The following is a 110004-nucleotide window of genomic DNA, read 5'->3' on the forward strand; positions in this document are numbered from 1 at the left end:
GCGGTTGCCGTCGACCACACCAAGATGCCCAGGCCACCAATACGTTTCGCTCCGTAGCGATCAATGAGCAGACCCACAGGAATCAGGAAGAGCGCATAGCTCCAGATGAACGATGAGAAGAGATAGCCCATGCCCACCGACGACAGATGAAACTCTTCGGCGATAGGCTTGGCTGCGATGGATAAAGCGATCCTGTCCATGTAGTTGATCATGGCCAGGATGAAGAGAAAGACGCCAATCCAGGCTCTACGGTAACGCATGGGGAGTGACCCTCTTGTTTGAATGAGTTCCTACGCCTGAGACTGGCGAGAGTGACCGGCCAGGCCGCTGGGCCCTGGCCGGTTCGGACGTTCAGGTGCCGTGGTAGAAAGGAAACGCACCGAACAACAGCCCACCTGCCAATAGGCCGAAGCTTGCGAAGATCGCCCACTTCAAGGCGAAGCGTTGGTGATCGCCAAGATCGACCTTGGCCAAGCCCACCAGCAGGTACAGCGACGGCACGAGCGGACTTAATAAATGAACCGGCTGACCGACGACTGAAGCGCGGGCGATTTCGACAGAACTAATGCCGTAATTGGCGGCGGTCTGCGCAATGACCGGCAGGATCCCGAAATAGAAGGCGTCGTTCGACATGAAGAACGTGAACGGCAGGCTGACTAGCGCGGTGAACACCGCCAGGAAGGGGCCGAAGCTGTGAGGAATGACAGCCAGCAGTCCTTTCGCCATGGCGTCCACCATCCCGGTGCCTGACAGAATTCCGGTGAAGATACCGGCGGCGAAGATCACCGAAGTCACCGCGAGCACATTACCTGCGTGGCTTGCGATGCGCTCCTTCTGCTCTTCAATTCGCGGGTAATTGATCATGAGAGCGATAGCAAAGCTGACCATGAACAGCACCTGGATCGGCATGACCCCTGCCATCAACAGCCCCACCAGAACAAGCGTGAGGATTAGGTTCGGCCAGAACATGCGGGGACGGCGGTGCTGATCGCACTCTTCGGCAGAGCCATTACCCAGTGCTATGCCAGCACTGGACGTATCCAGCGTGACGATTCCAAGCCTATTCCGCTCACGTTTACCTAGCACGACTGCGGTAAAAATCAGGCACGCGCAGCCGATCAGCATCCCAGGCACCATCGGCAGGAAAATATCCATGGCGTCCACGTGGAGTGCGGCAGCAGCACGCGCAGTCGGGCCGCCCCAGGGCGTGATGTTCATGATGCCGCTGGCAATGTTCACCACGCAGGTCAGGCCGAGCACATTCATGCCGAGCTTCTGATAGAGCGGCAGGAAGGCTGCAACCGCAATCATGTAGGTAGTGGAGCTATCGCCGTCCAAGGACACTAAAAGTGTCAATACAGCAGTGCCCACGAGCACCTTGAGCGGATCGCCCTTCACGAGTTTGAGGATCGTCCGCACCAGGCCGTCGAACAGGCCCGCATCGATCATGATGCCGAAGTAAAGGATGGAGAACGTCAGCATGACGCCGGTGGGCGCCAGCGTCTTGATGCCATCTAGCATCATCTTGCCAAGCCCGGCGTAGAACCCACCGATGAGCGCGAAAATGATGGGTACCACGATCAAGGCGACAAGCGCTGACAAGCGCTTCGTCATGATCAGGTACATGAAACAGATGACCATCGAAAAGCCGAGCACAGTAAGCATGGCTAGCCCCTATTTTTGCGAATGGATGTCAGATTCGGACGGTAGGGAAAGCAATGCGCTTGCTTTCTCTGGCCACAAAACTCAATTCACACTCATAGCGGGCCACCGCATACAGATTGTATTTCATCATCATGCGCCTCAATTTTTATCATTGTTTTAGGTTGCAAAGGCATGAAATAGCGGGACTTTTTACCGATTACGACAGATTGCATCGTTCGTACGGCAAGCCAGCTCATTCGCCTCGACTGCATTCAGATTGACCTAGATAGCTATCGAGTGCAATATGGCCTCACAAAAACATGCCTGTGAGGTCGCTGTGATGAGTGAGATTCGGAGTCAACACCTAGCTGCCAATGGCCGCGACTATCGTGTTGCGAACATTCGGGAGGCAGTGGCGTCAGTTGGCGGACACTTCGCCAAGATGCCTCTCTCCCTGCGCATCCTTGCGGAAAACATCCTGCGTACCGAGGCTGAGCCGATTGCTGCATTGAGCGTGGTAAGTCAGCGCGCGAAGGATCAGGACATTCCGTTCCGCCCTGCGCGCGTCGTACTGCAGGATCTGCTAGGTACACCCGCACTCGTAGACCTGGCAGGTCTGCGCGATGCCGTAGCAGAACGTGGCGGTGACCCCAGGCAGGTCAACCCCGTTACCCCTACGCACCTGGTTGTCGATCATTCTCTGAATGTCGAGCGCTGGGGCAATGCCAAGGCGTTAGCGGAAAACGAGGCAATTGAGCGCGAGCGAAATGCCGAGCGGTTTGCCTTCTTGGACTGGTGCAATAAGGCGTTCAACAACCTGTCCATCGTGCCGTCAGGCAATGGCATCCTTCATCAGATCAACCTAGAGCGCCTGACGACTGTCGTGGGCACCAAGGAGATCGACGGCGAGCTGTGGGCGTTTCCCGACACCCTAGTAGGTACTGATAGCCACACCACGATGATCAACGCCATCGGCGTTTTGGGCTGGGGCGTTGGCGGTATCGAGGCTGAAGCTGCGATGCTGGGGAAGGCCCTGATGATGCGTGTGCCAGAAATCGTCGGCGTACGATTGGAGGGGGCGCCGCCCAGTGGCTACGTCGCGACGGATATTTCTCTGGCCCTGACTGAGCTGCTGCGCAAGGCAGGGGTCATCGGTAGCGTGCTCGAATTCTTCGGCCCCGGGGTGAGCACCCTGTCGCTGTCTGATCGCGGCACCCTATCGAACATGGCTCCGGAATTCGGCGCCACCGCAGCGATGTTCGCAATCGACGAGCGCACCCTTCACTACCTGCGCTTGAGCGGCCGTGGTGGAGAGATTTCCGTCTTGACTGAGGCTTATGCCAAGCAACAGGGCCTGTGGCACGACACCTTGACCGAGGTGGAATACGACCGTGTCGTCACCCTGGATCTGTCTACGGTCGGTCGGGCTATCGCCGGCCCCAAGCAGCCCCACCAGCGCATTCTGCTAGGCAAAAAGGATCCTGCTACCTCGCTGCCGTCGGGTCTAGATAATGGTTCGGTAGTCATTGCCGCCATCACCAGCTGTACCAATACCTCGAATCCTCGGGGTGTGATTGCCGCCGCACTGGTAGCCCGCAACGCGCTGCGCCGCGGCCTGAAACGCGCACCTTGGGTCAAGACGTCCTTTGCCCCCGGCTCTAAAGTAGTCGCCGATTACCTTGAGCGCGCGGGTCTAAACAAGGATCTGGATCAGCTCGGTTTCAACGTCGTCGGTTACGGCTGTACGACGTGCAACGGCATGTCAGGCCCGCTGATCAACGAAGAGATCGAGAACGAGATCCGGACGCGCAAGCTGGAAACGGTGGCGGCCACTTCGGGCAATCGGAACTTCGAGGGGCGTGTACATCCGCTGGCGCGTGAAGTCTTCATCATGTCGCCGCCGCTCATCGTAGCCTACGCCCTGTCCGGTACCTATCTGATTGACCCAGAAAAGGATCCCCTCGGTACCGATAGCGAAGGCAAGCCAGTGTATCTGCACGAGCTCTGGCCAGCTGATGACGAGCTCGCCCGGATCGAAGAAGCCTCGCTTTCAGCAGATCTCTTCGATAAGGCTTACGAAAATATCCCACGCGAGGCTGGCCTGATCGCATCGGATCTTCGTGCTGGCGTCAGTGACCAGTATGCCTGGCAAGCCGACAGCACCTACATTCGCAAGCCCCCCTACTGGAGCGAAGCGCTCACCGCGTCCGTCCCGGAGAAAGACCTGCAAAAGATGCGCGCGCTGGTGATGCTGTCTGACAACATCACGACTGATCACATCTCGCCTTCCGGTGCCATTCTCCCCGACAGCGATGCCGGCACCTACCTCAAGAGTCACGGCATTGACGTTCCGGAATTCAACTCCTATGGCACGCGTCGGGGCAACCATGAAGCAGCGCAACGAGCGACCTTCGCCAGCCCACGGCTGAAGAACGAGATGCTTGCCGACGGTCGTGAAGGCCCCTGGGCCGTAGTGCTGCCGGAAAATCAGATCACTTCGGTTTTCGAGGCCGCTCAAACGTACGCGGCGCGTAAACAGCCGCTGATCGTCATCGCGGGCAAGGAATACGGCAGCGGCTCCTCTCGCGACTGGGCAGCGAAAGGTCCACGGCTGCTGGGCGTAAGGGTCGTCGTCGCCGAGAGCTTCGAGCGCATCCATCGTACCAACCTCGCAGGACTGGGCATTCTTCCGCTGCAATTCGAGACAGGCGTCTCGCGGCAAACCCTGGGCCTTACCGGGCGAGAGCTGTTCAGCGTGGAAGGCATCGATGAGCAATTCGTACCCGGCGCGAAGCTCACCTTGGTCGTCGAGCGAGAAGACGGCGAAGTGGAACGTGTCACCGTCACCAGCCGCCTGGACACCTTCGAGGACGTTCGTTACTTCCGACGGGGTGGCCTGCTGCCTCAGCTGTTGGTGGAGCGTCTGGAAAAGGCTGGCAAAACCGTTGCTCTTGAAGGAACTGCAAAATGACTCAACAACGTATCCCTGCCGTCTACATGCGTGGCGGTACCAGCAAAGGCGTTTTCTTCTTGGATAAGGACGTGCCGCCGGCCGGGCCGCAGCGTGACGCCTTCATGCTCCGGGTCATCGGCAGCCCCGACCCCTACGGCAAGCAGATCGATGGGATGGGTGCCGCTACGTCGAGTACCAGCAAGGTAGTGATCATTGGCAAGTCCGCCCGTGATGACGCTGACGTCGACTATCTGTTCGGTGCGCCCTCGATCGAAAATCCGGTCGTGGACTGGTCAGGCAACTGCGGCAACCTCAGTTCCGCGGTAGGCCCCTTCGCCATCGCCCAGGGCTTGGTTGACGCGCCTCGTGACGGCATCGCCACCGTACGGATCTGGCAGGTCAACATCCAGAAGCACATCATTGCACACGTGCCGATGCGCGATGGGGAGGTCGTCGAGGAAGGGGACTTCGTACTGGACGGCGTCGCCTTCCCTGCGGCCGAAGTTGTCGTCGAGTTCATGCACCCTGGCGGCTCTGGTGGCAACATCCTGCCTACCGGCAACACCATCGATGAGCTCGACATTCCTGGGTTTCCAGCGTTGCCGGCCACCCTCCTCAATGCGGGCAATCCCACAATTTTTGTGGAGGCCGACCGGGTCGGGCTCGTAGGCACCGAGACTCAGGAGCAGGTCAACGGAAACACTGAGCTGCTTGCCCAGCTGGAAACCATCCGTGCCCACTGTACGGTGGCCATGGGCTTGGCCGCTACGCCGGAGGAAGCCACATCCCTGCGGCCACACACGCCCAAGCTCTGCCTCGTGGCAAAACCGGCCAGCTATGTGGCAGCCGGCGGAAAACAAGTAGAGGCCGCCGAGATAGACGTCATTGCCCGCATCGTCTCGATGGGCAAACTCCACCACGCCATCACGGGCACGGGTGCCGTCGCGGTTGCAGTCGCCGCGGCCCTGGAAGGGACGCTCGTCAATCGCATCGCGGGCGACATCGGTAATCGTCAGGTGCAGATGGGGCATACCGCAGGAACGGTCGCTGTCGGCGCCCAGACCCAGCAGATCAACGGCGCTTGGGTAGTGGAAAAAGCCGTGATGAGCCGCAGCGCTCGTCGCCTGATGGAAGGCTGGGTACTCCTTCCCGAACAGTACTGATCACACCAGCAGCCGGGCACCTGTTTGCCCGGCGCTGCTCATCACAAAAACAATAGCCGATGAGTACCTGAAGCATGTCGCAGACGCCTTTCAATCGTCGTCATTTCATTCGCCTGGCCAGCGCTGCAGCCGTCCTGTCCACGACTAGTCTGGCTTCCAGCCGCCTGCTCGCAGCCACCACACCGAGCGCTTCTTCTATGACAACCACTGCGCAAGCCGCCAAGTTCGTCTATGTCGGATCGCGTACCACGCGTGAGCGAAACGCGCGGGGAGCTGGCATCACGGTCTACCAATACGATGCCGAGACGGGTCAGGCGAAGTTGATTCAAACGGTCGAGGACGTGGTTAACCCGTCCTTCCTGTGCTTTGACCGCGAACAGACATTCCTCTTCTGTGTGCATGGCGATCAGCAGGAAGTCAGTGCCTTCGCGATCGACGGCAATACGGGCCAATTGTCGAAGATCAACACCGTCAGTTGCGAAGGTCGCAATCCGGTACATCTGTCGGTAGATCCAACCAATCATTTTCTCGCCATTGCCAACTATGCCACCGGCGCCATTGCGCTGATTCCATTTGGTGCGGACGGTAAGCTCGCTGCAGTGGCCGACCTGCAGAAGCTTCCAGGCGAGCCAGGGCCGCACCGGATCGAGCAAGCCAGTTCGCACCCTCACATGATCCCTTTCGATCCGTTCGGTCGCCATGTCGTAGTGCCGGACAAGGGCTTGGATGCGGTGTTCGTCTACCGGGTCGAAACCATCACGGACAAACCGAGCCTCGTCCAAACGAGCGTGGTGAAAACCCGCGAGTCAGCTGGGCCACGGCACGTAGTGTTCGCACCCAAGGGCCGCCCCTTCGCCTATGTGGTCAACGAGCTCGACAGTACCGTCACGGCCTATCGCTACGATGGCGAAAGTGGAGCATTGGCGGCCATACAAGTACTCCCCACCCTCCCCGATGACTTCACCGGATCCAGTCGTGCAGCAGCCATTGTCATGGCACCTAATGGCGAAACTCTCTACGTCTCCAACCGGGGACACGACTCGATCGCGATTTTCTCACTGGATTCGAAATCTGGTTGGCTCCAGGCCGTTGGATACCAGGCGAGCGGCGGGCGTAAACCACGCTTCGTGACGATATCGCCGGATGGTCGTTTCGTATTCGCGGCTAACGAAGACAGCGACAACATCCAACGGCTTAGCGTGATACCTGAGGGGCGTCTGGACACCCCAAAAATCGCGATCAATACGGGCAGCCCGGTGTGCATGATTTTTAAAACCGCCTAGTCACCTGCCGACCCTCACGCGCGCCATACGGTGAGACGTCAGATAATCAAGGAGTACTGATGTGCATGATCTAGCACAGGTAAAGAGCGAATTGGCTCCTACTGGGGTCTTGAGGGTGGCCATCAACTTCGGCAATCCAGTGCTTGCGCAACCGGGGCCCCAAGGCGCGCCTAAGGGCGTATCTGTTGCCCTTGCCGAATGCCTGGCACAAGAAGTCAATCTCGACGTCGAGTTCATTACGTTTGATGCCGCAGGCAAGGTGTTCGGGGCCTTAGCAGAAAACGCTTGGAACATTGCTTTCCTAGCTATCGAGCCGGTGCGCGAGGCCCAACTTCATTTCAGTACTCCCTACGTTATCATTGAGGGCACCTACCTTGTGGCGAGCGGTTCCCGCTATCAGACGGCTGCAGATCTCGATCATGCGGAGGCTGTTATCGCCGTTGGCCGAGGGGCGGCGTACGACCTCTTTCTGAGTAGAACGCTCACCGCGGCACGGCTTGAGCGGGCTGACACCTCTGTAGCTGCTGTCGAGCTTTTTTGCGAGCAACGCCTTGATGCGGCTGCTGGAGTACGTCAGCCCCTTGATGCATTCGCGAAGGCCAATGCAGGTCTGCGGGTACTGAAGGATTCATTCACTTCGATTCAGCAGGCCATCGCGGTGCCACGCGGTAGAACGCTGGCGGCTGCCTATATCCAGGATTTTGTTGAGCGGCAGTTGAAAAATAACTTTGTCACGAAAGCGCTGTTACAGAGCGGCCAGGCTGACCTAAGCGCTAAGCGGAAGCCCGGCGTTATGAAGACCACCTCTAAAAAGCGCCTCTAAACCATTCGGTAATCAGGTCAACTACTGAAGGTTGAAACCAGTAGATATCCCCGTGACCGGCACCTTCGAGCAGGTAAAAATCGGCGCGATTTCCGCGTGCGACCAGTTCAGCGTGAAGCCGCTCCGACTGCATGGGTGATACGAGCTTGTCTGCTGTACCATGCATAATAAGGAATGGAGGCTTTTTTCCTTCCAAGTAACCCACAGGGCTGCATGAAATAGCCAACTCGGGATCATCCTGGATGCTTTTTCCAACATGATCACCAACCGTAAAGCCGTGTAAAAGTAGCGCCTCGGGCGAAGCTGGAGAAGCTTGTTTCACATGAGCGCGCTCGGTACCTGCAACATCTAGCAAAGAGGAAATCCCATATAAACTAGCTACCGCCTGCACAGCAGACGATTGATCAGGACAAGGTCCCTTATCAAATTTAGACTCATCGTTTGTCAGGCCAAGCATTTGGACAAGATATCCACCTGCAGAATTTCCCAAAGCGCCAATTCGAGCGGAATCGATGCCAAACTCTTGCGCGTGAGCGCGTAGATACCTAACGGCGGTCTTGGCGTCCTCTATCGGAGCCGGGTAGCGTTCTGGAAGGACGCGATACTGCGCGGCGGCAACCACAAATCCTCTTTGTGCTAAAGCGTATCGCAACTCGATGAACCTATCGTGATGACTGGAAATAAAGCCACCACCAGGAAAAAATATTATTGCAGGTTTGGGTCTGTCATTCCGCGGGATTAGGAGGGACATTTCGAGCTTGCGCACTGACCGAACATCCGTAACTTGAGAGTATACGACCCCTGAAAGATGATCGATTTGATCGCGAAGTGGTAGCTGGGGCAGCGGTATGATACGCGCACCAGACACCGATACTTTATGATTCATTTTCGCCTTATCATCAGACATATTTAATAACCATCTGCAGAATTAGTAAATATCATACAAGACTATCGTTGAAATTTATACATAAGAGACTACCAGACGCAACTCGCACAGGGCTTGTTTCTTGGGAACATCCTAAATACACACTCCGTTGCCCGAACGGTGGGTCGTTCAATCCTTATTTACTTAAATGGTGCAAGGTTTGCTGGGCGGAGAGTAGCCTACCTCCTTGCGCTATCAACACTTGCCGCTTCGCCTCTACCGTTCGTCGGTGTCAAGCTTGCTGGGAACCCTTTCGCTGATTACTGTCTATCCATACAGTACCCTGAAAGGAGGTCTATCCCATGTCCATTTCGCGCCCCATCCCTCGTCCCTGCCACGGTTGTCCCGGTCGTTCTGTCGAGTATCAGAAGGTCATGGCTTCAGGGACTGAGCAGGTGGGCCGCCATGGACATGCTTGGTGATGAGCAGGACAGCTTCGAACAGCAGCAGTCCCTCTTCCGTCCTACGGAGCTGATGTACTGCCGCAACCTCGTTGATCTGCTGACTGAAGAACTAGACCAGGTGCGTCAGTGCTTGGGGCAAGCCCAGCGCGCCAATCGTATTTTGGTTGCTGAGCGGGATGTCCTGACGGCGGAGGTACAGCGCCACCGACTGCGCTACATCCAGTTCGTCCAGGAAGAGAACCAGCGCCACGTACCCCGCGGTGACCGACTCATTCCGGACGACCGCGACGATCCCCTCTCACGCGCTCAGCGCCATATCCTGCGGCTGGAGTCGATGAACTCCGTCCTGCACGCTGACCTCTTCAAGGTACGCGCGCAGCTGCAGGTGCTGCTCACCGAGCGCGGCAGCACGCCGTCGGCGGCGACGGGGGTGCAGCATGGATAACGCGGCCACCAATGTCGTAGCGCTCGACTCCCTGCTCGATAGTCGCCGCGTATGGCGCGGGCAGAGTCCTCATGTCGACGACGCCAGCACCCAGCCAACCGGGCACTCGGCGCTCGACGCCCAGCTACCCCTCGGCGGTTGGCCTTATGCAGCGCTCACCGAAATATTAAGCGCCCGACCGGGCCTGGGTGAGCTGATGCTCGTATGGCCAACGCTGGCGCGCCTCACCGCCGCCGGCGAACGAGTGGTGCTGATTGCCCCTCCCTACTTGCTCTATCCGCACGCCTGGCTACAGGCCGGCGTCGATCTTGGCCGGCTGAGCATCATCCAGGTGCAGGGCAAAGACGTGCTGTGGGCGGCAGAGCAGTGCCTGCGCTCCGGTAGCTGTGGTGCGGTGCTCTGCTGGCCAAGCCGTGCGGACGATCGCGCGCTGCGCCGGCTGCAGGTGGCTGCAGAGACTGGGCAAACCCTGGCCTTTGCGTTCCGCCACCAGCGCGAGGCGGTCAACGCGTCACCTGCAGCGCTACGCCTGGTCCTCGAGGGTTCACCTCAGCAATTGCGGGTGCTCAAGTGCCGCGGCGGCAACCCACCGGCAACGGCGCTTGCGCATCGGGTCTGGCATTGAGGGACGACTGCCATGAAATGGGCCTGCATTTTTTTCCCGCAGTTCGCGCTGGACGGTGTGCTGCGCAACTGTCCTGACCCGGACGAGGCTCTGGTACTGCTCCACGGGCCTATCCAGCGACGGATCATAAAGGCGGCAAATGCTGCGGCGCTGGCGCTTGGGCTACGGCCAGAGATGACGTACACCGCTGCCCAGGCGATCTGCCCGCAGTTTGCGACAGTGGAGTACGACGAGGCGGCACTAAGGCGCCAGCACGAGCTCCTCGCCGCCTGGGCCTATGGGTTCAGCTCCCAGGTGAGCCTGCACTTCGCTGACGCCTTGGTGCTCGAGGTGCAGTCGAGCCTGCCACTCTTCGGCCCGTGGCCCCGATTCGAGGCGCGCCTACGTCAGGAGCTCACAGCTCTGGGGTTCGGCCATCGGATCACCCTGGCACCGAACCCGGTCGCCGCCCGAGTGTTGGCCAACGCCGGCGACAGCCTGGCGGTTCGGGACGATGCCGGCCTGGCCAGCGCGTTGCGCACGCTGCCGGTGGCGCTTCTGGGCTTCGAGCCTGAGATCGTCCAGGCCCTGGGCCGCATGGGACTGCGCCAGCTGAACCAGGTGCTAGCGCTGCCCCGGGCGCAGCTCGCACGGCGCTTCCCCCTGAGCCTGCTCAATCACCTCGATCAAATGCTGGGCAGCAAGGTCCTGCCCCTGGAGTTTTTCCTGCCCCCGACCACCTTCAGGCTGCGGATCGAGCTCAACTTCGAAGTCGAGTCGACGCAGGCCCTGTTGTTCCCGCTGCGCCGACTGACCTCGGACCTGGCCACCTGCCTCGCCGGCCGAGACATGGGTGCCCAACGCTTCACCCTGCGTCTCGAACACCGTGAGGCGCCGACAACCGAGATCGTGGTAGGTCTGCTTGCACCCGAGCGGGACCCTGCGCTGCTGTTCGAATTTGCCCGGGGCCGCCTGGAGCCCACCCAGGTGGTAGAGCCGGTACTCGCGATCGGCCTGGTCGCTGACGAGTTGCCCTCGTTCGTCCCTCAGCACCGCGGCCTTTTTGATGAGCGCCCGCAACAGACGGTGAGCTGGGAGCAACTGCGTGAGCGGCTGCGGTCGCGCCTGGGCGACGACGCGGTCTATGCGGTGGGCGCCCAGGGCGATCACCGACCGGAGCGGGCCTGGCGGCGCGATACGCCGTCTCTGGCACTCCAGGCATTGGGACCGAATCGACGGCCGGGTTGGCTGCTGCCGGCGCCGGAGCCGCTGGATGTCGATCAGTCACGGGTCCTAAGCGGACCGGAGCGGATCGAGAGCGGGTGGTGGGACGGTGAGGATGCCTGTCGGGACTACTACGTGCTCGAACTCGCAGACGGGCGTACGGCCTGGGCTTTCCAGTCGCAGGCGGAGGGGGCTGGCTGGTGGGTGCAGGGGTGGTTCGCGTGACACCCGGCTATGCGGAGCTGCACTGCCTGTCGAACTTCAGCTTCCAGCGCGGTGCCTCAAGCGTCGATCAGCTTTTCGAGCGGGCCAAGGCCAAGGGCTATGAGGCGCTGGCCATCACTGACGAGTGCACCCTCGCCGGCATCGTGCGGGCCTGGCAGGCATCGGAGAAGCATGACGTCCGGCTGATCGTCGGCGCGGAACTTCAGGTCGCCCAGGGCCCCAAGCTCGTGCTGCTGGTGGAAGACCTGCAGGGCTACCAGCAGCTGTGCCGGCTGATCACCCTCGCCCGCCGGCGGGCGGATAAAGGCAGCTATCGGCTGCTGCGCGAGGACCTCGACCAGGTCGCCGGCCTCATCGCGCTCTGGGTACCGGATCGGGAAGCGGAAGCGGAGGCAGCGCGCTGGCTCTTGGACGTGTTTCCCGGCCGGCTGTGGATCGCTACCGGACTGCACTTCGATCAGGACGACCAGGTGCGGCTGCAGCGGCTTCAGGAGCTGGGGGCGGCTCTTTCATTGCCTCTCGTTGCCGCCGGCGACGTGCACATGCATTGCCGCGGGCGGCGGGCCCTACAGGACACCATCACCGCGATCCGCCATCACGTCCCGGTGGCCGAAGCCGGCCAGTTGCTCTTTCCGAACGGCGAGCGCCATCTGCGTACCCGAGAGTCGTTGGCCCGCTGCTATCCGCCCGAGCTGCTGGCGGAAACCCTACGCATCGCGGAGCGCTGTAGGTTCAGCCTGGCGGAGCTGCGCTATCAGTACCCCAGCGAAGTCGTGCCGGAGGGACACACCGCGACCAGCTGGCTGCGTGTGCTGACAGAAGAGGGCTGCGCCTGGCGCTGGCCCGAAGGCCTGTCGGACCGACTGTGCGCCCAGATCGAGAAAGAGCTGCAGCTGATCGCCGACAAGGCATACGAGAACTACTTCCTGACGGTCCACGACATTGTCCGCTTCGCACGGCAGCAGGGAATCCTCTGCCAAGGGCGCGGCTCGGCCGCGAACTCAGCCGTCTGTTTCGCCCTGGGCATCACTGAGCTGGATCCGACCCGCATCAATTTGTTGTTCGAACGCTTCATCAGCCACGAGCGCGATGAGCCCCCGGACATCGATGTGGACTTCGAGCATGACCGCCGTGAAGAGGTCATCCAGTACATCTTCCGCCGCTACGGCCGGCAGCGTGCTGCGCTCACCGCGGTGGTATCCACCTATCACGCTGCGGGCGCTGTGCGGGACGTGGCCAAGGCCCTAGGCCTACCCCCAGATCAGATCACCGCGCTGGCGGACTGCTGCGGCCGTTGGACCGACAACCTACCGCCCCCGGAGCGCCTGCGAGAGTCGGGGTTCGACCCCGATAGCCCCCTGCTCCACCGGATCCTGGTGCTCACCGGCGAGCTGATCGGATTCCCGCGCCACCTCTCCCAGCATCCAGGCGGATTCGTCATTGCCGACCAGACGCTGGATACCCTGGTGCCGGTGGAGAATGCCGCCATGGAAGGACGCACTGTCATCCAATGGGACAAGGACGACCTGGATGCGATGGGCCTGCTCAAGATCGACATCCTCGCCCTGGGCATGCTCAGCGCCCTGCGCCGGTGCTTCGACCTGGTCAAAGGCTACCGGGGCGAGGAGCTGACGCTAGCGACGGTGCCGCAGGAGGACAAGCCCACCTACGCGATGATCAGCCGGGCCGATACCCTGGGTGTGTTCCAGATCGAATCGCGCGCCCAGATGGCCATGCTGCCACGGCTGAAGCCGCAGACCTTCTATGACCTGGTGATCGAGGTGGCCATCGTCCGGCCGGGCCCCATTCAGGGAGGGATGGTTCACCCGTACCTGCGCCGGCGGACCGGACAGGAAGAGATCAGCTACCCGCCGGCGCTGGAACGCGTCTTCGGCCGGACCCTGGGTGTGCCCCTGTTCCAGGAGCAGGTGATGGAGCTCGCCATACTTGCCGCCGACTACACGCCGGGGGAAGCCGATCAGCTGCGGCGCAGCATGGCGGCCTGGAAGCGTCATGGTGGGCTGGAGCCGCACCGGGAGCGGCTCACCTCGCGTATGCTCGCCAATGGCTACACCGCCGAGTACGCCGCGGATATCTTCCGGCAGATCGAAGGGTTCGGCAGCTACGGCTTTCCCGAATCCCACGCGGCAAGCTTCGCCCTGCTCACATACGCCAGCTGCTGGCTCAAATGCCACGAGCCGGCGGCCTTCGCGGCGGCGCTCATCAACTCCTACCCCATGGGCTTCTACAGCCCCGACCAGATCCTGCAGGACGCCCGGCGCCACCGGTTACAGATCCTACCGTTGGATGTGACCTGCAGCGATTGGGATTGCAGCCTCGAGCCCGTCGCTGATAGCACGCAGCCAGCCATCCGGATAGGGCTGCGTATGGTGCGAGGTCTGGCCGAGAAAGCAGGACGCGCTGTTGAGCAGGCCCGCCGACAGCGGCCATTCAGCGACGTCACAGATCTGTGCTTGCGCGCGGGCCTCGACGCCAAGGCTCGGGAGTGCCTAGCGGATGCGGGAGCCTTGAAGGGCTTGGCTGGGCACCGGTTCCAAGCACGTTGGGCAATGGCTGCGATCGAGCCGCAGCTGCCGCTCTTTGCTGAGGGCGCGGTGGTTGAGGAGGAGATCCAGGAGCTGGTCGCCCCGACCGTGGGTGAGGACCTCTACTCGGACTACGCCTCCTTGGGTACCACCCTGGGGCCGCACCCACTCACCCTGCTGCGGCCTGAGCTGTCGGCCCGCCGGCTGATGAGCTCGAAAGAGCTGAAGGAGCGGCGCCATGGCCAGCCGGCCCGGGTTGCTGGCCTAGTGGTCGGCCGGCAGCGGCCAGGTACCGCCAGTGGTGTGACATTCGTGACGCTGGAAGACGAGTACGGGATGGTGAACGTGGTTGTGTGGCGCACCCTGGCGGAGCGCCAGCGGCGGGAACTGGTGACGTCACAGCTGCTGCGGGTCGATGGAACGCTGGAGAATCGAGAAGGCGTCATGCACATAGTCGCCGGGCGCCTGGTGGACATTAGCGAGCTGCTACAGGGGTTGGACATAAGGAGCCGAGATTTTCGCTAGCATTAGATCCCAAAAGAGAGACGAGGAAATCCCTGTTCACTTGGGAAGCCCATAGCGCTAAAACTACAGCCAGGCAAGCGAGGCTTCGAGTCTATGAGACTTGCAATACGCTCAATCCAGTTTGACGCCGGATCAATGTGTTTCAACAAACGCCATTGAACAGAAATAAGTCCATACAAGCGACTACGGGCGTCATCACTCAATGCAATGTTTTGGAAAAAAGGATCAGCGTTAGGGAGTACAATTAAATTGCTAGAAGACTGATTCCAAATCCGGGTGTGGTGAGCACACCGGTTCCGCAGGGTGTTCAGCTCCCGCAACCAGCTGATTAGCGCCCTCACGTCCGATAATCCAAGGCGCGCTGCAATCCACACCTGGGGCTTCCTGCGAAGCATCTGGTAGTAGATAGATAGGGTACCGAAATCCCAAGCCTCTACTGCTACCCAAATGGGCATAGCTTGGTTCTTCGCCCTATGGGCAACAATGCAATCTTCATCGGAATCGTTGAGTTTGTTCTGCTGCCTGGATAGCCAGTTAACCCATTTGCTGTTTTGGAATCCCGGCTTTACCTGTAACCACTTGGGCTCGATGAACGCTGTCGACGTGTAGGCCATCTGATCGTTACGACCAAGTTCGTGAGCGACCACCGTCTTTAGATGCACCTCGAGAGTCTCGATAGCATCAAGCATTAATAGGCGCAAAGCCTTATCGAACCTATACAGTTCAACGGCTGCCTCAAAGGTCGTTTCTGGTTGGAACTGGTCAAGGCGGAGGGGTTTGCCAGTGTGGGGGCATGGGATCTTCTGCCCAGCGGCGTTTCGGGCAAACATCCGAGCCGGGTACCAAAAGCCGCTCAAGCGGTAATACCCCAGCCGAGCCAACTCACGCTCAGTTGCGAGGGGATCAGCCATTCGCATGCCCCTCGAAGCTAGCAGGGCAACCAGATCTGAGTATGACAGGAACGGTTTCGGAGGGATGAGCTGCTGCAACTTCCGGATCCCAGAAACGAGAAGGCCAGACCGTAATGCCGGTCAAGCCGGCAACATAGGATCTGGCGCTATTGGGTGTCATCCTGCCTAGGCTTGGGCCTAATGTCAACCAGAATCAGCTGACATTGACTGCCGTAACGACGTCCGGGGCTGATTGAAATTGGAAGCCTTTTGGGCCTCCAGAGCGCCTAGCTCAGGCCTTCCCAATCACACTCCATCTAAGCTAGCGATCCCAGTACGGAACGGCTTCCACTCATTTTCAGGAGTACCGGGCAAGCAGATCGCCACGCTCACTTGTTGCCCAGCCTGTGGATCGGCCGGCTTGATCGCCACGTGACGATAGACGGTGAAGTCGGGCCTAAACATCGTCGAGCTCTGGCTCCGGTGGTATTCCCAGATGCCGTACCCGTTCGAGGTACTCAATTGGCGCTCAAGGTTTATCACCCCACCTTTTTCCAGCCGAATCACTAGCATCCTGGTAGCCCTCTCAGCCAAAGCGAGCATCATACCCCGCCTGCTTTCAGCCGCCGGCCAAAGGGCGACCTATGGCCTGTTCAACCCCGAAATCTAACCTCCGGAGACCTGGATAGGGTTGCCTGCTGGCACCCTCCAGCACCTCTGCGACCGTGCAGGGCGGGGCCACGGCCCGGACGCAGCGCACGGGAAGTCGTCGCTGCCCATGTCCAGCGGCTGGACGCCCTGCGCCGGGCCGGCATCCTGGACCGTGTGGCCGACGGGTTCTGGAAGGTGCCGGACGACCTTGCCGAGCGTGGCCGTCAGAAGGACGCCCAGCGCCTGGACGACATCTGATCTCTGAAAAGCATGATGCTCTCGCTCCTCAGCGATCGCGCGTTGCGGGCCATCGTCTATGCGAATCACGCCGCCAAAACGACGAAGCTACTTCTAGCGACAGAGTTATGCATATAGCTCGAGAAGCATAGTTATGCATATAGCTCGAGAAGCATAGTTAGTAATACTAATTACCTCAAAAAATTGCGGCAAGCCCTAGCCCAGAGCGGTTGACCGCTTCAATTGTGACATCAGACGAGAGGCATTAAGAAGGCTGAAATCTCGCCGATAGGCTCACACCATCAACTGGCGAGCTCACTATGTTTAATTCACATTATAAGAAGACGATCGCTCGGCTGGACGCTGAGTTGCACGCCAACCAGGGCCTGACCCAGGCGCTGGAGCGTTCCATGGCGGTGATCGAGTTCGATCCCGACGGCACCATCCTGCGCGCCAACGACAACTTCCTCCGCCTGACCGGCTATCGCGCCGACGCCCTGGTCGGCCAGCACCATCGCAGCCTCTGCCCCGCCAGCGTGGTCCAGGGTCGCGACTATGGCGATTTCTGGACGCGCCTCAAGCGCGGCGACTTCGTTTCCGGCACCTTCCAGCGCCTGGACGCCCAAGGCCGTACGCTCTGGCTGGAAGCCAGCTACAACCCGGTACCTGATAGCACCGGCAAGATCGCCAAGGTGGTGAAGTATGCCCTCGACGTCACCGCCCAGGTCGAGCGCGACAGCGAAGCCCAGAGCAAGCTCAAGGCGCTGGATCGTGCCTTGGCGCGGATCGAATTCGATCTGGATGGGCGCACCCTGGACGCTAACGACAACTTCCTGGCCACCCTCGGCTACAGCCTGAAGGAGATTCAAGGCCAGCCGCATCGACTGTTCTGCGAGCCGGCTCTGGTCAACAGCAGCGAATACGCCGACTTCTGGCGCCGCCTCAATGCCGGCGAATTCTTTCGCGGCCAGTTCAAGCGCCTGGGCAAGCACGGCCGGGTGATCTGGCTGGAAGCGAGCTACAACCCGGTGTACGACGCCACCGGCCGGCTGTACAAGGTGGTGAAGTACGCAAGCGACATCAGCGAGCGGGTGGAAAAGCACGAAAGCGACGGCCGCAGCGCCTCGCGGGCCTATCACATCTCCGCCGAGACCGAGAAGGTCGCCGAGCACGGCACCCGGATCATCCAGGCGGCGGCCAGCGAGATGCGCGAGATCGCGCACAACGTCAGCGCCTCCGCCGAGGTGATCGGCCAGCTGGGCCAGCGTTCCGAGCAGATCACCGCCATCGTCAACACCATCCGCGGCATCGCCGACCAGACCAACCTGCTGGCGCTCAACGCCGCCATCGAGGCCGCGCGCGCCGGTGACCAGGGCCGCGGCTTCGCCGTGGTCGCCGATGAGGTTCGTCAGCTGGCAGGACGCACCAGCAGCGCCACGGCGGAGATCGCCGAGATGATCGGGCGGATCCTCAGCGAAACCCAGCAGGCGGTCGCCAGCATGGAAAGCACCCAGGGTCGGGCGGCCAAGGGCGTCGAGCTGGCGGACCAGGCCGGCGCGGTGATCGTGCAGATCCGCGATGGCGCCAGCGACGCCGTGGAAGCCGTGAGCATGTTCGCCAGCAAGCTGGACGAATCCGAGGCGATTCCCAAGGGCGCGCGGAACTGGGTGGGGCATTGATCAAGAAGGTAGCTGCGGAGAAACGTATCACGCTGCGAAGACGCTATTGAGTTTATAGCGTGATCTCTATTCAGTACTCAACGATCCGAAGCAGTAGCCTTTATGATCGTTGAGTACTGCCTTATTACGCACTCTTGGCTCTTGTCTCAAAACGCCGCCGGACGCGATTATTTAAGATATTCATCAGAAAATCACCCTTATTTTCTAAGATCTAACAGACCTGGTTACGCCCTGCTCCTTTCGCGCGATACAAAGCCTTGTCGGCACGCCGGACACTTTCTTCATAGTTCAGATCCTTGGCATCCATACTAGCGCAGCCCAGACTCAAGGTAATAGATAGTTCAGTCGCACCTGTAGAAAACGGCGAATGAGCGATAACTTCCCGCAAGCGCTCAGCAGAAACCTTCGCTTCCCCTACACAGGTATCGGGAAGAATAATTAGAAACTCTTCTCCGCCCCAGCGCACTAAAGAATCTCCATACCGCAGACTGGAGACCAACCGTGCTGCAACCCCCTTCAGAACAACGTCACCTATCTCATGCCCCCAGGTGTCATTGACCAACTTGAAGTGGTCGACGTCAGCCAAAATCACACTACAGTGCTGACTTCGTAATCGACGGCGGTACATCTGTTCAAGTGTTGAGTGACCGCCTCGTCGATTGGCAACTCCCGTTAAAGGATCAATTGTCGCCTGTTGCCGTAAATCCCTAGTAGCTCGCTCGCTGCTCATGGCAATATAGCCGAAGTACACCAAAATACTGCTGGCTTGATCGAACACGATGGCCGGAAGAGTGCTAATATTTATTGCAGCAGGTAATAGGCCGACTAAGATCAATATTCCAGGCACGGCCAGCGCCAGGAAGTACAAAGCAAAGGCGGCAGCAACTAGATAAGGCGTCAGCAGCCTTTGACCAGAAGTTCTAATAATTTCAAAAAGCGCTAGACCTGCCGCCAGAGCAGCAATGGCATAGATCATCGGGAGTAGTAGTTGCTCCCTGAAATCTAGGCAGACGCCCAGCACATACAGTACGCTTGGAAAAATGGTGAGAAGTGGGATTACACACAGGTTTACAGCTCGGCCATAAAATAATCTAAGGCCGGTCCAAGACATGACAAGGCTGCCCAACAGCGCACTGTAGGAGAAAAAGGCAACTGGGAGCGGCAGTAAAGCGTGATCGGCAAATTCTACGGTAATGTACAGTCCTATCGTGGATGCGATTAGTGCTGATGTCCAATGACGTAGGTAGCGCGCCTTAGGCTGGCTAGTAAGCAATACCAAGAAAACCAGCAAAAAGGTGCCTCGGCTCAGGGCGCTGCTCAAAAATAGCGTTTTTAGGTCGGGAGAGATCGTCAGCAGCATCAAATATTCCAGGCAACTCAGGTATGCGGTCGAAATATTAAAAATAAAAGCCGACACCCATTCCTAACACAAGTGTATTGATCTTAACAGTAGCGCTAAAACCTTCACCCTTGAAGTCATACTCGGGGCTCAGCAGGTAGCGGGCACTAGCGTTGACCAGCCACCCTGGCGCAATGGCGACGTCTATCCCCGCAGCAAACAAAGTGCTTGCGATCGGCTTCACGTCAAAACTTGGAATGTTTTGCGCGGGGTCAACGCTACGTGTCCACGCGTAATTAGCGCCTACTCCTACATAGGGCTTTATAGACTCTGTTGGCCTGAAATGATACTGCAGTGCTAGGGATAGAACGTTGCTATCTATACTTCCTACTGAAAAGTTTCCTAGACTAGAGCCCGACACTGCGTAACTGCGCTTGACGTGGCCGCCTTGGAACTCGATAGCCCAATGGTCGGTGAAGAAATAACTGATATCTAATCCTGGATAGGTCTTGTCTGGCGATTTGATTTGTCCGCCTACGATAGGGATATCAGTTGTTTGGGTAAGAGAGCGGACACTTAAGGCTGATCCGCGCACGAGCCAGTCGGCCTGTCTCGGTCCCTTAAGAAAGCTGTCTGTCTCAGCTGCAATTACCGTCCCGGAACTCAGGGCAATAGCTACGAATAACGCCGATAAAGAAATGTACGTCTGCGCCCGTGTGCCCATTGCCCGTCCTTGTACGGCACCAAAACCCTTTCTGGCCTCTTCGAGGATGCTCTCTCGAGAAACCTTACGATTGCTATCATTAAGCCACTACACGTGTGAACCGTATCACAAAAACGACCCCAGTCCTGGCTGAATCATCTAGATAGCGCCGGAAATCCGCCGAGCGGTAGCTGGCCTGACACGCGCATGGTAGAGACCACGAGCACGTGTCCGCCCAAGAGTGAAATAGCGCCCACCGGAATCTAATCTGCTTCTCCAGAAGTGTCGATTGGGGGCCTCCCGGGGCGGCGATCGGGAACGGCTTTGTGCTTGTGGCAGATGAGTATGAGGCCTCGCCCAGCGTACCGGGAACGGCACATGGGAAGTCGAAGATGATCGCCAGCATCCAGCATGGCACCGGCCAGGCAATGGATGCGCTACTGACCAGCGCCGACCAAGCCCACCAGACCAGTGAGCAGGCTTAGGCGGTTAGCGCGGCATTGGAAACCATCGCCGAGTCGGTATCGGGCGTGAGTGAACGCAACCTGGTAATCGCCAGCGATGCAGAGGAACACGGCAGGCAGCGCTGCGCTCGTGCGGTGGTATCCACCTACCACGCTGCCTGCGCCGTCCGATACGTGGCCAAGACCCTGGGCCTGTCCCCGGATCAAATAACGGCGCTGGCGGACTGCTGCGGCCGCTGGACAGACAACCTGCCGTCGCCAGAGCGCCTGCGCGAATCGGGCTTCGATCCTGATAGCCCCTGCTCCACCGGATCCTGGTCTTCACCGGCGAGCTAATCGCCTTCTTGCGACACCGCTCCCAACACCCAAGCGGTATCGTCATCGACGACCAGACGCTGGATACCCTAGTGCCGGTGGAGAACGCGGCCATGGAAGGCAGGACAGTGATCCAGTGGGACAAGGATGACCTGGATGCGATGGGCCTGCTCAAGGTCGACATCCTCGCCCAGGGCATGCTCAGCGCCTTGCGCCGGTGTTTCGACCTGATCAAGGGCTACCGGGGCGAAGAACTGACCCTGGCCACCGTCCCCAAGGAGGACAGGCCGACATACGCGATGATCAGGGGGGCTGACACACTTGGCGTGTTTTAGATCGAATCGCGCGCCCAGATGGCCATGCTGCCGCGGCTGGGGTCGCAAACCTTCTACGACCTGGGGATCAAGGTGGCCATCGTCCGGCCGAGCTTCTTCCAAGGGGGAATGGTTGACCCGTACCTGCGGCGTTGGATTGGCCAGGAGGAGATCAACCACCCGCCGGAACTGGAGCGCGTCTTCGGTAAGATCCGGGTGCCATCGGCGCTAGGCGTGCCGTTCGTACCTTGTACGCCTCCTTTTCCGCCGACACCTCCTTTTTCAGTCACAGCCCCGCTTCAACCTCCGCCACCCGCCCCAGCAGAGCCACCGGCTCCATGAGCACCACCTGCTCCCTCTACCCACTAGCGCCACTCTTTCTGTTGTGACTGACCTTACTACACTCTCTGTAGAGTTTTCCGTGAGTACTGGAACTGGCAGTGAGCTTTACGATAGGAGGATGTGAGTTAAGCGCTAAATACGTGGATCCTAAAACGACGAAAAAGAACACTGCTTGGGTTTCTAATTTGAATCCTTTGATCTGAGTGAATCATCCCTTGCTGCCGTGGCTTGCATCGATATCGTGTCGATAGCCAGATTGCTGCACATCCTCAGGTTCATTGACCAACCAATTACTTACCAAGGAAACAGAGCCAGCACTACCACTAGGTAGAGCCATCCTTTACTGGCCTTAGGCCGTCTCTTTTTAGAGGTATGTAACAAACTCTTGTCAGCGGTCCGCTTCGTTTTTCTAGCTACTGCAGGTCTGTGTCGTTCCGTATTGCCTCGACCGCCATGTCGACGAAGTCGCGTACCTTTCGGGTAACGTGCCTGCCTTCACGGTGCACAACGTGGATTGGCACCGCCGGGCGTTCGAAGTCCTCGAGCACCAGTGCAAGAGCTCCTTCGTTCACCTCTTTTGCGATCTGAAAGAGCGGTAGGCGAGTTATGCCGAATCCTGCTACAGCGCACTCAGCCGCAGCCTCATTCATCGTGGTCGTAAATCGCGGCTGCAGCCGTATCGTTGCAGACTTGCTGCCATTTCGGAATCTCCACTCGGACGTTGGGGTGACTCCCGTTGCGGCTATGACGACATGCTGCGACAGCTCTTCGGGACGTTTCGGCGTTCCACGTTGCTGCAGATAACTTGGCGATGCACAAAGAATTTCGCGTACTTTGCCAACCTTTATGGCTTGCAAGGAGGAGTCTGGTAGCTCGCCAATGCGTATCGCAACGTCGACTCCCTCGTCCACCAAGTTGACCATCCTGTCCAAGAACAAGCAGTTGATTTCCACCTCAGGAAATAAAGTTAGGTAGTTGCGTGCAATCGGGGAGACATACAGGCATCCAAAATTCACTGATGACGTAACGGTGAGCTGGCCTCGCGGTAATGCGTGTGCACCAGCGACCGCGCTTTCAGCCTCCTCAAAATCCACGAGGATTTTCCGGCAGCTTTCTGCGTATCTCGTTCCTGCCTCAGTGACCCTGATAGAGCGGGTCGTTCGAGTCAGCAGTCTTGCACCGAGACGTTCCTCCAGCTCGCTGACGGCGCGCGTAACAACCGAAGGCGACATGTTGAGTCGGCGTGCGGCGGACGCAAAGCCACCGGTCTCTACGACCGCGAGGAATGTCGCCATAGCCTGTATTCGATCCATCAATGAACGTCCTGTGATCTTCGAGACGACTAATGATGCCAGAGCCCAAACGCATTTACTGAAAGTCTGAGAAGAGTGAATTGCAGTCTGAGGTGATTCTAAAGTTAACAGCGACAGAAGATCATTCGGTCCACGGACGGGAAACTGCCTGCTCGGACATCAGCAAAGAACCATTTCTAAAACTCTACCACGCCTCTCTATTCAGCTACTCGTACCTCGCACGCCTTTGAAGGACTCGTTATGACCTCACAAGCTGCTATCCAACCTGTCATGCCATTTCCCCGGCAGAACGTTCGCGTCGCTGGCTCCAATGGCGTCTCCATCGCCGCGCAAGCCTGGGGGCCCGCCGATGCCCCAGCGGTGCTGCTGATCCACGGCTTTCTCGGCGGTAGATTTTCTTGGGCACCTCTTGTTAACGGGCCTCTAGCCAGCAAAGCAAACCTCGTTACTGTGGAACTGCGAGGTCACGGAGCCGCCGACAAGCCAGAAGAGCCATCAGCCTATGCTGACAGCAAGGTGTGGGCGGACGATATCGCGGCGGTCGTGTCGGCCCTCGGTCTCAAGCAATTCATCCTTGTGGCACATTCCTACGGTGGCGTAGTGGCGTTTGACTACCTACGCCACGAGGGAAGCTCGGCTGTGAAAGGTCTGCTCCTCCTTGGAGCCGCTGCGGAACCACCTGGGGTTTCTCAAGACTATGTCCAGCCGGACACTCTGCCCACATTGCAAGCGTCCCTCAGCCAAGACCTGTCGGAGCGTGTGGGTGGGATTCGTGGTTTCGTTCAGGCAATTTCTCGAGACCCGCTTCCAAGCGACCTTCACGATGCGCTGATTGCACAGGGAGCCATCTCCAGTCCGTCCATGCTGGCCGGTGCATTTGCCCGCCGGCCGGTCAGCAACGTGGATGTTTTCACGAAGCTCGACATGCCGGTGGTTTTTGTCTGTGGAAGCCACGAGAACGTTGTCACGCAGGCGCTTGTGGACCATGTGTTGCGGGCTGTTCCGCACGCAACCAGCCGAACTCTGGACAACGTAGGCCATCTGCCGCAAATCGAGGCGACCGATCAAGTCGCAGAACTGATTGCTGATCTGATCGCATCTAGTTCCAGCAAGTAGAACAATCCGTCTTCTTACGCTGATTGTGTTGATCCCGTACCGAAACAAACTGAGCATGACCGCCGGGATGCGGTCATCCAGTACATCTTCCTCCGCTACGGCCGGTAGCGCGCTGCGCTCTCTGCGTTAGTGTCCACCTATCACGCCGCGGGCGCTGTGCCGGACGTGGCCAAGGCCCTGGACCACCCACCGGATCAAATCACCGCACTGGCGGACTGCTGTGATCGTTGGAGGGACAACTTTCCGCCACCGGCGCGCTTGCGGGTGTCGGTGTTCGATCCAGATAGCCCCCTGCTCCACTGGATCCTGGTGCTCACCCGCAAGCTGATCGGGTTCCCCTGGTATCTCTCCCAGCACCCGGGCGGTTTCGTCATCGCCGACCAGATGCTGAATACCCTAAAAATTTGTCGCTGCTCGGCCTAGCCTGGGCGCGGAACCCTTGCCGAGGATCACTCCCCTTTCCCAACTGATCACCAGCATCTTGTTAACGATTTCCCGAAACCAAGCACCATAACTCCCTACGGTGAACAAGCTGGTTGAAGTTCTATCTATGGCCAAATCAAGCCTAAAACCTAACCTCCTGAGAGCCAGATAAGGTTTCCTGCTGCCCCCTTTGATCGCTTCTGCGACCGTCCACAGCATCCTGTGCGAGGTCCCCTATGAAGCGCCCTTCCCTACCCCAAACGTTCGTCGCCATCGGCTTTGCAGCCTTGTCTACTGCCTGCCTGTATCTCTACGTTGAGCTGTCCCATGTCACTGGCGACCTCAACGCTGCGGCTGACCAGAGCACGGTCCACGCCATCACCCAGCGTCTGGACAAGATGCAGGACCAGATGGATGGCTTCGCCGGTGGCAAGCCGGTCCAGGATGCGGACTTCCGGGCAAGCCAGCAGGCGCTGTCCCAACGGATCGATACCGCCCAGGCGATGCTAGTGGAGATCCAACGCGCCAATCAGACTGCGCTGCAAGGCATGGCCCAGTCCGGCGACCTGGTGGTGCTCGAGGCGAAGATCGAAGGCCTACAAAACGATCTCGGCGACCTCCGCAAAAAAGCAGTAGAGCCGGCCAAGGCACCGCCCCCGCTGATCGTCCCTAAGCAGCGCAGCGCTCCATCAACCGCGCGCAAGCCCGAGCCACCCAAGCCGATCGACACCCCTCCCCCCTTCACCGTCGTCGGCATCGAGTACCGCGGCGGTGAGCGCTTCCTTTCGGTCGCCCCTCCCGGCAGCACCCAGCTCAGCGAGCTCTACCTGGTGCGCCCAGGAGACAACGTCGGCGGCACCCGCTGGCGGCTGGCCAACCTCGACGACCGCCAGGCGCAGTTCAGCGTCGACGGCGCGACCCGCACCCTTTCCGTCAAGTAGTAGAGGCAACTCATGCGCCCCCAGTCCCCTCTCTTCCCGGCGAGCCTTGCGATCGCCCTCATCCTGCTCTCACCATCCGCGCCGGCACTCACCGCAGACCTTGTCGCCCCCCAAGTCTTCTCCGGCGAAACAGGTAGCGCTGAGCGTCAAAGCGCGGTCCAGCGTAACGACAGCGCCATCGCCCAGGAATGGGGCCTGAGCAGTCAGGAATTCCAGCGCTACCGGACCCTGATGCAGGGCAGCCGTGGCGTCTACTCACCTGGCCTGGATCCGCTCACCGCCCTGGGCATCGAAGCCCAGTCCGATGCGGAGCGACGCCGCTATGCCGAGCTGCAGGTTCGCGCCGAGGCGCAGCGGGTGCAGAAGGAGCTGGCCTATGACCAGGCCTACCGCGACGCCTGGAATCGCCTCTACCCGAACCTACAGCCGGTGCAGGCCGGCGGCCAGGCAGCGCCCCAGGCAAGTCCAGCCGTGCGCGGTAACGGACGGCTCGCCGTGTTCGTGACCGATAGCTGCGCCGCCTGCACCGAGCGGGTTCAGGCGCTGCAGAGCGCTGGCCAGGCGTTCGACCTCTACCTGATCGGCAGTCAGAACGACGATGCCCGGATCCGCCGCTGGGCCGTGCTCGCCGGCGTCGATCCGGCCAAGGTGCGCGGACGGCAGATCACCCTCAACCACGACGCCGGCCGCTGGGTCCAGCTGGGCCTTGGCGGCGAGCTGCCGGCTGTAGTCCGCGAGGTGAATGGGCAATGGCTACGGCAATGATCAAGGCGCTCGGCGCCAGTGTGATCCTGCAGGCACTTGCGATCGGCGCCCAGGCCTCCGAGACACCGCCGCCCGCCTATCAACTGGCCGCCCATCAGGCAGGCATCCCCTCCGAGGTGCTGTACTCGGTGGCTCTGCAGGAGAGCGGCACCCGGCTCCGCGGCAGGGGCGCGCAGTTGGTCCCCTGGCCCTGGACGCTCAATGTCGCCGGCGCCGGCTATCGCTTCGCCACCCGCGCTGATGCCTGCACTGCGCTATTGGTCGCGCTGAGCACCGCCGGCGCCAAGCGCGTCGACGTCGGCATCGCCCAGGTCAACATGGGCTGGAACGGCCATCGGTTCGGCCGCAGCGTTTCGCCCTGTGAAGCGCTCAACCCCTATAAGAACTTGGAAGTCGCCGCGCAGATGCTCGCCGAGCTGCGCGCCCAGGGCGGCGATTGGATCAACGTCGCTGGCCGCTATCACCGTCCCGCCGGCGGCGCCCCCGCTGCCAAGTACCGCGAGCTCTTCGCCAAACACCTGAGCCGGGTCACCGGCGTCACCTTGCTGGCCTCGAACCCATGAAGCAGATCCTCCCGCTCCTCATCCTGACTGTGACCCTGCCGCTGACCGCCCAGGCCGCCAGTCTTACCGTGGTCGAAGACCGCGGCGGCGTCTCTGCCCTGCCCTACTACCAGAGCTTGAACCCAGAGCCGGTACAGGCACAGCGGCAAGCATCGCTGCCTCAGCCGGCCCAAGCCCTGGGCTTCCCCGTGCGATCGCAACGGCTAACCCCCGGCACAGTCCAGGGGCGCGCGTTGAACGCACCGGGTCTGCAGCCCTTTTTCCTGATCGGCGATGACGATCTGTCTCGCCAGTGGCTGGCCAGCCGTGGCGAGACTCTGCAGCGCCTCGGCGCCGCTGGCCTGGCGGTCAATGTGGCCAGCGCCGAGCGCCTGGCCGCGATCCGCAGCTGGGCCCCCAGGCTGGTCATCAGCCCCGTGGTCGGCGATGACCTGGCTGCCCGCCTCGGGCTCAACCACTACCCCGTGCTCATCACCCCCACCGTTCTGGAGCAATAGGAGCCTCCCATGCCTAGCCCCCTATCCCCGTATTTGACGCTGGTGATCCGCATGCCCGCCGGCGCCGCCGCTCGTGAAGCGCTCGCCGGCGACCTCGGCGTCTTGATCGACCTCCATGGCGGGGAGATTGCGGGGCGCTCGATGGATGATGAGCTGACCCTCTGTGAGCGCTTCGAAGCGGCGCTGCCGCGTGGCGAAGCCGAGGCTATCCGCAAAGAGCACGCCGCGGGCCTGCCGCTGCCAGGCGCTGGCGAGCTGGAGCACTGACCATGGCCCGCAATCATGCCCTGGACACGCTGTTGCGCCCTGCCGTTGAGCTCTACACGGTGCAGGTGTGCCTGGCGATGGCCTTCCTGTGCGTGTTCGCACCCTGGGCCGTCGCCCTGACGCCGTTGTTCGGCCTGGTCACGGCCGTCGCCTTTCTTGGCTTCGCCATCTATCGCTTGCGACAGGCGCTGCGCGTGCTGCGCTACCGGCGCAACATCCGGCGCCTGTCGTTCTACAGCATGACCAGCAAAGAGATCCCGGTCAGCAATGAGCGGCTGTTCGTGGGCAAGGGCTTTCGCTGGGAGCAGAAGCACACCCAGCGCCTGGTCGACACCTACCTGCCGCAGTACGCGCCCTATGTCGAGCCTTCGGAGTGGACCAACAAGGCGCGGCGCCTCGAGGCGCGCCTGGAGTTCGCGCCCTTCCCGCTCACCCTGTTGGCCAAGGCCACCGCCTGGGACAACGCCGCGAACCCGTTCCGGCCGCTGCCTCCGGTGGGCGGTCTGCCGCGGCTACACGGCATTGAGCCCGAGGAGCACGACGTTACCCTGCCGCTGGGCGAGCGAGTGGGTCACTCCATCGTCCTGGGCACCACTCGGGTCGGCAAGACGCGTCTGGCCGAGCTCTTCATCACCCAGGACATCCGCCGCAAGCGGCGCGGCCAGCACGAGGTGGTGATTGTCTTCGATCCCAAGGGCGATGCCGACCTGCTCAAGCGCATGTACGTCGAGTGCGAACGCGCCGGGCGGGCCAACGAGTTCTACGTCTTCCACCTGGGTTGGCCGGACCAGTCCGCGCGCTACAACGCGGTGGGCCGCTTTGGCCGGATCTCGGAGGTGGCCACCCGCGTCGCCGGCCAGCTGTCCAGCGAGGGTAACTCGGCGGCGTTCAAGGAATTCGCCTGGCGGTTCGTCAACATCATCGCCCGGGCCCTAGTCGCCCTCGGCCGGCGGCCGGACTACCTGCAGATCCAGCAGCACGTGATCAACATCGAAGGACTGTTCCTGGAGTACGCCCAGAAATACTTCGATGAGCACGACCCCAAGGCCTGGGAGAAGATCATCTTCATCGAGAGCAAGCTCAACGATAAGAACGTCCCGTTCAACATGAAGGGCCGACCGCTGCGGGTCATCGCCATCGACCAGTACCTGAACCAGACGCGCGTGCTGGATCCAGTCATGGACGGTCTGCGCAGCGCGGTGCGCTACGACAAGACCTACTTCGACAAGATCGTCGCCTCGCTGCTGCCGCTGCTGGAGAAACTCACCACCGGCCGCATGGCCGAGCTGATCGCGCCGGACTACCACGACGTCAACGACCCGCGGCCGATCTTCGACTGGATGCAGGTGGTGCGCAAACGCGCCGTGGTCTACGTCGGCCTGGACGCCCTCTCCGACACCGAGGTCGCCGCGGCGGTCGGCAACTCCATGTTCTCCGACCTGGTCTCGGTTGCCGGCCACATCTACAAGTACGGCATCGATGACGGCTTGCCCGGGGAGGCCAGCAGCAAAGTGGCCATCAACCTGCACGCGGACGAATTCAACGAGCTGATCGGCGATGAGTTCATCCCCATGATCAACAAGGGCGGTGGCGCCGGTCTGCAGGTGACGGCATACACCCAGACCCTGTCCGATATCGAGGCCAAGATCGGCAACCGCGCCAAGGCCGGGCAGATCATCGGCAACTTCAACAACCTCTTCATGCTACGGGTGAGGGAGACGGCGACCGCCGAGCTCCTCACCAACCAACTGCCCAAGGTGCAGGTCTTCACCGCCACGCCGGCGAGCAGCGCAAGCGACGCCGTCAACGGCAAGACCGCCTTCACCTCGAACACCCATGATCAGCTCAGCGCCACTAGTGTGCCTATGCTGGAGCCCGCCCATGTGGTTGGGCTACCCAAGGGTCAGTGCTACGCGCTGATCGAGGGCGGCAACCTGTGGAAGGTGCGGATGCCGCTGCCGGCGGTAGATCCGGACGAGGCGATGCCTAAGGACCTGCAGGAGCTCGCAGAGAAGATGCGCAAGGCCTACCAGGTGGGTCAGGCCACCGGCAGCGAGTGGTGGGAGGCTCCTGGCCAGCGCCGGGTCGCAGATGACCTACCCCTGGACCTGCAGGACGACTTCCGGCAGATGGCCCAAGGCGCCGCTGACGCAGGAGACGCGGCATGACCCGCGACCTCGATCATGCCCGCCTCGCCGCCCTGGGCGCCGCCTGGTTGCGCCGGCAGTGCTTTCCCCTCGTCGCCACCGAGCTTCGCTGCTTTGGCTCACGCGAGCAGCCGGATGTGCTGGGCTTTCGCAGCAACTGCTCGACGTTGATCGAAGTGAAGACCAGCCGCGCTGACTTCCTGGCCGATCGCAACAAGCCCGAGCGTGCCGTCGGCGGCCTGGGGCTCTATCGCTTCTACCTCTGTCCCGAGGGGCTGCTGCAGGCGGCGGATCTCCCCTCGGGCTGGGGCCTACTGGTGGCCACCGGACGCCAGGTGACCGAGGTCGTACGGCCGCGCGGCAACCTCTGGCCACCAACCGGCCGAGCCGGCGGAACCGAGTGGGAAGCCTTCCAGCACCAGCCGGATCTTGCCGCCGAGCGCCAGGCGCTCTTCTCTATCGCCCGGCGCGCCAGTGCCGCTCCCAGAGGACGCCGATAATGGCCGACGTCGCCCAGCGCGCCCAGCAGCAACAGGTCAAGGAGCAGACCTTCATCGGGTCGGTGCTCAGCTTCCCCTTCCACTTCATCGGCGTGATGTTCCTCTCCCTGGGCGGCGCCATCCTGGTGGACTGGCTCTGCCTCTACTTCCTCTGGCCAGAGGCCGGCTGGCACCACGCCAAGGGCATGCTCGATCACGAGCTGGCCTGGCTGTCTCAGGGCTTCCTGTCCAGTGTTGTGGTCCAGGAGCCCGGGCACACTGCGACCTGGTTGGTGGGGCTGCTCTATGACTGGCTGTTCGTGAAGACGGGGCTGATCCACTGGCTGACCGGGATGCAGCAGCTGGCCGCTGCCGGCCCGCGGAGCGAGCTCGATGTGCGCTACCTAGCCGCGCAGAGTGTCACGACGGTGCAGACCTACGGCCTGTCTGCCCTCTTCACTGTGTTGGTGTTCTGCGTGCGCCTGGTGATCCTGACCCTGGCGGTACCGCTCTTCGCCATGGCCGCCCTGGTCGGCTTCATCGACGGCCTGGTGCGGCGGGACATCCGCAAATTCAGCGCAGGTCGTGAATCGAGCTACTTCTACCACAAGGCCCGCAGCACCATGCTGCCGCTGGCCCTGCTGCCCTGGTCGCTGTACCTCGCCTTGCCGATCAGCGTGAGCCCGCTCCTGGTGCTGCTGCCGTGTGCAGCGCTGCTGGCCCTGTCGGTGAACCTTACGACCGCATCCTTCAAGAAATACCTGTAGCCGCCGGCGTGCTCAGTGGCCCCAGCTCGGCCACAGAGCGCTTTGATCCAACATCAAAATGCAGGGGTGGTATTGAACCCCTGTCCCAGCCGATCTGGAGTTACCCCATGCAGTGGACCCCTGAGCAAGCCCCCGCCATCGCGTCAAATGCCCGCAAGCTGCTGATCCAGGCCTTCGCCGGCACCGGCAAGACCACTACCCTCGTGGGCTACGCCAGCGCCCATGCGGACGTGAAGATGCTCTACCTCTGCTATAACAAGTCGGTGGAGATGGCGGCGAAGAACCGCTTTCCACGCAACGTCACCTGCAAAACCGCCCACGGTCTAGCCTATGCGGTCTACGGGACCCAGTACCAGCACAAGCAGGCCGGCAACCTGCGCATCACCGAGGTCGCCCGGGTGCTGGATACCCAGGATTGGGAGCTGGCTCGCGACGTGGTCAACACCCTCAACACCTTCATGGCCAGCGCCGACATGGCCCTGGACGGTCGCCACTTCGTACGCTACGAAGGCCGCGGCCTGACGCCGCTGCAGGAGCGGCGCATCACCCAGGTAGTGGGGCTGGCCATCAGCGTCTGGAAGCGCATGATCGACCTGCAGGACGCCGGCGTGCAGATCACCCACGACGGCTACCTCAAGCTCTACCAAATGAGCCGCCCGGACCTGTCCAACCGCTTCGGCGCCATCCTGCTCGATGAGGGCCAGGACGTGAATCCGGTAATCGCCGACCTGGTGCAGCGGCAGCGCACCATCCAGGTCATGGTCGGCGATCGCCACCAGCAACTCTATCGTTTCCGCGGAGCCCAGGACGCCCTGAGCGCGGCGTGGATGGCCGATGCCGAGAAGCACTACCTGACCCAGTCATTCCGATTCGGTCCGGCCGTCGCCCACGTGGCCAACGTGATCCTGTCGTTCAAAGGTGAGACGGTGAAGCTGCAGGGGCTCGGCCAGCGCACCCTGGTCAAACGCTCGCTGCCGGAGGACCTCGCCCATCGGACCTGGCTGCATCGCACGGTCAGCGGCGTGATCGAGAACGCCCTGCGCCTGGAAAAGCAGGGTGGCCACCGCATGTTCTGGATCGGCGGGATCGACAGCTACTCGCTGCGCGAGCTCGAGGACCTGTTCCAGTTCAGCCGTGGTCGCAACGACCTGGTGCAGCAGAAAAAGCTCTTGCGCGACTACCGGGACTTCGAGCAGTACCAGGAGATCGCCAAGGCCACCCAGGATCCGGAGATGCAGCGCTCGGTGCGGATCATCGAGGCCTACTTCGACCTGCCCAAGCGCATCGAGCAGCTGCGGCGCTGCGCGGTGGCCAGCGAGCTGGATGCCACGGTCACCTTGACGACCGCGCACAAGGCCAAGGGCCTGGAGTGGGACTTCGTGGGGCTGTACGACGATTTCAGCGCGGATCCGCTCGTGCCGGAGACTGACCGGGCCAGCCGCGACGATGAGCTGAACCTGCTGTACGTCTCAGCGACCCGGGCCATGCAGATCCTGGCGGTGAACTCGCTGGTGATCGACATCATGCAGCGATACAAGGAGCTGAATGGAAGCTTAACGTCGTCCCGCTGAGTAGGCTCTGACTTGGTAGAAGAGGATCAGCAGGAATGTCATAAAGCCGCCTACCCGCTGTGGTCCGACATAAGGACAAGGCTTAAGCGTTGTCTGTAGAAGTATTGGACTAGGCTTCAATTTCCCTTTCTTCACTCGCCGACGTATCTGGCGACAAGGAAATTGATCTATGAGCACCATCACCCAGCTGGAGCAAACGCTGATCGACATCGCCACCAACTGTCTGGCCGATGTGCTGGGCTACAGTGCCAAACGTCAACAGAGAAGCGTCACCGCCGAGGATGCCGAGGCTTTCGAAGAAAACCACATAGCGCTATCGACTTTGGTGCAACTTGCTCATCTGAAGCAGAGTGGGTTGACCGAAGATGCACGTACTGCGCTGCTGGATATCGAGGAAAGTGAGACGGCACTGCTGCAAGCAATGGTCAACTGATCCGCCCCTCCCTAAGCCGTCTCGCTGGCCATGCCAACGCGCGCCTTAAGTACCTGAGCAATTTCACCCATTGCTACGATGTCGAGGGCTTGTGTCTCTGTCGTTTCACAATGAGCTAAATCCCCTGCGGAGGTTGCGATATTGATAGCCATGACCTCGTTATCGTCGATGGTGAGTGTCACCTCTACAAGGAGGCTCTCTGGAAAGAAGCCAGAAATGTAGCGTAAGAAGCGAGAATGGTACTTCGGCAGCATTGCTGATCCCTACCGTCCTTCGAATACGGTTCGGCGCATAGGGTGCCAGACAGGCCGTCGCTTCGATCAAGCGCAAGCGGGCCTTAAACGTAAATCAGGGAGCACTGAAAGAAGAGCATGCACGCTGCTAGTTGTCAGGGAAAATCTCGCGTTCGCTGATTGGCGGATGACAGCCGGTGGCTCTCAGTTCGTTGACGGCATCTCGGATCACCTCATACAGCAGAGGCGTATTGTCGATGAGGCACCGGTTCAGTGTGCGCGTAACCTTCGCAGGCCTTGCCGGATCGATCAGGGTGATTACCAGATTATTTCCCTGAGATTCCAATTCATGCTTCAAGGGTGGATCTAGAGCGGATAGCTGGTTGCTCAGTGCATCCATGGTCTTGCCTCAAGGAATGATCGCAGTTCGAGCACTCGAGGCTTCCAGCGGTTCCCAGCCCAAAGCTTGTAGGTCACTGGTTACCATTCGGTAGACGTGTTTTCACGAATTCCGATCCCGTGCGACACTGTATGGATATACCGTACATAACCCTGTCGGGAAGGAGCGAAACGCGGTGGCTCACTCTAAGAAATATCAAGCGCAGTTGCTGGCAAAAGTCTCTCGCGAGGCAGAGCGACAATACCTGCAGTCAAACGATCATAAGCCTGCGTGGCCATGGAGCAGCCTGAACGATTTGGACCAGCAAGCGTGGTCGTGGAAGGCTTGCGCAGCGTTAGACATCGCTCCAGAACAATGGCGCTCAGCCGTCAACATCTGCCGAACCCCTGGCCAATCCGTGAAACTGCTACTGGGCGAGATGCGCATTCTCCACCCATGATCTTTAAGCGCGAGAAACGCTAGCTAGCGCTGGCTCGAACGTTACGACAAACCTTACTCAGGGCATCAAGCGACCAGGGCTTGGCCAAGAAACTCGTCTGGCGATGTGAATGCTCAGCCGAATGAACATGACCAGAGGATATGACGACTGGTATCGCAGGCCAGAGTGCCGAGAACGCATCAGCCAGCTCAAGGCCATCCATCCTCCCAGGCATTTTGACGTCTGTGAACAGAAGGTCCGGTGGCGATTGCTGGGCCTTCAAGTGTCGCCAAGCCTCATCGGCAGTCCCGAAAGCAGTTACGACAAATCCTTCTTCAGCAAATAGCTCGGTAAGCATTTCGACCAAGAGCCCCTCGTCTTCAGCTATCACCACCCGGTTCATGTCGACAAATCTCTTAGATGACGTATTGCACGTTCTCAATCATAGGCTTGAGACATTGAAGCTGGGAGCCAAGCGGCAATCCTTGTTATTGACCGACACGCTCGTCTGCCGGTGCAAGAAGTCTCGCACTCAGTTGTCGCACTGGCTCTGCCTCATTTGAACAGCTACCGAGTGCGCAATGCGCCGCCGCGGCTTTTGCTTGTGCTTGAGATACTCTGAGCGACATTGATCAAACAGATCGGCCGCCACCGTGAGGAGCTGCCTTCCCTGCGGTGCAGTGATCCGGCCGAAGTCGAGCATGGCCAAAATGTAGCCCTCGAGTTGACCATATAGCTTGGCTAGATGCCCTAGGCCCATGATGGCCATCGCATGAGTCAAGTCCCGCCAGCGTTCTTTGGCTTCTTCGGGGAGAAATCCGATCTCAGTCATACGACCTCCCGTGGTTTTTCTGATGACAGCATAGCCAAGCCGATCGTTCGACACCCTGATCGTAACCTCATGAGACCCAGATACGGTTTCGCCTGGTGAGGCTGCAATGGGTCACAGGACGATGGCCGCTCCATCGAACTGGAGCCGTCCATGTCCCTTGCCCGCTTCGAATACCACACTGAATTCTACCCCCTCACCTACCGCGTCCAAGAGCGCGGCTGGCTGATGTTCAAGCACGAACAGCAGACCGGTACCCCTGACGTCGCTGCTTTCCTGGCCGATCCAGAACGGCAGGCTCGCCTGCAGGCACTAGGCGCTAACGGCTGGGAACTGGTCAGCGTGCAGCCGGTGCTGGAAGGCCGCGCTCAGATCGGTCAGCAGACCGCCCAGGGCAACCAGGGCTGGGGCGTGGGCTACGCGGTGGCGACCGGCTTTCTAATGTTTTTCAAGCGGCTTATTGCCCCGACGCAAAGTCAGTAACCAAGCGGGTTTGCAACCTATTTGGGTGCAGTAATGGTTTCCCGCTGACCTTGCCTACGGCCCTCGGCATCCTGTGCGGCATCCACCCGCTAGCCCAGGGCCATGCTGTGAAACTGTCCTCCTACCCTCGCACGACAAACCACCGCTTCGCCCTTGCCGGCAGCCTGGCCATCGCGCTCGGGATCCTGACGAGCCAGGCCCATGCCGCTGGTACGGCCTCCGAGCAGGCCAACGTCGACGTCATGATCCGCCAGCTCAATGCCGTCGAGGCTGTTGCCAGGCGCAGCGCCGAGTTGCCCAGCGACGGCAGTACCCGCTATCGCCTCGACTACAACCGTCTGGCCGCTGACATCGCGCGGATCCGTCAGGGCCTGCAGGACTACCTGGCACCGAGCCGCGCCCAACCGCGCGATGCGGCCGAGCTCTCCGGCCAGTACCAGCGCGAAGGCACGCAGCCATGAGCATGACCGCTGCGCAGACCTCTGCGTTTCAGGCAGCGAGTGGTATTCCGCCCTCCGCCAGCAATCTGTTCTGGCTCTCCGCGGCCATGGCCGTGACCACCCTCTGGTTCGCCTGGCTCGCTATCAGCCTCTACAAGGGCTGGGCCAATCAGAACCTCAAACCCGCCACTGCCAAGGGCGCCCTGATCAAGGGGCTGATCCTTTACTTCGTTCTGTCCTGGCTGATTTTGCATTAACCCCTCGAGGAGAAATCCATGCTGTCCCTCAAACGTCTGTTCACCCTCGGCCTTCGCGCTAAAACCCAAGCCGTCCTGACGATCGCCGCTCTAATTCCGGCAATCAGCCAGGCCGCCCTGCCCAGCGCTCAAGCGCCCTCGCGCGGCGAAGGTTCCACCTGGCTCGAAACGCTCAAGAACTACGGCTACGACGGCTTCATGCTGATCGCACTGGCCCTGTGCGCCTTCTGCCTGATTGTCGTGGCATCCCACGGTATCGGTGTCTATCACGAGATCCATACGGGCAAGAAAACCTGGAAAGACCTAGGTGCCACCGTTGTCGTCGGCGTGATTCTCATCGGCCTGGTGATCTTCATCGTCACCAAAGCCAGCGGCATCATGTAAGGCAGGACGGCGCAGATGGACATCACCCAGGACCTGCACGAGGACGGCACGCTTCGCTTCTTGCCGAATCGCCTCAATACCCAACCCGTCGTTGTGGGCGGCCTGACCACCGACGAGATGTTCGCCACCATCATCGTCTGCGCCTCCTTCGGCTTTGTGGTTGGCATCCCTTTAGCATTTTTTACCACCCCGGCCATGCCAATTTTTGCCGCACTGGCCTGCGGTTCCTTGGGGCTTGTGCTTGCCGGGCGCTTGCTGCGCCGCTGGAAACGCGGACGCCCTGAAACGTGGCTGTGGCGGCAGGTGGAATGCCGTCTGGCCCATTGGGGGATTGCCGGACGTCGCCTGGTGATCCGTAGCGGCAGCTGGACCTGTAAGCGGATGGTGGGGCTATGAGCCGCGCGTGGAAGCTGTCCGATTCGCAGCGTGCCCATATCACCACCCTGCGCCTTGCCCTGGGCCTGGTCAGCGGCATCGCGATTTGGAATGGCTACGGCTGGTACAGCGCGCCCAAGGATCTGACCGTGCATGTGCCGCCGGACCTGCGCTCCGGGAGCACACGACCCTGGTGGGAGATCCCTCCCGAGTCGGTCTATGCCTACGCCTTCTACATCTTCCAGCAGATGAACAGCTGGCCCTCCGATGGCGAAAAGAACTACAGCGACAACATCACTCGCTTGACCCCTTTCATCACCCCTTCTTGTAAGGCGTATCTGGAGGGGGATGAAGCGCTCAAACGTAACAGCGGTGAGCTGCGCAAACGCGTGCGCAACGTGGCGGAGATCCCTGGTTCAGGCTACGGCGATGATCCCACCCGGCGCGTCCAGGTGCTGGGTAATAGCGAGTGGACCGTGATGCTCGACGTCGTGGCGAACGAGCACCTCGGCGGCGAGAAGGTCAAGACGGCGCTCACGCGCTACCCACTGCATGTCGTCAGAGCCGACGTCGATCCTGAAAAAAACCCTTGGGGCATGAAGTGGGACTGCTACAGCGGCCAGCCGCAGCGGATCGAGGCCGGCGTCGAAGTTAAAGCTCGAGGTACACCATGAGGTCCAGTCACTCCCTCGCCCTGGTGCTGGGCGGCCTCTTGCTGAGCAGCCTTGCCCAGGCCACCGAGATCCGCAAATGGGAGCGCGTCCCCATGGCTATCCCTTTGGTAGTGGGCCAAGAGCGGATCCTTTTCGTCGACGCCAACGTCCGCGTCGGCGTACCTCCAGCCATCGCCGACAAGATCCGGGTGCAAAGCACCGGCGGTGCCATCTACCTGCTGGCCAAGGACGCTATCGAACCCAGCCGCCTGCAGCTGCAGAATGCGGCCACCGGCGAAATCATGCTGGCCGACATCGCTGCGACCCCCGCACAGGAAGGTCACGCGCCGCTGGAAGCGATCAAGATCGTGCCCGGCGATACGACCCCGATCCGATATGGCCAGGCAGCTTCGAGGAGCGGAAGCAGTGCCCCGAAGGCCGCAGCCAAAGCCAGCAGACAGGCTGATGAAGATGACGACGAGCCGGCCCCGCCCAAACGCGAAACGCCGATCCCCGTCGTGCTCACGCGGTATGCCGCCCAGATGCTCTATGCCCCGCTCCGTACGTTGGAGCCGGTCGACGGCGTCGCCCAGGTCAAGGTCGACAAGCGCCTTGACCTGTCGACGCTGCTGCCGGCCCTGCCCGTCGAAGCCAGCCAGTTGGGCGCCTGGCGGTTAGACGACCACTGGGTGACTGCGGTGAAACTTCGCAACCAGACCGGCCAGCGCCTAGCCCTGGATCCACGCGAGCTGATGGGCGACTTCGCGACTGCCACCTTCCAGCACCCCTACCTCGGCGCTCGCGGCGATGCCAGTGACACCACGGTGCTCTACTTGGTCACCAAGGACCATGGCCTTGGCCAGTCGCTGCTGCCCAGCCTGAGCGCAGCTGATCCTCGGGTGAGCCCGGAGGCACGCCATGCAGCTCAGAAGTAACCCGCTCCTCAAGTACGCCCTACTGCCCCTGCTCGTCCTGGTGGTCTTCGTCGGGGTGAAAATGCTCGGCCGCGGCAAGCCTGCAGAGCCTGAGCAGCCGCAATCCGCCCAGCTCACCCCCGAACAGGCCAAGGCGCTCGGGATTGAAGGTGATACGGCGAACGACACCCTGCGCACCATCGTCGCCGAGAGTCGACAGCTGAAAGATCAAATGAGCAAGGTCTTGAAAGACAACGAAGAGGCCAAGCGGGAGAACGAAGGTCTCAAGGCTCAACTGAGCAACATCAACAGCACGGTCGACAACCGCGTCCAGGCGGGGATCAACCAGGGCATGGAGAATCAGCAGAAGCAGACCCAAGGACTCGTCGATAATTTGCAGAAGCAGCTCAACACCCTGTCGCAGATGGGGAGTCAGTTGGGCGGCGCTGCAGGTTCTGGCGGCGATATGCCTATCGGGCTCGGCATCAACCCGGGCGAAGGCAACCAGTTCAAGAAAGGCAGCGGTAGCTCGGACCTGGTGTGGATTGAGCCGCAGGACGGTACGGCGGTCGATGCCAACGGCAAGCCTCTCGCTGCCGGCAGTGGCCAGGCGGCCAGTGGCTTCGCCTTCCCAACGTCATTCGGCACCGCTGGCCAGAAGACCCTGGACGCGGCGTCCGGCGGTGCGCAGCGCGTGGCTGATGGCATGGGCGGCGATGAGCAGACGCGCAAGAAAGTCCGCAAGGTCTACACCCTGCCGCAGAACTCGACGCTGATGGGCTCGGTATCCATGACCGCCCTGGTGGGCCGCGTACCGGTCGACGGCACGGTCAATGACCCCTACCCCTTCAAGGTGCTGATCGGTCCGGACAACCTGACCGCCAACGGCATCGACTTGCCCGACGTCGCTGGCGCTGTCGTGAGCGGTACCGCCTCAGGCGATTGGACCCTGTCCTGCGTGCGTGGCCAGATCCGCAGCATGACCTTCGTCTTCACCGACGGCACCGTGCGTACCCTGCCGGCACCGCAAGAGAACGGCGGTCAGCAGAACAACGGCCAGAACAACCAGAACGCCTCTACCAATGGCCAGCCGGCCGCTGTCCAGGGCGGTATGGGCTGGATCAGCGATCCCTACGGTATCCCCTGCATCGCCGGCGATCGCCGCAGCAACGCTGCCCAGTACATCGGCTCCCAGGCGCTGATCACGGCCGCCGGCGCCGGCGCTGCCTCACTCATCAAGAGCGACGGCAGCAGGTCGAGCTACGTGCAGACCTCCAGCGGCACCATCGGCACGACCGGAATCTCCGGCAACGAGGCCATGGGCAAGATCCTCAACCAGGGCGTCAGCGACATCTCCACCTGGGTAAACAAGCTCTACGGCCAGGCCTTCGCCGCCATTTACGTCCAGCCTGGGGCGAAGGTGGCCATCCACCTCGACCAGGAGTTGGCCATCGACTACGAACTCAAGGGCCGCAAGGTCGACTATCGCAAGGGAGCTCGCCATGCCTCGGCTGACCTCGACTAATCACGCACGACTACAGATGGCGGCTGTGCTGGCCATGGTCCTACTGGCTGCCGGCTGCTCGGTGGACAAGGAGAAGATGCTCCCCCACGGCGACCAGACCATGATGGACGTCTGGAACGCCGGCAGCAGCCAAGGCCGTCAGCTCGTCGATGCACGCGCTGAATTGCGCCGTCCTGTCGACACGACCCAGGCACGGCCGTTGGCGGACAACGTCGGCTATTCGCGCACCGCGCAGAACGAGATCTACAGCCAGTTCAAGCGCCTGCCCAATCCGGACCTGGTCATGTACGTCTTCCCACACCTGGCTGGCTCGGATCCTGCCCCTATTCCCGGCTACACCACCGTTTTCCCGCTCTACCAGCGTGTGCAGTACGCAATGCCGGGTGAGCGGGTGGAGAACTATTGATGGGCATCTTCGAACGCCTTCGCAATCGCAAAGCTACAGTCACTGAGCCAGCGGCGATCACAGATACCGACGTACAGGTAGTCGAGAGCTTGGCCGCCGATCCACATCCCGAAGCAGGTATTTCCGCGACGGAAATAACGGCTGTTCCTGCTCCAGAGTCTATCCGGGCCACTCGCGCGCTTGAAGTCGACGAGGAAGCTGCCTATCAGCGCCATCTGGACCGCCTCAAGGCGCACGGTATCCCTGAGCCCAGCTCTTGGATGACCGGCAAGGAGAAGCCCGCGACCGTGGCTGACGTGGCCAAGCTTTACGACGTCAATCCCAGCTTCACCAACCTGCTGCCCTGGATCGAATACCTACCTGAGCACCAGGCCATGCTGCTCGAGGACGGCAAGTCGCTGGCAGCCTTTTTCGACATCGTGCCGATCGGCACCGAGGGTCGGTCCCCGGACTGGCTCCGCCAAGCGCGGGATGCCCTGGAGAATGCCCTGCAGGATAGCTTCGATGAGCTCGAGGTCAGCCCTTGGGTCATCCAGATGTACGCCTATGACGAGATCCAGTTCGACAGCTTCCTTGAGGGCTTCCGCAGCTACGTGAAGCCACGTGCCCAAGGCTCGGCCTTCACCGAGCTCTACCAAGGGCTGATGAAGCACCACCTCTCAGCCATCTCCAAGCCTGGCGGCCTGTTCGAGGACAAGGTCGTCTCGAAGCTGCCCTGGCGTGGCCAACAGCGTCGTGTCCGGATGGTTGTGTCGCGGCGCAGCGTTGGTGACGGCATGATGCGTGGCCAGGATCCCGCACTTTACCTGCGCAACACCTGTGAGCGCCTGGTCGGTTCGTTGGCCAACGCCGGCGTCAAAGCCATCCGCATGGAAGAGCGTGCGATCCGACACTGGCTCCTGCAGTGGTTCAATCCCTGGCCCGATCACCTGGGGACCACCCGCAAGGACCACGATCGCTTCTTCGAACTGGTGAATACGCCAACCGAGGTCGAGGACGGCACCATCCCCGTACTGGCCAGTGGCACGGACTTCTCACAGTGCCTGCTGTACCGCGAGCCTCGCTCGGACGCAGGCAAGGGCATCTGGTTTTTCGATGGCCAGCCTACCCGCGTGATCATGCTTGATCGTCTACGCGAGGCGCCGAGGACGGGGCACCTGACCGGTGAAACCCGCAAGGGCGGTGATTCGCTCAATGCGCTGATGGATAAGCTTCCCGAGGACACGGTGCTAGCCATCACCCTGGTAATCACACCTCAGGATACGTTGGAAGCCCACCTCAACAACCTGCATAAGAAGGCCGTAGGCGATAATCAAGCCTCAGCGCTGACCCGCGAAGCCATCCAGGACGCCCGCTACCTTATTGGCCGCAAGCACAAGCTCTACAAGGGCAGCGTTGCTTTCTACGTTCGCGGCAAGCACGAGGCCGAGCTGACGCAGCGCTGTATGGACCTGACCAACATCCTGTTGGGCGCCAGCATGGAGCCAGTGCAGCCGGATGATGAGGTCGCCGGTCTTTCCAGCTATCTCAGATGGCTCCCGGCCAACTTCGACCCGAATCAGCCCAGGGCCCTGCAATGGTATGTCCAGATGCTACTCGTCCAGCACGTGGCCAACCTTGCCCCGGTCTGGGGTAGGCACACCGGTACCGGCCACCCCGGGACTACCCTCTTCAACCGCGGTGGCGCGCCTCTGACCTTCGACCCCTTCAACAAGGAAGATCGTCAGATGAACGCCCACGGGTTCGTCTTCGGACCCACCGGTGCTGGCAAATCGGCCACGCTCAACAATCTGATGATCCAGTGGCTGGCCTGCTACCGGCCGCGCATGTTCGTCGCCGAGGCCGGCAACAGCTTTGGTCTGCTGGCGGACTTCGCACAGCGTCTGGGCCTGACCGTGCATCGCGTGCGCCTTTCCCCAGGATCCGGCGTCAGCCTGGCGCCCTTTGCTGACGCTATCCGTCTGGCAGACGACCCGGCTCGGGTTGCCGTCCTTGATGCCGAGGACCTGGAGGCGTCGGACCGCAACAGTACCCCTCAGGCCAACCTCGAGGACGATCAGCGCGACGTGCTCGGTGAGATGGAGATCGTCGCGCGCCTCATGATCACCGGCGGCGAGGAGAAGGAGGACGCTCGCCTCACCCGTGCCGACCGCGCGGCTATCCGCCACGCCATCATCAATGCGGCCAAGACCTGCTCCAAGGCAGAGAAGACCGTGCTGACTCAAGACGTACGCGACGCCCTCGGCGAGGCTGCCCGGGATGAAGGTCTTCCCGCAGCGCGCCGAGAGCGTCTGCAGGAGATGGCCGAGTCCATGGACATGTTCTGCATGGGTGCCGACGGAGAGATGTTCAACCGTCCTGGCACGCCCTGGCCGGAAGCGGACCTGACCGTAGTGGACTTTGCTACCTACGCCCGAGAGGGCTACCAGGCGCAGCTCGGCATCGCCTACATCTCGCTGCTCAACTCGATCAACAACATCGCCGAACGCGACCAATTCAAGGGGCGCCCGCTGATCAAGCTGACCGACGAAGGCCACATCATCACCAAGCATCCACTGCTGCTGCCCTATGCCATGAAAATCACCAAGATGTGGCGAAAACTCGGTGCCTGGTTCTGGCTGGCCACCCAGAACATCGATGACATCCCGCTCTCCGGCGCACCGATGCTTAACATGATCGAGTGGTGGATCTGCCTCAACATGCCGCCGGATGAGGTCGAGAAGATCTCCAAATTCCGCTCCCTCACCCCCGCGCAGAAGGAGCTGATGCTGTCGGCGCGCAAACAAAGCGGCGCCTACACCGAAGGCGTGGTGCTGTCCAAATCGATGGAGATCCTTTTCCGCGCGGTACCGCCCAGTCTATTCCTGGCCCTGGCAATGACTGAGCCTGAGGAGAAAGCTGAACGCGCGCAACTGATGGAGGAGCTCGGCACCGATGAGCTGGGTGCGGCCGTGGCCGTGGCGGCGCGGCTGGACCGGCTACGCGGCATCGAGCCCTATCACTTCGATCTGCCACCCGCTTCGGGAGCACGCGCATGAGGGCAATGGACCGCTTTACCCAGGACCTCATCGACAGCCTGACTAAGCTACTCAGCCAGCCCGGGCAAGATACCCTGACGGCGCTGCAGATCTGCGCACCGGTGTTGATTACCAACCTGCAGGCGGTGAAGGCGCGCGCAGTGGATCGCCGGGAGGTCGAGGCTCAGCTCGATACAGCGCTCAAGGATTGGTTGGCCAAGCATCCGCAGCCGGACGAGGCACAGCAGGCCTTGCTCGAGGCGCTGCATAGGGATGTGCTGGGGCGTGAGCCTGATGAAATCGCCCTTAAAGAAGCGTCGGCATGATCAGGAGGACGCTCTCTGGAAGGCCCGCGGCCCTAGCGCTGGCAATGATTGCCGCGGCGTTGTTCTGTTTCTGGCACCTGTTCGGATGGCTCGCAGCTACAGGAACTCCCGCTACTCCAGAACCGCCCATATTCGTCTACGGGAATGCAAAGGCGCGCTTCACCCTTATCGAATATGCGGACCTGGAGTGCCCCTACTGCAAGGACGCTTTCCCCCAGCTGAAGCAGCTAGTTGGGCGGCAGGATTCGCTCAATTGGCAGTGGCATCACCTGCCTCTGGCCATGCACGGCGAAGCTGCTGTGCACGAGGCACGCTTGGTCACATGCGCGGGCTGGCTGGGCGGCAATGCCATGTTCTGGCAAGCCGTTGGGGCCGTCTACCGGCATAGCCGCGGTAATGGCGATGGCCTTGCGGTGCCGATTGATCATCTGGGCTTGCAGTCCGCCCTATCGTCGCAGCACCTACAGGACTGTATCCAAGACAACGCCACGGTACGCCGAGTAGTCGCGGAGCAGACTGCTGCTGCGGCGAGGAAGCGCATCGATGCCACGCCGACCTTTGAGCTGAGGGATAACAGTTCAGGCCGGGTCATCCGCCTGCCGTCGCTGCTCGATGACGCTGGCATGCTGTCCGCCATGGACTGGCTGGCAAGCCAGGAGGGAGCGGATGCGCAGCAGAGCCAATGAAATCCCGCTATGGCTGGCCAGCCTCTCCGATAAAACCTTGCAGCGGCTCAACAGCCGCCTCACCCATCTGCTGCGAATGATCGATGTTGAAAGACAACGTCGAGAAGCCCAGCGCTGCACTTCACTTTCAGCAGGCACCTCCGATGAGTCATCCCGCTAAGTCACCCACCCCGTCGGCAGTAGGCGCCTCGACTGTGAAAGCCCGGATCGTCTTCGAATCCAGAGACGCACTTGCTCCGATCAAGCTGGCACAGGTGACACATCTGTTCCAGGTCCACTGGCTGTTCCGCATAGGCGTCTATGAGCATCAGGAGGCCTATGACAGCGAGCGGGAGGCGATGCAGTCAGCGGAACGCCTGCTGTTCACACTTTTCAGTGACATCGCCGATGCCCAGCAGCAGGCAGCCCTTCGCCGTGGTGATACTGCCCTGGCCTTTCGATTCGCTGAACGCCGTGGGTACTGGCAGGGCCGACAGGACGAAAAGCAGCTGCATCAGGCTGCCGTTGGCAGTGCATTCGCTGCGTTGAGATACCTCAGCTGAAGCAGATGACGACACCCAGATAGAGGTCGGCATCCGAGTCTTTTGCGAAATCCTAGAAACACCGAAACCTAAATCAGCCGATGACAGGAATCGACCCAAAGCTGTCATTGGCGGAGGGCAGCTAACGGCCAATAGCAGTCACTCGCAAATAAGTTAAACCGGGCTCATGGAGGATGTGCGATTCCGACAATGACCGCCGCTGTCCGCAGCACGCTGATCGGTATCTGATCTCGCCAAGGTCACAAATCGGCTCTCGTTTCGCTCAAGATTCTCGCCGCATCCCGCGCAGGAGGCAGGCCGAACACCCGTGCATAATCCCGCGTGAATTGCGTGGCGCTTTCATAGCCCACCTCGAACGCGGCGGCCGTGACGCTTTTGGCGCTTGCGACCATGAGGGTTCGGGCCTGTAGCAGGCGAACCCGTTTCTGGTACTGCAATGGGCTCAGCGTAGTGACGGCTTTGAAGTGCCGGTGAAACGCCGAGACGCTCATGGCCGCCTTTTGCGCCAGGCTTTCTACTCTGATCGGTTCAGCAAAGTCTCGCCGAATCCACTGAATGGCCAGGCTCACGCGGGCCATGGCAGTGTCTGGTGCGGCGATCTCTCGCAACATCCAGCCATGCGGGCCTTGTAGAACGCGAAACAATATCTCGCGCTCGTACGCTGGGGCGAGCGCGGCAATCGCATCCGGGTTGCCCATGAGTCGAAGCATGCGCACCCAGGCGTCCATCAACTCTGGCGTGATGGCAGCAACCGAAAAGCCGGGGTCGTTTTCGTACCGCCCCATAGGTTTCGGAAGGTCAGCCAGCAATGTAGCGAGCACTGTCGGGTCGAGGGTCAGGCTAACGGCTAGGTAGGGCTCGCCTGTCTCCGCGGCGTGGACAGCCCCTACCGCGGGCAGGTCGATGGACATCACAAAATACGTCGCAGGGTCATACCGAAGGGTGCGGTCGCCCACCGTCATCGTTTTGCTGCCTTGCAGGATCAGGTTGATCATCGGGTCGTAGACGGCAGCGAGCATGTGCTCGGGGATATCGCCCTGAACCATGGCAACTCGCGGAATACCCGTTTCGGTGCGGCGATTTTCGGCCTTGGCGGCCAAGATGCGTAGCTCATTCAGTTGATCTTTCATGGAAGGGATGTTGACCGGAGATCGACGCGCCGTACAAGCAAAAAGCAGAAACAGGCAAGTTTGGAGTAGGAACGGCTGCGTCGGCGAGGCGGTGCGTCGCTACTGTGGTGACTCATTTCATCGACAGCGGAGCACCACATGAGCGTGATTGTCATCACCGGCGGCAGCCGTGGTATCGGTGCCAGTACGGCACGGCACCTTGCCCAGCGTGGCACGGGTGTCATCCTGACTTACAACAACAATCCCCAAGCAGCGGCGGAGGTCGTGGGGGGTATCGAGCAGGCCGGCGGTAAAGCCGTTGCGCTCAAACTCGATGTTGGCAACGTGGGCAGTTTCGAAGCCTTTCGAGAAGCGGTCGTGATGACCTTGAGAGACGTCTGGAACATCAGCACGCTCACTGGCTTGGTCAACAATGCGGGGTATGGCCTATTCAACCCGTTGCAGACGGTCAGCGAAGCGCAGTTCGACGGCCTGTTCAACGTTCATTTGAAAGGTCCGTTCTTCCTGACCAAGGCACTTCTTCCATTGCTGGAAGAGAACGCCAGCATCGTCAACCTGACCAGCGCCACCACCCGCGTCGCCACGGCCGGGGTGGCGCCTTATGCGGCGTTTAAAGGTGGGTTGGAGGTGCTCACACGCTATATGGCCAAGGAGTTCGGTGATCGGCGCATACGGGCCAATGCGGTTTCACCTGGAGCGATTCGAACTGAGTTGGGAGGCGGGCTCAACGACGAGTTCGAGGCGATGCTGGCTGGGCAAACCGCTCTGGGCAGGGTGGGTGAGCCTGAAGATGTAGCGCAGGTCATTACCATGCTGTTGTCCGAAGACGGCGCCTGGATCAATGCCCAGACCATCGAAGTGGCAGGCGGCTACAACATCTGAAAAAGCGAGGACTATGACGTGCTGGATCATGTTTTTCTATCCGTTAGCGACATCGAGCGCTCCATTCGTTTTTACGAAGCGGCACTGTCGCCGCTTGGCATCAACGCACGTCTGGACTATGACGGCAAGAACGGCCCGCCAGGTCATCCGGATCTCAAAGGCTTCGGCGCCAATGGCCGAGTGTTCTTCTGGCTGCGCGAGGGTGTGGTCGAGGGACGGGCTGCTCACGTCGGGTTTGTCGCGAGCAGCAAGGCTGAGGTCAAGGCTGCCTATGCCGCCGCTATGAGCCAGGGAGCCGTTGACAATGGCGCGCCTGGTGCCCGGCTGCATTACGACCCGAATTATTACGCCGCGAACGTGCTAGACCCGGATGGTTACAGTGTGGAATTCGTCTACAAAAACTGGCAGCACGCGCAATGAAGACACTACTGATTTACGGCGCGACGGGTTACACCGGGCGCATGGCCGCTGAGCGAGCGAAAGCACTAGGTCTAACTTTCGAAATAGCGGGACGTACGGTTGATCGACTTGAAGATCTTGCCGCGCAACTGGATGTTCCTTACCGCGTGTTCGGAGCAGATGCTCAGGCGGCAGAGGCGCTGGATGGTATAGACGTCCTATTGAACTTCGCAGGGCCTTTCGCGCAAACAGCTGAGGCGTTGATGCGCGCGTGCATGCAGGCTGGTGTTGACTACCTAGACATCACGGCCGAGATTAATATCTACCGGCTCGCGGAGCGGCTGGGTGCTCAAGCTGGCGAGGCGGGCGTGATGCTTCTGCCTGGCGTCGGCTGGGACGTTGTCCCCACGGACTGCCTGGCCATGCATGTGGCCCAGCGGGTTGCGGACCCTCATGCGCTGAGCATTGCGCTGCAGGTTCCCGGGTCGATGTCTCGGGGTTCGGCGATGAGCGTCAGCGAAATCATCGGCGCAGGGTTGCTCGCAAGGATCGACGGTGAACTCGTGGCAACGCCTGATGCGCAGTCACGCCAGTTTGATTTTGGCGACGGGCCGGTGACGTGCCAGCCGTTGTCTTTCGGTGATCTGGTGACGGGGTGGCATTCGACAGGCATCCCCAACATCGCGATGTTCGTGCATATCTCGGGCGAGGCTTTTCCCAAGGGCGACTTATCACAACTGCCTGATGGTCCCAGCGTCCATGAGCGGGACACCCATCGGGCTTGCGCGGTTGCAGAGGTCACCGCGGCGGATGGCAGCGTTGCAAGATCCATGATCGAAACGGTGAACGGATATTCCTACACGCCGCTGGCCGCCATTGAAGCTGCGCGCCGGGTGTTAAGCGACGATCGCAAGCCTGGTTTTGAAACGCCAGCTCGCATTTTCGGTGGTGAATTTGCGGAGAGCATTGCCGGAACGACCATCACTGATCGCTGACTTCCGTAGGTAGCGTCTATGCGGGTTGCTCAGAAATTCGTAGCGCCGTCGCGAGTTTCGAACTCGAGGGAAATCAATTTGCCGGCAAGCTGCGCCACTTCCGCCAGGCGCTTGCGAGACATGCCACTGCATGCCGCCGCCGATAGGCCCCGCAGGGTGATAAGCACGTAGTCAGTCAGAACCTGACCGGCTTCCGGGCGGACCTGATCAAGGTAACGGCGTATCGCCTGGTTCCCGGCGTTGCCCAGTTTCTCGGCCATATCGCGGGCGGTCGGATCGTCCGCGCGCATACCCTCGGTAATCAGACAGCCACGCAAAGCCCGGTCTCGCCCGTACTGCTTCGCAGCGGTAATCAGCAGTGCGGTCAGTGCTTCTGCGGGCGGTCGATCCGGTCCCAGCAGCCTGTCCATAGGCAGCGCGCTTTCACTGGCGTAGCGATGCATCGCGCGCTCGAACAGCTCGGCTTTGCTGCCATATGCGGCGTAAAAGCTCGGCGGCTTGATGTTCATGGCCTCGGTCAGGTCGGTCAGGCTGACCGCGTCGAAGCCGCGCTGATGAAATAGCGCCTGTGCGATGGCTATCCCTTGCTCACGGTCGAAGGGAGGGCGGCGCTGCCGGTTTTTCTCGTTCATGGCGATCTCGTTCCTGTCGGTTTGATTAATTTAGCGATCACTACAAGAGATTTCAATCACAGATCGATGGTCAGGCTTATATAGCAGTCACTAAATATGTTGCGCCCAGGTGTCTGTGTATGTAGTGTTCACTATATATTCACCCGCGCAGGTATTTCCCATGTTGTTTGAAAACAAGGTTGTTCTGGTCACTGGTGGCTCTTCGGGCCTGGGTTTCGCCATCGCTGAAGCCTTCGCCAGCCAGGGCGCTAAGCTGGTCATCACCGGGCGCCGCCAGCCTCAGCTCGACGAAGCCGTTAAGAGCCTCGGCGAGAACGCCTCTGCCGTATGCGCGGACATTTCGAACCTTGGTGACCTGACCCAGCTGTTCAGCCACATCAGCGGGGTGCATGGCCATATCGACGTATTGATCGCCAATGCCGGGACGGGTGAAATCGAGCCCTTGGGCGCAATCACCGAAGCAGGTTTCGATCGGCTCTTCACGACCAATGTCAAAGGCACGACCTTCACTGTGCAAGGCGCGCTGCCGTTGATGGGTAAGGGGAGCAGCGTCGTCGTCATCGGCTCGACCGCCTCGATCAACCCCGGCCCCGGCCTGAGTGTCTACGGAGCCACCAAGGCCGCGCTCCGTTCGCTGGTGCGCAGCTGGGTTCTGGATATCAAAGGATCCGGTGTACGCATCAACCTGCTCAGCCCTGGCCCCGTGGACACCCCGTCCCTGCGCAACGTTCTGGGTGAGAACGCGCAGGAGGTGATCGATGCCCTTAGCGAGAAGAGCACGCTCGGTCGGATCGGCCAGGCATATGAGATAGGTCAGGCCGCGCTCTTCCTGGCGAGCGATGCATCGAGCTATGTCAATGGAGCTGAGCTGTTCGCCGATGGTGGTGCATCTCAGGTTTGATACTCACACGGAGCGGCCCCGCGCTGTCAACGACGCGCTCTACCAACCTGCCGATTCATGAGCGTTTATGGAGATACTTGATGAGCAAATTTGCTGGGTCAGCAATCGATCATGTAGGCCTCGGGGTTTCGGACATTTCGCATGCTCAAGCCTTCTACGAACCTGCGCTCAGGCCGCTTGGGATTGAGTTGCTGATGAGCATCAAGGCCGATCCGCCAGCTTCAACACCTCGACGACTGGGGTTCGGCTCTGAAGGAAAGCCGTTTTTATGGTTGCATGCTGCGCTTCCCCCCAGTCACGGGACGCACATAGCTCTGATCGCAGAGAGTCGTGACGCGGTCGATGCGTTCTATGCGGCCGCCATTGCCGCTGGCGGACAAGATAACGGAGCGCCCGGCATCAGGCGCCATTACCACCCCAGTTACTACGCGGCGTATGTGCTAGGTCCTGAGGGAGTGAATCTGGAAGCGGTTTGCCAGCTAACTGCTTAGTGCTGAGCCTCGCACCCCTTTCAATCGAGTCACAGCTAGGACGGCCCTTGATCAACATGCTGTTCCCTTGTTTCACTTGGGACATGCAGAAGCGCTTCGGACTCGAACGGGTTCCACCTCATTTCTACGGACAGGCTAGGCTCGGATACGGCTACCGCCGAATGGCTGTTTCTGGAGCAATGATCTGTCTGCGGAATATTCAGGCGTTCGTTAAAAGGCAGCTTTTAGTCGACTGCCGCCCCCCGCGAAGGTCTGCAATGGGTCGGTAGCCGACTGAGGCACTCGCTGTCGAGAAGACGCATTTGCTTTGGAAACCCACAGCAGACTCCATACGTCCGGGTGTGGGTATTTCAACCTCCAGCGACGTAGATATGGTTTCCCGCTGACCCAGCCCTCCTGATCGCGTTTCCTGTACCAGCCACTTCTTTGCCTGGTACTGCTCATGCCCATCTTCTCTCCTACCGCCCCAGCAGCCATGCCAGCACGCCTGCTGGGCTTTGTCTTGGCCACCTGCTGCACCCCCTTCGCCATAGCGGATGTGCTGGCCATCTCCGACGCTGCTCACCCCCTCACCAATAGCGTCGGCGCCCGAGTGGTGCTCTTGGATGCCCCGGAGCGCCTTGAGCAGCAGCTCTCCGAAGGCCTGCCGGCGGAACCGCGACAGGCTGTAGCCATCATGCAGCAGCGGAGGCGCTCTGCCTCAGCCCAGCAGCTGGGCCGTGACCTCGCCAAGGCGCACCAGGACGTGGCTGATGCGTGGAGCCTAGGCGTGGCCAAGCTGCCGGCCGTCGTGGTGGATCGTCGGTATGTGGTCTATGGCCAGCCCGACGTGGCGGCCGCCGTAGCCAGCATCGAGCGCTACCGGAGCAGTGGACGATGAGTCGGCCCATGCAGCGTCTACGGCGCCTTGCGCTGGCCATCCCTATGGCGACCAGCCTGCAGGCAGTTGCAGCCGTCACCACCGCAACCATCGTGTCGTCTTCGCTCTCGCCTGACTGCCTGGAATACAAGGTGGTCGGCATCTGCTACTGGCTGTTCTGCACCCCCTACGGCTGCAAGGTGAAGACCTCGGCCAAGGTGCGGCACTTCGTGCCCGATGCCGTGGTGTCCAGCTACGCCAATACCGGCGAGAGCCCGTGGACGGAGATGGCCTCTTTCAGCACCGTCAGCAGTGTCGCCGCCGGCGGCAATGACCCAGGCGACAGCGCGACCCAGGCCAACACCACCATCAGCGCTCGCTTCAAGAACACGGATGTCATTGGCCACCCGGGCGGCTACGCCTTCAGCCAGTTCGCCAGCGGCTCTGGCTATGTCTGCAAGGGCGCCGGTACCGCCTACATGCCGTATCTGCTGAGCGACTACGACTACCTTGCTTGGCGGTACGGCATCCCCGAGGCCGTCTATCCGGAAGCTCTCATCCCGGGCAAGCGCGAAGTGGGCGGCACCCTGTCCGGCGACCTATGGGGCAACGTCTATCCACGCAGCGGTTTCCTGCATCAGCCCGATGACTACAAGGCCGCGGCGGTCATGGCCCAGCGCGCCGGCGATGTGGTCACGCGCCCTGGCCAGATCCACGTCTACCAGTCGCTGCTGGCCCAGGCCGAGGACGGCTACTGGCCTGCAGGCGAGCTGGTTGAGGGCGACGCCACCACCGGCAAGTGGCAGGAGCTCACACCCACGCTGAGCCAGAGCTGCGCAGCCTTCCCTAACCCGGGCCCACACGTCCAGGACGCCGTGGGCGCCTATGCCTGGGCGCTATGGCGCCCCTACAGCTGCTGCAAGCGTGAAGGCCAGGTCTTCCTGGGCAGCACCGACTTTCAATGATCAGGGAGCCGTCGATCATGAGTACCACTCGCCTCACCCTGCTGGCCAGCACCTGCCTAGCCGGCCTTCTCCTCGGCAGTGCTGTCCAGGCGACCGAGCCCTACCGTGTGCAGTCCCAAGGCAGCGTCATCGGTGACGACGTGCTCTACAGCATCGGCGGCGGCAATGCCGTGTCGATGGGCAGCGTCGGCAACATGGACAGCATCCAGATTGGCGGTGGCTGGAACACCAACCTGATCTGCGGAAACATGAGCCTCACCAACACCCTGCAGAACCAGCTCAACGGGGCCACCCAGGGCTTCCAGACCATTATGAGCTCGGTGCTGCAGAACGCCACCGGCGCCGTTGCTTCCCTGCCCGGCCTGATCCTGCAGCGCGCCAACCCGGGCCTGTACAACCTCATCACCAACGGCATTGGCCAGGCGCGCCTGGACTTCGACCGCTCGAAGGGCACCTGCCGCGCGATCGCCGACAAGATGCTCGATGTCGCCGGCGGCCAGGTCGGCTGGAACAAGCTCGCCGAAGGTGAGGCGATGAAGTCGGCCGCTGCCGGCACCACTGATGCGGTGGCCGCAATCAACCAAGTCGAGCAGAAGAGCGGGAATGAGGGGGTGACCTGGGTCGGTGGGAGCAAAGCTGGGGGCAGCGGCCAGCAGCCTATCAAGGTGGTCGGCGACGTCACCAAGGCCGGCTACAACATGCTCAGTGGCCGCTCACCCACCGCTACCGGCTCGATCCCGGCCAGCAGTTGCAACGGCGGTCTCGTCTGCAGCACCTGGTCGTCGCCGCAGGAGGCTGCGACTTTCGCCACCCGCGTCCTGGGCGAGCAACAGCAGCAGACCTGCGACAACTGCCAGAAGACCGTGACCCAGGCTGGGGTCGGCCTCACTCCGCTGATACAGGAAACCTACGACACCAAGCTCAAGGCGGTAAATGCGCTGATCGCCGGCACCCAGCCGATGACAGCCGAGAACCTGGCCGCGGCCGGTAGCAATTCCATTCCGATCACCCGCGGCATCATCGAATCGCTACGCACCGAACAGGACCAGGACGTGCTAGCCAAGCGGCTCGTCTCCGAGGTCTCCCTGGCCGATGTCATCGAGAAGGCGCTGTCGCTGGTTCGTACCTTGGCCGCTGGCCGTGAGGAGCCCAACGTCGCCGCCAACCAGGTCGCCCAGACGCAGGTCGACCAGAACGCTGCCAACCTGCAGGCCGAGATCCAGAACCTCAAGACCGAGCTGGACATGCGCCGGGAGCTGGCCGGCAATTCGCCGACCACCATTCTGCAGCGCGCCTCGATCCGCAAGGACGCTTCCAAGGGCATCTTCCAGGGCGATCCACTGCCAAACCGGCTGGATCGCACCGAGAACCCGGCGAAGAAGGGTGAATGACCATGACGACTTCCTCCTGGTCTCGCCGCGCCCTAGCGGTGCTCAGCTTCAGTCGGCGCGGTTTAGGCCTGACCTGGTCACTGCTGTGGCCCTTCCTGCTGGCGGTAGCTATCGCCCTGGGCTTCGTGCTTGTGACGGCCTGGGGCTTCGGCGACCTGCAGAGCTACCGCCAGTGGCAGGCCGATCACCATGGCCACTTCTTGGTGTGGCGGCTGTGCCTATACACCGGCTTGATCTGCTGCTGGTGGCCGGTCAGGCGTCGTCTGATAGCCGTGACCGACGAGCGCGGACGTATCTACCGCTGTGAGGCGCTCGCCCTGGTGGTCATCGGTCTTTTCGAACTGCGCAACGCCGGCGTGCTGTAGGAGATCGCCATGCAGCTCTATACCAACGACTACCTCGAGTACTACCTGACCCTCGTGGGCTGGATCATCAACAGTGGCATCTGGGAGATGATCGGCGGGACCGGTCTGTTTGCCGCGCCGTTCGCCGCCATCATCATCCAGGAGTGGCTGCGCGCCCGGGGCGAAGGCCAGGACGAAGGCAACAAGGGGGCCTTGAGCCTGGCGCGTATCGAGAACCGATTCTTCGTGGCGTTAATCGTCATCATGCTCGGCCTGATGCCGCTCCCGAATGCGAACGTCAGCTTCTCCACCATCCAGTACGACCAGACTCGCTCCAAGCAATGCCAGGTCGATGTGCCCAAGCCGGACGGAACGGGCTGGGAGACATCGTTCAGCACCCTCAACGGCAAGAGCGCCCAGGTGCCACTGTGGTGGATGGTGGTCCACGCGCTTTCGAAGGGCATGGCGGCGGGCGCCGTGGCCAGCATTCCCTGTGGTCAGGATCTGCAGCAGCTGCGCATGGAGGTTAACGCCGAGCGGATCGACAATCCCCTCCTCGCCCAGGAGGTCGCCGACTTCACCAACGACTGCTACGCCCGGGCCCGCGCCAAGCTGTTCATGACCCAGCCCACCCTGAGCGACAAGCAGTACCTGGACGTCAGCTGGATCGGTTCGAAGTACTTCCTAAGCACCAGCGGCTACTACAGCGACGGCAGCTCGGGCTTCCGCTCCCATACCCCGCGTACGGCATGGCCCTACGACGCCACCCGGGACGCGGGACTGGCACAGACCACGGGCGGCGGTGGCTATCCCACCTGCACCCAATGGTGGTCGGATGGCTCCAAGGGCCTCAGGGCAAGACTGCTGGCACAGGTTGAACCGGACATCCTGACCAAGCTGGCCAAGTGGGCGAGCTTCATGTCTCAGGACGAGGTGAATGACTCAGTGATTCGGGACCTAGTGTCGCCGAAGAAGCAGACGCTGACGCAGGGGCAAGTATACGGGGACTACGGCGGCCAGATTGGCAGCTCGTTGTACAACGACGCCGCCAGGGTCACAGCTGGCCTGGGACAGGCAGTAGGCTCGCTCGCTTACTTCCCGGCCATGGACAGCGTCCGGCAGGCCGCGCCGATGGTGATGGCCTTCCTCAAGATGGCTTTGATCATCTGCATCCCGATCGTACTGGTGCTGGGAACCTATGACCTCAAGGTGGCCATGACCCTCACATTCGCCCAGTTCGCGCTGATCTTCGTGGATTTCTGGCTGCAACTGGCGAGGTGGGTCGACAGCACCATCATGGATGCGCTGTATGGCACCGGGATCTACAAGGTCAACAACACCGCACCGCACGCGAACTTCGACCCCATCATCGGCCTGAGCAACATGCAGGGAGACATGCTGCTGAATTACGTCATGGGCGCGATGTTCTTGATACTGCCAGTATTTTGGATGACAGCAATGACTTGGGCTGGCTATCAGGTAGGAGGCCTTGCAAATGGCTTAAGTGTTGGAACACAAGATGCCAAGACGGCGGGAAGAGGAGGTGCGGATGTGATGATGGGGCCGTTAAAAGCAGGAATTGACGCTAGCGGTAGCAAGAAAGGCTGAAGATTATCAGGGCGGTGCGGTATTACCGTACGCCCTGTTTTCAGTCGTGTTGCTTCAGGCCATTGGCGTCGTAGTATCCGAAGCCTTGGAGACCGGTTTGATAACCCTCTTCAGTCTCAAACTGGCTACCAATAGCACTACTTCCCGAACCCTCAAGAGAGGCCTCCCCAGAAGTGGAGCGCGAGAGGTAATAGGCGATAGCCAACAAGCCAATGACTGGGACGACAACTCCAGCCGACCAAGCAAGTAAAACGACAACTGCAGCTAGGCGAACCAGCCACATGAGCAGCCTGAAGATCGCTTTCGGGATCCCCACTCTACCTAGAGCATTCCAGAATCGGGCCTCGATTCTCAATACGACGGAAACGGCACGACCTAGGCCTTGGCCAAGCCGAGATGCGGTCGAAGGAGAGTTGATGCTCATTTGGATACCCAGTAATTCTTCAAAAGGGATGTCGTTATGACATCACTTATACGCCCCAGCTCACTAGCCCGCAACAGCTTCATCGTTCTAAAACCAATCGCAAATTGGGTTCTCTGTGACATCAATCAAGGGGTTAGAGGCGAAAATGGGCTGGAGCAAAGGTGGGAATGGAAGGGAGCTCCAAGGGTAAAAGCCCTACCAGAAAGGGCTCCGCCTTCGGTGAAATGACCCCCAAATGTTGGACAGGGTTGGTTTCAAGCAACGAGCACTGGTCTGAACGGGAACTAGAGAGGTGGCCTCTGCGAGATCGCCTCACGCAAGGTATCAAACGATGCTTCGCTAGGACTCACCAACGCAAAGTTGTAGCCCTGTCCTGACCAATAGTCAGCCGTAACATCGCTTTCCCTACGAGATCCGTGGCCAACGTCGCGCTGGCTGTTGGGATGCCGCACATAGAAGATCACTTGGCGCCCTTTCGTATCCCGGTAGAGCACCATCGCGGCGGCGCCGGTGTCCGTGGCCATGAGACGACCACCCACTGGGATCAAGCCGAAGCGCTCCAGGTTAGGGAGGGCGGGCGCCTGCACAAATGTCCTTTCAAGCCAATGCTGAATCGCACCGTCCTGGCCGGTTACATCGACTGGCGGCCGCCCCTCGGCGCTCGCAAATAGTCGATAAGCCTCCACGGCATCCGCCATTGGAACGTGCGCCCGCCGCAGCATCGATTCCCGTGCCTGCCACCCTAAGCCGCTACCCAGGCCTAACGTCAGCACTAGCGAAGCGAGATAAGTCATACGTCTTTTACGTCTGGCGACTATCCGGTGTCGCACGACTGCTGGCATAAGGTGTGTCGGTAAAGGCTCAAGCACGGGAGAAAAAATCAGCCGTAGCCGACGATTCTGCTCGCGGATATCAGCTACCCGTGCGGCATCTTCCGGATGGGTTGCAAGATAGCGCATCACCTCCTCGTGCCGCAGCGCATCCAACTGATTGTCGGCATAAGCCATCAACTCTTCAGGAGTAGGAGGTCGATACATCATTTCAATACTCGCAAAGCGGCGGTAGCCAAAGGACTTTCGTGGATCTGTCTCAAGGCCGCGCGTGCCCGCGCCAAACGAGACATGACGGTTCCCAGTGGAATGCCAAGCGCCTGTGATACATCGCGATAGCTCATGCCTTCCACCGCGACCAACAGCAGCAGGGCACGCTGTTCGTCATTGAGTCTCTCAAGATTCGTCAACGCTTCTTGATCCAGATAGATCGTCTCAGCCGAAGGCTCAACCGGGACCTCTTGGAATCCCAGCCACTCCAACAGACGACCATAGCGGCGCTCACGACGTCGGCCATCAACGAATTGGCGGTACAGGATGGTGAACAGCCAGGCTCGCACATCACCGGCGGGACAGCGCGTGTTCCCATGCGTAAGCGCCCGTTCTAGACAACTCTGGACCAAGTCATCGGCGCTGGCTTCGTGACGAGTAAGCGATCTTGCGAAGCGACGCAGAGACGGTAGTAGCTGAGAAAGCATGGCGTCATCAAGCATGGACATTCCCCTGGTATCGCTGACAGACGCTTGAGCTGACCTTTTATTCCCCACAATTTTTATTTTTGTAGGTATGGAATAACCCAGACCGTACAAACGTCTGCATTGGAAACTCACCAGTCTGCTGGAGCGCCACGTGTTTTCAGTCAAACACCCGTTGTTGGCAGTCACCCTTCTGGTGCTCGTGCTTCCCATTGCCTGGGCCGAACCTGATAGCAGCGCCGCCACGGCGCAGGCCGACAACCGCCAGGCCATGGATCAGATGATGGCCGCGATGCACAAGCCCAGCAGTGGCAACGTAGACCGCGACTTTGTGACCCAGATGACGGCACATCACCAGGGTGCGATCGAAATGGCACGGATCCAATTGCGGTATGGCCATAACGAACGCCTACGCCGTCTGGCCCAAGAGATCATTGTCACCCAACAACAGGAAATCGCCGTCATGCAGCAGGCGCTTTCTGAATTGCCCGCCTCTCCAACTCGGTAATCCTCATGCCTCGATTGTCGCTCACCCCGCTCGCCGCTGTGTTGTTAGTAATCTCCTGCACCGCTTCAGCCGGTCAAGTTCCGCGTGCTGCTGCACAACCGGACATCACGATTAGTTCCCAAGACCGTGTGTATACGGCGGAGCAGTTCTCCAACACGGTATCGGTGATTGATCCCAGCACGGAAAAATTGCTCGGCGTCATCACCCTAGGCGACAGCCAACCCAAGAACTTGAGTCCTTTGTACAAGGGCGAGCTACTGGTGCATGGCTTGGGATTTTCGCCAGATGGGCGAACCTTGGCCGTCGTAGCGATAGGCTCGAACTCCGTGTCCTTCATCGACACCGCCAACAACCAGGTGAAGGGTAAAACCTATCTGGGTCGCGCGCCTCATGAAGCCTTTTTCACCCCTGACGGCAAAGAGCTCTGGGTCACGGTACGGGGCGAGGACTATATCGCCGTGATCGACCCGGTGACTTTCAAAGAGAAGACGCGAATTGGCGTACCGCCAGGCCCTGGCATGCAGATCTTCTCCCCTGATGGCCGCTATGGCTACGTCTGCTCCTCGTTCACTCCGGAAACCGTAGTGGTTTCGGTTGCCGAGCATCGAATTGTTGGCCGCGTCGCTCAGGCGAGTCCCTTCTGCCCCAACATCGCTGCGTCTGCAGATGGCCAACAGGTCTGGCTCACCCTAAAAGATGTCGGTAAGACCCAGGTGTTCGCAGCCAAACCGCCGTTCAGCTTGATTAAGACGCTTGATACTGGCGCGATCACTAATCACGTCAACTTGGTTCGCAATGCCCGCGGAAGCTTCGCCTATGTAACGGTAGGCGGAGAAAATCGAGTCAAGGTCTTCCGAACCGATGATTTCAGCCAAGTCGCCAGCATTCCTGTTGGCGCTTTGCCCCACGGTCTCTGGCCGTCAGGAGATGGCACGCGGTTGTACGTGGGACTAGAGAATGCTGACAGTGTGGCCGTCATCAATACGCTGACCAATAGCGTTGAAACCACTGTACCCGTGGGGCAGGCGCCCCAGGCTTTGGTCTACGTTCCCCGCGCCGCTACCCAGGGCGCTGGGCTGGCAAATCTTAAGCCGTTAGGGAGCGCCGCCAAGAGTATTCAGATCGCCCTGGCTCCGCCGGGTCAACACGAACGTCATACCACTCAGGTGACACTTTTCGACCAGGGCTTGACTCAGGTCCTGCAGGCCTCGGTTACGGGCCTGGTGGCCAAGCAGCCCTATGTACTAGCGTTGGCTCGTCATGCAGACGGTAGCGGCGCTCTTGAGTCTCTCGCCGCTTTTCAAACCAATCCCGCCGGCGCAGCTATCGTGAATGCGGTAGGACCGATACGCCAACTGGTTCAGCAATCCCAGGCGGATGAACAGCGCTACCTCGTCATCGCACCTGGTGCAGCCGATGCGCCAGGTGCTCCCGTGCAAGTGCAAGTGCTCCAATCGAAATACTAATAACCAATAACCATCGAGGTCCAGCATGCTCAGACAAGTGTTGATTGCCACTGCCATTTTCTCCATGACAGGGCTGGCCGTGGCGGCCACGCCCGCCAAGGTTGGCGACACCACCTTGGGTAAGGTGCTTGTGGATGAAAAGGGTATGACGCTTTACACCTTCACCAAGGACAGCGAGGGTAAGTCCGCCTGCAACGGCCCGTGCGCCAAGAACTGGCCGCCGCTGATGGCACCGGCAGGGGCCAAGAGCGGTGACGGCTATACCGTAGTACAGCGTGAGGATGGTAGCCAGCAATGGGCCTATAAGGGGCAGCCACTCTATACCTGGGTAAAGGACAGCAAGCCCGGTGAAACGACCGGTGAAGGTGTCAATCAAGTCTGGCACGTCGCGAAGCCTTGATCGTGGAGCAGTCCCTGCGGACAGCGGGGACTGCTTATCTATTTAGTAGATTACTTTTTATATCATATTCAATTTTTCAGATAATCGAGCCGGGCTAGACTGTTTGCATTCCTCAGCGGAGCTCACCTCATGACATTAAAGGATGCTATAGCCCTGCGCACCGGCGGCAAGCCGCTCAGCCAGCTCAAGCAGCCGCTCGAAGTCGTTCGCCAGTTCACCCCCAACTGGTTTGCGGCAACGATGGGCACCGGTATTTTGGCAATCGCCTTAGCGAGTTTTCCCGCGTCGGTACCCGGCTTGCGTCTGATCGCCGAAGGACTGTGGCTGTTCAACATCTTGCTTTTCGTTCTATTCAGCGGCTTGTATGCCGCTCGCTGGATCTTGTTCTACAACGAAGCCAAGCAAATTTTTGCCCACTCCACCGTATCGATGTTCTTCGGCACCATTCCGATGGGGTTGGCAACAATCATCAACGGGATGCTGATCTTTGGGCTGCCACGATGGGGTGAGGTGGCTGTCACGATTGCCACCGGACTTTGGTGGGTCGATGCGGCCATGGCACTGGTTTGCGGAGTAGCGATTCCGTACCTGATGTTTACTCGTCAGCAGCACAGCATCGATCAAATGACGGCGGTATGGTTGCTACCTGTGGTAGCCGCCGAAGTGGCCGCTGCCAGTGGCGGGCTGTTGGCACCGCACCTAGCCGACGGCGGGCACCAATTCACCGTGCTGGTGACCAGCTATGTGCTTTGGGCCTATTCGGTACCTGTCGCCCTAAGTGTCCTCGTGATCCTGCTATTGCGGATGGCACTGCACAAGCTGCCTCACGAGAACATGGCTGCATCGAGCTGGTTATCGCTTGGCCCCATTGGTACAGGTGCGTTGGGTCTGCTCGTGATGGGCAGCGACGCGCCGGTCATCTTCGCTGCTCACGGTATGGCCGGAATTGGCGCCGTCGCGCAGGGGCTAGGCGTAATTGGCGGGATCCTACTATGGGGACTCGGCTTGTGGTGGATGAGCCTTGCCATACTGATCACGCTGAAGTACGCGCGCCACGGCATCCCTTTCAACCTGGGATGGTGGGGTTTTACTTTTCCACTGGGCGTCTATGCCGTCACGACGCTACGTTTGGGAAGCACGCTTGGGTCAGGTTTCCTTACCGTCTTCGGTGCCTTTTTGGTCGTCGCCTTGACTGCTCTGTGGGCGGTGGTCGCGGGACGCACCCTAGCCGGTGCCTACCGCGGGACGCTGTTCGTCTCGCCTTGCATTGCTCATCTGCAACCACGCAAATGAGGTCGATTAGGTGGCGCCTCGCTGAGCAACGCTACCAAGCTAGGACCATCAGCCCACTCTCTACGACGAGTGAGCTGATGAGTCCGCAAATGGGGCTCAGTGAAAGCCATCCCTTGATGCCGTTGGTTACCGCGGCCGCCTTAACCGATTCAAAGGTGCGTCAGCTCAGGACGAGGATGACTCTGTCTCTTGGGAAGGGCGGTGGCGTCCTACCGTGCCAATCTCGGCAGGCGTCTTGATGTAGAACAGTGCCAAGTCTTCCGATTCGAGGCGTTGAAACAGCATGTCGTGTTGAATTTGAGTCAGCGCCATCGTTACCTGGATGGGCTGATCGGCAAGCTCAAAAAAATGAGCGGAGTGGCGTTTTCCATCTTGGCCAAAGCCTTCAGCCGCCACTGACAACGTTGCGCCACTTAGGTGAAGCTCTTTAGCAAGATCCAGAAGCCAATCTCCAATCTGCTGATGTTCATGGCGACGATTTTGTTCGGTATAGAACGTAACGAGATAGTCGTTCATGCTATTGCCTTTAGCGTGGGTGCAGCAGGTTGATGGTCAAGATACCCAGGGCTGTCATGCACAGGGACCCCACGACATGAACGCTGATTGCAGTCAGCGCCATGAGCAGCCTTCCTTGCTGGATTAGCATCAGTGTCTCAGCAGAAAACGTCGAGAAGGTGGTTAAGCCGCCGCAAAATCCGGTGATCAGAAACAGCCGCCATTCAGGCGCAATCCCGGGCCAAGCAGCGAAGATGGCTACGGCCATTCCGATGATGTAGCCACCTACAAGATTCGCAACGACCGTCCCAGGCGGGAGCGACGGGAACCAGGCATTTAGCTTCAAGCCCAGTATCCAACGGAGCCAGGCACCCAAGGTCGCACCGAGTGCGATGGCTATGAGCGGCTTCAGCATGGAACGTCTCCCAAGGGGAATGGAAGACTAGGGGCCGGGGAGGGATATGGTCGGTGCATAGCGCTGTCCTCGAAAAAGACAGGGCGCACCTACGCACCCTGCCAAGGGGTTACGTAGGCATCATCAGCACGAGGCGGTTTGAGGAGGAATGCCATCTCCTTAGCGGATCATAGCAGCGCAGCAGATGACTTTGAAGATGGCTCGTTCTTGAAGCCGACATGCCTGCCACTGCTTATTGAGACCCGGAGCATGCCTGCACTCCTCAAACGCCGAGGGTCTAGAAACCGATCGACTCTGCGGTAGCTATGAGGCAAACGTCCTATTCGTCACAGGTATTCACAGCTTTCGCTATTGCCAGACGATATTCAGCTGGACTGCGCCCACCCAGTGCCAATTTGATTCGCTCCTTATTGTAGTAGTCGATATAGGCCCGAATTGCTACTGCCAGCTCCTCTACGCTTGAGAACCTGTTGCAGTGGAAAAGCTCAGATTTTAGTACTGCAAAAAAGCTTTCCATTGCCGCATTGTCGAGGCAATTGGCTCGCCTTGACATACTCTGAGTCAGTCCATGCTGACGGATCAGCTGTTGGTAGGCAGGGTATTGATAGTGCCAGCCTTGATCGGAATGGATGAGCGGTTTCTCATGAGGCCGAAGGGTCTTCAATCCGTCTTTCAACATACGTAAGACCATCTCGAACGATGGGCGCTCACTTATCTCGAAAGCCACAATTTCCTTATTGAAGAGGTCAAGAATCGGTGACAGGTATAGCCGGTTTTGATTGACACGAAACTCCGTTATGTCAGTCGCCCACCGCTGATTGGGCTGCGGTGCGGTAAAGCGGCGTTCCAGCAGGTTAGGCGCCACGCAGGACTCCGGCCCTGTGAATGGACGATAGCGACGGCGTCGCAGCGTGCACTTTAACGACATTTCGCCCATCAGCCGCTGTACTGCCTTGTGATTGATCTGCTGCCCCTGATTGCGTAGCGCCTGCGTGATGCGGCGATAGCCATAGCGACCCCGATGATGCGCGAACATCGTCCGGATGCTCTCTTTGCGGGCACCTTGTTTGTCTGGTTGGCGAGTGACCTTGAGGTGGTAGTAGAAGCTGCTTCGAGGAAGACATGCTCCCTGAAGAAGCGCATCAAGTGGATATCGTGACCGCAACTCCTGCACGATAAGTGCTTTCTGCTGATTGTCCAGGTCACTGTCCTTGAGACCCAAGCTCATGGCTTTGCGCAGAAAGGCGTTTTTGACCTGCAGATAGGCAACCTGCTTTTCCAGCTCTCGGACTGGGTTTGCGATGTGGGGCTTGAAAGCGGATGGATCTGGAACGGGAAGAAGGGGCAAGGAGTCACCTCTGCGTTTGCTGGCCAACCCCTCGATACCATACCTCTGCCACGCATCGACCCAGCGCTGCATTTGGGAGCGATTGAGACTAAATCGCTCACTAGCCCGTCGGATTGATAGGCCTTCGACGATCTGTCGCACCACCTCGATCTTGAAATCGATGCTGTGATAACGATAACGCTTTTGTAGAGCCGCTTTTCCGTGATTGGCATAGGCGCCAATCCATCCTTTTACCTGCACCACGCTGACGTCATGCACCCTAGCGAGGTGGCCGTAGCTGCAATCGCCCTTTTGGTACTGAGCGACGATCTTCAATTTGAACGCTAGAGAGTACTTGGGCATGGTACGCCTTCAAGGCAGCGTCCAACTTTCGGGGGTCATTTCACGGCTTCGAATAGCAAAGGGAGCCCAGGCTCCTGACCATAGTAGCCATTCGCCTTCCCAACCTTCCGAGCAGTGATAGCGGTTTACCATTGTTCGCTCACCGCTGCTGATCGACAACGCAGGCCCAAGAACTACCAAGGGCATGCCATGTTCGATCTCTTTTTCAGGAAGAAAGCCCCATCCTCCGCAACTGCAGGCCCCAGCAAACAGGGCTTCACCAAGCCGTCTGCAAGCCAGGATCTCCTGGCGCTCCCTCGCCGGCAGAAGCTCATCGAGAACATCTGGCAGCGGACGTCGCTGTCCCGCGAGCAGTTCGCCTCACTCTATCGGGATCCTCTCGGGCGCTACGCTGACCTGGTCCAGCAGCTTCCAGCTTCGGAAAACCACCACCATGCCTATCCCGGGGGCCTGCTCGACCACGGGTTGGAGATCGTCGCCTACGCACTGAAGATCCGGCAGAACTACCTCCTCCCCATTGGCGCTCCGCCTGAGTCACAAGCAGCCCAGGCCGAAGCTTGGTCAGCAGCGGTAGCCTACGGCGCCCTCCTCCACGACTTGGGCAAGATCGCCGTCGACATCGAAGTCGTCCTCGAGGATGGCAAGCCATGGCACCCCTGGCACGGTCGCATTGAGAAGCCCTACCGCTTCAGATACGTCAAAGGTCGCGACTACCAGCTTCATGGCGCTGCCTCAGCACTCGTCTATTTCCAGGTGCTGCCGCCCCACGTGCTGGACTGGCTCAGTGGCTACCGTGAGCTATGGTCATCGCTGATCTTCGTGTTGGCCGGGCAATACCAGCACGCTGGCGTACTGGGCGAGATGATCGTCCAGGCCGACCAGGCGAGTGTCGCCCAGGAGCTCGGCGCCAACCCGCAACGTGCGATGGAGGCCCCCAGGAACACGATCCAGCGTCAACTGGCTGATGGGTTGCGCACCCTAGTCATTGAGAAGTTCAAGCTGAACCAGCCAGATGGGCCCTCGGACGGGTGGCTGACCCAAGATGCGCTATGGCTCGTCAGCAAGCCTGCCTCAGATCAGCTGCGGGCACTGATGCTCTCCCAAGGCGTGGAAGGTATCCCCACCTCGAATGCACCGTTCTTCAACCTGATCCAAGACCAGGCAATCATCCAGGTCAACGCTCAGGACAAGGCTATCTGGAAGGCAACGATCGACACCGGCCACGGCTGGAAGAACACCTTCACCTTACTCAAGGTCTCCCCCGCGTTGATTTGGCCAGATCCAGCGGATCGACCAGCTCCATTTACCGGCACTTTCACACTTGAGCAGCCGGAAGACCCCGAGCTAGATCAGCAGCGGCCTGCAACCGTGAGCGATATCACTACGCCATCATTCCCGATACCACAACGCGTGACGCATGTCACATCTTCACAAGAGATGCCTTCATCCGAAACACTGCCGCCGCCCGCATTCCAGACCGGTTTGGACCCCATGGACGAGACCCTTGCACTAGCAGATGAGCTCTTTGGTGAAGCGGCTCCATCTTCAGAAATTCCGACTTCTCAGCTGCTCCCTGACGCCACCCGAAACAACTTCACTGATTGCATCGCCGAGCACTCAGCAGAAGAGGCAATTTCGGCCAAGGACACAGCTGATCTCGGCCAAGCTTTCATAGCTTGGGCGCGGCAGGGCGTGCTTTCACACACGCTGGTGATCAACGATGCCAAAGCACTGATTCACACAGTGGATAGCACTGCGTTTCTCGTCAGCCCCGGATTATTCAAGCGCTATGCCTTGGAGCATCCTCACCTACAGAGGGAAGCCAAGGCGAGAGGGATTGAAACCTGGCAGCTGGTTCAACGCGGATTTGAAAAACTCAAAACTAACCGCAAGACACCGGACAATCTCAATATATGGACATGCGAGGTCATCGGCCCGCGGAAATCCAAACTGCTAAAAGGCTATCTTTTGAAGGACCCTGCTGCACTCTTCACGCGTCCCCTATTCGATAATATTAGCCTGCGACTGCAAGATATGGGAGCTAGCGAAAATTGAATATCATCGATATTGCTAGCGAATACAATGACACTCACGACCTCAGGCCAGCAACTAGAGTTATATACCTAGCAGCGGCCCGAGCATTAAGCCGAAGATTCGGCGATGACATCGATCTTGAGAGATTACACCATCGAGACATTCTGATCTGGCGCAAAGAAGCCCTGGATTCCGGACTAGCCAAACGCAGCTGGAATACTTACGCGAGCCATCTGAAAACTCTTTTCAGGTACGCCATTTCTCATGACTTACTGACCCTTCGCAAAAACCCCTTCACTGACACCTCTGTAGTTCCACCTAGAAAGCGGAAGAAAACTGTGCCTCACGAGGCCATCACCCAGGGTCGCAACCAGCTTATGAGGCTACAAGAGATCGAACGGGTATCAGGCGAACGCAGCAGCATAACCCCAGCTTGGTTCTGGCTATCTGTTTACGAAACCTTTCACTACACCGGAATTCGCCTGAATTCTTTATTAAGTATACAGAGACGAGACATCTGCCTAAGACGCAGAACTATTAATATTCGAAGCGAAGGGGACAAGACTCACAAAGAGTTTCTCCTACCCATTCCCGGACCTCTTTACGAGCACATAGACCGCGTTGTAGCGTGGGCAGACTCCCTGCATTTCAAAGCCACGGACCAGCTATTTAACGTCAATAGGTTCTCCTCGCATTACAGACGAGAAACTATGGATATAAATCAGATTGAGGCGATGTATAGAAAGCTGACGGCGATAGTAGGGACACGGATGACTCCCCATCGGTTCAGGCACACCCTGGCGTCCGACCTAATGCGACAAGCGGATCGCAACATTCACGTAGCCAAGGCCCTGCTGAACCACTCGAGCATCGCTACCACGATGGAATACATCGAGACGGATCCACACCAGATGCGTCATGTCCTCGAAGAACGTGCCGATAAGGTACCGAGAAGCCTGATCGCTCGAGTGGATTACAGCGCGCGGCAACACCAGGAACAGCGACTGGATCCACCTAAGCCACTCCCTTCCCTACCCTTTCAACAACCGGGGAGCATCTCCGGACCCTCCACGCCAGAAGCGTTCGATCAGCTCGCAGAATGGATCAGCAATGGGGTGAGACCGCTTACAGCGGTAGGAAGGCGTGGATAGCTACACAGCGGAGCTGACGTACAAAATTGCGCCCAGGCCATGCGGCGCCAGGCTCAGGGCGCTAGCTGGTTCAGTTTGACATCATCAAACTGTGAGGCTAGATTCCGCTCCAGACGGCTGCTTGTTTTTAGCTGCGAGGACGCAAAAACCCTCCATTGCGGAGGGTTTCTGGTGAAGATGGTGGGTCGTGTGGGATTCGAACCTACGACCAATTGGTTAAAAGCCAACTGCTCTACCGACTGAGCTAACGACCCGTTAGTGGCCGCCATTCTAGCGATTTTCTCAGGAGAATCAACACCCTAGATGAAATTTTTTTACTGGTAGCGGGTGGGGTCGGGAATCTTGGCCGCCTTGAAGCCTTCGGCGCGCAGGCGGCAGCTGTCGCAACGGCCGCAGGCCTCGCCTTCGCCGTTGGCCTGATAGCAGGACACGGTCAGACCGTAGTCCACGCCCAGCCGGGTACCGGTCTCGACGATCTGCGCCTTGGACAGATACTGCAGCGGGGCTTCGATCCTGAAGGTATCCCCTTCCACACCCGCCTTGGTAGCGAGATTGGCCAGGCGCTCGAAGGCCTCGACGAACTCCGGCCGGCAATCCGGATAGCCGGAGTAATCCACCGCGTTCACCCCGATGAAGAGATGGCGAGCGCCGATCACCTCGGCCCAACCCAGGGCTAGCGACAGGAACACGGTGTTGCGCGCCGGCACATAGGTAACGGGGATGCCGTCGCCCGGCGTCTCCGGCACGGCGATGTCCGGGTCGGTGAGGGCCGAGCCACCGATCCCGTTGAGATCCAGGCCGATCACCTTATGCTCGACGACACCCAGCTGACGCGCTACGCGCTCGGCGGCCTGCAGCTCGGCGCGATGGCGCTGGCCGTAGTCGAAACTCATGGTGTAGCAGGCGAAGCCCTGGGCCTTGGCCATGGCAACGATGGTGGCGGAATCCAGGCCGCCGGAAAGAAGGATGACCGCTTTAGGCTGACTCATGCTCAATGTCCTGGCTCGTCGTTCCAGAGAATCTTGTGCAGCTGCAACTGGAAACGCACCGGCAGGTTGTCGGCCACGATCCATTCCGCCAGCTCACGCGGCACCACCTGGCCATGGCTGGGCGAGAACCATACCTCCCCCGCCCGCTGATCCAAGCGATACTCGATCAGCTTGGAAACCGCCCAGTCGTAGTCTTCACGCGAGCAGATGACGAACTTGACCTGATCGTTCGGTGTGAGATGAGCGATGTTGGCGTAGAGGTTGCGCCCCATTTCCCCGGATCCCGGGGTCTTGAGGTCGACGACCTTGCTCACGCGCACATCCACGCCACTGACATCCAGGGCGCCACTGGTTTCCAGGGACACCTGGTAGCCGGCATCGCACAGTTGTTCGAGCAGCTTGAGGCAATTGGGCTGGGCCAGTGGCTCGCCACCGGTCACGCAGATGTGCCGCGGCCGGTAGCTCGCGACCTGCTCCAGGATGGCATCCAGGTGATGGATCTCGCCGCCGGTGAAGGCATAGGCCGTGTCGCAATAGTGGCAGCGCAGGGGACAGCCGGTGAGGCGGACAAAGACGGTGGGAAGACCGGCGGTACGGGCTTCACCCTGGAGCGAATAGAAGATTTCGGTAAGACGTAGGGTATCTTTTTGCATGAAAGCCACGGGCGTGACGGCTACACAGGCCATCCGCCTCCGTTGCGGTAGATAGAAGAAAAAAGCCTGCGCTAGGGCAGGCTTTTCAGATCCCGCTGCGCCAGTTGCGCAGCGGAGGTTCCGGGATACTGGCTGATGACCTGCTGGTACATGCCCTTGGCCCGATCGGTGCGGCCGAGCTTCTGCTCGACCCCACCCAGTTTGTAGAGCGAATCCGGCACCTTGTTGCTGGTGGGATAGGCCTGACTGACCTTGGCGAAAGCCTGGCCTGCGGCCTGCAGATCGCCCTTGGCCAGATTCACTTCACCCAGCCAGTACTGGGCGTTGCCCGCATACTGACTATTGGGATACTTGCGCAGAAAGGCGTTGAACGCCTGACTGGCCTTGTCGAAATCCTTGGCTTTGATCAGATCGAAGGCAGCGTCGTAGTACAGCTTTTCCTTCGCTGGATCGCCCGGTTCGCTACTGGCGGCCGGTGCCCCTGCGGAAGCAGGCGGGGTCGGCGTATTGTTGGCCGCGATGGCACCACCCTGGGCGGCACCCGCAGCGGCTCCGGCACCTGCATTGGCAGGAGCGGAAGAAAGCTGAGAAATACGGCCATCCAGATCCTGGTAACGATCCAATCCTTCCTGCTTGAGCTGGCGAATCTCGTTTTCCTGAACCTCGACCTGGCCACGCAGGCGCGCGATATCGTCCTGCATCTGCTGCAACTGCATGAACAGTTGACCCATGCCGGAAACGGGAGCCCCGTTTCCGGCACTGGCCGCGCCTGCGTTGCCATAGCCTTGCCCAGCGGACTGGGCAACACCATAACTACCATCCTGTACGGGAACCTGAGCCGCGGCGACAACCGGTACACCAAGGGTCAGGGCGATCAAGAACTGCAGGCGCTTGGACATCGTTTATTACTTCTTCAGCTCGACGCGACGGTTCTGAGCCCAGGAAGACTCGTCGTGACCGACGGCAACCGGACGCTCTTTACCGTAGGACACCAGCTCCAGCTGAGCCGGGGATACGCCCTGCAGCACCAGGTAGCGCTGAACGGCCTTGGCACGACGCTCGCCCAGCGCCAGGTTGTACTCGCGGGTACCGCGTTCGTCAGTGTGACCTTCCAGAACGACGCGCTGGCCGCTGGCCTTCAGGTCGCGAGCGTGAACGTCCAGAGCACGCATGGCTTCCGGCTTCAGGTCGGAGCTGTCGTACTCGAAGTAGAAGGTGGTGATGGCGCGCAGAGCGGCTTCATCGCCCATGCTGCCGTCAACGGCACCGGCGTTGGCGCCGTAGCCAGCGTTCGGGTCGACAGCACCGGCGCCAGCGCCAGCACCAGCGCCTTCACCGGAGGCGTCGCCGCCCTTGGAGGAACAGCCCACGGCGACAGCCATGGCCAGAGCCAGTGCAGCGAACTTGCCGAATTTCAGCATTTCCATCATGTAACTCCTAAAAGAACCGCAATGTTGGTGTTTCTAAGGACTTTTCTAATTAGCCGTCAGTTCAGGTAAGGAGACCAGGAAGGCTCGCGCACGTCACCCTGGGCGGTGGGAAGAGGAATCCGGACGCGACCATTGATGGAGACAAGCATCAGTACGCCTCGGTCCTGCTGGCGGGTGGCGTAGATTAGCATGGTGCCATTGGGCGCAACAGTGGGCGAATCGTTGAGGCTGGTGTTGGAAAGTACCCGCACAGAGCCGCGCTGGAGGTCTTGCGCAGCGATCTGGAAGTTGGTGAAACCTTCCTGGCGATGCACCATGACCAGCGTCTTTTCATCCGCCGAAAGTTTCGGGTTGGCGTTGTAGTTGCCAACGAAAGTCACGCGCTCAGCACCCCCGCCACTGACGCTGGCCTTGTAGATCTGCGGCTTGCCGGAGCGATCGGAGGTGAAGTAAATGGTCTGACCATCCTTGCCCCAGAACGGCTCGGTATCGATGGAGGAGTCATTCGTCACACGACGAATGGCACGGGAGCCCAGGTCCATCACATAGATCTCGGGGTTGCCGTCCTTGGACAGCACGAAGGCCAGACGATTGCCATCGGGCGAAAACGCCGGAGCGCCATTCAGACCTTCGAAGTTGGTCAGCTGCTCGCGACGACCGGTATCGATGTACTGCAGGAAGATGCGCGGACGCTGTTGCTCGAAGGAGACGTAGGCGATGCGCTTGCCGTCCGGCGCGAAACGCGGCGACAGGATGGGTTCTCGCGATTGCAGCAGGGTTACCGAGCGGGCACCGTCATAGTCGGCGCGCTGCAGGGTATAGCGGGTGTTGGTCGCGGAGAAGCGCTCGGCGGTCACATAGAGGATGCGCGTGGAGAAGGCACCTTTCACCCCGGTCAGCTTTTCATAGGCCTGGTCGGAGATGAAGTGCGCCATGTCGCGCAGCTGATCGGTGCTGCCGCCGACATTGCCGGTCAGGACCTGCTGTTCGGTGGACACGTTGAACAGGGCGTAGCTGATCTGCAGTCGACCACCGTTGGGCACGACGTTGCCCACCAGCACATAGTTGGCGCCCAGGGCCTTCCAGTCGCGGAAGATCACTTCGCTGGCCTGGCTCGGCTGGCTCAGCATGTTCTGGCGCGGAATCGGCGAGAACACCCCGGAATTGCGCATGTCGTCGCTGACGATGTTGGCCAGATCTTCCGGCAGCGGCTGACCACCCTGCCACCCGAAGGGCACGACGGCGATCGGGATGGCGCGATCACTACCGCTGGAAATCACCAGCGGATCGGCCGCCTGGGCGGAGCCCACCACCAGGACCAGGCCCAGCAGAATGTAACGGATCAGGGTGTTCACAGACTCAGGTCCTCCGGTTTGAAGATCATGCGGCGCTGACGGTACAGCTGATCGAAGGTCTTGCGATCCAGCTGTTGCAGCTCACGGATACGACCGACGTTACGCACGGCCGATACCGCTGAATTATCGAATTCCTTGTTGCCACTGGAACGGGTCACCGTCGCGCTGGTGATGGTCCCATCCGGCAGCATGTTGATCTGCACTTCGACGCTCATGCCGTTGCGCGCCGATTGCGGACGCGTCCACTGCTCGCTGACCAGACGCACGATCAGGTCATCGAAGCTCGATGCCACCTCGTCGCCCTGCTCTTCGGCCAGGGCCTGCTGCCGCTGGGTATCATCGGACAACAGCTCCGCCAGCGCCTGGGCCTTCTTGTCTTCGGCCGCCTTGCGTGCAGCTGCCTGGGCAGCCTTCTTCTTGGCGTCGTCAGCCGCTTTCTTCTTCGCCGCTTCCGCTGCCGCTTCCTTCTTGGCAGCCTCGGCCGCGGCCTTCTGCTTGGCTTCTTCCGCCGATTTCTGCTTGGCCGCTTCTGCCGCCGCTTTCTTGGCCGCTTCGTCGGCCGCCTTCTGCTTGGCGGCTTCGTCGGCTTTCTTCTTGGCGATGTCCGCCTGCTTCTTCTGCTCGGCAGCCTGCTTGGCTTCCGCAGCCGCCTTGGCGGCCTCGGACTGTTTCTCGGCCTCAGCCTTGGCCTCGGCGGCCTTGGCTGCCGCTTCCGCTTGCTGCGCCTTTCGAGCGTCGTCGGCTTTCTTTTGTTCCGCGGCCTGGTGCTGGGCTTCCTTCTGTTGCTGAGCCGCCTTGGCCGCCGCCGCTTCACGCTGGGCTTCCTGCTGCTCGCGACGCTGCTCCAGCTGCTCCTGCTCGTACTGTTTGGCCGCGGTCTTCTTCGCCTCCCCTGCCAACTTTTGCTCGGTCTGGACCTGCGCCGAGCTCTTCGACTTGAGCTGGACCAGGGTCGCTTGAACCACCGGGCGCGACTGGGGCAATTCAGGGGTAAAGGCGAAGCTGACAAACAGCAGGCCGAAAATCAGCACATGCAGGGCGACTGCCCAGATGACCGGCCAGAAATAACTTTCGGACGACGAACGCTCGCGGTGTCGCATCAAGGCGCCTCGGTAATCAACCCGACGTTGGGCACGCCGGCCTGTTGCAAGGCACCCATGGCACCGGCGACGACACCATAGTTGGCGGCCTTGTCACCGCGGATGAACACCTGGGTGTCAGCACGCTGACGCATGATGGCACCGACCTGCTGACTCAGTTGCGGCAGCGACACGGCGGTCTCGGACTTGGCCTTCTGATCGGTATCCACCTCGGACCCGACGTTCCAGTAGTAGGTACCGTCGGACTTCACCGAGACGGTGAGGATCTGCTTGTCGTTGTCTTGCGGCAGGGCCTGACTGTCGACCTTGGGCAGGTCGACCTTGACGCCCTGATTGAGCATGGGCGCCGTCACCATGAAGATGACGAGGAGCACCAACATCACGTCGATGTAGGGCACCACGTTCATCTCGGCGACGGGCTTGCGTTTCTGGCGGCGAGGAACCATGGGATACCTCTTTATTCGTCGCTGGCGTGGACTTTGCGGTGCAGGATGGCCTGGAACTCGTCCGCAAAGGTGTAGTAGCGGTTGATCAGCATTTCCGAACGGGCGGCGAAGCGGTTGTAGGCCACGACGGCGGGAATGGCGGCGAACAGACCGATGGCGGTGGCGATCAGGGCCTCGGCGATGCCGGGCGCCACGGTGGCGAGAGTCGCCTGCTGCGCCGTGGACAGGCCACGGAAGGAGTTCATGATGCCCCAGACGGTACCGAACAGACCCACATAGGGGCTGGTGGAACCGACGGTGGCCAGGAACGGCAGGGCCTGCTCGAGCTTCTCTTCCTCACGGGAGATGGCGACACGCATGGCGCGCGAGACGCCTTCCATCACCGCATCGGGATCCACGCCGGGCTGCTGACGCAGGCGGGAGAACTCCTTGAAGCCGGCGCGGAAGATCTGCTCGACGCCGGAGTCCGGGTCGGGGTTGCTGCCGGCCTGGCGATACAGCTTGGACAGATCGATGCCCGACCAGAATTTTTCTTCGAAGGCATCCAGGGAACGCTTGGCGGCACGCATGGCATTGCCGCGCTGGATGATCATGATCCAGGACGTGACAGAGGCTGCGACCAGGATGAGCATCACCAGTTGCACCACCAGACTGGCATTGGCGACGAGGCTCCACATGGACATATGGTCGACGTTGGGTTGCACGCTTAATCTCCTGATTGAATTGACGCCGGATTTCCGGCAAGAACCGTTCGCATGGCCGTCGGGATCGCCCGGGGCCTGAAGCTGTCAGCACGCACGCAGGCGACCGTCACCCACCCTTCACAGAGCAGGACCTCGTCTTCTGCCCGCCGCACCTCTTGGTAAAACCTGAGGCTGGCGCGCTTCGCCTCGACCACCTCGGCGCCGATCAGCAGTTCGTCATCCAGGCGCGCGGGCGCATGGTAGCGCGCTTCGCTGCTGTGGACGACAAAGAGCAGACCGTCCCGGGCGAGTTCGGACTGGGCATAGCCCAGCGCGCGCAGTCGCTCGGTGCGGGCGCGTTCCATGAACTTGAGGTAGTTGACGTAGTAGACGATGCCGCCGGCATCGGTATCTTCGTAGTAGACACGACACCTGAGGACGGACGGCGACGGGCTCCGCGATTGCGCGTGCATACTCTAGAACCTAGCCTCGCCGTTGCCAATCAGAAATGTTCGCAACTGCATTTAGTTACCATTGACCTCGAACAGATCGGGCGTACCGCCCTGGGCCAGACGCGTCGGCAGGTTGAGTCCGAAGTGCAGATAGGCATGCCGGGTCACCACCCGCCCGCGCGGCGTGCGCATGATATAGCCTTGCTGGATCAAATAGGGTTCCAGCACGTCTTCGATGGTGTGACGCTCTTCGCTGATGGCTGCCGCCAGGCTGTCCACCCCTACCGGGCCGCCGTCGAACTTGTCGATCATGGTCAGCAGCAGACGGCGATCCTGGTGATCGAAGCCCTGGGCGTCGACGTCCAGCAGGTCGAGGGCACGACTGGCGATGTCGTGGCTGATATGGCCCTGCCCGCGGACCTCGGCGAAGTCCCGCACCCGCCGCAGCAGGCGGTTGGCGATCCGCGGCGTGCCCCGTGCCCGGCGGGCGATTTCCATCGCCCCTTCGGCTTCGATGGCAAGGCCCAGAATGCCGGCCGAACGCGTGACGATGGTGGCCAGGTCCGCGGTGCCGTAGAACTCCAGGCGCTGAACGATCCCGAAGCGGTCACGCAGCGGATTGGTCAGCATGCCGGCGCGGGTGGTCGCCCCGACCAGGGTGAAGGGCGGCAGATCCAGCTTGATGGAGCGCGCCGCCGGACCCTCGCCGATCATGATGTCGAGCTGGTAGTCCTCCATCGCCGGATAGAGCACCTCCTCGACGATGGGCGAGAGCCGATGGATCTCGTCGATGAAGAGCACATCGCCCGCTTCCAGGTTGGTCAGCAGCGCCGCGAGATCGCCCGGGCGCTCCAGCACGGGGCCTGAGGTACTCTTGAGGGAAACCTGCATTTCCTGGGCGATGATGTTGGCCAGGGTGGTCTTGCCCAGGCCGGGTGGGCCGAAGATCAGCGTGTGGTCAAGGGCCTCGCCTCGGCCCTTGGCCGCCTGGATGAACAGGCCCATCTGGTCGCGCACCACCGGCTGGCCGATGTAGTCGGCCAGGCGCACCGGACGGATGGCGCGATCCTGGAATTCCTCTCGGTCGCGGCCACCGGCCGAGATCAGGCGATCGGTTTCTATCATGGGATCAGACCATGCCCTTCAGGGCGCGACGGATGAGTTCCTCGCTGGAAAGGTCTTCCCCTTCCACGGCAGCGACGGCGCGACTGGCTTCCTGGGGCTTGAACCCCAGGGCGACCAGGGCGCTGACCGCATCGGCCTCGGCGCTGGCGGCGCCGGCGGCCTGGTTCGGCAGAACCAGGGGCGCGATGGTCGGCAGATTTTCCCAGGCCTTGAAACGGTCCTTGAGCTCGACCAGCAGGCGTTCGGCGGTCTTCTTGCCCACTCCCGGCACCTTGACCAGGACAGAGGTGTCCTGGGCCTGAACACAGCGAACCAATTCATCCACCTCGAGACTGGACATCAACGCCAGGGCCAGCTTGGGGCCGACACCATTGAGTCGGATCAGCTCGCGAAACAGCTCTCGCTCGCGTTTTTCGCCAAACCCGTACAGCAAGTGCGCATCTTCCCGTACCACGAGGTGGGTATGCAATGTGACGACCTCGCCCTGGGCCGGCAGCCGATAAAGGGTAGTCATGGGCACTTCTACCTCGTAGCCGACTCCGCCCACGTCGAGCAGGAGATGGGGCGGCTGCTTTTCCGCCAGGGTGCCACGTAGACGACCGATCACAGGGTTACCTTCCTAACGTTGGAGCGAGAGGGTTGAGCGAATAGGACTAGAGCCGCAGACGACCGCCGCGGCGGCGAGTCGCCAGCAGGCCATGGGGGACCAGGCTCTGCCGGGTATGGGCATGGCACAGGGCGATGGCCAGGGCGTCGGAGGCGTCAATCTGGGGCTTTTCGGTCAGCCGCAGCAGGTGCATGACCATCAGCATCACCTGCTGCTTGTCCGCCCCGCCGTTGCCGACCACGGCCTGCTTGACCTGGCTCGCGGTGTATTCGGAGATCTCCAGGCCACCCTCGGCGCCAGCGACGATGGCCGCACCCCGGGCCTGACCCAGCTTGAGCGCCGAGTCGGCGTTGCGCGCCATGAACACCTGCTCGATGCCCATGGTGACCGGCCCGTATTGGGCGATGACGTCGCGCACACCGCGATAGACGATCTGCAACCGCTCAGGCAACGGACCGTTACCGGTACGGATGCAGCCGGAGGCCACGTACTCGCAGCCCCGCCCAGTGTCGCGCACCACGCCGAAGCCGGTCAGCCGCGAGCCCGGGTCGATGCCCAGCACCAGGGTGCCGGGCGCATCGGGCGGCAGGCGCTCGTAGAGGGACATCAGCCGAGCTGCGCCATGACGTCGTCGGGGATGTCGGAATTGGAATAGACGTTCTGCACGTCGTCCAGGTCTTCGAGCATGTCGATCAGCTTGAGCACCTTCTGCGCGGTATCCAGATCCAGAGTCGCGGAGGTCGAGGGGATCATGGTCACCTCGGCTTCGTCGGCCTTGTAGCCGGCGGCGGTCAGGGCTTCATTGACGGCAATGAAGTCGGCGAAGCTGGTAAAGACGTCGATGGAGCCATCGTCGTTGGCCACCACGTCATCGGCACCCGCTTCCAGCGCGGCTTCCATCAGGGCGTCTTCGTCCAGGCCAGGGGCGTAGCTGATCTGGCCCTTGCGCTCGAACAGATAGGCGACCGAGCCGTCGGTACCCAGGTTGCCACCGCACTTGTTGAAGGCGTGGCGGACTTCGGCCGCGGTGCGGTTGCGGTTGTCGGTCATGGCTTCGACGATGATGGCGACCCCGCTCGGGGCGTAGCCTTCATAGGTCAGTTCCTCGACGTTCTCGCCTTCGCCGGCGCCCACGCCACGGGCGATGGCCCGGTCGATGGTGTCGCGGGTCATGTTGGCGGTGAGCGCCTTGTCCACCGCCAGGCGCAGACGGGGGTTGTCGGCTGGAACGCCGCCGCCCTGGCGCGCGGCCACGGTCAGCTCACGGATGATCTTGGTGAAGATCTTGCCTTTCTTGGCATCCTGGCGTTCTTTGCGATGCTTGATGTTGGCCCATTTGGAATGACCGGCCATAAGCTACTCCAATGTCTTGACGAAGACTGCGCCAGCCGCGAGGGCCGCGACGCAATGAAAAAGGAAACGGAGGGCGCCGACTTGGGCGCCCTCCTCCGGTAAGGCTTATTCCGCCTTGAGCTGCTCGCGCAGGCGGATGTGCAGCTCGCGCAGGGCCTTGGCGTCGACGGCGCCGGGCGCCTGGGTCATGACGTCGGCCGCGCTCTGGGTCTTCGGGAAGGCGATGACTTCACGAATCGACGAGGCGCCGGTCATCAGCATCACCAGACGATCCAGGCCGAAGGCCAGCCCGCCATGGGGCGGTGCGCCGAACTTCAGGGCGTCCAGCAGGAAGCCGAACTTCTCTTCCTGTTCCGCTTCGCTGATCCCCAGCACCTCGAAGACGGCTTGCTGCATCTTCTTGTCGTGGATACGAATGGAACCGCCGCCCAGTTCGGTGCCGTTGAGCACCATGTCGTAGGCGCGCGACAGCGCGGCACCGGGGTTGGTCTTGAGCTCTTGCGGGCTGCACTTGGGCGAGGTGAAGGGGTGGTGCATGGCGGTCAGGCTGCCATCGTCGTTTTCCTCGAACATCGGGAAGTCGACCACCCACAGCGGCGCCCACTGGCAGGTCAGCAGGTTCAGGTCGTGACCGAGCTTGATGCGCAGCGCGCCCAGGGCTTCGGAGACGATCTTGGTCTTGTCCGCGCCAAAGAACACGATGTCGCCATCCACCGCGCCGACGCGGTCGAGGATGACGTTGATGTTGTCCAGCGGGATGTTCTTGACGATGGGCGACTGCAGCCCCTCGACGCCAGCGGCGCGCTCGTTGACCTTGATGTAGGCCAGGCCCTTGGCGCCGTAGATGCCAACGAACTTGGTGTAGTCATCGATCTGCTTGCGCGGCATGCTCGCCCCGCCCGGTACGCGCAGGGCAGTGACGCGGCACTTGGGATCGTTGGCCGGGCCGGCGAAGACCTTGAAGTCGACGGCCTTGAGCTGGTCTTCCACGTCCACCAGTTCCAGCGGAATGCGCAGGTCCGGCTTGTCCGAACCGAAGCGACGCATGGCTTCGGCCAGGGTCATGTGCGGAAGCGTACCGAACTCGACGTCCAGCACTTCCTTGAACAGGTTGCGCACCATGGTCTCGGTGATGTCCATGATGTCTTTTTCATCGAGGAAGCTGGTCTCGATGTCGATCTGGGTGAATTCCGGCTGGCGGTCGGCGCGCAGGTCTTCGTCACGGAAGCACTTGGCGATCTGATAGTAGCGGTCGAAGCCGGCGACCATCAGCAGCTGCTTGAACAGCTGGGGCGACTGCGGCAGGGCGAAGAAGCTGCCGGGATGGGTGCGGCTGGGCACCAGGTAGTCGCGGGCACCCTCGGGGGTGGCACGGGTCAGGATCGGGGTTTCCACGTCGAGGAAACCGTTTTCGTCCAGGTAGCGGCGGATGCTGGAGGTGATGCGCGAACGCAGCTTGAGCTTCTCGGCCATCTCCGGACGACGCAGGTCGATGAAGCGATAGCGCAGGCGGGTCTCTTCACCGACGTCGGTGTATTCGTTGAGCGGGAACGGCGGGGTCTCCGCTTCGTTGAGCACTTCCAGCTCATAGCCCAGCACCTCGATGGCGCCGGAGGCCATGTTGGCATTGCGCGCGCCCTCGGGACGCAGACGTACCTTGCCGGTGAGCTTGACCACGTATTCGCTGCGCACGCGGTCGGCCTTGGCGAAGGTTTCGGCGCGATCCGGATCGAACACCACCTGGGCCAGGCCTTCGCGATCGCGGATGTCGAGGAAGATGACCCCGCCGTGGTCACGGCGGCGGTGGACCCAACCGCAGAGGGTGATTTCCTGGCCGTCCAGGCTCTCGTTCAACTGGCCGCAATAGTGGCTGCGCATCATGGTCGTGGTTTCGCTTCTCTAGAACAGGCTGAATGCGTGGAGGCGCCGGGCCAGCAAGACCGGGCGCTCGACTTAACGGGAGATTCTATATCATCCGCCACGATTTTACCGTAGCCGGGCACGCAGCTCGACATGCCAACACTGGCTAAACGGCCAGCGGTTCTGTGATAGCCTCGGAGCCTTTCGTAACCGCCGCACAGGAGCCATCAGCATGGAAATCAACATCGGCATCGCCGAACAGGATCGCGCCCAGATCGCCGAGGGCCTGTCGCGCCTGCTGGCCGACACCTACACCCTCTATCTGAAGACCCATAACTTCCACTGGAACGTGACCGGGCCGATGTTCAACACCCTGCACCTCATGTTCGAGACGCAGTACACCGAACTGGCCGTGGCGGTGGACGACATCGCCGAGCGCATCCGCGCCCTGGGCTTCCCGGCACCGGGCACCTACGCCGCCTATGCGCGCCTGTCGAGCATCAAGGAAGAGGAAGGCGTACCGGACGCCGAGGCGATGATCCGCCTGCTGGTGCAGGGTCAGGAAGCCGTGGTGCGCACCGCGCGGGGCATCTTCCCGCTGCTGGACAAGGTCAACGACGAGCCCACCGCCGATCTGCTGACCCAGCGCATGCAGACCCATGAGAAGACCGCCTGGATGCTGCGCAGCCTGCTCGCCGCCTGAGTCCGGGCACCGTCGCGGGCGCGGACCTGCGACGGTGCCACGATTGAGTGGCCTTCACCTTTTGGGTTTAATAAGGACGCGCACCTAGCGCCGGGTCACGCCGCTGTCGAGCACTGTTTCGGCAGTTTCGGCAGACCCGTGTTCTCTATCCCAAGGTGATTTCACATTGAACACGTTATCTACTGTCCATGTCGTGGTGGGCGCTGCTGCGCTCCTGTTATCGGCGATTCCCGGACTGCAGTCCGACACCTCGTCCTTCGATCAACCCGAGTCCATCCACCTGGCCCTGCTGGGTCTTGCCACCCTCCTCTTCACACCCTTCTCCCGCAGCCGCAGCAGTGGCGCCCAGAAACTCGCCAGCGCCCTGCTGGTGATCGCCGTCGTGGCCCAAACCTTTATCCTGCTGGCGCCCTTGGAGCAGATCGGCGGGCTGCCGGCCGAGCTGCTGCCCCTGGGTCTGACCCTGGTCGCCGCCCTGGCCAGTCTGCCGGAAAAGTTTCGCACCCCGGCCGGCAATGCGCCCGCGCTCGATGCGGAGGCTCGTCCTCGCCCGGCGGCGCGCCCCGTAGCGGCCGCAGCGATCCCGGCACGGCCGCTGGCCGATGACCGCGAGCGCGGCACGGTGAAGTGGTTCAACACCTCCAAGGGCTTCGGCTTCATCTCCCGCGACACCGGCGACGACATCTTCGTGCACTTCCGCGCGATCCGCGGCGAAGGTCATCGGGTGCTGATGGAAGGCCAGCGCGTGGAGTTCTCGGTGATCCAGCGGGACAAGGGCCTGCAGGCCGAAGACGTGGTCATCGCCGCCTGACTTCTGCCGACCAAAGAAAAGGCCGCCCGCGGGCGGCCTTTTTCATGGGCAAGGGTTACTGCCGCTGGGCGGCGGCGGCCTTGCTGTCGTTCATGCCGGTGGTGTTGCCGAGCAGGCTGGCGGTGGCGGTCTGGATAAAGGCCTCCAGGCGCTTCTGCAGCTCGGGCGCGCTGGCATCGCCCTTGAGCACCTCGCCACCGGCCTGGGTGCCCAGGTGGTAACGATAGAGCACGGCGTCACGATCGCGTGGCTTGACCAGGATGCGATCGCCGGTGACCAGGGCCACGGTCTGGTCGCTGCCCGAGGGCTTGATCACCGCCACGCCCTGATCGCCCTGGGGCAAGCCCAGCAGGTCACGGCCCCAGCACTGGTGCTGAGTCGGCTTGCCGAAGCGCGCCAGCACGGTGGGCACCACGTCGATCTGACTGCCCACGGTGTCTCGACGGGCGCCAAAGGTGTCCTGCACGCCCGGACCGATCAGCAGCAGTGGCACGTTGAAGCGCGACAGGTCCATCTCGGTGATCTGCTCGTTGTTGCCGAAGCCATGGTCGCCGAGGATGACGAACAGGGTGTCCTGGTACCAGGGCTCGTGCTGGACCTTGGCGAAGAACTGACCTAACGACCAGTCGGCGTAGCGCATGGCGGTCAGGTGCTCGTCGAGCGAGCCGTGGCCAGTGACCGGCGCGACCGGCAGGTCCTTGGGCAGCGCATAGGGGGTGTGGTTGGACAGGGTCTGCAAGAGCGCATAGAAGGGCTTGCCGTCCGGCGCCTTGGCCAGCTTGTCCAGTTCCTGCACCGAGCGATCGAACATGTCCTGGTCGGAGACACCCCAGGTCGGATCCATGAACACCGGATTGACGAAGTCCTCGCGCCCGACGAACCGGGTCATGCCCTGGTTGCTGAAGAAGCCGGACTGGTTGTCCCACTGGAAGTTGCCGTTGTAGACGTAGACGTCGTCGAAGCCACGGGTACTGAGCAGCTGCGGCAGGCCGGAGAACTGGTGCGCGCCCTCGGGCATGCGCATCAGATACTCGAAGGCCGGCAGATTGGGGAAGCAGGCCATGGTGGCGAACATGCCCTGGTGGGTATGGGTGCCGTTGGAGAAGAAGCGGGTGAACAGGGTGCCCTGCTTGGCCAGGGCGTCGAAGTTCGGCGTGATGCCGTCTTCGTTGCCCAGGGCGCCGATGTAGCGACCGGCCATGCTTTCCATGAGGATCACTACCACATTGCGCACCCTGGGCAGCTGGCCGTCGGCGGGCGGGGTATAGATCCGGCGGACGGCGGCCTTGTCGGCGTCGATCAGCTCGTCGCGCGGAGTCAGCAGCAGCTGCCGGGTGGTGGCCAGGGCCTCGGCGGCCGGCATGGTGGCCTTCCAGCTGTTGTCGCGGTGATCGGAAAAACTGTTCTCGGCGGCGTCGATCAGCGTCAGGGTACCGTTCAGGCCGAGGTGGTTGGCGAACATCGAATCGGTGGTATAGGCGTCGCCCCAGCGCAGCGGCGGCCCGGATCTCAGGGTGCCGCGGGCGGCGATGACGGCCACCACCAGGCAGAGCATGAACACCGCACCCCGGCGGTACCAGGCGGCCGGTCGCAGCGCGGCATGGCGCCGGGTGGCTCGTTCGATGCCAAAGAACACCAGGCCCAGCAGCAGGGTCGCCACCGCCCAGGCCAGCAGCAGGCGCACCACCGGGAAACCGTTCCAGATCATGCTGGTGACGGTGTGCAGGTCTTCCTGCAGGTACTGGAACACCAGGCTGTTCAGCCGCTGGTGGAATTCCCGATAGAAGTTCAGCTCGGCGACGCCCAGCAACAAACAGAGGCTGGCGGCCAGGGTGAACCAGCCGGCCTGCAGCCGGCGCGCGGCCATGGCCCTCAGGCTGAACAGGCAGAACAGCGAGGGGGCGCAGATATAGACCACCAGGCGCAGGTCGAAGCGCGCGCCATTGAAGAAGGCCTCGGCGAAGGTGGCGAAGGGCGATGCGCCGATCAGGTCGGTGTTGTAGCCCAGCAGCGCCAGGCGCAGCAGAGTGAACATGACCAGCAGCGCGAGGCCGCAGCCCAGGACGAAGCTCAGGTGGCTGCCCAGCGTCGGCAGCGGGCGAGCGCCCGCGGCGCGCGGGGTTTGGGGGACTTCCGTTTGCGACATGAAAACACCTTGTCAAAAGCAGCAGGGATTCGCGGCGGGTGGCCAGCGGCTCGGGATCGGCCACGCAGAGGCCTCGGGCGCGGTCGGTAGGCGTGGGAGTTTAACCATCCAGCGGTAGCACGCCAGTCTTGCCGCATCGCGCCATGCCGAAGCGAGACCTCTGCCGCGTCGACAGTCGCCCAGCCTGATCAGGAGCACGTCAAAATTTCGTCAAGGGCTGCTCTGGACGCGACGTCAGCGCAGGCATGGGCGGCAGCCGCCGCTTGCAGTAAAATCCAGCACCCTTGACCGCTCCAGCGCCGTATTCAGGATGCCCCATGGCTCACCGTGACGCTCTGCAGGTGCTTCGCACCTACCTGACCAGCCAGATCCTCGGCCAGGAAACCCTGGTGGAGCGCCTGCTCATCGCGGTCCTGGCGGATGGTCACCTGCTGGTGGAAGGCGCCCCGGGGCTGGCCAAGACCAAGGCCATCAAGGACCTGGCGGAAGGCCTGGAAGCGGACTTCCACCGCATCCAGTTCACCCCCGACCTGCTGCCGGCCGACATCACCGGCACCGAGATCTATCGTCCCGACACGGCGAGCTTCTCCTTCCAGCAGGGCCCGATCTTTCACAACCTGGTCCTGGCCGACGAGATCAACCGGGCGCCGGCCAAGGTGCAATCGGCGCTGCTGGAAGCCATGGCCGAGCGCCAGGTGAGCATCGGCCGCACCTCCTATCCCCTGCCCGACCTGTTCCTGGTGATGGCCACCCAGAACCCTATCGAGCAGGAAGGCACCTATCCGCTGCCCGAGGCCCAGCTCGATCGCTTCCTGATGCACGTCAAGATCGGCTATCCCGACGCCTCGGTGGAGCGCCGCATCCTGGCCCAGGCCCGTGGCGAAGCCCTGGACGGCGAGACCCTGCCGACCGAGCGCGTCACCCAGGCGGCCATCAACGCCGCGCGCCGCGAGGTGCTCGGTCTGTACATGGCCGACGCCGTGGAGGAGTACCTGGTCCAGCTGATCATGGCGACTCGTACCCCGGGCCGTTTCGACCAGGACTTGGCGCACTGGATCACCTATGGCGCCAGTCCGCGCGGCTCCATCGCCCTGGATCGCTGCGCCCGCGCCCATGCCTGGCTGGCCGGGCGGGACTTCGTCAGCCCGGAGGACATCCAGGCGGTAGTGTTCGACGTCCTCCGTCATCGCGTCATCCTGTCCTTCGAGGCGGAGGCCGCCGGCATCGACCATGACCGGGTGGTGCAACGCATCCTCGATCTGGTGGCCGTGGCCTGAGATGCCCGAGCGCGACGGCGTGACCCTGGGCCTGGCCGAGCTCATCGAGATGCGCCACCGGGTGGTCGAGGTGCAGCTGTTTTCCGCCGCCGGACGGCGCAGCCCGCTGATCGGCCTGCACCATTCACGCCTGCGCGGTCGCGGCGTGGATTTCGATCAGGTGCGCGCCTATCAGCCCGGTGACGACGTACGGGCCATCGACTGGCGCGTCACCGCCCGCACCCGGGAACCCCATACCAAGCTGTTCCACGAAGAGCGCGAGCGGCCGGTCTATCTGCTGCTGGAGCAGAGTCCGCGCACCTTCTTCGGCACCCGCCGGCAATTCAAGTCGGTGCTGGCCGGACGCCTGGCCGCGCTGATCGGCTGGGCGGTGCTGGAGCACAACGACCGCATCGGCGGCATGATCTTTGGCGGCGAACGCCTGCACGAGGTCCGCCCACGGCGCAGCAAGCAGAATCTGCTGCGCTTCTTCGATCACCTGATCAACGCCAATCGGGCGCTGCAGGATCCGGCCCTGGCCCAGGTGCCGCGCATTACCTTCAACCAGGTGCTACGCCGCGCCCGTGAGGTGCTGCGCCCCGGCAGCCTGGCACTGGTGATCTGCGACGAGCGCAGCCTAGACGTGGCCACCGAGCAGCATCTCACCCTGCTCTCGCGGCACAGTGACCTGGTCCTGCTGCCGCTTTCCGATCCTCTGGATCACGAACTACCCCAGGCCGGTCTGCTGCGCTTCGCCAGCGGCCAGGCAGAAGTGGAATTGGATACCGACCGTGCCGACGTCCGCCAGGGCTATGCCGAGCAGGCCGCCCAGCGCCGCGAGCGCTGGACGGAACTCAGTCTGCGGCTGGGCATTCCGCTGCTGCCGCTGTCCACCGCGGACGACCTGATCGAGCAGTTGCGGCATCTCTTGCGCCAGCACCGTCCGGGGTACACCTCGTGACGCCCGGGCCGCCAAGTCTGGAGCCGCTGCGGCTGCCGCCGGAGCCGGCCTTCTGGCCACCGGCGCCGGGCTGGTGGCTGCTGGTATTGGTCGTGGTGGCGCTGGGCTTCTTTCTGCGTCACCGCCATGGTCGGCGGCCCCTGGTCAGCGCGCCCCTCGTCGAGCCGACTACCGAAGAGGACCTGCGCACCACCGCCCTGGCCGAGCTGGCGCGGCTGCCGCGCCCCTATGGCGCGCCGGCCGGGCCCTGGTTGCAGGCCCTGAACGCCCTACTCAAGCGCCTTTGCCGGGCCAGCTATCCGGATCAGCTGAGCCAGACCCTGAGCGGGCGCGACTGGCTGGCCTTTCTCGATTCGCGCTGTCCGGCGGCCGGTCTGACGCGCTACATGATCCTGGTCGATGGCGGCTATCGCCCGGATTGCCGGCTGGACGACCGCGCCATCGACGGCCTGCAGGACGCCGTCGCCACCTGGATCCGCAAGCATGTTTGAATTCGCCTGGCCCTGGTTGTGGCTGCTGCTGCCGCTGCCCTGGCTGCTGCGCGCACTGCTGCCGGCGGCCGACAGCGGCCAGGCGGCCCTGCGTGTGGAATTCCTCGGTGAACTCGAACACCTCGGCGGGCGCACCCGCCATACCGGCGGCCTGGGCGGCGCCCGCCGTCTGCTGCCCTTTCTGCTGGGCTGGCTGCTGATCCTGGGCGCGGCGGCCCGGCCGCAATGGGTGGGACCGCCCCAGCCGCTGGACGTGAGCGGTCGCGACCTGCTGCTGGCGGTGGATGTCTCCGGCTCGATGGACACCCCGGACATGCAGCTGGGCGACGAGAGCGTCAGCCGCCTGAGCCTGGTCAAGCAATTGCTTGGCCGCTTCATCGACAGCCGCCAGGGCGATCGCGTCGGGCTGATCCTGTTCGGTTCCCAGGCCTATCTGCAGGCGCCCCTGACCGCCGACCGGCGCACGGTGCATGCCCTCCTCGAAGAAGCCCAGATCGGACTCGCGGGGCGCAACACGGCGGTGGGCGACGCCGTGGGCCTGGCGGTCAAGCACCTGCGCAAGCGCCCGGACAACAGCCGCACCCTGATCCTGGTCACCGACGGGGCCAGCAACGGCGGCGTGCTGACGCCCGCGGTGGCAGCCAGCCTGGCGGCCAGCGAGCGGGTGCGCGTCTATACCCTGGGCATCGGCGCCGACCCGGATACCCTGGGTGCCGGCACGACGCCCAGCGACCTTGACGAACCCATGCTGCGGCACCTCGCCGAGGTCACCAACGGCGCCTACTTCCGGGTGAGATCCAGCGCCGAACTGGCCGCCGTGTCGCACCAGCTCGACCGTCTCGAACCCATCCGCCAGCAGCCGGACCAGGCCCGTCCCACCCGCGAGCTCTATGCCTGGCCGCTGGCCGGGGCGTTGCTGCTCGGCCTGGCCCTGGCCCTTGGCCGCCTGCCGTGGCCACGGCGCTGGCGGCGCGGAGGCAAGGCCACATGAACGACTGGCTGCCGCTGTTCCTGCGTCCCTGGTGGCTGCTGGCGCTGCTGCCGGTCGCTCTGGTGATCTGGTCACTTCGCCAGCGCCGCCATCGCCACGGGCGCTGGCAGGCGCTGCTGCCGCCGGCGCTGCAACCCTGGCTGCTCAGCGACAGCGAGCGCCAGCGCTCGCCCCTCGGCCTGGTGCTGCTGGGTCTGGCCGGCCTGCTGGCCTGCCTGGCCCTGGCCGGCCCCAGCTGGCAGCAGGGCGAACAGCAGAACTTTCGCCGCAACGATCCGCTGGTGGTGGTGCTGGCGCTGACGCCCGACCTGCTCGCCACCGACGTCACCCCCAATCGCCTGCTGGCGGTGCAGCGCAAGTTGCAGGACCTGCTCAGGGCGCGCCAGGACGGCGAGACCGCCTTCGTCGTCTATGCCGGCAGCGCTCACACCCTGGTGCCCCTGACCGACGATCTGCCGACCATGGACAATCTGCTCAAGGCGCTGCGGCCGTCGATCATGCCGGTGCCAGGCCAGCGCGCCGACCTGGGCATCGCCCAGGCCCTGGAGTTGCTCGGCCCGGCCCCCAGTGCCAGCGCCCGACTGCTGCTCATCGCCAGCGACCTGGATGACCGCGAACGGCAGGGGATCGAGCGTCAGTTGCAGGGTCGGCTGCGCCAGCTGGCGATCCTCGGTCCGGGTACGCCTCAGGGCGCCCCGGTGGCCGCCGAGACCGGCAACTACCTGAGCGATGCCGCCGGCGGCATCCGCATCGCCCGACTGGACGAAGGCCACCTGCAGGGCGTCGCCCGCGAGCTGGGCGGGCGCTATCAACGTCTGCAGCGCGACGACAGCGACCTGCGTCGCCTCGGTCTGCTGGAACGCCCCGACGCTGTGCGGGCCGGCGATGGCCAGGGCCCCTCGGACTGGCGCGACCAGGGCTACCTGCTGCTCCTGCCCCTACTGCTTCTGGTCGCCTGCGGTGCACGCCGCGGCTGGTTGCTGTGCCTGCCCTTCTGCCTGTTGCTGACGCCGCCTCCCGCCCAAGCCGGCAGCTGGGACGACCTCTGGTTGCGCCGCGATCAACAGGCCCTGCAGCTGCTGGCCGACGACCAGCCCGCGGCGGCCGCCGACCTCTTCACCGACGAGCGCTGGCGCGGCGTGGCACGCTATCGCGCGGGCGACTTCAGCGGCGCCGCCGCGGCCTTCGCCCGGGATCCGTCGGCGGACGGCCACTACAATCGCGGCAATGCCCTGGCCATGGCCGGACGCCTGGAAGAGGCTCTGCGCGCCTACCGGGCGGCGCTGGTGTTGCGCCCCGATCTGACCGCTGCCCTGCGTAATCGCAACCGTCTCGAACGCCTGCTCGCCCAGCGCGCCGCGGCCCAGGCCGAGGCCGCCGCCCGCAGTCGCAAGGCGCAGAACGCCAGCCAGAGCAGCGCCCAGGCGGACGAGCCGGCCAGCAGCAGTACCTCGCCGTCCACGGCGACCGCTGCGGCCAGTCCGCAGCAGCAGGCCCAGGCCGGCGCGGACTGGCTCGTCGCGCCGGCCTATGCCGAAGATCCCCTGGCGGAAGAACAGCGTCAGGCCGCCGAGCAATGGCTGCGAGAGATTCCCGACAACCCGGCCGAGTTGCTGCGCCGCAAGTTCTGGTACCAGCAACAACAACGCGAGGAGAACGCGCTGCAATGAAGTCCCATCCGTTGCTGCTGCCCCTCATGCTGCTCGCGCCCCTGGTCCAGGCGGCGGATCTCAGTGCGCGCCTGGAGCGTAGTCAGCTCAGTCAGAATGAGACCCTGGAACTCATTCTCGAGACCACCGATCCCGCCCAGTTCGGCAAGCCCGATCTCGGCCCACTGGACCAGGACTTCCGGGTACTCGGGGTGCGACAGAACAGCCTGCCGCCCGGCGAGCGGGTGACCACCCGCTGGAACGTGACCCTGCAACCCAAGGCCAGCGGCGCCCTGACCATTCCCGCCCTGACCCTGGGCGGCGCCCGCAGCCAGCCGCTGACCGTCACCGTGGAGGCCACTGCCGCCAAGCGCCAAGCCCGCGAACCGGTCTATCTGGAAGCCGCAGTGGAGCGCACCCGGCTCTATGTGCAGGCGGAAACCATCCTGACCATCCGCCTCTACCACGCCGTGGCGCTCTATGACGACCATGTGCTCACCCCGCCCAACCCCAGCGAGGCGCGCGTGGATCTGCTGGGCACCCCGCAGGTCTACGAGCGCGACGTCGAGGGGGTACGGCATGGCGTGATCGAATGGCGCTACGCCATCCATCCGCTGCAGAGCGGCACCCTGGTGCTGCCGCCCCAGACCTTCAGCGCCACCCTGGCCGGCGGTCTCGACGACAGCTCCCGTGCCGGTCAGCCGATCCAGTTACGCACCCCCGCGCTGACCCTGGAAGTCCTGCCGCAGCCGGCCAGCTATCCGCCGCAGACCCCCTGGGTGCCGGCGCGCAGCCTGACCCTGACGCAGCAATGGAATCCCGCGCCGGCAGACGCCCGCGAAGGCAGCGCCCTGACCCGCACCCTGCAGCTGCGTGCCGAAGGCCTGGCGCCCGGTCAGCTGCCCCCGCTGGTATTGCCCGATATCGAGGGCGTGAAGCGCTATGCCGAGCAGCCGCGGCTGTCCCTGCAGACCCAGGCGCGCGGCCTGGTCGGACAGCGCGAGGAACGAGTCGCCCTGATACCAACGTCCACGGGGGACAAGGTCCTACCGCCGGTGGAGGTGGTCTGGTGGAACACCGAGACCGATACCCTCGAACGCGCCACCCTGCCCGCCCAGCCGCTGGTGGTCGCCGAAGATCCGACTCTGCAGCCCGTAGCGGCTCCGGCCGCCACCCAGATCAGCGTTAGTGCCAAGGGACTCTGGCGCTGGCAGTTGGCGACGGCCTTCTTCGCCTTGACCACGCTGCTCGGCTTCGGCCTCTGGTGGCGCGCCCGCCGCCAGCCAGCGGTATTGCCGACGGTCCCCGATCTCGACAGTCGCCTGCAGCGCGAAGAGCTGCGCCGTGCCTGCCAAAGCAACGATCCCCATGTGACCCGCCACGCCCTGGACGCCTGGGCGCGGCAGCAGCCGGAAACCCTGGCGGCCATGGGCGCGCGATTCGAGCCCCTGGCCGCTGCCCTCGACGATCTCAATGGGGCGCTCTACAGCGAAGCCGGTCAGCGCTGGCAGGGCGAGACGCTGTGGCAGGCGATCAATGCCCTGCCGCCGCTGACGCCCGCGGCCGTGCACGATACCCTGCCGCCGCTCTATCCGCGCTGAGCGGCCTCCTCCAGCCGCGCCAGGCGCTCTTCCAGGGCGACGACCCGGGCTTCCAATGCCTCCAGTCGGCCTTCGCGTCCGCTTGCGGACGGACTGCCTTCGGCGGCGCTGCCGAGCTGGGCGACCTGGGCATCGCGGTCCGCCGCATTGCCGAACAGATGCAGATAGCGCTCTTCACGCTGACCGGGTTGCCGACCCAGGCCGGTGGCCAGACCGCGAGCGATCAGGCGCTCCAGGTGGTGGCGCACCTGCTCGGTATCGTCGAAGGCATGCATCCGACCGCTGCGGGCAAGGAGCTCGCCCAGGGTCTGGGGGCCCCGCAGGAACAGCAGCGCGCAGAGCACCCACTGGGGCGGCGGTAGCTCCAGGGCCTTGTCCAACCGCTGCTCCCAGCGATCCGCCCGGCTGCCCATGACCAGGCGCGCCAGGCCGCGTTCTTCCAGACGTCGCAGTCCCTGCCCCACTTCGCCCGGGGTGAGGTTGAGCACCGGCTCGCGGCTGGTCTTCTGGTTGCAGGCCAGCACCAGGGCATTGAGGGTCAGGGGATAGCTTTCCGGCGTGGTCAGCTGCTTTTCGATGAGGCTGCCGAGGACGCGGATCTCGCTGGCTTCGAGCGGCTCTTCGGCAAAGGCGGGGGTGACTGCTTGGCTCATGGCGGACTCCGCTGGGATGACGCGCCAGCCTAGCCTGCCCTCTGAGCCTGTTCAACGTCTCGCGAGTTAGAGCCAAGCAAGGCGAAAATGGCTGAGGAAGCGGAGTTTACGAGCGGTAAATGAGCATTCCGACGGGGCTGGCCTTCCAGGCCTTTTCAACGCAGTTTGGCCGACGCGCAGCAGACTTTGATCAGGCTCTCAGCGCCGTCGCCACTGCGGCAGCCCGATCAGCACCACCGCGCCGACGATGACCAGCATGGCCAGCATTTCCGCCGGACCGATCCGCTCACCGGCGAACAGGGTGCCCAGCAGCACCGCTACCACCGGATTGACGTAGGCGTAGCTGGTGGCGGCGGCCGGACGTACCCGCCCCAGCAGATAGAGATAGGCGCTGAAGGCGATCAGCGAACCGAACACCACCAGATAGCCCAGCGCCAGCCAGCCGCCCAGGGCCGGCCAGTGCTGCAGGCGCTCGCCGCTAAGGTAGCTGGCGCCGAGCAGCACCGCACCGGCCACCAGCATCTCCACCGCGCTGGCCATGGCCCCGCGTGGCAACGGCAGATAGCGACTCCAGATGGAGCCGAAGGCCCAGGCCGCCGCCGCGAGCAGGATCACTGCGGCCCCCAGCGGCGTGGCGCTCATGGTATCGCCCAGGTTGAGCAAGGCGATCCCCACCAGGCCCAGAGCAATACCGGCCCACTCCAGCAGGGTATTGCGCTGCCCCCAGAGCAGGCCGAACAGCAGGGTGAACAGTGGGACCGTGGCGATCGACAGCGCGGCGATACCGGAGGTCACGCCCCAGTGCTCGGCCAGGGTCACGCCGCCGTTGCCCACGCCCAGCAGCAGGATGCCGATCACCGCGGCCGCCGCGGTCTCGTGCGCTGTAGGCCAGGGCGCCCCACGCAGGCGCAGCCAGCCCAACAGCAGACTCCCCGCGATCAGGAACCTCAGCCCCGCCATCAGCAGCGGCGGCCAGTGGGCCACGCCGATGCGGATCACCAGATAGGTGGAACCCCAGACCACATAGAGCGCGAAAAAGGCCGCCAGCAAGGGCAGCCAAGTGGGCAGGCGCGGCACGAGGCAGGGCGAGGGGGAGGTGTCCATGCGCGAGAGATTCCGGAGAGGTCAGGCTGACATTGTAGGAGCGCGCGACCGGACGGCTAAGATACAGTCGAGATAGAAAGGGCCTAACCAGCCTTTGATTCAGCAGACTTTAAGGACAGTGACCTTCGATTCGAAGGCAGGAAACGGAAATGGACCATATCGATCGCCGCCTCATCGACCTGCTGCTGGTAGAGGGGCGCGCCAGCTACGCCGACCTGGGTCGCCGGCTGGGTCTTTCCGCGCCGGCCATCGCCGAGCGCATCGCCAAACTCGAGGACGCCGGCATCATCACCGGCTATGGCGCCCGCATCGATCGCCGTGCCCTGGGCTACGGCACCGAATGCCTCATCTCCCTGCGTCTGCACAGCACCAGCCAGGGACCGTTGTTGAAGAAACTGGAAGCCCTGCCCCAGCTTCTCGCCTGCCACCGGGTCACCGGCGAGGACTGTCTGATGCTGCGCGCCGCCGTGCGCGACATGAGCGAACTGGAGACCCTCATCGATACCCTCACCCAATTCGGCATGAGCCGTACCGTGGTGGTGCTGTCGACACCCTTCGAACGCCCGCTGCCGCTTGCCTCCAGCTGAAAGCGCCGACAAAGAAGCCCTGGGGCCTCACGGCACCAGGGCTGGCTCGACACGACAGGCTAGATGAAGGAGTCGTCGTCGCCACTGTCGTCGAGGAAACCGCCGCCGGTATCGCCATAGTCGGCCGCATCCTGGAAGCCGCCGTTATCCTGGTAGCCGGCATCCTGGAAACCACCACCGTTGTCGTAGCTGGCGTTGTCCGCCCAGCCACCCTGGGCGCCGGCATCGGCCAGGCCCTGATCGGCGGCTGGGGTCTCGTTGATGACGTTGACGATCTCCTCGGGTTGCGAATGATGGAACAGCCCCGAGATGGCCTGGGCCGCCAGCACGCCACCGGCGACCCCGGCCGCCGTCTGCAGCGCGCCGCCCATGAAGCCGCCCATGCGCGAGGGCGCCGCCTGGGGCGCGCCATAGCCCGGGGCAGGCTGGCCATAGCCGGGATTGGGCTGGGCATAACCTGGAGTGCCAGGACGTGAGGCCGCCGGACCAGGATCGTTCCAGCCCCGCGACGGCGCGGCATTGACCGGTGCCTGACCACCCGTGGGCTGATTGCTACCGCCGCCGAACAGGCTGGAGAGAAAGCCGCCGCTGCTTGGACGATTCTGCTGGACCTGGGCCATCTGGCTTTCCAGTTCCTTGACGCGCTGGTCCAGGCGCTTGATGGCGGCCTCCTGGATCAGCATCGCCTGGGCCATGTAATAGGGCGCTGCGGGCTGCTCGCGCAGGCGCTGCTGGATCAATGCCTCGGCTTCCCGGTCACGGGGCGCCGTCTGGGCTTCCGTGGTCTTGAGACGGTCGAACAGACCTTCGATCAGCTGGCTTTCTTCGCGTTGCATGATGACCCTCCCGCAGACGGTCTACTGGTGGCCTTCCCCTGGGAACGGCCTGGATGTCGAAAGGCGCAAGGTTGTGCGCCGTTATGCCAGATAAAGGCGCAGTGGTCGCTTTTCAAGTTGAGTCCACACGGCATTCAGCAGGGGTTCAGCCAGTGACCCGCGGATGCCCTTTCCATCTGAAGAGCCGCCCTAATAGGTAGTTCCGGGTGGGCATCCATGACTGGACAACCGGCCAGGACTGCGGGAGCCTGAGCCTTTGCCAGCGAGGCCTCCCCATGCCGCCCCTGCTCATCCTGATCGACCAGCAACAGGGGATCCGCGCCCCGCACCTAGGGCCGCGCAACCATCCCGATGCCGAACGGCGCATGGCCGATCTGCTGGCGGCCTGGCGTCAGGCCCGGGCGCCCCTGCTGCATGTCCGGCACCTGTCGCGCAGTCCGAGTTCGGTCTTCTGGCCGGGCCAGACCGGGGTGGAATTCCAGCCAGCTCTGGCGCCCCTGCCCGGCGAGCCGGTGTTCGACAAGCAGGTCCCCGACGCCTTCGCCAACAGCGGTCTGGAGCGCTGGCTGCACCAGCGCGGCATTGCGTCGCTGCTGATCTGTGGCGTAGCCAGCGAGAATTCGGTGGAAGCCACGGCGCGCAGCGCCGGCAATCTGGATTTCACCACCTGGGTCGCCGAAGATGCCTGCTACACCTTCGCCAAGCGCGACTTCGCCGGGCAGCCGCGCAGTGCCGAAGAAGTCCATGCGATGGCCATGGCCAATCTGCACGGCGAGTACGCCACCGTCACCTCCAGCGCGGCCATGCTCGAACGCCTGCGGACGACCGGGTCGCCCTGCTAGACTGCCCTCCTGCCCGTCTGGAAGAGCTGCATGAACCCTGTCGATATCCTGCGCGACTCGCTGTCTTTCTTTGCCCGCAATCTGCGGCCCCTGGCTGTCCTCACCCTGCCCTGGCTACTGCTCGAAGCCCTGTTGCGCTATCAGGTGCTGGAACGCTTCGGCGTCGAGGGCGGGCTGTGGGACATGCTGGTCAGCCTGCTCTGCTATCCGCTGTACACCGCCGCGCTGCTGATCTTTCTGGAAGCACGCACCCAGGGCACCACACCGCGTCTGAGCGGCGCCTGGGGCGCCGCCCTGCTGCTCTGGCCACGCTTCGCCCTCCTCGCGGCCCTGACCTCGGGGCTGGTGATGCTGGGCTTTTCGCTGTTGATCGTGCCGGGCTTCCTGATCATGGCCAAGCTGGCCTTTGCCGAGAATCTGCTGGTCCTTGAAGGACGGGCACCGCTGGACGCCCTGCGCGGCAGTCTGCGTCTGAGCCGCGGGCACTTCTTCACCCTACTGGCCTGCATCCTGGCTACGGTGCTGCCGGCCTGGCTGCTCGACGCCTGGATCACCCGGCAGTTCGCCGAGGCCGCGGTGCCGGAGATCATGCTGCAAACCCTGTCGGGCTTTCTGCAGCTGATCCCCAGCATCGCCGTCTATCGCATCTATATGCTGGTCAGACAGAACGCCTGACCCGCCGCCTTACCACATCAGGTCGTCCGGCACCTGATAGGCCGCGTAGGGATCGTCCGGATCCGGCTCGCCGCTCTGCACGTTGAGCAGCACCACGCGCTTGGGATCGCGTTCCTGGATGCGTTCGGCGGTAGCCCGCGGCACCACCTCGTAGCGGCCTTCGTAGCGCACGATGGCCAGGCTGCCCTTGCTGAGCTTGTCCCTCATCATGACGTTGACCGACAGGCGCTTGACCTTCTTGTCGTCGACGAAGTTGTAGTAGTCCTCGGTGCTCAGCTTGGGCAGGCGGCTGGTCTCGATCAGCTGCTTGATCTGCGCCTGCTCGGCCTTGCGCTTCTTCTTCTCTTCCTGGGCACGGTTGAGTTCCTGGTCCTTGGCCAGTTTTTCCGCCTGGGCCTGCTGGACGGCCAGCTCTTGGGAGCGGTCCTTTTCCGTCTGCCCACGATGCTCCATGCGGGTCTGCTTCTGCTTTTGCTTGACGGCCTGCTTGGCCTGCTTTTCATTGACCAAGCCGGCTTTCAGCAGTTGGTCGCGTAGGGACATGCTCATCGATACGACTCGTCTAGATCATCCAAGGGGGCGCGGCTCGGAAGCGGCCGCGCGCCAGGGTGTCCATCCTGCGCAGCCGACGAAGCGAGTGCAAGCCTTTCTCTGGGGTGAAATAATGCAGTCATTACCTATCCGCCCCTGGTTCGGGCGCTGCCGATCACCATTCGCCCATGATTACCTTCGCGATCGTCCTGCTCTTCGTCGCCAGCGTGCTCTTCGTCCATCTTCGCGGACGCGCTCGCCTGCCCTTCCTGCGCCAGCTGGTCAACCACTCCGCGGTGTTCGCGCCCTACAACGCCTTGATGTACCTGTTCTCCAGCGTGCCGTCCAAACCCTACCTGGATCGCAGCCGCTTTCCCGAGCTGGACGTGCTCAAGGACAACTGGCAGGAGATTCGCGTCGAAGCCCTGCGGCTGTTCGACGAGGGCTATATCCGCGCCGCGGAAAAGGACAATGACGCCGGCTTCGGTTCCTTCTTCAAGAAGGGCTGGAAGCGCTTCTACCTGACCTGGTACGGCGAACCGCTGCCCTCCGCCCAGACCCTTTGCCCGCGCACCGTCGAACTGGTGCGGCAGATTCCCAACGTCAAGGGCGCCATGTTCGCCCTGCTGCCGGGCGGCAGCCATCTGAATCCCCATCGCGATCCCTTCGGCGGCTCGCTGCGCTACCACCTGGGTCTGGCCACGCCCAACTCGGACGCCTGCCGCATCTATGTCGACGGCGAGCCCTATGCCTGGCGTGACGGCGAGGACGTGATGTTCGACGAGACCTATGTGCACTGGGTGAAGAACGAGACCGACCAGACCCGGGTCATCCTCTTCTGCGACGTGGAGCGTCCCCTGCGCAATCGTCTGCTGACGCGCGTCAACCAGGCGGTCAGCCGCTTCCTGGGTAGCGCCACGGCGCCGCAGAATGTCGAAGGCGAACGCGTCGGCGGCATCAACCAGGCCTATGCCTTCAGCAAGAGATTCGGGGATCGTATCGGTGGCGGTGTGAAGAAATTCAAGCGGCGCCACCCCAAGGCCTATCGCGTCGCCAAGCCGGTGCTGGCGGTGCTGGTGGTGATCGCGCTCTATTACTGGATCGTCAGCTGAGGCGGCGATCCTGCGGCGGCGGCGGTCAGCCGGAACGCTGCTGGCGCTGCCGATGCAGACGGGCCACCAGCTCGGCTTCGGCCTGGGACAGGCCGCAGGCCTGGGTGAGATCATCAGCGCTGGCGCCCAGTCCAACCAGACGCGCGGCCTGGGAAAACGACAGACTGGTGGGGTCGCTCTGCTCGATCTGGGTCAAACGATCGGGCAAGGGTGCCACCACCTTGGCCAGCCCCTGCACCTGCTCACCCATGCGCACCTGCCCGGCCTGGTAGGTTTCCAGACGCTTGAGCAGGATCTGCATGCGCTTGTCGACCAGGGCCTCCCGCTCGGCCAGCTTGGCCGCCTGCTGCTGCTGGCGTTGCCAGAGCAGCCAGCAGCAGCCACCGAGGCCGGCACAGGCCAGCCCCAAGGCGACGCTGAGCAGGATCAGCCCGACGAGCATCAGATGCTTTCCAGCTCCGACCACTCTTCTTCGGTCATCAGCTTGTCGAGCTCGACCAGGATCAGCAGCTCGCCGTTCTTGTTGCACACGCCCTGGATGAACTTGGCGGATTCGTCATTGCCAACGTTGGGCGCGGTCTCGATCTCCGACTGCCGCAGGTAGACCACCTCGGCCACGCTGTCGACCAGGATACCGACGACCTGCTTGTCGGCCTCGATAATGACGATACGGGTGTTGTCGGTCACTTCGGTGGGCAACAGACCGAAGCGCTGACGGGTGTCGATCACCGTCACCACGTTGCCGCGCAGGTTGATGATGCCCAGCACGTAGCTCGGCGCACCGGGGACCGGAGCGATTTCGGTGTAGCGCAGGACTTCCTGGACCTGCATCACGTTGATGCCATAGGTCTCGTTATCCAGGCGGAAGGTGACCCATTGCAGGACCGGATCTTCGGAACCCTGTGCGGACGTTTTTTTCATGTTCCCTAGCCTCGTCAAATACCGCACGTGCGGCGAAGCGGGCGAACCCGCTGGTTAGTTGCAGCGAGCAGCCCTAGCGACGGCCACCCACCACCTGTTCAGCGAGCGCCGCCACATCCAGCAGCGCACACATCTGATCGATCACCGTACCGGCCAGCCACGGGCGAGTGGCCCGCTGATTCCGCCATTTGACCTCGGCAGGATCCAGCCGTACCGAATGGCTGACGCCATGCACGGCCAGCCCCCAATCCAGGCCTTGCAGCGATATCACGAATTTCAGCCCTTCGCGATAGTCGTCACGATAGCGTTCGGGCATTACCCAACGTGCGGCGTCGAGCACGCGCAGGTTACCAGCCTGGCAGGGTAGCAGGCCCAGAAACCAGTCTGGCTGACCGAACAGCGGCGTCAACTCTTCGGCGGCGAGCGGATAGATGGAGCCCAGGCAGACCAGGGGAGCGGCCAAGGTCAGGCCGGCGACGTCGAACAGCAGGCATTCGAAGGGCTCTTCACCCCACTCGGGTCGACCTTCCAGATATACGGCGCTGGGCGGTACGCCAGCCGCCACTACCGGCTGCACCGCCGGAGTCCCCACGGCAATGCCCTCCACCACCGGACGCACCGGCTCGGCGACTGGCGTCAATTCAGGGACGCGCCAGTCCAGCTCGATGTCGGTTTCCGGCGCCAGCAGCGCCTGGGGCTCAGGCAGCAGCACCTCGGGCGGGGCGATCCCGGCACGGCGGGTGGCCAGCGGCACGACTCGGGGCTGCCGCGCGGCATCCCGTTCGAGCTCCTCACGCACCGCAGCGGCGAATTCGTCTTCGCTCACGCTGACGATCGGCGCGGCCGCAGCCACCACGGGAGCCTCCACTGGGGTGGCCTCGGCGGTGGGCAATTCCAGGAACGCATCCAGCAACAGGGCATCGAGATAGCCCTGGAGGACACGCTGAGGACGATTGTCGAGGGACGTCGGTTGGCTCATGGCGTTCTACGTGGGTGAGTTGTCCAGCCTATCGGCCGGCGGGGTGGAAAACTTGAATCAGGCCACCTGGCTGCTGGGCGCGCCTTCGAGCAGATGCCGCAGCAACGCCCGGTAGGCGATGACGCCGCGGCTGTTGGCCTCGTAGCGCGATGGAACCTGGCCGGAGCGACTGGCATCGCGCAACCGGGTATCGATGGGAATGAAGGCCTGCCACAGCTGGGCCGGATAGGTGTTGCGCAAGACCTTGAGGGTACCGATGGAAGCCTGGGTCCGGCGGTCGAACAGGGTCGGCACTATGGTGTAGGGCAATGCCTGCTTGCGCGAGCGGTTGATCATGGTCAGGGTGTTGACCATGCGTTCGAGCCCCTTGAGCGCGAGGAATTCGGTCTGGGTAGGAATCACCAGATGCTGGCTGGCCGCCAGGGCATTGACCATGAGTACGCCGAGCAGCGGCGGACTGTCGATCAACACATGATCGAAGTCGTTCCACAGCTGCGCCAGGCTCTTGGAGATCACCAGGCCCAGGCCGCTCTGACCCGGCGACTGACGTTCCAGGGTAGCCAGCGCGGTGCTGGACGGCAGCATCGACAGCTGTGGATGGCTGGTGGGCAGCAGTAGCCGCTTCGGCAGGCCTTCCGGCACCTGGCCACCGTGCTGGAACAGGTCGAACGCGCTGTGTTCGAGACTGTCCGGATCCTGACCGAAATAACTGGTCAGGGAACCGTGGGGATCGAGATCCACCAACAGGACGCGCTTGCCCTCATCGCCGAGCAACCCGGCGAGGGCAACGGTGGTGGTGGTCTTGCCCACCCCACCCTTCTGATTGGCGACAGCCCAGACTCTCATGTGCAGACTTCCTCCCGACGACACGACCAGCCGGGTCAAGGTGCCGGCGTAGCGGCCGGCGACGAAGATTTGACAGGCGCCACCCTGGGCGCCGGTTCTCCAGGCGATGCTGCAGATTGTGTGCCAGTCGACGAATTTTGCAAGGTGCTCTGCGGCCGGAACAGGTCGAGATTGCGCGAGATCAGCAGGACGACCCGCCGATTGCGGGCTCGATTGACGTCACTGGTGTTGTCGACCACCGGCTGATAGGCGCCATAGCCCACCACGGCCAAGCGCTGCGGGGCGATGCCATTGCCGATCAGCAGCCGCACGATACTGGCGGCTCGGGCTGCTGACAGTTCCCAATTGGTGGGGTACAGCGCCGTGCTGATGGGGCGGTCGTCCGTGTAGCCCTGTACCTGGATCGGATTCTTGAACGGCGCCAGAATCTTGGCCACCTTCTCCATGAGACCGAAGGCGGGATTGCTCGGCAGGGAATCGCCACTGGCGAAGAGCAGATTGGAGCTAAGCTCGATTTCCAGCCACATTTCACTGGCCTTGATGTTCAGCTGGTCGCCGGCGATGAGATCGCCGAAGGTGGCTCGCACGCTGTCGGCGATCTGCTGCAGCGGATCGCTGGGGGTGCCCTTGGCCGGTTGAGCGGCGCTCGCATCCATCACCGTCGGCGTCACGCCCGCCGGACGCTGGTCGCCGAGGGGGATGGGTTTGAGCGAGCGCTCTGGCTGGCTGAAGATGCCCGAGAGGCTGTCCGAGAGCACCTTGTACTTGCTCTCGTTCAGCGAGGAGATGGAATACATGACCACGAAGAAAGCGAACAGCAGGGTGATGAAGTCGGCGTAGGAGACCAGCCAGCGTTCGTGGTTCTCGTGTTCTTCGGGACGGCGACGACGACGAGGCATGCGGCGTCCTCCTAGTCCAGAAAACCTTGCAACTTCATTTCGATGGAGCGGGGATTCTCGCCCTCGCCAATGGACATCAAACCTTCCAGCAGCATTTCCCGATAGCGGGACTGTTGCTGAGCCAGCGCCTTGAGTTTGTTGCCGACGGGCAGCAACAGCAGGTTGGCGAAGCCGACGCCATAGATGGTGGCGACGAAGGCCACGGCGATGCCGCTGCCCAGTTGCGAGGGATCGGCCAGATTCTGCATGACGTGGATCAGGCCCATTACTGCGCCGATGATGCCCACCGTGGGCGCATAGCCCCCCATGGCCTCGTAGACCTTGGCGGCGGCGATGTCACGGTCTTCCTGGCCGTAGAGGTCCACTTCGAGAATGCTGCGCAGGGCTTCCGGTTCGGTGCCGTCCACCAGCAACTGCAGGCCCTTGGCGGCATAGGGATCGGCTTCGCGGGCGACCAGGGGTTCGAGGCCCAGCAGGCCTTCCTTGCGCGCCACGTTGCTCCAGTTGACCACCTTGCGGATGCCGCCGACGAGGTCTAGCCGTGGCGGCACGAACACCCAGGCCAGCATGGTCAGGGCGCGGCGCAGTACCGGCAGGCGGGTCTGCAGCAGGACGGCGCCCAGGGTGCCGCCGACCACGATCAGCGCGGCCGGTCCATTGGCCAGGGCGGTAAAGGAACCGCCCTCCAGCAGGTTGCCACCCATGATGGCGGTAAAGGCCAGCAGGATGCCGATGAGACTGAGCACGTCCACGCTCAATGCCCTTCCGGCCGGTGAACGTCTGGCGTCACGAACAGGCCTCGGTCAGGTGTCTGCCGATGTCGTCCAGGCCATAGATGGCATCGGCCAGATTGGCCTTGGCGATGGCCATGGGCATGCCGTAGATGACGCAACTGGCTTCGTCCTGGGCCCATACCTGGCTGCCGACCTGCTTGAGCATCCGCGCGCCTTCGCGACCGTCGGCGCCCATGCCGGTCAGGACCACTGCCAGCACCTTGTCGGCATAGGCCTTGGCCGCGGAGCCAAAGGTCACGTCGACGCAAGGCTTGTAGTTGAGGCGCTCGTCGCCGGGCAGGATCTTCACCATCCCGCGACCGTCCACCATCATCTGCTTGCCGCCGGGTGCCAGCAAGGCCAGCCCCGGACGCAACTGGTCGCCATCCTCGGCTTCCTTGACGCTGATGCGGCAGAGCTTGTCCAGACGCTCGGCGAAGGCCTTGGTGAAGGCCGCGGGCATGTGTTGGATCAGCACCAGCGGCGCCGGGAAATTGGCTGGCAGCTGGGTGAGCACCCGCTGCAGGGCCACCGGGCCACCGGTGGAAGTGCCGATCGCCACCAGGCGATAGTGCTTGCGCTTGGGCGGCGGCGAAGCCGGAGCCACGGGCGCATGCGCGGACTGGGCGCCGCTGGGCGCCGCCGGACGTGGTGCCGGGCGGGCAGCAGCAGGCGCGGCCGAGGCACCAGTGGGCACCGCCGGCGCGACGCTGGGGGCCACGGCGAAGCGCCGGTTGGAACGGGCGATATGGTGGATCTTCTCGCACAGCAGCTTTTGCACGCTGGCCGGATTGCGCGAGATGTCCTCGAAATTCTTCGGCAGGTAGTCCACCGCGCCGGCATCCAGGGCATCCAGGGTGACCCGGGCGCCTTCATGGGTGAGCGAGGAGAACATCAGCACCGGGGTCGGGCACTTCTGCATGATGTGGCGGACCGCGGTGATGCCGTCCATCATCGGCATCTCGTAGTCCATGGTGATGACATCGGGTCGCAGCGCCAGGGCCTGATCGACCCCTTCGCGCCCGTTGCTGGCCGTGCCCACCACCGAGATGTTGGGATCGGCCGCCAGGATTTCCTTGAGCCGACGCCGGAAGAAGCCGGAATCGTCCACCACCAGTACTTTTACCGGCATACGTTGAAACTCCTAACCTGGGGCGGCGCAGGCCACCCGATGGCGCCGAGCACGGGCCCGACGCCGCTCGTACCTGGCCGACTCAGAGCCCGCGACGGGCGTAGCGCTTGAGCATGCTGGGCACATCGAGGATGAGCGCGATGCGCCCGTCGCCGGTGATGGTCGCCCCGGACATGCCGGGCGTGCCCTGCAGCATCTTGCCGAGGGGCTTGATGACCACCTCTTCCTGGCCCACCAGCTGATCGACCACGAAGCCGATGCGCTGGGTGCCTACCGAGAGGATCACCACATGCCCTTCCCCCTGCTCGACATGGGCCGCATTGGGCACCAGCCAGCGCTTGAGGTAGAACAGCGGCAGCGCCTTGTCGCGTACCACCACCACTTCCTGGCCGTCCACCACGTTGGTGCGGGACAGGTCGAGGTGGAAGATCTCGTTGACGTTGACCAGCGGGAAGGCGAAGGCCTGGTTGCCCAGCATCACCATCAGCGTCGGCATGATCGCCAGGGTCAGGGGCACCTTGATGACGATCTTGGAGCCCTGGCCCTTGGTCGAGTAGACGTTCAGGGTACCGTTGAGCTGGCTGATCTTGGTCTTGACCACGTCCATGCCCACGCCGCGGCCGGAGATGTCGGAGATCTCAGCCTTGGTGGAGAAACCTGGAGCGAAGATCAAGTTGAAGCACTCGGTCTCGGTCAGACGATCGGCCGCGTCGCGGTCGAGCAGGCCCTTCTCCACTGCCTTGTTGCGCAGCAGATCCGCGTCCATGCCCTTGCCGTCGTCGGAGATCGACAGGAGGATGTGGTCGCCTTCCTGCTCGGCGGAGAGCACCACCCGTCCGGCGCGGGACTTGCCGTTCTCTTCGCGCTCGGCAGGGCCTTCGATGCCGTGGTCGACCGCGTTGCGCACCAGGTGCACCAGCGGATCGGCCAGGGCCTCGACCAGGTTCTTGTCCAGATCGGTTTCTTCGCCCACCAGTTCCAGGTTGATCTCTTTCTTCAGACTGCGCGCCAGATCGCGGACCAGGCGCGGGAAACGGCCGAAGACCTTCTTGATCGGCTGCATCCGGGTCTTCATGACCGAGGTCTGCAGGTCGGCGGTGACCACGTCGAGGTTGGACACGGCCTTGGCCATAGCCTCATCGCCGCTGTTCAGGCCCAGGCGGACCAGGCGGTTACGCACCAGCACCAGTTCACCGACCATGTTCATGATCTCGTCCAGGCGCGCGGTATCGACCCGCACGGTGGTCTCCGCCTCGCTGGTGGGACGCTCGGCAGGCGCTGCCGCCACCGCAGGCTTGGGCGCCGCGGCCTCGGCGACCGGCGTCGGCTTCGGTGCGGGTGCCGGCGCGGGCTGAGGCGCGGCGACGGGCGCCGGCGCTGCCGCAACGGGCGCAGCCACGGACTCAGCGGCTACAGCAGGACCACTGAACTTGCCCTTGCCGTGCAATTCGTCGAGCAGGGATTCGAATTCGTCGTCGGTGATCTCGTCACCACCCGTCGCGGCGGCTGGAGCCGCCGCAGCAGGCGCTGCTACAACCGGTGCCGCGGCCTCGTCCGCGACGAACTTGCCCTTGCCGTGCAATTCGTCGAGCAGGGCCTCGAATTCGTCGTCGGTGATGTCGTCGCCACCAGCCGCAGCCACGGCAGGAGCCGCAGCGACAACCGGCGCGGTGGCCGGTGCCTCGTTGAACTTGCCCTTGCCATGCAACTGATCGAGCAGGGCCTCGAATTCGTCATCGGTGATGTCGTCGCCACTGGCGGCCGCAGGCGTTGCCGCTGCCGCGCTCGGCTCGCTGCCCAGGGCATCGAGCAGATTCTGGAAATCGGCATCGCTCAGCTCCGGCTCGGCGGCCGCCGGGGCGGTCGGCGCGGGCGCTGCGGCCACGACCGGGGTGGCAGTCACGGGCGCAGCCGGGACCGGCGCCGGCTCGCTGCCAGCGGGCTCGGCCAGGCGGGCCAGGGCCGCCAGCAATTCAGGCGAGGCCGGGGTCGGCTCTTCGCGTTCACGGACTTGACCGAACATCTCGTTGACGGAATCCAGTGCCTGCAGCACCACATCCATCAGCTCGGCATCCACGCGGCGTTCGCCCTTGCGCAGGATGTCGAATACGTTTTCCGCGATATGGCAGCACTCGACCAGGGTATGGAGCTGCAGGAAACCGGCACCGCCCTTTACGGTATGGAAGCCACGGAAAATGGCGTTCAGCAGATCCATGTCATCCGGGCGGCTTTCCAGCTCGACCAATTGTTCGGACAACTGTTCGAGAATCTCGCCGGCCTCTACCAGGAAATCCTGGAGGATTTCTTCATCGGCGTCGAAGCTCATTCCTGCACTCCCCAAGAGGGTCTGGGTCAGAAGCCCAGACTGGATAGAAGATCGTCGACGTCGACCTGAGCGGCCACGACGTCTTCACGCTTATCGGCATGAATCTGCGGACCTTCACCCTTCATCGTCTTTTCTTTTCGATTCTGTTCGATCAGCGCGGTGTGATCGTGACTGAAGCCGGTATAGCGATCGACCTGGCTGGCCATCATCACCAGCTTGACGAGGTCTTTCTCGATCTGCCCGACGAGGTTGACCACGCGTTTGATCACCTGACCGGTGAGGTCCTGGTAATCCTGCGCCAGGAGGATGTCGTTGAGCTTGGACGACAGTTGTTCGGCGCTGCTCTCGCTGTGGCTGAGGAAGGCATCGACGCGCTTGGCCAACTCGCGGAATTCGTCCGCGCCCATTTCCCGGCGCATGAACTTCTTCCAGTCGGCATGCACGGCACGGGCTTCGTCACCGAAGTTGCCTACCAGCGGGGCACTCTCCTCCACCAGATCCATGGTCCGGTTGGCGGCGTTCTCGGTCATCTTCACCACGTAGGAGAGACGATCGGTGGCATCGCTGATCTGGGAGACCTCTTCGCCGGCCATGCCGCGCGGATCGATCTCGAAGTTGACGATGGCGTTGTGCAATTCGCGGGTCAGCTTGCCGACTTCCTGGTAGAGCCCCCGGTCACGCAGTTGATTGAGCTCGTTGATGACATGCACGGCCTGGGTGAAATCGCCGCTTTCCAGGCATTTCACCAACTCTTGGGCGTGCTGTTTGAGATTCGACTCGAAGTCGCTGAAGCTGTTGGAGCCAAGCTGATCCATAACGTCCCCGCGGCTTTCTTCAGCCGTTCACCCGCTCGAAGATCTTGTCGATCTTTTCTTTCAGCACCTGGGCGGTGAAAGGCTTGACCACATAGCCGTTCACGCCGGCCTGAGCGGCCTCGATGATCTGCTCGCGCTTGGCTTCGGCGGTCACCATCAGCACCGGCAGGGTTTTCAGCCGCGCGTCGGCGCGGACCTGACGCAGCAGGTCAATGCCGGTCATGCCAGGCATGTTCCAGTCGGTGACGAGAAAATCGAAGTTGCCGCTCTGCAACATCGGCAGTGCGGTGTTGCCGTCGTCTGCTTCGGCGGTATTGGTGAATCCCAGATCGCGCAGCAAATTCTTGATGATGCGTCTCATCGTGGAAAAATCGTCCACGATGAGGATTTTCATGTTCTTGTCCAAGTCGACCTCCGTCCTAATCCGCACACACGCCATGAGGCGCGTCTAAGCAATCGTAGTAGCCTGAGTACCAGCCGGTTAACGCGAACGCCATTCCGCCAGCCGCGCCCGCAGGCGTGCCGCGCATTGACTGTGAAGCTGGCAGACGCGTGACTCGCTCACGCCCAGCACCTCGCCGATTTCCTTGAGGTTGAGTTCCTCGTCGTAATACAGCGAGAGCACCAGACGTTCACGCTCCGGAAGATTGGCGATGGCGTCGGCCAGGGCCTTGCGGAAGCGCTGATCTTCCAGACCGCGACCGGGTTCGAGTTCATGCGAACCGCTCTCCTCGAGCCCATGCTCACCACCCTCCATGAGGTCGTCGAAACTGAACAGGCGACTCCCCATGGTGTCGCCAAGGATGCCGTAGTACTCATCCAGACTCAATTTAAGTTCGGCCGCGACCTCGGAATCTTTAGCGTCGCGACCCGTCCGCGCTTCCACTGCACGAATGGCGTCGGTGACCATGCGCGTGTTGCGATGCACCGAGCGCGGCGCCCAGTCACCCTTGCGCACCTCGTCGAGCATGGCGCCGCGGATGCGGATGCCGGCGTAGGTCTCGAAGCTGGCGCCCTTGCCGGCGTCATATTTGCGTGAGGCCTCCAGCAGCCCAATCATGCCAGCCTGCATCAGGTCTTCGACCTGCACGCTGGCCGGCAGACGCGCCAGGAGGTGGTAGGCGATGCGTTTCACCAACGGCGCATAGCGGTTGATGAGTTGCTCCTGCTGGGTACGTTCCGAGGTTTTGCTGTACATGCGAAGCCCGCTGGATGCTGTCATGCGTGGGTACCGATGGCTGGTTGCACAAGGCGCTCGACAAAGAACTCGAGATGGCCGCGCGGATTGGCAGGCAGCGGCCAGCCATCGACTTTCTGGGCCACCGCACGAAAGGCCAGCGAGGCCTTGGCACGCGGAAAGGCTTCAAACACGGGGCGCTGCTTCTGCACGGCTTTGCGCACCGCCTCATCGAACGGAATGGCGCCCACGTATTGCAGGGCGACATCCAGGAATCTGTCGGTCACCTTGGTCAGCTTAGCAAAGAGATTGCGACCTTCCTGGGGCGTCAGCGCCATGTTCGCCAGAACCCGGAACCGGGTGACGCCATGGTCGCGATTGAGCAGCTTGATCAGGGCGTAGGCGTCGGTGATGGAGGTGGGTTCGTCGCACACCACCACCAGGACTTCCTGGGCGGCGCGAACGAAGCTGACCACCTGATCGCCGATGCCGGCAGCGGTATCGACGATGAGCACGTCGAGGTTCTCGCTAATGTCGCTGAAGGCCTGGATCAGGCCCGCGTGCTGGGCCGGCGTCAGATTGACCATCGCCTGGGTGCCCGAGGCCGCCGGGACGATGCGGATGCCGCCCGGGCCGTGCAGCAGCACGTCGCGCAGCTCGCACTCGCCGGAGATGACGTCGGCCAGGGTGCGCTTGGGCGACAGGCCGAGCAGAACGTCGATGTTGGCAAGGCCCAGGTCGGCGTCGAGCAGCATGACGCGCCGCCCGATATCGGCCAGGGCCAAGGCCAGGTTGACCGACACGTTGGTCTTGCCGACACCGCCTTTACCGCCCGTGACCGCTATGACTTGGACGGGATGCATGCTACCCATTGCCTGATACCTTTGATTGAAATCCGTCACACTTTAGACCAAGTGCATTTGGCGTGCCCAGGCATGCGATGCACCACTACCGTTCGTCTGCGCTAACCGGCGCGGCGGGCATTGCTCTGATACAGGCCGGCCAGCATGCCAGCCATGGTTTCTTCGCTCGGCTCCTCGGGTGCCTGCAGGCTCACGGCGCGGCTTACCAACTGGTGGCTGCGCGCCGGATGCAGGTCGTCCGGGATGCGCGGGCCGTCGGCGATGTAGGCCACCGGCAGGCGCTGGCTGATGGCCAGGCCCAGGGCTTCGCCGAGGCTGGCGGCTTCGTCCAGCTTGGTCAGCACGCAGCCGCTCAGGCCGCAGCGCCGATAGCTGTGGTAGGCCGCCTTGAGCACCTGGCTCTGGCTGGTGACGCCCAGCACCAGGTAGTTGCGAATCTTCAGCTGGCGGTTGGCCAGGGCTTCGAGCTGCGCCTTGAGCGCCGGATCGTTGGCGGGCATGCCCGCGGTGTCGATCAGCACCAGGCGCTTGCGCGCCAGGGGGGCCAGGGCCTGTGCCAGGGACTGGCCCGGATCGACCAGGGTTACCGGTACGTCGAGGATGCGGCCCAGGGTCTTGATCTGCTCCTGGGCACCGATGCGGAAGCTGTCCATGCTGACCAGCGCCAGGCTCTGGGGGCCGTACTTGAGCACGTAATTGGCGGCGAGCTTGGCCAGGGTGGTGGTCTTGCCCATGCCGGCCGGACCGACGAAGGCGACGACACCGCCCTCCTCCAGGATCTTGGCGTCGGTGGTCTTGGCCAGCTGGGCGAAGTTGGCCAGCAGCATGCGCCAGGCATGGCGCGGATCCTGGATCTTGGCCACGCTGTCGAGCAGGTGCCGGGCCAGATCGGCCGGCAGGCCCATGCGCTGCAGGCGACGCCAGAGGCCAGCTTGCTGCGGACGGGTGGACTGCACCTGGGTCCAGGCCATGGAGCCGAGCTGGACTTCCAGCAGTTCACGCAGGCCGCTGAGCTCGCTGCGCATGGCTTCCAGGGCACGCCGGTCTTCCGGCGCGGCACTGGCGGCAGGCGCGGCGGCGGCCGGCTGGGGGGCGCGCGGCGGCGCGATCACCGGCTCGCGACGGCTGTCGGCGGCGCTGATGGCGCCGAGCAACTGCTTGTCCTTCGGCGCGGCCGAGGGGACGCCCGGCGCACGGATACTGAGGTCGGCATGGGCCTGGGCGATCTTCGCATGGGTCTTGCGCAACTCCGCCTGCAGCTCCGCGTTGGGCGCGGCCGGTGCCGGAGCCTGGTAGTCCAGCGCCGCGGTCAGCTCGACCCCGCCGGCGACCCGGCGGTTGCTGAGGATGGCAGCGTCCGGGCCCAGCTCGTCGCGTACCAGCTTCATGGCTTGACGCATATCGGCGGCGAAGAAACGTTTGACTTGCATGATCTAGACCTCAGCCATTCTGGCCAACGGTAGCGACGATGGTGACCTGCTTGTTGTCCGGAATTTCCTGGTAGGCCAGCACACTCATGTTCGGTGCCGCCATCCGGGCGAAGCGGGACATCATCCCGCGGATCGCACCGGCTACCAGCAGCACCACTGGCTTACCCATCATTTCCTGACGCTGCGCCGCCTCGACGAGGGAACGCTGCAGTTTTTCGGCCATGCCAGGTTCGAGGAACATGCCGTCCTCGGCGCCTTGACCGGCCTTCTGCATACTACTTAGCAACATCTGTTCCAACCTTGGCTCAAGGGTGATAACAGGCAGCTCAGGCTCCATTCCTACGATGTTCTGGACGATTGCGCGGGACAGCGCGACGCGCACGGCACCGGCGATGGCGGCGGGATCTTGACTCCGCGGCCCGACATTGGCGATGGCTTCGGCGATGGTACGGATGTCACGGACCGGTACCTGCTCCTGCAACAGCTGCTGGAGGATCTTGAGCAGGGTCGACAGGGAGACGATGCCGGGCACCAGTTCTTCGGCCAGCTTGGGCGAGCTCTTGGCCAGCACCTGCAGCAATTGCTGGACTTCCTCGTGGCCGATCAGCTCGTGGGCGTGCTTGAAGAGCACCTGGTTGAGGTGGGTGGCGACCACGGTACTGGCGTCGACCACGGTGTAACCGAGGGACTGGGCCTGGTCGCGCTGGGTGACGTCGATCCAGACGGCCTCCAGACCGAATGCCGGATCCTTGGCGGCGACGCCATTGAGGGTGCCATAGACCTGGCCGGGGTTGATGGCCAGCTCGCGATCGGGATAGATCTCGGCTTCGGCCACGCTCACCCCCATAAGAGTCAGACGATAGGCGTTGGGCAGCAGGTCCAGGTTGTCGCGGATGTGCACCGAAGGCATGAGGAAACCGAGGTCCTGGGACAGCTTCTTGCGCACGCCCTTGATCCGCGCCAGCAGCTGGCCACCCTGGTTGCGATCGACCATGGGGATCAGGCGGTAGCCGACTTCCAGACCGACCATGTCCACCGGGGTCACGTCGTCCCAGCCCAGCTCCTTGGCCTCGGCCGGGCGCTGCACGGGGGCCAGGTCCTGTTGCTTCTTGGCTTCGACCTCGGCGGTCTGCTTGGCCTGACGCTGGCGCTTGTGGATCAGCCAGGCACCGGCGGCGGCGGCGCCGCCCAGGCCGAGGAACGGCAGGTGCGGCATGCCCGGAACCAGGCCCATGGCGATGATGATGAAGGCTGAGACCGCCAGCGCCTTGGGCGAGGCGAACATCTGACGATTGACCTGCTGGCCCATGTCTTCCGACGAGGACACCCGGGTCACCATGATGGCGGCAGCGACCGACAGCAGCAGCGAGGGAACCTGGGCGACCAGACCGTCACCGATGGTCAGCAGGGCGTAGATGCGCGCCGCTTCGCCGAACGGCAGACCGTGCTGGGCCATGCCGATGGCCATGCCGCCGATGAGGTTGATGAAGAGGATCAGCAGGCCGGCGACGGCGTCACCGCGGACGAACTTGCTGGCACCGTCCATGGAGCCGTAGAAGTCGGCTTCCTGGCCCACTTCGGTCCGGCGCTTCTTGGCTTCGGCCTGGTCGATGATGCCGGCGTTGAGGTCGGCGTCGATGGCCATCTGCTTGCCGGGCATGGCGTCGAGGGTGAAGCGCGCCGACACCTCGGAGATGCGGCCGGCACCCTTGGTCACCACCACGAAGTTGATGATCATGAGGATGGCGAACACCACCGCACCGACCACGTAGTTACCGCCGACCACCACCTCGCCGAAGGCCTGGATGACCTTGCCCGCGGCGTCGTGGCCGTCCTGGCCATGCAGCAGCACCACGCGGCTCGAGGCCACGTTCAGCGCCAGGCGCAGCAGGGTCGAAACCAGCAGAATGGTCGGGAAGACCGCGAAATCCAGCGGCCGTAGGGCATAGACGCTGACGAGCAGGACCACGATCGA

114 protein-coding genes, 1 tRNA gene, 6 pseudogenes and 1 riboswitch (2 of these 122 running past the window's edge) are annotated in these 110004 nt (G+C 62.2%); of the genes and pseudogenes, 67 read left to right on the forward strand and 54 right to left on the reverse strand.

Going from position 1 to position 110004, the window contains the following annotated elements:
* Positions 1-260, reverse strand: partial view of an MFS transporter gene (locus V6W80_RS15230; protein ID WP_338544720.1) — the 5' end (the start) only. Its footprint begins 1039 nt before the window's first position; only the first 260 of its 1299 coding nucleotides appear in the window; it begins with the start codon at positions 258-260; the stop codon falls past the left edge of the window.
* A 91-nt stretch (positions 261-351) separates the two neighbouring features.
* A complete protein-coding gene (locus V6W80_RS15235; RefSeq protein WP_027597867.1) occupies positions 352-1665 on the reverse strand; it encodes a CitMHS family transporter in 1314 nt (437 codons plus the stop codon).
* A gap of 319 nt (positions 1666-1984) precedes the next feature.
* Between V6W80_RS15235 and V6W80_RS15240 the strand changes: the two genes are divergently transcribed.
* The 4 genes from V6W80_RS15240 (at position 1985) to V6W80_RS15255 (ending at position 7866) form a co-directional block, all read left to right on the forward strand.
* On the forward strand, positions 1985-4615 hold the full coding sequence (locus V6W80_RS15240; RefSeq protein WP_338547449.1) for an aconitate hydratase: 2631 nt from the start codon (positions 1985-1987) through the stop codon (positions 4613-4615).
* A complete protein-coding gene (gene prpF / locus V6W80_RS15245; RefSeq protein WP_338544721.1) occupies positions 4612-5760 on the forward strand; it encodes a 2-methylaconitate cis-trans isomerase PrpF in 1149 nt (382 codons plus the stop codon). Before V6W80_RS15240 ends, prpF begins: the two co-directional genes overlap by 4 nt.
* A gap of 74 nt (positions 5761-5834) precedes the next feature.
* A complete protein-coding gene (locus tag V6W80_RS15250; RefSeq protein ID WP_338544722.1) occupies positions 5835-7043 on the forward strand; it encodes a lactonase family protein in 1209 nt (402 codons plus the stop codon).
* 61 nt (positions 7044-7104) lie between these two features.
* On the forward strand, positions 7105-7866 hold the full coding sequence (locus V6W80_RS15255; RefSeq protein WP_027601755.1) for a transporter substrate-binding domain-containing protein: 762 nt from the start codon (positions 7105-7107) through the stop codon (positions 7864-7866).
* Here the strand turns inward: V6W80_RS15255 and V6W80_RS15260 are convergent.
* Positions 7850-8773, reverse strand: a complete 924-nt coding sequence (locus V6W80_RS15260) for an alpha/beta hydrolase (RefSeq protein WP_338544723.1) — start codon at positions 8771-8773, stop codon at positions 7850-7852. The two genes, V6W80_RS15255 and V6W80_RS15260, sit on opposite strands and share 17 nt — an antisense overlap.
* Before the next feature lie 423 nt (positions 8774-9196).
* Between V6W80_RS15260 and V6W80_RS15265 the strand changes: the two genes are divergently transcribed.
* From V6W80_RS15265 to V6W80_RS15280, 4 genes are read left to right on the forward strand one after another with little or no spacing between them, the layout of a single operon-like run.
* Positions 9197-9640, forward strand: a complete 444-nt coding sequence (locus V6W80_RS15265) for a hypothetical protein (RefSeq protein WP_027597871.1) — start codon at positions 9197-9199, stop codon at positions 9638-9640.
* On the forward strand, positions 9633-10265 hold the full coding sequence (imuA, locus tag V6W80_RS15270) for a translesion DNA synthesis-associated protein ImuA (protein WP_027597872.1): 633 nt from the start codon (positions 9633-9635) through the stop codon (positions 10263-10265). Before V6W80_RS15265 ends, imuA begins: the two co-directional genes overlap by 8 nt.
* Before the next feature lie 12 nt (positions 10266-10277).
* Entirely contained in the window at positions 10278-11693 is a 1416-nt protein-coding gene (locus V6W80_RS15275; protein ID WP_338544724.1) for a Y-family DNA polymerase, read from the forward strand.
* Complete coding sequence (locus V6W80_RS15280) at positions 11690-14764, forward strand: error-prone DNA polymerase (RefSeq protein ID WP_338544725.1); 3075 nt, start codon at positions 11690-11692, stop codon at positions 14762-14764. Before V6W80_RS15275 ends, V6W80_RS15280 begins: the two co-directional genes overlap by 4 nt.
* Before the next feature lie 2 nt (positions 14765-14766).
* Here the strand turns inward: V6W80_RS15280 and V6W80_RS15285 are convergent, their stop codons facing one another.
* Entirely contained in the window at positions 14767-15675 is a 909-nt protein-coding gene (locus V6W80_RS15285; RefSeq protein WP_338544726.1) for an Abi family protein, read from the reverse strand.
* Between the two features lie 285 nt (positions 15676-15960).
* Positions 15961-16260 (reverse strand): hypothetical protein, encoded by a 300-nt coding sequence (locus tag V6W80_RS15290; RefSeq protein ID WP_338544727.1) that lies wholly within the window; start codon positions 16258-16260, stop codon positions 15961-15963.
* 135 nt (positions 16261-16395) lie between these two features.
* Here V6W80_RS15290 and V6W80_RS15295 point away from each other — a divergent pair.
* The 3 pseudogenes from V6W80_RS15295 to V6W80_RS24110 form a co-directional block, all read left to right on the forward strand.
* Positions 16396-16560 (forward strand): annotated as a pseudogene (locus tag V6W80_RS15295) (DUF3363 domain-containing protein); the annotation flags it as partial.
* A 392-nt stretch (positions 16561-16952) separates the two neighbouring features.
* Positions 16953-17585 (forward strand): annotated as a pseudogene (locus tag V6W80_RS24105) (PAS domain-containing protein); the annotation flags it as partial.
* Positions 17586-17744: 159 nt separating this feature from the next.
* A pseudogene (locus V6W80_RS24110) lies at positions 17745-18221 on the forward strand (methyl-accepting chemotaxis protein); the annotation flags it as partial.
* A gap of 211 nt (positions 18222-18432) precedes the next feature.
* Here the strand turns inward: V6W80_RS24110 and V6W80_RS15305 are convergent.
* Together V6W80_RS15305 and V6W80_RS15310 are read right to left on the reverse strand one after the other, a co-directional pair.
* Positions 18433-19581, reverse strand: a complete 1149-nt coding sequence (locus tag V6W80_RS15305) for a GGDEF domain-containing protein (RefSeq protein ID WP_338544729.1) — start codon at positions 19579-19581, stop codon at positions 18433-18435.
* A 37-nt stretch (positions 19582-19618) separates the two neighbouring features.
* Positions 19619-20284: an OmpW/AlkL family protein gene (locus V6W80_RS15310; RefSeq protein ID WP_338544730.1), complete on the reverse strand. Its 666-nt coding sequence runs from the start codon at positions 20282-20284 to the stop codon at positions 19619-19621.
* A gap of 518 nt (positions 20285-20802) precedes the next feature.
* Between V6W80_RS15310 and dnaE2 (V6W80_RS15315) the strand changes: the two are divergent.
* A pseudogene (gene dnaE2 / locus V6W80_RS15315) lies at positions 20803-21596 on the forward strand (error-prone DNA polymerase); the annotation flags it as partial.
* A 515-nt stretch (positions 21597-22111) separates the two neighbouring features.
* Here the strand turns inward: dnaE2 (V6W80_RS15315) and V6W80_RS15320 are convergent.
* On the reverse strand, positions 22112-23011 hold the full coding sequence (locus tag V6W80_RS15320; protein ID WP_338544731.1) for a LysR family transcriptional regulator: 900 nt from the start codon (positions 23009-23011) through the stop codon (positions 22112-22114).
* A 240-nt stretch (positions 23012-23251) separates the two neighbouring features.
* Between V6W80_RS15320 and V6W80_RS15325 the strand changes: the two genes are divergently transcribed.
* From V6W80_RS15325 to V6W80_RS15380, 12 genes and pseudogenes are all read left to right on the forward strand, one after another.
* Positions 23252-24127 carry an alpha/beta fold hydrolase gene (locus V6W80_RS15325; RefSeq protein WP_338544732.1) on the forward strand — a complete coding sequence of 292 codons (876 nt, stop codon included), beginning with the start codon at positions 23252-23254 and terminating at the stop codon, positions 24125-24127.
* Between the two features lie 51 nt (positions 24128-24178).
* A pseudogene (gene dnaE2, locus V6W80_RS15330) lies at positions 24179-24526 on the forward strand (error-prone DNA polymerase); the annotation flags it as partial.
* A gap of 260 nt (positions 24527-24786) precedes the next feature.
* Positions 24787-25491, forward strand: a complete 705-nt coding sequence (locus tag V6W80_RS15335) for a methyl-accepting chemotaxis protein (protein WP_338544733.1) — start codon at positions 24787-24789, stop codon at positions 25489-25491.
* Between the two features lie 12 nt (positions 25492-25503).
* Positions 25504-26256 (forward strand): TIGR03759 family integrating conjugative element protein, encoded by a 753-nt coding sequence (locus tag V6W80_RS15340; RefSeq protein WP_338544734.1) that lies wholly within the window; start codon positions 25504-25506, stop codon positions 26254-26256.
* On the forward strand, positions 26253-26819 hold the full coding sequence (locus V6W80_RS15345; RefSeq protein ID WP_430707814.1) for a transglycosylase SLT domain-containing protein: 567 nt from the start codon (positions 26253-26255) through the stop codon (positions 26817-26819). The genes V6W80_RS15340 and V6W80_RS15345 overlap by 4 nt, the downstream gene beginning before the upstream one ends.
* Positions 26816-27316 (forward strand): integrating conjugative element protein, encoded by a 501-nt coding sequence (locus tag V6W80_RS15350; RefSeq protein WP_338544736.1) that lies wholly within the window; start codon positions 26816-26818, stop codon positions 27314-27316. Before V6W80_RS15345 ends, V6W80_RS15350 begins: the two co-directional genes overlap by 4 nt.
* 9 nt (positions 27317-27325) lie before the next feature.
* A complete protein-coding gene (locus V6W80_RS15355; RefSeq protein ID WP_338544737.1) occupies positions 27326-27583 on the forward strand; it encodes a hypothetical protein in 258 nt (85 codons plus the stop codon).
* A 2-nt stretch (positions 27584-27585) separates the two neighbouring features.
* A complete protein-coding gene (gene traD / locus V6W80_RS15360; protein ID WP_338544738.1) occupies positions 27586-29751 on the forward strand; it encodes a type IV conjugative transfer system coupling protein TraD in 2166 nt (721 codons plus the stop codon).
* Entirely contained in the window at positions 29748-30230 is a 483-nt protein-coding gene (locus tag V6W80_RS15365) for a hypothetical protein (RefSeq protein WP_338544739.1), read from the forward strand. Before traD ends, V6W80_RS15365 begins: the two co-directional genes overlap by 4 nt.
* Positions 30230-30976 carry a TIGR03747 family integrating conjugative element membrane protein gene (locus V6W80_RS15370; protein WP_338544740.1) on the forward strand — a complete coding sequence of 249 codons (747 nt, stop codon included), beginning with the start codon at positions 30230-30232 and terminating at the stop codon, positions 30974-30976. The genes V6W80_RS15365 and V6W80_RS15370 overlap by 1 nt, the downstream gene beginning before the upstream one ends.
* Before the next feature lie 107 nt (positions 30977-31083).
* Positions 31084-32547: a UvrD-helicase domain-containing protein gene (locus tag V6W80_RS15375; RefSeq protein WP_338544741.1), complete on the forward strand. Its 1464-nt coding sequence runs from the start codon at positions 31084-31086 to the stop codon at positions 32545-32547.
* Positions 32548-32716: 169 nt separating this feature from the next.
* On the forward strand, positions 32717-32980 hold the full coding sequence (locus V6W80_RS15380) for a hypothetical protein (RefSeq protein WP_338544742.1): 264 nt from the start codon (positions 32717-32719) through the stop codon (positions 32978-32980).
* An 11-nt stretch (positions 32981-32991) separates the two neighbouring features.
* Here V6W80_RS15380 and V6W80_RS15385 read toward each other — a convergent pair whose 3' ends face one another.
* From V6W80_RS15385 to V6W80_RS15395, 4 genes are all read right to left on the reverse strand, one after another.
* A complete protein-coding gene (locus V6W80_RS15385; RefSeq protein ID WP_338544743.1) occupies positions 32992-33234 on the reverse strand; it encodes a hypothetical protein in 243 nt (80 codons plus the stop codon).
* Between the two features lie 127 nt (positions 33235-33361).
* Positions 33362-33613 (reverse strand): hypothetical protein, encoded by a 252-nt coding sequence (locus V6W80_RS15390; RefSeq protein WP_338544744.1) that lies wholly within the window; start codon positions 33611-33613, stop codon positions 33362-33364.
* 458 nt (positions 33614-34071) lie between these two features.
* A complete protein-coding gene (locus V6W80_RS24115; RefSeq protein ID WP_430707722.1) occupies positions 34072-34434 on the reverse strand; it encodes a response regulator in 363 nt (120 codons plus the stop codon).
* Between the two features lie 129 nt (positions 34435-34563).
* Positions 34564-34863, reverse strand: a complete 300-nt coding sequence (locus tag V6W80_RS15395) for a hypothetical protein (RefSeq protein WP_338544745.1) — start codon at positions 34861-34863, stop codon at positions 34564-34566.
* Between the two features lie 150 nt (positions 34864-35013).
* Here V6W80_RS15395 and V6W80_RS15400 point away from each other — a divergent pair, with 150 nt between their 5' ends.
* From V6W80_RS15400 to V6W80_RS15465, 14 genes are all read left to right on the forward strand, one after another.
* Positions 35014-35343: a hypothetical protein gene (locus tag V6W80_RS15400; RefSeq protein WP_338544746.1), complete on the forward strand. Its 330-nt coding sequence runs from the start codon at positions 35014-35016 to the stop codon at positions 35341-35343.
* 164 nt (positions 35344-35507) lie between these two features.
* Positions 35508-35804: an RAQPRD family integrative conjugative element protein gene (locus V6W80_RS15405; RefSeq protein WP_338547450.1), complete on the forward strand. Its 297-nt coding sequence runs from the start codon at positions 35508-35510 to the stop codon at positions 35802-35804.
* The gene (locus tag V6W80_RS15410) at positions 35801-36040 is read left to right on the forward strand and encodes a TIGR03758 family integrating conjugative element protein (protein ID WP_093255544.1); all 240 of its coding nucleotides are present in this window, start codon (positions 35801-35803) and stop codon (positions 36038-36040) included. Before V6W80_RS15405 ends, V6W80_RS15410 begins: the two co-directional genes overlap by 4 nt.
* Before the next feature lie 21 nt (positions 36041-36061).
* On the forward strand, positions 36062-36424 hold the full coding sequence (locus V6W80_RS15415) for a TIGR03745 family integrating conjugative element membrane protein (RefSeq protein ID WP_430707815.1): 363 nt from the start codon (positions 36062-36064) through the stop codon (positions 36422-36424).
* A 15-nt stretch (positions 36425-36439) separates the two neighbouring features.
* Entirely contained in the window at positions 36440-36820 is a 381-nt protein-coding gene (locus V6W80_RS15420) for a TIGR03750 family conjugal transfer protein (protein WP_058778635.1), read from the forward strand.
* A complete protein-coding gene (locus V6W80_RS15425) occupies positions 36817-37473 on the forward strand; it encodes a PFL_4703 family integrating conjugative element protein (protein ID WP_338544748.1) in 657 nt (218 codons plus the stop codon). The genes V6W80_RS15420 and V6W80_RS15425 overlap by 4 nt, the downstream gene beginning before the upstream one ends.
* Positions 37470-38387, forward strand: coding sequence for a TIGR03749 family integrating conjugative element protein (locus tag V6W80_RS15430; RefSeq protein ID WP_338544749.1), 918 nt, complete (start codon positions 37470-37472; stop codon positions 38385-38387). Before V6W80_RS15425 ends, V6W80_RS15430 begins: the two co-directional genes overlap by 4 nt.
* Positions 38371-39891, forward strand: coding sequence for a TIGR03752 family integrating conjugative element protein (locus tag V6W80_RS15435; RefSeq protein ID WP_338544750.1), 1521 nt, complete (start codon positions 38371-38373; stop codon positions 39889-39891). Before V6W80_RS15430 ends, V6W80_RS15435 begins: the two co-directional genes overlap by 17 nt.
* Positions 39869-40297, forward strand: coding sequence for a TIGR03751 family conjugal transfer lipoprotein (locus tag V6W80_RS15440; protein WP_338544751.1), 429 nt, complete (start codon positions 39869-39871; stop codon positions 40295-40297). Before V6W80_RS15435 ends, V6W80_RS15440 begins: the two co-directional genes overlap by 23 nt.
* Positions 40297-43335, forward strand: a complete 3039-nt coding sequence (locus tag V6W80_RS15445; RefSeq protein ID WP_338544752.1) for a conjugative transfer ATPase — start codon at positions 40297-40299, stop codon at positions 43333-43335. The genes V6W80_RS15440 and V6W80_RS15445 overlap by 1 nt, the downstream gene beginning before the upstream one ends.
* Positions 43332-43640 (forward strand): hypothetical protein, encoded by a 309-nt coding sequence (locus tag V6W80_RS15450; protein ID WP_338544753.1) that lies wholly within the window; start codon positions 43332-43334, stop codon positions 43638-43640. Before V6W80_RS15445 ends, V6W80_RS15450 begins: the two co-directional genes overlap by 4 nt.
* Complete coding sequence (locus V6W80_RS15455) at positions 43637-44326, forward strand: DsbA family protein (protein ID WP_338544754.1); 690 nt, start codon at positions 43637-43639, stop codon at positions 44324-44326. The genes V6W80_RS15450 and V6W80_RS15455 overlap by 4 nt, the downstream gene beginning before the upstream one ends.
* On the forward strand, positions 44307-44486 hold the full coding sequence (locus tag V6W80_RS15460) for a hypothetical protein (protein WP_338544755.1): 180 nt from the start codon (positions 44307-44309) through the stop codon (positions 44484-44486). Before V6W80_RS15455 ends, V6W80_RS15460 begins: the two co-directional genes overlap by 20 nt.
* Positions 44487-44520: 34 nt before the next feature.
* Complete coding sequence (locus tag V6W80_RS15465) at positions 44521-44868, forward strand: hypothetical protein (RefSeq protein ID WP_338544756.1); 348 nt, start codon at positions 44521-44523, stop codon at positions 44866-44868.
* Positions 44869-45107: 239 nt separating this feature from the next.
* On the opposite strand, the gene V6W80_RS15470 is transcribed toward V6W80_RS15465, so the two are convergent.
* Positions 45108-45998 carry an AraC family transcriptional regulator gene (locus V6W80_RS15470; protein ID WP_338544757.1) on the reverse strand — a complete coding sequence of 297 codons (891 nt, stop codon included), beginning with the start codon at positions 45996-45998 and terminating at the stop codon, positions 45108-45110.
* A gap of 138 nt (positions 45999-46136) precedes the next feature.
* Here V6W80_RS15470 and V6W80_RS15475 point away from each other — a divergent pair, with 138 nt between their 5' ends.
* Genes V6W80_RS15475 through V6W80_RS15485 form a run of 3 tightly spaced genes read left to right on the forward strand, consistent with a single transcriptional unit; the run spans position 46137 to position 48274 of the window.
* Positions 46137-46880, forward strand: coding sequence for an SDR family NAD(P)-dependent oxidoreductase (locus V6W80_RS15475; RefSeq protein ID WP_308707351.1), 744 nt, complete (start codon positions 46137-46139; stop codon positions 46878-46880).
* Positions 46881-46898: 18 nt separating this feature from the next.
* Entirely contained in the window at positions 46899-47300 is a 402-nt protein-coding gene (locus V6W80_RS15480; RefSeq protein WP_027602301.1) for a VOC family protein, read from the forward strand.
* Positions 47297-48274, forward strand: a complete 978-nt coding sequence (locus V6W80_RS15485; RefSeq protein WP_338544758.1) for a saccharopine dehydrogenase family protein — start codon at positions 47297-47299, stop codon at positions 48272-48274. Before V6W80_RS15480 ends, V6W80_RS15485 begins: the two co-directional genes overlap by 4 nt.
* 29 nt (positions 48275-48303) lie before the next feature.
* Here V6W80_RS15485 and V6W80_RS15490 read toward each other — a convergent pair whose 3' ends face one another.
* Positions 48304-48906, reverse strand: coding sequence for a TetR/AcrR family transcriptional regulator (locus tag V6W80_RS15490; RefSeq protein ID WP_027602299.1), 603 nt, complete (start codon positions 48904-48906; stop codon positions 48304-48306).
* Between the two features lie 160 nt (positions 48907-49066).
* On the opposite strand from V6W80_RS15490, the gene V6W80_RS15495 reads away from it, so the two are divergent.
* The 7 genes from V6W80_RS15495 to V6W80_RS15525 all read left to right on the forward strand — a co-directional run bounded on the left by V6W80_RS15495 (position 49067) and on the right by V6W80_RS15525 (position 55465).
* A complete protein-coding gene (locus V6W80_RS15495; protein WP_027602298.1) occupies positions 49067-49807 on the forward strand; it encodes an SDR family NAD(P)-dependent oxidoreductase in 741 nt (246 codons plus the stop codon).
* An 80-nt stretch (positions 49808-49887) separates the two neighbouring features.
* Positions 49888-50298 carry a VOC family protein gene (locus V6W80_RS15500; RefSeq protein ID WP_338544759.1) on the forward strand — a complete coding sequence of 137 codons (411 nt, stop codon included), beginning with the start codon at positions 49888-49890 and terminating at the stop codon, positions 50296-50298.
* A 442-nt stretch (positions 50299-50740) separates the two neighbouring features.
* Entirely contained in the window at positions 50741-51178 is a 438-nt protein-coding gene (locus tag V6W80_RS15505; protein WP_338544760.1) for a TIGR03757 family integrating conjugative element protein, read from the forward strand.
* A gap of 8 nt (positions 51179-51186) precedes the next feature.
* The gene (locus tag V6W80_RS15510) at positions 51187-52122 is read left to right on the forward strand and encodes a TIGR03756 family integrating conjugative element protein (protein ID WP_430707723.1); all 936 of its coding nucleotides are present in this window, start codon (positions 51187-51189) and stop codon (positions 52120-52122) included.
* Positions 52123-52139: 17 nt separating this feature from the next.
* Positions 52140-53513 (forward strand): integrating conjugative element protein, encoded by a 1374-nt coding sequence (locus V6W80_RS15515; protein ID WP_338544761.1) that lies wholly within the window; start codon positions 52140-52142, stop codon positions 53511-53513.
* Between the two features lie 2 nt (positions 53514-53515).
* Entirely contained in the window at positions 53516-53878 is a 363-nt protein-coding gene (locus V6W80_RS15520; protein ID WP_338544762.1) for a hypothetical protein, read from the forward strand.
* A 9-nt stretch (positions 53879-53887) separates the two neighbouring features.
* Positions 53888-55465, forward strand: coding sequence for a conjugal transfer protein TraG N-terminal domain-containing protein (locus V6W80_RS15525; protein WP_338544763.1), 1578 nt, complete (start codon positions 53888-53890; stop codon positions 55463-55465).
* A 40-nt stretch (positions 55466-55505) separates the two neighbouring features.
* Here the strand turns inward: V6W80_RS15525 and V6W80_RS15530 are convergent, their stop codons facing one another.
* From V6W80_RS15530 to V6W80_RS15540, 3 genes are all read right to left on the reverse strand, one after another.
* On the reverse strand, positions 55506-55889 hold the full coding sequence (locus tag V6W80_RS15530) for a DUF3742 family protein (RefSeq protein ID WP_338544764.1): 384 nt from the start codon (positions 55887-55889) through the stop codon (positions 55506-55508).
* Between the two features lie 284 nt (positions 55890-56173).
* Positions 56174-56896 carry an anti-sigma factor family protein gene (locus V6W80_RS15535; RefSeq protein WP_108576350.1) on the reverse strand — a complete coding sequence of 241 codons (723 nt, stop codon included), beginning with the start codon at positions 56894-56896 and terminating at the stop codon, positions 56174-56176.
* A 29-nt stretch (positions 56897-56925) separates the two neighbouring features.
* Entirely contained in the window at positions 56926-57438 is a 513-nt protein-coding gene (locus tag V6W80_RS15540; RefSeq protein ID WP_027597937.1) for an RNA polymerase sigma factor, read from the reverse strand.
* A 130-nt stretch (positions 57439-57568) separates the two neighbouring features.
* On the opposite strand from V6W80_RS15540, the gene V6W80_RS15545 reads away from it, so the two are divergent.
* The 4 genes from V6W80_RS15545 to V6W80_RS15560 all read left to right on the forward strand — a co-directional run bounded on the left by V6W80_RS15545 (position 57569) and on the right by V6W80_RS15560 (position 61081).
* Positions 57569-57922: a DUF305 domain-containing protein gene (locus tag V6W80_RS15545; protein ID WP_051398701.1), complete on the forward strand. Its 354-nt coding sequence runs from the start codon at positions 57569-57571 to the stop codon at positions 57920-57922.
* Between the two features lie 5 nt (positions 57923-57927).
* Positions 57928-59388: a YncE family protein gene (locus V6W80_RS15550; protein WP_037007585.1), complete on the forward strand. Its 1461-nt coding sequence runs from the start codon at positions 57928-57930 to the stop codon at positions 59386-59388.
* A gap of 25 nt (positions 59389-59413) precedes the next feature.
* The gene (locus tag V6W80_RS15555) at positions 59414-59788 is read left to right on the forward strand and encodes a COG4315 family predicted lipoprotein (RefSeq protein ID WP_027597935.1); all 375 of its coding nucleotides are present in this window, start codon (positions 59414-59416) and stop codon (positions 59786-59788) included.
* Between the two features lie 129 nt (positions 59789-59917).
* Entirely contained in the window at positions 59918-61081 is a 1164-nt protein-coding gene (locus V6W80_RS15560) for a TDT family transporter (RefSeq protein WP_027597934.1), read from the forward strand.
* A gap of 165 nt (positions 61082-61246) precedes the next feature.
* Here V6W80_RS15560 and V6W80_RS15565 read toward each other — a convergent pair whose 3' ends face one another.
* The 3 genes from V6W80_RS15565 to V6W80_RS15575 all read right to left on the reverse strand — a co-directional run bounded on the left by V6W80_RS15565 (position 61247) and on the right by V6W80_RS15575 (position 63681).
* Positions 61247-61597, reverse strand: coding sequence for a DUF190 domain-containing protein (locus V6W80_RS15565; protein WP_027597933.1), 351 nt, complete (start codon positions 61595-61597; stop codon positions 61247-61249).
* 10 nt (positions 61598-61607) lie between these two features.
* Positions 61608-61991, reverse strand: coding sequence for a fluoride efflux transporter CrcB (gene crcB / locus V6W80_RS15570; RefSeq protein ID WP_027597932.1), 384 nt, complete (start codon positions 61989-61991; stop codon positions 61608-61610).
* A gap of 107 nt (positions 61992-62098) precedes the next feature.
* Positions 62099-62159, reverse strand: a riboswitch (Fluoride riboswitch).
* Between the two features lie 151 nt (positions 62160-62310).
* Positions 62311-63681: an IS3 family transposase gene (locus V6W80_RS15575; protein WP_081049679.1), complete on the reverse strand. Its 1371-nt coding sequence runs from the start codon at positions 63679-63681 to the stop codon at positions 62311-62313.
* 189 nt (positions 63682-63870) lie between these two features.
* Between V6W80_RS15575 and mobH the strand changes: the two genes are divergently transcribed.
* Entirely contained in the window at positions 63871-65736 is a 1866-nt protein-coding gene (mobH, locus tag V6W80_RS15580) for a MobH family relaxase (protein WP_338544765.1), read from the forward strand.
* Positions 65737-66092: 356 nt separating this feature from the next.
* On the forward strand, positions 66093-66866 hold the full coding sequence (locus tag V6W80_RS15585; RefSeq protein ID WP_338547454.1) for a site-specific integrase: 774 nt from the start codon (positions 66093-66095) through the stop codon (positions 66864-66866).
* A gap of 178 nt (positions 66867-67044) precedes the next feature.
* On the opposite strand, the gene V6W80_RS15590 is transcribed toward V6W80_RS15585, so the two are convergent.
* From V6W80_RS15590 to aspS, 15 genes are all read right to left on the reverse strand, one after another.
* Positions 67045-67120 (reverse strand) — tRNA-Lys (locus V6W80_RS15590).
* A gap of 60 nt (positions 67121-67180) precedes the next feature.
* Positions 67181-67855 (reverse strand): 7-cyano-7-deazaguanine synthase QueC, encoded by a 675-nt coding sequence (queC, locus tag V6W80_RS15595; protein ID WP_338544766.1) that lies wholly within the window; start codon positions 67853-67855, stop codon positions 67181-67183.
* 2 nt (positions 67856-67857) lie between these two features.
* Entirely contained in the window at positions 67858-68508 is a 651-nt protein-coding gene (queE, locus tag V6W80_RS15600; RefSeq protein WP_338544767.1) for a 7-carboxy-7-deazaguanine synthase QueE, read from the reverse strand.
* Positions 68509-68579: 71 nt separating this feature from the next.
* Positions 68580-69407 (reverse strand): tol-pal system protein YbgF, encoded by an 828-nt coding sequence (gene ybgF / locus V6W80_RS15605; protein ID WP_338544768.1) that lies wholly within the window; start codon positions 69405-69407, stop codon positions 68580-68582.
* 6 nt (positions 69408-69413) lie between these two features.
* Positions 69414-69935 carry a peptidoglycan-associated lipoprotein Pal gene (gene pal, locus V6W80_RS15610; RefSeq protein ID WP_017642122.1) on the reverse strand — a complete coding sequence of 174 codons (522 nt, stop codon included), beginning with the start codon at positions 69933-69935 and terminating at the stop codon, positions 69414-69416.
* Positions 69936-69994: 59 nt separating this feature from the next.
* On the reverse strand, positions 69995-71293 hold the full coding sequence (tolB, locus tag V6W80_RS15615; RefSeq protein ID WP_017642121.1) for a Tol-Pal system beta propeller repeat protein TolB: 1299 nt from the start codon (positions 71291-71293) through the stop codon (positions 69995-69997).
* Positions 71290-72396, reverse strand: coding sequence for a cell envelope integrity protein TolA (tolA, locus tag V6W80_RS15620; protein ID WP_231354809.1), 1107 nt, complete (start codon positions 72394-72396; stop codon positions 71290-71292). Before tolA ends, tolB begins: the two co-directional genes overlap by 4 nt.
* The gene (gene tolR / locus V6W80_RS15625; RefSeq protein ID WP_017642119.1) at positions 72393-72839 is read right to left on the reverse strand and encodes a protein TolR; all 447 of its coding nucleotides are present in this window, start codon (positions 72837-72839) and stop codon (positions 72393-72395) included. The genes tolA and tolR overlap by 4 nt, the downstream gene beginning before the upstream one ends.
* 11 nt (positions 72840-72850) lie before the next feature.
* Complete coding sequence (gene tolQ, locus V6W80_RS15630) at positions 72851-73543, reverse strand: protein TolQ (RefSeq protein ID WP_026083969.1); 693 nt, start codon at positions 73541-73543, stop codon at positions 72851-72853.
* A gap of 2 nt (positions 73544-73545) precedes the next feature.
* Positions 73546-73995 (reverse strand): tol-pal system-associated acyl-CoA thioesterase, encoded by a 450-nt coding sequence (gene ybgC / locus V6W80_RS15635; RefSeq protein WP_017642117.1) that lies wholly within the window; start codon positions 73993-73995, stop codon positions 73546-73548.
* A gap of 51 nt (positions 73996-74046) precedes the next feature.
* Entirely contained in the window at positions 74047-75099 is a 1053-nt protein-coding gene (gene ruvB / locus V6W80_RS15640; protein WP_017642116.1) for a Holliday junction branch migration DNA helicase RuvB, read from the reverse strand.
* A gap of 4 nt (positions 75100-75103) precedes the next feature.
* On the reverse strand, positions 75104-75706 hold the full coding sequence (ruvA, locus tag V6W80_RS15645) for a Holliday junction branch migration protein RuvA (RefSeq protein ID WP_017642115.1): 603 nt from the start codon (positions 75704-75706) through the stop codon (positions 75104-75106).
* 46 nt (positions 75707-75752) lie between these two features.
* Positions 75753-76313, reverse strand: coding sequence for a crossover junction endodeoxyribonuclease RuvC (gene ruvC, locus V6W80_RS15650; protein ID WP_007160336.1), 561 nt, complete (start codon positions 76311-76313; stop codon positions 75753-75755).
* Positions 76313-77059, reverse strand: a complete 747-nt coding sequence (locus V6W80_RS15655; protein ID WP_338544769.1) for a YebC/PmpR family DNA-binding transcriptional regulator — start codon at positions 77057-77059, stop codon at positions 76313-76315. The genes ruvC and V6W80_RS15655 overlap by 1 nt, the downstream gene beginning before the upstream one ends.
* 105 nt (positions 77060-77164) lie before the next feature.
* Entirely contained in the window at positions 77165-78940 is a 1776-nt protein-coding gene (gene aspS, locus V6W80_RS15660) for an aspartate--tRNA ligase (RefSeq protein ID WP_338544770.1), read from the reverse strand.
* 211 nt (positions 78941-79151) lie between these two features.
* Between aspS and V6W80_RS15665 the strand changes: the two genes are divergently transcribed.
* The 3 genes and pseudogenes from V6W80_RS15665 to V6W80_RS15675 all read left to right on the forward strand — a co-directional run bounded on the left by V6W80_RS15665 (position 79152) and on the right by V6W80_RS15675 (position 80433).
* Positions 79152-79622: a Dps family protein gene (locus V6W80_RS15665; protein ID WP_017642112.1), complete on the forward strand. Its 471-nt coding sequence runs from the start codon at positions 79152-79154 to the stop codon at positions 79620-79622.
* Between the two features lie 196 nt (positions 79623-79818).
* Positions 79819-80049 (forward strand): annotated as a pseudogene (locus tag V6W80_RS15670) (cold shock domain-containing protein membrane protein); the annotation flags it as partial.
* 168 nt (positions 80050-80217) lie between these two features.
* Complete coding sequence (locus V6W80_RS15675; RefSeq protein WP_160923550.1) at positions 80218-80433, forward strand: cold shock domain-containing protein; 216 nt, start codon at positions 80218-80220, stop codon at positions 80431-80433.
* A gap of 55 nt (positions 80434-80488) precedes the next feature.
* On the opposite strand, the gene V6W80_RS15680 is transcribed toward V6W80_RS15675, so the two are convergent.
* Positions 80489-82579 carry an LTA synthase family protein gene (locus V6W80_RS15680; protein WP_338544771.1) on the reverse strand — a complete coding sequence of 697 codons (2091 nt, stop codon included), beginning with the start codon at positions 82577-82579 and terminating at the stop codon, positions 80489-80491.
* 317 nt (positions 82580-82896) lie between these two features.
* Here V6W80_RS15680 and V6W80_RS15685 point away from each other — a divergent pair, with 317 nt between their 5' ends.
* From V6W80_RS15685 to V6W80_RS15710, 6 genes are read left to right on the forward strand one after another with little or no spacing between them, the layout of a single operon-like run.
* On the forward strand, positions 82897-83856 hold the full coding sequence (locus V6W80_RS15685) for an AAA family ATPase (protein WP_017642109.1): 960 nt from the start codon (positions 82897-82899) through the stop codon (positions 83854-83856).
* Between the two features lies 1 nt (position 83857).
* Positions 83858-84796: a DUF58 domain-containing protein gene (locus tag V6W80_RS15690; RefSeq protein WP_064308312.1), complete on the forward strand. Its 939-nt coding sequence runs from the start codon at positions 83858-83860 to the stop codon at positions 84794-84796.
* Complete coding sequence (locus V6W80_RS15695; protein WP_184286583.1) at positions 84793-85287, forward strand: DUF4381 domain-containing protein; 495 nt, start codon at positions 84793-84795, stop codon at positions 85285-85287. The genes V6W80_RS15690 and V6W80_RS15695 overlap by 4 nt, the downstream gene beginning before the upstream one ends.
* Positions 85280-86278: a VWA domain-containing protein gene (locus tag V6W80_RS15700; protein ID WP_338544772.1), complete on the forward strand. Its 999-nt coding sequence runs from the start codon at positions 85280-85282 to the stop codon at positions 86276-86278. The genes V6W80_RS15695 and V6W80_RS15700 overlap by 8 nt, the downstream gene beginning before the upstream one ends.
* Complete coding sequence (locus V6W80_RS15705; RefSeq protein WP_338544773.1) at positions 86275-87948, forward strand: tetratricopeptide repeat protein; 1674 nt, start codon at positions 86275-86277, stop codon at positions 87946-87948. The genes V6W80_RS15700 and V6W80_RS15705 overlap by 4 nt, the downstream gene beginning before the upstream one ends.
* Positions 87945-89528 carry a BatD family protein gene (locus V6W80_RS15710; RefSeq protein ID WP_338544774.1) on the forward strand — a complete coding sequence of 528 codons (1584 nt, stop codon included), beginning with the start codon at positions 87945-87947 and terminating at the stop codon, positions 89526-89528. Before V6W80_RS15705 ends, V6W80_RS15710 begins: the two co-directional genes overlap by 4 nt.
* Here the strand turns inward: V6W80_RS15710 and V6W80_RS15715 are convergent.
* Both V6W80_RS15715 and yedA read right to left on the reverse strand, forming a co-directional pair.
* Complete coding sequence (locus V6W80_RS15715) at positions 89516-90181, reverse strand: YceH family protein (RefSeq protein WP_064308317.1); 666 nt, start codon at positions 90179-90181, stop codon at positions 89516-89518. The two genes, V6W80_RS15710 and V6W80_RS15715, sit on opposite strands and share 13 nt — an antisense overlap.
* A 198-nt stretch (positions 90182-90379) precedes the next feature.
* Positions 90380-91285: a drug/metabolite exporter YedA gene (gene yedA / locus V6W80_RS15720; protein ID WP_338544775.1), complete on the reverse strand. Its 906-nt coding sequence runs from the start codon at positions 91283-91285 to the stop codon at positions 90380-90382.
* 149 nt (positions 91286-91434) lie between these two features.
* On the opposite strand from yedA, the gene V6W80_RS15725 reads away from it, so the two are divergent.
* Entirely contained in the window at positions 91435-91872 is a 438-nt protein-coding gene (locus tag V6W80_RS15725) for an Lrp/AsnC family transcriptional regulator (RefSeq protein ID WP_338544776.1), read from the forward strand.
* A 59-nt stretch (positions 91873-91931) separates the two neighbouring features.
* On the opposite strand, the gene V6W80_RS15730 is transcribed toward V6W80_RS15725, so the two are convergent.
* On the reverse strand, positions 91932-92708 hold the full coding sequence (locus tag V6W80_RS15730; protein ID WP_231354800.1) for a DUF2076 domain-containing protein: 777 nt from the start codon (positions 92706-92708) through the stop codon (positions 91932-91934).
* Between the two features lie 275 nt (positions 92709-92983).
* Between V6W80_RS15730 and V6W80_RS15735 the strand changes: the two genes are divergently transcribed.
* Both V6W80_RS15735 and V6W80_RS15740 read left to right on the forward strand, forming a co-directional pair.
* Positions 92984-93550: a cysteine hydrolase family protein gene (locus V6W80_RS15735; protein WP_338544777.1), complete on the forward strand. Its 567-nt coding sequence runs from the start codon at positions 92984-92986 to the stop codon at positions 93548-93550.
* A gap of 30 nt (positions 93551-93580) precedes the next feature.
* The gene (locus tag V6W80_RS15740; RefSeq protein WP_338544778.1) at positions 93581-94225 is read left to right on the forward strand and encodes a YciC family protein; all 645 of its coding nucleotides are present in this window, start codon (positions 93581-93583) and stop codon (positions 94223-94225) included.
* Positions 94226-94234: 9 nt separating this feature from the next.
* Here the strand turns inward: V6W80_RS15740 and V6W80_RS15745 are convergent, their stop codons facing one another.
* Positions 94235-94774, reverse strand: a complete 540-nt coding sequence (locus V6W80_RS15745; RefSeq protein WP_017642097.1) for a DUF2058 domain-containing protein — start codon at positions 94772-94774, stop codon at positions 94235-94237.
* 170 nt (positions 94775-94944) lie between these two features.
* On the opposite strand from V6W80_RS15745, the gene V6W80_RS15750 reads away from it, so the two are divergent.
* Positions 94945-95868, forward strand: a complete 924-nt coding sequence (locus tag V6W80_RS15750) for an aspartyl/asparaginyl beta-hydroxylase domain-containing protein (RefSeq protein WP_338544779.1) — start codon at positions 94945-94947, stop codon at positions 95866-95868.
* A 25-nt stretch (positions 95869-95893) separates the two neighbouring features.
* On the opposite strand, the gene V6W80_RS15755 is transcribed toward V6W80_RS15750, so the two are convergent.
* The 14 genes from V6W80_RS15755 to flhA form a co-directional block, all read right to left on the reverse strand.
* Entirely contained in the window at positions 95894-96310 is a 417-nt protein-coding gene (locus V6W80_RS15755; RefSeq protein ID WP_007160356.1) for a DUF2802 domain-containing protein, read from the reverse strand.
* Positions 96310-96789, reverse strand: a complete 480-nt coding sequence (locus V6W80_RS15760; RefSeq protein WP_007160357.1) for a chemotaxis protein CheW — start codon at positions 96787-96789, stop codon at positions 96310-96312. The genes V6W80_RS15755 and V6W80_RS15760 overlap by 1 nt, the downstream gene beginning before the upstream one ends.
* Before the next feature lie 73 nt (positions 96790-96862).
* The gene (locus V6W80_RS15765; protein ID WP_160923479.1) at positions 96863-97768 is read right to left on the reverse strand and encodes a chemotaxis protein CheW; all 906 of its coding nucleotides are present in this window, start codon (positions 97766-97768) and stop codon (positions 96863-96865) included.
* 57 nt (positions 97769-97825) lie between these two features.
* Positions 97826-98614 carry a ParA family protein gene (locus V6W80_RS15770; protein ID WP_017642094.1) on the reverse strand — a complete coding sequence of 263 codons (789 nt, stop codon included), beginning with the start codon at positions 98612-98614 and terminating at the stop codon, positions 97826-97828.
* 35 nt (positions 98615-98649) lie between these two features.
* Positions 98650-99513 (reverse strand): flagellar motor protein MotD, encoded by an 864-nt coding sequence (gene motD, locus V6W80_RS15775; RefSeq protein ID WP_338544780.1) that lies wholly within the window; start codon positions 99511-99513, stop codon positions 98650-98652.
* A gap of 11 nt (positions 99514-99524) precedes the next feature.
* Complete coding sequence (locus tag V6W80_RS15780; protein WP_026083965.1) at positions 99525-100265, reverse strand: flagellar motor protein; 741 nt, start codon at positions 100263-100265, stop codon at positions 99525-99527.
* A 34-nt stretch (positions 100266-100299) separates the two neighbouring features.
* Complete coding sequence (locus V6W80_RS15785) at positions 100300-101418, reverse strand: protein-glutamate methylesterase/protein-glutamine glutaminase (protein WP_017642091.1); 1119 nt, start codon at positions 101416-101418, stop codon at positions 100300-100302.
* Between the two features lie 82 nt (positions 101419-101500).
* The gene (locus V6W80_RS15790) at positions 101501-103744 is read right to left on the reverse strand and encodes a chemotaxis protein CheA (protein ID WP_160923476.1); all 2244 of its coding nucleotides are present in this window, start codon (positions 103742-103744) and stop codon (positions 101501-101503) included.
* Positions 103745-103770: 26 nt separating this feature from the next.
* Positions 103771-104559: a protein phosphatase CheZ gene (locus V6W80_RS15795; RefSeq protein WP_093254844.1), complete on the reverse strand. Its 789-nt coding sequence runs from the start codon at positions 104557-104559 to the stop codon at positions 103771-103773.
* 19 nt (positions 104560-104578) lie between these two features.
* A complete protein-coding gene (locus tag V6W80_RS15800; protein WP_169853335.1) occupies positions 104579-104953 on the reverse strand; it encodes a chemotaxis response regulator CheY in 375 nt (124 codons plus the stop codon).
* An 87-nt stretch (positions 104954-105040) separates the two neighbouring features.
* Positions 105041-105781 carry an RNA polymerase sigma factor FliA gene (fliA, locus tag V6W80_RS15805; RefSeq protein WP_026083964.1) on the reverse strand — a complete coding sequence of 247 codons (741 nt, stop codon included), beginning with the start codon at positions 105779-105781 and terminating at the stop codon, positions 105041-105043.
* Positions 105778-106608, reverse strand: a complete 831-nt coding sequence (gene fleN / locus V6W80_RS15810) for a flagellar synthesis regulator FleN (RefSeq protein ID WP_017642087.1) — start codon at positions 106606-106608, stop codon at positions 105778-105780. The genes fliA and fleN overlap by 4 nt, the downstream gene beginning before the upstream one ends.
* Positions 106609-106700: 92 nt before the next feature.
* Positions 106701-108029, reverse strand: coding sequence for a flagellar biosynthesis protein FlhF (gene flhF / locus V6W80_RS15815; RefSeq protein ID WP_064308323.1), 1329 nt, complete (start codon positions 108027-108029; stop codon positions 106701-106703).
* Positions 108030-108039: 10 nt separating this feature from the next.
* Positions 108040-110004: the 3' portion of a flagellar biosynthesis protein FlhA gene (gene flhA, locus V6W80_RS15820; RefSeq protein ID WP_231893071.1), read on the reverse strand. 135 nt of this gene lie beyond the right edge of the window; the window shows 1965 of its 2100 coding nt (coding positions 136-2100); its start codon lies off the right edge, out of view; it ends in the stop codon at positions 108040-108042.

The organism is Pseudomonas benzopyrenica, assembly GCF_036884265.1.
GTDB lineage: Bacteria > Pseudomonadota > Gammaproteobacteria > Pseudomonadales > Pseudomonadaceae > Chryseomonas > Chryseomonas benzopyrenica.

What these genes read in the sequence shown, in the direction of transcription:
- V6W80_RS15235 (WP_027597867.1), bottom strand. Translation starts at nt 1,665, where the DNA reads ATGCTTACTGTGCTCGGCTTTTCGATGGTCATCTGTTTCATGTACCTG.
- V6W80_RS15240 (WP_338547449.1), top strand. Translation starts at nt 1,985, where the DNA reads ATGAGTGAGATTCGGAGTCAACACCTAGCTGCCAATGGCCGCGACTAT.
- prpF (WP_338544721.1), top strand. Translation starts at nt 4,612, where the DNA reads ATGACTCAACAACGTATCCCTGCCGTCTACATGCGTGGCGGTACCAGC.
- V6W80_RS15250 (WP_338544722.1), top strand. Translation starts at nt 5,835, where the DNA reads ATGTCGCAGACGCCTTTCAATCGTCGTCATTTCATTCGCCTGGCCAGC.
- V6W80_RS15260 (WP_338544723.1), bottom strand. Translation starts at nt 8,773, where the DNA reads ATGTCTGATGATAAGGCGAAAATGAATCATAAAGTATCGGTGTCTGGT.
- V6W80_RS15265 (WP_027597871.1), top strand. Translation starts at nt 9,197, where the DNA reads ATGGACATGCTTGGTGATGAGCAGGACAGCTTCGAACAGCAGCAGTCC.
- imuA (WP_027597872.1), top strand. Translation starts at nt 9,633, where the DNA reads ATGGATAACGCGGCCACCAATGTCGTAGCGCTCGACTCCCTGCTCGAT.
- V6W80_RS15275 (WP_338544724.1), top strand. Translation starts at nt 10,278, where the DNA reads ATGAAATGGGCCTGCATTTTTTTCCCGCAGTTCGCGCTGGACGGTGTG.
- V6W80_RS15285 (WP_338544726.1), bottom strand. Translation starts at nt 15,675, where the DNA reads ATGGCTGATCCCCTCGCAACTGAGCGTGAGTTGGCTCGGCTGGGGTAT.
- V6W80_RS15290 (WP_338544727.1), bottom strand. Translation starts at nt 16,260, where the DNA reads ATGATGCTCGCTTTGGCTGAGAGGGCTACCAGGATGCTAGTGATTCGG.
- V6W80_RS15305 (WP_338544729.1), bottom strand. Translation starts at nt 19,581, where the DNA reads ATGCTGCTGACGATCTCTCCCGACCTAAAAACGCTATTTTTGAGCAGC.
- V6W80_RS15310 (WP_338544730.1), bottom strand. Translation starts at nt 20,284, where the DNA reads ATGGGCACACGGGCGCAGACGTACATTTCTTTATCGGCGTTATTCGTA.
- V6W80_RS15320 (WP_338544731.1), bottom strand. Translation starts at nt 23,011, where the DNA reads ATGGATCGAATACAGGCTATGGCGACATTCCTCGCGGTCGTAGAGACC.
- V6W80_RS15325 (WP_338544732.1), top strand. Translation starts at nt 23,252, where the DNA reads ATGACCTCACAAGCTGCTATCCAACCTGTCATGCCATTTCCCCGGCAG.
- V6W80_RS15335 (WP_338544733.1), top strand. Translation starts at nt 24,787, where the DNA reads ATGAAGCGCCCTTCCCTACCCCAAACGTTCGTCGCCATCGGCTTTGCA.
- V6W80_RS15340 (WP_338544734.1), top strand. Translation starts at nt 25,504, where the DNA reads ATGCGCCCCCAGTCCCCTCTCTTCCCGGCGAGCCTTGCGATCGCCCTC.
- V6W80_RS15345 (WP_430707814.1), top strand. Translation starts at nt 26,253, where the DNA reads ATGATCAAGGCGCTCGGCGCCAGTGTGATCCTGCAGGCACTTGCGATC.
- V6W80_RS15350 (WP_338544736.1), top strand. Translation starts at nt 26,816, where the DNA reads ATGAAGCAGATCCTCCCGCTCCTCATCCTGACTGTGACCCTGCCGCTG.
- V6W80_RS15355 (WP_338544737.1), top strand. Translation starts at nt 27,326, where the DNA reads ATGCCTAGCCCCCTATCCCCGTATTTGACGCTGGTGATCCGCATGCCC.
- traD (WP_338544738.1), top strand. Translation starts at nt 27,586, where the DNA reads ATGGCCCGCAATCATGCCCTGGACACGCTGTTGCGCCCTGCCGTTGAG.
- V6W80_RS15365 (WP_338544739.1), top strand. Translation starts at nt 29,748, where the DNA reads ATGACCCGCGACCTCGATCATGCCCGCCTCGCCGCCCTGGGCGCCGCC.
- V6W80_RS15370 (WP_338544740.1), top strand. Translation starts at nt 30,230, where the DNA reads ATGGCCGACGTCGCCCAGCGCGCCCAGCAGCAACAGGTCAAGGAGCAG.
- V6W80_RS15375 (WP_338544741.1), top strand. Translation starts at nt 31,084, where the DNA reads ATGCAGTGGACCCCTGAGCAAGCCCCCGCCATCGCGTCAAATGCCCGC.
- V6W80_RS15380 (WP_338544742.1), top strand. Translation starts at nt 32,717, where the DNA reads ATGAGCACCATCACCCAGCTGGAGCAAACGCTGATCGACATCGCCACC.
- V6W80_RS15385 (WP_338544743.1), bottom strand. Translation starts at nt 33,234, where the DNA reads ATGCTGCCGAAGTACCATTCTCGCTTCTTACGCTACATTTCTGGCTTC.
- V6W80_RS15390 (WP_338544744.1), bottom strand. Translation starts at nt 33,613, where the DNA reads ATGGATGCACTGAGCAACCAGCTATCCGCTCTAGATCCACCCTTGAAG.
- V6W80_RS24115 (WP_430707722.1), bottom strand. Translation starts at nt 34,434, where the DNA reads ATGAACCGGGTGGTGATAGCTGAAGACGAGGGGCTCTTGGTCGAAATG.
- V6W80_RS15395 (WP_338544745.1), bottom strand. Translation starts at nt 34,863, where the DNA reads ATGACTGAGATCGGATTTCTCCCCGAAGAAGCCAAAGAACGCTGGCGG.
- V6W80_RS15400 (WP_338544746.1), top strand. Translation starts at nt 35,014, where the DNA reads ATGTCCCTTGCCCGCTTCGAATACCACACTGAATTCTACCCCCTCACC.
- V6W80_RS15410 (WP_093255544.1), top strand. Translation starts at nt 35,801, where the DNA reads ATGAGCATGACCGCTGCGCAGACCTCTGCGTTTCAGGCAGCGAGTGGT.
- V6W80_RS15420 (WP_058778635.1), top strand. Translation starts at nt 36,440, where the DNA reads ATGGACATCACCCAGGACCTGCACGAGGACGGCACGCTTCGCTTCTTG.
- V6W80_RS15425 (WP_338544748.1), top strand. Translation starts at nt 36,817, where the DNA reads ATGAGCCGCGCGTGGAAGCTGTCCGATTCGCAGCGTGCCCATATCACC.
- V6W80_RS15430 (WP_338544749.1), top strand. Translation starts at nt 37,470, where the DNA reads ATGAGGTCCAGTCACTCCCTCGCCCTGGTGCTGGGCGGCCTCTTGCTG.
- V6W80_RS15435 (WP_338544750.1), top strand. Translation starts at nt 38,371, where the DNA reads ATGCAGCTCAGAAGTAACCCGCTCCTCAAGTACGCCCTACTGCCCCTG.
- V6W80_RS15440 (WP_338544751.1), top strand. Translation starts at nt 39,869, where the DNA reads ATGCCTCGGCTGACCTCGACTAATCACGCACGACTACAGATGGCGGCT.
- V6W80_RS15445 (WP_338544752.1), top strand. Translation starts at nt 40,297, where the DNA reads ATGGGCATCTTCGAACGCCTTCGCAATCGCAAAGCTACAGTCACTGAG.
- V6W80_RS15450 (WP_338544753.1), top strand. Translation starts at nt 43,332, where the DNA reads ATGAGGGCAATGGACCGCTTTACCCAGGACCTCATCGACAGCCTGACT.
- V6W80_RS15455 (WP_338544754.1), top strand. Translation starts at nt 43,637, where the DNA reads ATGATCAGGAGGACGCTCTCTGGAAGGCCCGCGGCCCTAGCGCTGGCA.
- V6W80_RS15460 (WP_338544755.1), top strand. Translation starts at nt 44,307, where the DNA reads ATGCGCAGCAGAGCCAATGAAATCCCGCTATGGCTGGCCAGCCTCTCC.
- V6W80_RS15470 (WP_338544757.1), bottom strand. Translation starts at nt 45,998, where the DNA reads ATGAAAGATCAACTGAATGAGCTACGCATCTTGGCCGCCAAGGCCGAA.
- V6W80_RS15475 (WP_308707351.1), top strand. Translation starts at nt 46,137, where the DNA reads ATGAGCGTGATTGTCATCACCGGCGGCAGCCGTGGTATCGGTGCCAGT.
- V6W80_RS15485 (WP_338544758.1), top strand. Translation starts at nt 47,297, where the DNA reads ATGAAGACACTACTGATTTACGGCGCGACGGGTTACACCGGGCGCATG.
- V6W80_RS15490 (WP_027602299.1), bottom strand. Translation starts at nt 48,906, where the DNA reads ATGAACGAGAAAAACCGGCAGCGCCGCCCTCCCTTCGACCGTGAGCAA.
- V6W80_RS15495 (WP_027602298.1), top strand. Translation starts at nt 49,067, where the DNA reads ATGTTGTTTGAAAACAAGGTTGTTCTGGTCACTGGTGGCTCTTCGGGC.
- V6W80_RS15500 (WP_338544759.1), top strand. Translation starts at nt 49,888, where the DNA reads ATGAGCAAATTTGCTGGGTCAGCAATCGATCATGTAGGCCTCGGGGTT.
- V6W80_RS15505 (WP_338544760.1), top strand. Translation starts at nt 50,741, where the DNA reads ATGCCCATCTTCTCTCCTACCGCCCCAGCAGCCATGCCAGCACGCCTG.
- V6W80_RS15510 (WP_430707723.1), top strand. Translation starts at nt 51,187, where the DNA reads ATGCAGCGTCTACGGCGCCTTGCGCTGGCCATCCCTATGGCGACCAGC.
- V6W80_RS15515 (WP_338544761.1), top strand. Translation starts at nt 52,140, where the DNA reads ATGAGTACCACTCGCCTCACCCTGCTGGCCAGCACCTGCCTAGCCGGC.
- V6W80_RS15520 (WP_338544762.1), top strand. Translation starts at nt 53,516, where the DNA reads ATGACGACTTCCTCCTGGTCTCGCCGCGCCCTAGCGGTGCTCAGCTTC.
- V6W80_RS15525 (WP_338544763.1), top strand. Translation starts at nt 53,888, where the DNA reads ATGCAGCTCTATACCAACGACTACCTCGAGTACTACCTGACCCTCGTG.
- V6W80_RS15530 (WP_338544764.1), bottom strand. Translation starts at nt 55,889, where the DNA reads ATGAGCATCAACTCTCCTTCGACCGCATCTCGGCTTGGCCAAGGCCTA.
- V6W80_RS15535 (WP_108576350.1), bottom strand. Translation starts at nt 56,896, where the DNA reads ATGGCTTATGCCGACAATCAGTTGGATGCGCTGCGGCACGAGGAGGTG.
- V6W80_RS15540 (WP_027597937.1), bottom strand. Translation starts at nt 57,438, where the DNA reads ATGTCCATGCTTGATGACGCCATGCTTTCTCAGCTACTACCGTCTCTG.
- V6W80_RS15550 (WP_037007585.1), top strand. Translation starts at nt 57,928, where the DNA reads ATGCCTCGATTGTCGCTCACCCCGCTCGCCGCTGTGTTGTTAGTAATC.
- V6W80_RS15555 (WP_027597935.1), top strand. Translation starts at nt 59,414, where the DNA reads ATGCTCAGACAAGTGTTGATTGCCACTGCCATTTTCTCCATGACAGGG.
- V6W80_RS15560 (WP_027597934.1), top strand. Translation starts at nt 59,918, where the DNA reads ATGACATTAAAGGATGCTATAGCCCTGCGCACCGGCGGCAAGCCGCTC.
- V6W80_RS15565 (WP_027597933.1), bottom strand. Translation starts at nt 61,597, where the DNA reads ATGAACGACTATCTCGTTACGTTCTATACCGAACAAAATCGTCGCCAT.
- crcB (WP_027597932.1), bottom strand. Translation starts at nt 61,991, where the DNA reads ATGCTGAAGCCGCTCATAGCCATCGCACTCGGTGCGACCTTGGGTGCC.
- V6W80_RS15575 (WP_081049679.1), bottom strand. Translation starts at nt 63,681, where the DNA reads ATGCCCAAGTACTCTCTAGCGTTCAAATTGAAGATCGTCGCTCAGTAC.
- mobH (WP_338544765.1), top strand. Translation starts at nt 63,871, where the DNA reads ATGTTCGATCTCTTTTTCAGGAAGAAAGCCCCATCCTCCGCAACTGCA.
- V6W80_RS15585 (WP_338547454.1), top strand. Translation starts at nt 66,093, where the DNA reads ATGAGGCTACAAGAGATCGAACGGGTATCAGGCGAACGCAGCAGCATA.
- queC (WP_338544766.1), bottom strand. Translation starts at nt 67,855, where the DNA reads ATGAGTCAGCCTAAAGCGGTCATCCTTCTTTCCGGCGGCCTGGATTCC.
- queE (WP_338544767.1), bottom strand. Translation starts at nt 68,508, where the DNA reads ATGCAAAAAGATACCCTACGTCTTACCGAAATCTTCTATTCGCTCCAG.
- ybgF (WP_338544768.1), bottom strand. Translation starts at nt 69,407, where the DNA reads ATGTCCAAGCGCCTGCAGTTCTTGATCGCCCTGACCCTTGGTGTACCG.
- pal (WP_017642122.1), bottom strand. Translation starts at nt 69,935, where the DNA reads ATGGAAATGCTGAAATTCGGCAAGTTCGCTGCACTGGCTCTGGCCATG.
- tolR (WP_017642119.1), bottom strand. Translation starts at nt 72,839, where the DNA reads ATGGTTCCTCGCCGCCAGAAACGCAAGCCCGTCGCCGAGATGAACGTG.
- ybgC (WP_017642117.1), bottom strand. Translation starts at nt 73,995, where the DNA reads ATGCACGCGCAATCGCGGAGCCCGTCGCCGTCCGTCCTCAGGTGTCGT.
- ruvB (WP_017642116.1), bottom strand. Translation starts at nt 75,099, where the DNA reads ATGATAGAAACCGATCGCCTGATCTCGGCCGGTGGCCGCGACCGAGAG.
- ruvC (WP_007160336.1), bottom strand. Translation starts at nt 76,313, where the DNA reads ATGTCCCTCTACGAGCGCCTGCCGCCCGATGCGCCCGGCACCCTGGTG.
- V6W80_RS15655 (WP_338544769.1), bottom strand. Translation starts at nt 77,059, where the DNA reads ATGGCCGGTCATTCCAAATGGGCCAACATCAAGCATCGCAAAGAACGC.
- aspS (WP_338544770.1), bottom strand. Translation starts at nt 78,940, where the DNA reads ATGATGCGCAGCCACTATTGCGGCCAGTTGAACGAGAGCCTGGACGGC.
- V6W80_RS15665 (WP_017642112.1), top strand. Translation starts at nt 79,152, where the DNA reads ATGGAAATCAACATCGGCATCGCCGAACAGGATCGCGCCCAGATCGCC.
- V6W80_RS15680 (WP_338544771.1), bottom strand. Translation starts at nt 82,579, where the DNA reads ATGTCGCAAACGGAAGTCCCCCAAACCCCGCGCGCCGCGGGCGCTCGC.
- V6W80_RS15685 (WP_017642109.1), top strand. Translation starts at nt 82,897, where the DNA reads ATGGCTCACCGTGACGCTCTGCAGGTGCTTCGCACCTACCTGACCAGC.
- V6W80_RS15690 (WP_064308312.1), top strand. Translation starts at nt 83,858, where the DNA reads ATGCCCGAGCGCGACGGCGTGACCCTGGGCCTGGCCGAGCTCATCGAG.
- V6W80_RS15700 (WP_338544772.1), top strand. Translation starts at nt 85,280, where the DNA reads ATGTTTGAATTCGCCTGGCCCTGGTTGTGGCTGCTGCTGCCGCTGCCC.
- V6W80_RS15705 (WP_338544773.1), top strand. Translation starts at nt 86,275, where the DNA reads ATGAACGACTGGCTGCCGCTGTTCCTGCGTCCCTGGTGGCTGCTGGCG.
- V6W80_RS15710 (WP_338544774.1), top strand. Translation starts at nt 87,945, where the DNA reads ATGAAGTCCCATCCGTTGCTGCTGCCCCTCATGCTGCTCGCGCCCCTG.
- V6W80_RS15715 (WP_064308317.1), bottom strand. Translation starts at nt 90,181, where the DNA reads ATGAGCCAAGCAGTCACCCCCGCCTTTGCCGAAGAGCCGCTCGAAGCC.
- yedA (WP_338544775.1), bottom strand. Translation starts at nt 91,285, where the DNA reads ATGGACACCTCCCCCTCGCCCTGCCTCGTGCCGCGCCTGCCCACTTGG.
- V6W80_RS15725 (WP_338544776.1), top strand. Translation starts at nt 91,435, where the DNA reads ATGGACCATATCGATCGCCGCCTCATCGACCTGCTGCTGGTAGAGGGG.
- V6W80_RS15730 (WP_231354800.1), bottom strand. Translation starts at nt 92,708, where the DNA reads ATGCAACGCGAAGAAAGCCAGCTGATCGAAGGTCTGTTCGACCGTCTC.
- V6W80_RS15735 (WP_338544777.1), top strand. Translation starts at nt 92,984, where the DNA reads ATGCCGCCCCTGCTCATCCTGATCGACCAGCAACAGGGGATCCGCGCC.
- V6W80_RS15740 (WP_338544778.1), top strand. Translation starts at nt 93,581, where the DNA reads ATGAACCCTGTCGATATCCTGCGCGACTCGCTGTCTTTCTTTGCCCGC.
- V6W80_RS15745 (WP_017642097.1), bottom strand. Translation starts at nt 94,774, where the DNA reads ATGAGCATGTCCCTACGCGACCAACTGCTGAAAGCCGGCTTGGTCAAT.
- V6W80_RS15750 (WP_338544779.1), top strand. Translation starts at nt 94,945, where the DNA reads ATGATTACCTTCGCGATCGTCCTGCTCTTCGTCGCCAGCGTGCTCTTC.
- V6W80_RS15755 (WP_007160356.1), bottom strand. Translation starts at nt 96,310, where the DNA reads ATGCTCGTCGGGCTGATCCTGCTCAGCGTCGCCTTGGGGCTGGCCTGT.
- V6W80_RS15760 (WP_007160357.1), bottom strand. Translation starts at nt 96,789, where the DNA reads ATGAAAAAAACGTCCGCACAGGGTTCCGAAGATCCGGTCCTGCAATGG.
- V6W80_RS15765 (WP_160923479.1), bottom strand. Translation starts at nt 97,768, where the DNA reads ATGAGCCAACCGACGTCCCTCGACAATCGTCCTCAGCGTGTCCTCCAG.
- V6W80_RS15770 (WP_017642094.1), bottom strand. Translation starts at nt 98,614, where the DNA reads ATGAGAGTCTGGGCTGTCGCCAATCAGAAGGGTGGGGTGGGCAAGACC.
- motD (WP_338544780.1), bottom strand. Translation starts at nt 99,513, where the DNA reads ATGCCTCGTCGTCGTCGCCGTCCCGAAGAACACGAGAACCACGAACGC.
- V6W80_RS15785 (WP_017642091.1), bottom strand. Translation starts at nt 101,418, where the DNA reads ATGCCGGTAAAAGTACTGGTGGTGGACGATTCCGGCTTCTTCCGGCGT.
- V6W80_RS15790 (WP_160923476.1), bottom strand. Translation starts at nt 103,744, where the DNA reads ATGAGCTTCGACGCCGATGAAGAAATCCTCCAGGATTTCCTGGTAGAG.
- V6W80_RS15795 (WP_093254844.1), bottom strand. Translation starts at nt 104,559, where the DNA reads ATGGATCAGCTTGGCTCCAACAGCTTCAGCGACTTCGAGTCGAATCTC.
- V6W80_RS15800 (WP_169853335.1), bottom strand. Translation starts at nt 104,953, where the DNA reads ATGAAAATCCTCATCGTGGACGATTTTTCCACGATGAGACGCATCATC.
- fliA (WP_026083964.1), bottom strand. Translation starts at nt 105,781, where the DNA reads ATGACAGCATCCAGCGGGCTTCGCATGTACAGCAAAACCTCGGAACGT.
- fleN (WP_017642087.1), bottom strand. Translation starts at nt 106,608, where the DNA reads ATGGGTAGCATGCATCCCGTCCAAGTCATAGCGGTCACGGGCGGTAAA.
- flhF (WP_064308323.1), bottom strand. Translation starts at nt 108,029, where the DNA reads ATGCAAGTCAAACGTTTCTTCGCCGCCGATATGCGTCAAGCCATGAAG.